At 52.4% G+C, this 115,343-nt stretch carries 99 protein-coding genes, 1 pseudogene and 1 riboswitch (2 of these 101 only partly in view); of the genes and pseudogenes, 55 read left to right on the top strand and 45 right to left on the bottom strand.

Going from position 1 to position 115,343, the window contains the following annotated elements:
• The 10 genes from INP77_RS03100 to INP77_RS03055 all read right to left on the bottom strand — a co-directional run.
• Positions 1–808, bottom strand: partial view of a CmpA/NrtA family ABC transporter substrate-binding protein gene (locus tag INP77_RS03100; RefSeq protein ID WP_194747225.1) — the 5' portion only. 494 nt of this gene lie to the left of the window's left edge; only the first 808 of its 1,302 coding nucleotides appear in the window; it begins with the start codon at positions 806–808; its stop codon lies beyond the left edge, outside the window.
• A 344-nt stretch (positions 809–1,152) separates the two neighbouring features.
• The gene (locus tag INP77_RS03095; RefSeq protein ID WP_194747224.1) at positions 1,153–2,943 is read right to left on the bottom strand and encodes a bifunctional protein-serine/threonine kinase/phosphatase; all 1,791 of its coding nucleotides are present in this window, start codon (positions 2,941–2,943) and stop codon (positions 1,153–1,155) included.
• A gap of 5 nt (positions 2,944–2,948) precedes the next feature.
• Complete coding sequence (cynS, locus tag INP77_RS03090; protein WP_194747223.1) at positions 2,949–3,392, bottom strand: cyanase; 444 nt, start codon at positions 3,390–3,392, stop codon at positions 2,949–2,951.
• Positions 3,393–3,454: 62 nt separating this feature from the next.
• Entirely contained in the window at positions 3,455–4,264 is an 810-nt protein-coding gene (locus INP77_RS03085) for a formate/nitrite transporter family protein (RefSeq protein ID WP_194747222.1), read from the bottom strand.
• A 348-nt stretch (positions 4,265–4,612) separates the two neighbouring features.
• Positions 4,613–5,890 carry a nitrate regulatory protein gene (locus INP77_RS03080; protein WP_194747221.1) on the bottom strand — a complete coding sequence of 426 codons (1,278 nt, stop codon included), beginning with the start codon at positions 5,888–5,890 and terminating at the stop codon, positions 4,613–4,615.
• 62 nt (positions 5,891–5,952) lie between these two features.
• Positions 5,953–6,624 carry an ANTAR domain-containing response regulator gene (locus tag INP77_RS03075; protein WP_194747220.1) on the bottom strand — a complete coding sequence of 224 codons (672 nt, stop codon included), beginning with the start codon at positions 6,622–6,624 and terminating at the stop codon, positions 5,953–5,955.
• Positions 6,617–7,783 (bottom strand): transporter substrate-binding domain-containing protein, encoded by a 1,167-nt coding sequence (locus tag INP77_RS03070; RefSeq protein WP_194747219.1) that lies wholly within the window; start codon positions 7,781–7,783, stop codon positions 6,617–6,619. The genes INP77_RS03075 and INP77_RS03070 overlap by 8 nt, the downstream gene beginning before the upstream one ends.
• 123 nt (positions 7,784–7,906) lie before the next feature.
• Positions 7,907–8,929, bottom strand: a complete 1,023-nt coding sequence (locus INP77_RS03065) for an aliphatic amidase (RefSeq protein WP_194747218.1) — start codon at positions 8,927–8,929, stop codon at positions 7,907–7,909.
• A gap of 239 nt (positions 8,930–9,168) precedes the next feature.
• Complete coding sequence (gene ybaL, locus INP77_RS03060; RefSeq protein WP_194747217.1) at positions 9,169–10,872, bottom strand: YbaL family putative K(+) efflux transporter; 1,704 nt, start codon at positions 10,870–10,872, stop codon at positions 9,169–9,171.
• Positions 10,873–11,084: 212 nt separating this feature from the next.
• Complete coding sequence (locus INP77_RS03055; RefSeq protein ID WP_194747216.1) at positions 11,085–11,696, bottom strand: TetR family transcriptional regulator; 612 nt, start codon at positions 11,694–11,696, stop codon at positions 11,085–11,087.
• A 146-nt stretch (positions 11,697–11,842) separates the two neighbouring features.
• Between INP77_RS03055 and INP77_RS03050 the strand changes: the two genes are divergently transcribed.
• From INP77_RS03050 to INP77_RS03020, 7 genes are all read left to right on the top strand, one after another.
• Positions 11,843–13,006 (top strand): efflux RND transporter periplasmic adaptor subunit, encoded by a 1,164-nt coding sequence (locus INP77_RS03050; RefSeq protein ID WP_194747215.1) that lies wholly within the window; start codon positions 11,843–11,845, stop codon positions 13,004–13,006.
• 33 nt (positions 13,007–13,039) lie between these two features.
• Entirely contained in the window at positions 13,040–16,150 is a 3,111-nt protein-coding gene (locus tag INP77_RS03045; RefSeq protein WP_194747214.1) for a multidrug efflux RND transporter permease subunit, read from the top strand.
• A complete protein-coding gene (locus INP77_RS03040; RefSeq protein ID WP_194747213.1) occupies positions 16,140–17,537 on the top strand; it encodes an efflux transporter outer membrane subunit in 1,398 nt (465 codons plus the stop codon). Before INP77_RS03045 ends, INP77_RS03040 begins: the two co-directional genes overlap by 11 nt.
• A 710-nt stretch (positions 17,538–18,247) precedes the next feature.
• A complete protein-coding gene (locus INP77_RS03035) occupies positions 18,248–19,069 on the top strand; it encodes a hypothetical protein (RefSeq protein WP_194747212.1) in 822 nt (273 codons plus the stop codon).
• A 669-nt stretch (positions 19,070–19,738) separates the two neighbouring features.
• Positions 19,739–20,380, top strand: a complete 642-nt coding sequence (locus tag INP77_RS03030; protein WP_194747211.1) for a PEP-CTERM sorting domain-containing protein — start codon at positions 19,739–19,741, stop codon at positions 20,378–20,380.
• Positions 20,381–20,727: 347 nt separating this feature from the next.
• The gene (hflX, locus tag INP77_RS03025) at positions 20,728–22,068 is read left to right on the top strand and encodes a GTPase HflX (RefSeq protein ID WP_194747210.1); all 1,341 of its coding nucleotides are present in this window, start codon (positions 20,728–20,730) and stop codon (positions 22,066–22,068) included.
• Between the two features lie 99 nt (positions 22,069–22,167).
• Positions 22,168–22,923, top strand: coding sequence for a class I SAM-dependent methyltransferase (locus INP77_RS03020; RefSeq protein WP_194747209.1), 756 nt, complete (start codon positions 22,168–22,170; stop codon positions 22,921–22,923).
• A 33-nt stretch (positions 22,924–22,956) separates the two neighbouring features.
• On the opposite strand, the gene INP77_RS03015 is transcribed toward INP77_RS03020, so the two are convergent.
• On the bottom strand, positions 22,957–23,835 hold the full coding sequence (locus INP77_RS03015; RefSeq protein ID WP_194747208.1) for a LysR family transcriptional regulator: 879 nt from the start codon (positions 23,833–23,835) through the stop codon (positions 22,957–22,959).
• A 103-nt stretch (positions 23,836–23,938) separates the two neighbouring features.
• Between INP77_RS03015 and metE the strand changes: the two genes are divergently transcribed.
• From metE to yfaE, 11 genes are all read left to right on the top strand, one after another.
• Positions 23,939–26,236: a 5-methyltetrahydropteroyltriglutamate--homocysteine S-methyltransferase gene (metE, locus tag INP77_RS03010; protein WP_194747207.1), complete on the top strand. Its 2,298-nt coding sequence runs from the start codon at positions 23,939–23,941 to the stop codon at positions 26,234–26,236.
• A 170-nt stretch (positions 26,237–26,406) separates the two neighbouring features.
• Entirely contained in the window at positions 26,407–26,916 is a 510-nt protein-coding gene (locus INP77_RS14835; protein ID WP_368667890.1) for an RNA polymerase sigma factor, read from the top strand.
• Positions 26,913–27,761: a FecR family protein gene (locus INP77_RS03000; RefSeq protein ID WP_194747205.1), complete on the top strand. Its 849-nt coding sequence runs from the start codon at positions 26,913–26,915 to the stop codon at positions 27,759–27,761. Before INP77_RS14835 ends, INP77_RS03000 begins: the two co-directional genes overlap by 4 nt.
• 141 nt (positions 27,762–27,902) lie before the next feature.
• Positions 27,903–30,296: a TonB-dependent siderophore receptor gene (locus INP77_RS02995; protein ID WP_194747204.1), complete on the top strand. Its 2,394-nt coding sequence runs from the start codon at positions 27,903–27,905 to the stop codon at positions 30,294–30,296.
• A complete protein-coding gene (locus tag INP77_RS02990; RefSeq protein WP_194747203.1) occupies positions 30,290–31,546 on the top strand; it encodes a PepSY domain-containing protein in 1,257 nt (418 codons plus the stop codon). Before INP77_RS02995 ends, INP77_RS02990 begins: the two co-directional genes overlap by 7 nt.
• A 110-nt stretch (positions 31,547–31,656) precedes the next feature.
• Positions 31,657–32,172, top strand: coding sequence for a sigma-70 family RNA polymerase sigma factor (locus INP77_RS02985; RefSeq protein WP_194747202.1), 516 nt, complete (start codon positions 31,657–31,659; stop codon positions 32,170–32,172).
• 2 nt (positions 32,173–32,174) lie between these two features.
• A complete protein-coding gene (locus INP77_RS02980; RefSeq protein ID WP_194747201.1) occupies positions 32,175–33,176 on the top strand; it encodes a FecR domain-containing protein in 1,002 nt (333 codons plus the stop codon).
• 88 nt (positions 33,177–33,264) lie between these two features.
• Positions 33,265–35,643: a TonB-dependent siderophore receptor gene (locus INP77_RS02975; protein WP_194747200.1), complete on the top strand. Its 2,379-nt coding sequence runs from the start codon at positions 33,265–33,267 to the stop codon at positions 35,641–35,643.
• Between the two features lie 258 nt (positions 35,644–35,901).
• Positions 35,902–36,123: riboswitch (cobalamin riboswitch) on the top strand.
• A 177-nt stretch (positions 36,124–36,300) separates the two neighbouring features.
• The gene (gene nrdA / locus INP77_RS02970) at positions 36,301–38,580 is read left to right on the top strand and encodes a class 1a ribonucleoside-diphosphate reductase subunit alpha (RefSeq protein ID WP_194747199.1); all 2,280 of its coding nucleotides are present in this window, start codon (positions 36,301–36,303) and stop codon (positions 38,578–38,580) included.
• Between the two features lie 209 nt (positions 38,581–38,789).
• Entirely contained in the window at positions 38,790–39,923 is a 1,134-nt protein-coding gene (gene nrdB / locus INP77_RS02965) for a class Ia ribonucleoside-diphosphate reductase subunit beta (protein WP_194747198.1), read from the top strand.
• 161 nt (positions 39,924–40,084) lie between these two features.
• Complete coding sequence (yfaE, locus tag INP77_RS15005; protein WP_194747197.1) at positions 40,085–40,495, top strand: class I ribonucleotide reductase maintenance protein YfaE; 411 nt, start codon at positions 40,085–40,087, stop codon at positions 40,493–40,495.
• Between the two features lie 113 nt (positions 40,496–40,608).
• Here the strand turns inward: yfaE and INP77_RS02955 are convergent, their stop codons facing one another.
• Positions 40,609–40,836 (bottom strand): hypothetical protein, encoded by a 228-nt coding sequence (locus INP77_RS02955; protein ID WP_228518658.1) that lies wholly within the window; start codon positions 40,834–40,836, stop codon positions 40,609–40,611.
• 468 nt (positions 40,837–41,304) lie between these two features.
• Between INP77_RS02955 and INP77_RS02950 the strand changes: the two genes are divergently transcribed.
• The 9 genes from INP77_RS02950 to INP77_RS02910 all read left to right on the top strand — a co-directional run bounded on the left by INP77_RS02950 (position 41,305) and on the right by INP77_RS02910 (position 48,575).
• Positions 41,305–41,592, top strand: a complete 288-nt coding sequence (locus INP77_RS02950; protein WP_194747196.1) for a DNA-binding transcriptional regulator — start codon at positions 41,305–41,307, stop codon at positions 41,590–41,592.
• 197 nt (positions 41,593–41,789) lie between these two features.
• Positions 41,790–42,032, top strand: coding sequence for a type II toxin-antitoxin system Phd/YefM family antitoxin (locus tag INP77_RS02945; RefSeq protein WP_194747195.1), 243 nt, complete (start codon positions 41,790–41,792; stop codon positions 42,030–42,032).
• A 1-nt stretch (position 42,033) separates the two neighbouring features.
• Entirely contained in the window at positions 42,034–42,420 is a 387-nt protein-coding gene (locus tag INP77_RS02940) for a type II toxin-antitoxin system VapC family toxin (protein ID WP_194747194.1), read from the top strand.
• 253 nt (positions 42,421–42,673) lie between these two features.
• Positions 42,674–44,578 (top strand): M48 family metallopeptidase, encoded by a 1,905-nt coding sequence (locus INP77_RS02935; protein WP_194747193.1) that lies wholly within the window; start codon positions 42,674–42,676, stop codon positions 44,576–44,578.
• A 236-nt stretch (positions 44,579–44,814) separates the two neighbouring features.
• Positions 44,815–45,099, top strand: coding sequence for a His-Xaa-Ser repeat protein HxsA2 (hxsA2, locus tag INP77_RS02930; protein WP_194747192.1), 285 nt, complete (start codon positions 44,815–44,817; stop codon positions 45,097–45,099).
• On the top strand, positions 45,100–45,408 hold the full coding sequence (gene hxsD / locus INP77_RS02925) for a His-Xaa-Ser system protein HxsD (protein WP_194747191.1): 309 nt from the start codon (positions 45,100–45,102) through the stop codon (positions 45,406–45,408).
• Positions 45,401–46,858: a His-Xaa-Ser system radical SAM maturase HxsB gene (gene hxsB / locus INP77_RS02920; RefSeq protein ID WP_194747190.1), complete on the top strand. Its 1,458-nt coding sequence runs from the start codon at positions 45,401–45,403 to the stop codon at positions 46,856–46,858. The genes hxsD and hxsB overlap by 8 nt, the downstream gene beginning before the upstream one ends.
• On the top strand, positions 46,855–48,012 hold the full coding sequence (hxsC, locus tag INP77_RS02915) for a His-Xaa-Ser system radical SAM maturase HxsC (RefSeq protein WP_194747189.1): 1,158 nt from the start codon (positions 46,855–46,857) through the stop codon (positions 48,010–48,012). Before hxsB ends, hxsC begins: the two co-directional genes overlap by 4 nt.
• Positions 48,009–48,575, top strand: a complete 567-nt coding sequence (locus INP77_RS02910) for a hypothetical protein (RefSeq protein ID WP_194747188.1) — start codon at positions 48,009–48,011, stop codon at positions 48,573–48,575. The genes hxsC and INP77_RS02910 overlap by 4 nt, the downstream gene beginning before the upstream one ends.
• 54 nt (positions 48,576–48,629) lie before the next feature.
• On the opposite strand, the gene INP77_RS02905 is transcribed toward INP77_RS02910, so the two are convergent.
• The 3 genes and pseudogenes from INP77_RS02905 to INP77_RS02890 all read right to left on the bottom strand — a co-directional run bounded on the left by INP77_RS02905 (position 48,630) and on the right by INP77_RS02890 (position 52,030).
• Positions 48,630–48,884, bottom strand: coding sequence for a toxin-antitoxin system HicB family antitoxin (locus tag INP77_RS02905; protein ID WP_194747187.1), 255 nt, complete (start codon positions 48,882–48,884; stop codon positions 48,630–48,632).
• Entirely contained in the window at positions 48,881–49,300 is a 420-nt protein-coding gene (locus INP77_RS02900) for a putative toxin-antitoxin system toxin component, PIN family (RefSeq protein WP_194747186.1), read from the bottom strand. The genes INP77_RS02905 and INP77_RS02900 overlap by 4 nt, the downstream gene beginning before the upstream one ends.
• A 170-nt stretch (positions 49,301–49,470) precedes the next feature.
• Positions 49,471–52,030 (bottom strand): annotated as a pseudogene (locus INP77_RS02890) (EAL domain-containing protein).
• A 235-nt stretch (positions 52,031–52,265) separates the two neighbouring features.
• Between INP77_RS02890 and INP77_RS02885 the strand changes: the two are divergent.
• Both INP77_RS02885 and rlmF read left to right on the top strand, forming a co-directional pair.
• A complete protein-coding gene (locus tag INP77_RS02885) occupies positions 52,266–54,464 on the top strand; it encodes an OsmC domain/YcaO domain-containing protein (protein WP_194747183.1) in 2,199 nt (732 codons plus the stop codon).
• A 36-nt stretch (positions 54,465–54,500) separates the two neighbouring features.
• A complete protein-coding gene (gene rlmF, locus INP77_RS02880) occupies positions 54,501–55,409 on the top strand; it encodes a 23S rRNA (adenine(1618)-N(6))-methyltransferase RlmF (protein WP_194747182.1) in 909 nt (302 codons plus the stop codon).
• Between the two features lie 30 nt (positions 55,410–55,439).
• Here the strand turns inward: rlmF and INP77_RS02875 are convergent, their stop codons facing one another.
• Positions 55,440–55,649: a toxin-antitoxin system HicB family antitoxin gene (locus INP77_RS02875; protein WP_194747181.1), complete on the bottom strand. Its 210-nt coding sequence runs from the start codon at positions 55,647–55,649 to the stop codon at positions 55,440–55,442.
• On the bottom strand, positions 55,646–56,092 hold the full coding sequence (locus INP77_RS02870; protein ID WP_194747180.1) for a putative toxin-antitoxin system toxin component, PIN family: 447 nt from the start codon (positions 56,090–56,092) through the stop codon (positions 55,646–55,648). Before INP77_RS02870 ends, INP77_RS02875 begins: the two co-directional genes overlap by 4 nt.
• Before the next feature lie 269 nt (positions 56,093–56,361).
• On the opposite strand from INP77_RS02870, the gene INP77_RS02865 reads away from it, so the two are divergent.
• Both INP77_RS02865 and INP77_RS02860 read left to right on the top strand, forming a co-directional pair.
• A complete protein-coding gene (locus INP77_RS02865; protein WP_194747179.1) occupies positions 56,362–57,846 on the top strand; it encodes a DEAD/DEAH box helicase in 1,485 nt (494 codons plus the stop codon).
• Positions 57,846–58,298, top strand: a complete 453-nt coding sequence (locus INP77_RS02860) for a YaiI/YqxD family protein (RefSeq protein ID WP_194747178.1) — start codon at positions 57,846–57,848, stop codon at positions 58,296–58,298. Before INP77_RS02865 ends, INP77_RS02860 begins: the two co-directional genes overlap by 1 nt.
• A 10-nt stretch (positions 58,299–58,308) precedes the next feature.
• Here the strand turns inward: INP77_RS02860 and INP77_RS02855 are convergent, their stop codons facing one another.
• The 6 genes from INP77_RS02855 to leuS all read right to left on the bottom strand — a co-directional run bounded on the left by INP77_RS02855 (position 58,309) and on the right by leuS (position 65,599).
• A complete protein-coding gene (locus INP77_RS02855) occupies positions 58,309–59,232 on the bottom strand; it encodes a matrixin family metalloprotease (RefSeq protein ID WP_194747177.1) in 924 nt (307 codons plus the stop codon).
• Positions 59,233–59,401: 169 nt separating this feature from the next.
• Positions 59,402–60,052, bottom strand: coding sequence for a nicotinate-nucleotide adenylyltransferase (gene nadD / locus INP77_RS02850; protein WP_228518657.1), 651 nt, complete (start codon positions 60,050–60,052; stop codon positions 59,402–59,404).
• Between the two features lie 66 nt (positions 60,053–60,118).
• Positions 60,119–61,375 carry a glutamate-5-semialdehyde dehydrogenase gene (locus tag INP77_RS02845; protein WP_194747176.1) on the bottom strand — a complete coding sequence of 419 codons (1,257 nt, stop codon included), beginning with the start codon at positions 61,373–61,375 and terminating at the stop codon, positions 60,119–60,121.
• 23 nt (positions 61,376–61,398) lie between these two features.
• Positions 61,399–62,442, bottom strand: a complete 1,044-nt coding sequence (gene holA / locus INP77_RS02840; RefSeq protein ID WP_194747175.1) for a DNA polymerase III subunit delta — start codon at positions 62,440–62,442, stop codon at positions 61,399–61,401.
• Between the two features lie 2 nt (positions 62,443–62,444).
• A complete protein-coding gene (gene lptE / locus INP77_RS02835) occupies positions 62,445–62,960 on the bottom strand; it encodes an LPS assembly lipoprotein LptE (RefSeq protein WP_368667888.1) in 516 nt (171 codons plus the stop codon).
• 23 nt (positions 62,961–62,983) lie between these two features.
• Positions 62,984–65,599: a leucine--tRNA ligase gene (leuS, locus tag INP77_RS02830; RefSeq protein WP_194747174.1), complete on the bottom strand. Its 2,616-nt coding sequence runs from the start codon at positions 65,597–65,599 to the stop codon at positions 62,984–62,986.
• A gap of 302 nt (positions 65,600–65,901) precedes the next feature.
• Between leuS and INP77_RS02825 the strand changes: the two genes are divergently transcribed.
• Positions 65,902–68,121 carry a TonB-dependent receptor gene (locus INP77_RS02825; protein WP_194747173.1) on the top strand — a complete coding sequence of 740 codons (2,220 nt, stop codon included), beginning with the start codon at positions 65,902–65,904 and terminating at the stop codon, positions 68,119–68,121.
• Between the two features lie 53 nt (positions 68,122–68,174).
• On the opposite strand, the gene adk is transcribed toward INP77_RS02825, so the two are convergent.
• From adk to INP77_RS02800, 5 genes are all read right to left on the bottom strand, one after another.
• The gene (gene adk / locus INP77_RS02820) at positions 68,175–68,828 is read right to left on the bottom strand and encodes an adenylate kinase (RefSeq protein ID WP_194747172.1); all 654 of its coding nucleotides are present in this window, start codon (positions 68,826–68,828) and stop codon (positions 68,175–68,177) included.
• A gap of 156 nt (positions 68,829–68,984) precedes the next feature.
• Complete coding sequence (rsmA, locus tag INP77_RS02815; RefSeq protein ID WP_194747171.1) at positions 68,985–69,764, bottom strand: 16S rRNA (adenine(1518)-N(6)/adenine(1519)-N(6))-dimethyltransferase RsmA; 780 nt, start codon at positions 69,762–69,764, stop codon at positions 68,985–68,987.
• The gene (pdxA, locus tag INP77_RS02810; protein WP_194747170.1) at positions 69,761–70,759 is read right to left on the bottom strand and encodes a 4-hydroxythreonine-4-phosphate dehydrogenase PdxA; all 999 of its coding nucleotides are present in this window, start codon (positions 70,757–70,759) and stop codon (positions 69,761–69,763) included. The genes rsmA and pdxA overlap by 4 nt, the downstream gene beginning before the upstream one ends.
• A gap of 36 nt (positions 70,760–70,795) precedes the next feature.
• On the bottom strand, positions 70,796–72,115 hold the full coding sequence (locus tag INP77_RS02805) for a peptidylprolyl isomerase (RefSeq protein WP_194747169.1): 1,320 nt from the start codon (positions 72,113–72,115) through the stop codon (positions 70,796–70,798).
• Entirely contained in the window at positions 72,112–74,502 is a 2,391-nt protein-coding gene (locus INP77_RS02800; protein WP_194747168.1) for an LPS-assembly protein LptD, read from the bottom strand. Before INP77_RS02800 ends, INP77_RS02805 begins: the two co-directional genes overlap by 4 nt.
• Positions 74,503–74,700: 198 nt before the next feature.
• On the opposite strand from INP77_RS02800, the gene INP77_RS02795 reads away from it, so the two are divergent.
• Genes INP77_RS02795 through INP77_RS02785 form a run of 3 tightly spaced genes read left to right on the top strand, consistent with a single transcriptional unit; the run spans position 74,701 to position 76,788 of the window.
• Positions 74,701–75,669, top strand: a complete 969-nt coding sequence (locus INP77_RS02795) for a phosphotransferase (protein ID WP_338657048.1) — start codon at positions 74,701–74,703, stop codon at positions 75,667–75,669.
• A 2-nt stretch (positions 75,670–75,671) separates the two neighbouring features.
• Positions 75,672–76,337: an N-acetylmuramate alpha-1-phosphate uridylyltransferase MurU gene (gene murU / locus INP77_RS02790; RefSeq protein ID WP_194747534.1), complete on the top strand. Its 666-nt coding sequence runs from the start codon at positions 75,672–75,674 to the stop codon at positions 76,335–76,337.
• Between the two features lie 22 nt (positions 76,338–76,359).
• Positions 76,360–76,788 (top strand): phosphate-starvation-inducible protein PsiE, encoded by a 429-nt coding sequence (locus INP77_RS02785; protein WP_194747166.1) that lies wholly within the window; start codon positions 76,360–76,362, stop codon positions 76,786–76,788.
• A 29-nt stretch (positions 76,789–76,817) separates the two neighbouring features.
• On the opposite strand, the gene INP77_RS02780 is transcribed toward INP77_RS02785, so the two are convergent.
• Positions 76,818–77,846 carry a diguanylate cyclase gene (locus INP77_RS02780; protein ID WP_194747165.1) on the bottom strand — a complete coding sequence of 343 codons (1,029 nt, stop codon included), beginning with the start codon at positions 77,844–77,846 and terminating at the stop codon, positions 76,818–76,820.
• Between the two features lie 180 nt (positions 77,847–78,026).
• On the opposite strand from INP77_RS02780, the gene INP77_RS02775 reads away from it, so the two are divergent.
• The 6 genes from INP77_RS02775 to INP77_RS02750 all read left to right on the top strand — a co-directional run bounded on the left by INP77_RS02775 (position 78,027) and on the right by INP77_RS02750 (position 83,646).
• Positions 78,027–78,257, top strand: coding sequence for a DUF3820 family protein (locus INP77_RS02775; protein ID WP_194747164.1), 231 nt, complete (start codon positions 78,027–78,029; stop codon positions 78,255–78,257).
• Positions 78,244–79,020, top strand: a complete 777-nt coding sequence (locus INP77_RS02770; protein ID WP_194747163.1) for a DUF2927 domain-containing protein — start codon at positions 78,244–78,246, stop codon at positions 79,018–79,020. The genes INP77_RS02775 and INP77_RS02770 overlap by 14 nt, the downstream gene beginning before the upstream one ends.
• A gap of 96 nt (positions 79,021–79,116) precedes the next feature.
• A complete protein-coding gene (gene pepP / locus INP77_RS02765) occupies positions 79,117–80,415 on the top strand; it encodes a Xaa-Pro aminopeptidase (RefSeq protein WP_194747162.1) in 1,299 nt (432 codons plus the stop codon).
• A gap of 89 nt (positions 80,416–80,504) precedes the next feature.
• Positions 80,505–81,674, top strand: a complete 1,170-nt coding sequence (locus INP77_RS02760; RefSeq protein WP_194747161.1) for an FAD-dependent monooxygenase — start codon at positions 80,505–80,507, stop codon at positions 81,672–81,674.
• Positions 81,664–82,872, top strand: a complete 1,209-nt coding sequence (locus INP77_RS02755; protein ID WP_194747160.1) for an FAD-dependent monooxygenase — start codon at positions 81,664–81,666, stop codon at positions 82,870–82,872. The genes INP77_RS02760 and INP77_RS02755 overlap by 11 nt, the downstream gene beginning before the upstream one ends.
• A 30-nt stretch (positions 82,873–82,902) precedes the next feature.
• Positions 82,903–83,646 (top strand): DsbC family protein, encoded by a 744-nt coding sequence (locus INP77_RS02750; RefSeq protein WP_194747159.1) that lies wholly within the window; start codon positions 82,903–82,905, stop codon positions 83,644–83,646.
• A gap of 96 nt (positions 83,647–83,742) precedes the next feature.
• Here the strand turns inward: INP77_RS02750 and INP77_RS02745 are convergent, their stop codons facing one another.
• Together INP77_RS02745 and pilB are read right to left on the bottom strand one after the other, a co-directional pair.
• On the bottom strand, positions 83,743–84,966 hold the full coding sequence (locus tag INP77_RS02745; RefSeq protein ID WP_194747158.1) for a type II secretion system F family protein: 1,224 nt from the start codon (positions 84,964–84,966) through the stop codon (positions 83,743–83,745).
• Between the two features lie 33 nt (positions 84,967–84,999).
• The gene (gene pilB, locus INP77_RS02740; protein WP_194747157.1) at positions 85,000–86,721 is read right to left on the bottom strand and encodes a type IV-A pilus assembly ATPase PilB; all 1,722 of its coding nucleotides are present in this window, start codon (positions 86,719–86,721) and stop codon (positions 85,000–85,002) included.
• Positions 86,722–87,068: 347 nt separating this feature from the next.
• Here pilB and INP77_RS02735 point away from each other — a divergent pair, with 347 nt between their 5' ends.
• Positions 87,069–87,272, top strand: coding sequence for a cold-shock protein (locus INP77_RS02735; RefSeq protein WP_013441419.1), 204 nt, complete (start codon positions 87,069–87,071; stop codon positions 87,270–87,272).
• Between the two features lie 78 nt (positions 87,273–87,350).
• On the opposite strand, the gene icd is transcribed toward INP77_RS02735, so the two are convergent.
• Positions 87,351–88,601 carry an NADP-dependent isocitrate dehydrogenase gene (icd, locus tag INP77_RS02730; RefSeq protein ID WP_194747156.1) on the bottom strand — a complete coding sequence of 417 codons (1,251 nt, stop codon included), beginning with the start codon at positions 88,599–88,601 and terminating at the stop codon, positions 87,351–87,353.
• On the opposite strand from icd, the gene INP77_RS02725 reads away from it, so the two are divergent.
• Entirely contained in the window at positions 88,600–89,151 is a 552-nt protein-coding gene (locus INP77_RS02725) for a pseudouridine synthase (RefSeq protein WP_194747155.1), read from the top strand. The genes icd and INP77_RS02725 overlap by 2 nt on opposite strands.
• Positions 89,148–89,852 (top strand): type 1 glutamine amidotransferase, encoded by a 705-nt coding sequence (locus INP77_RS02720; protein ID WP_194747154.1) that lies wholly within the window; start codon positions 89,148–89,150, stop codon positions 89,850–89,852. Before INP77_RS02725 ends, INP77_RS02720 begins: the two co-directional genes overlap by 4 nt.
• Positions 89,853–89,873: 21 nt before the next feature.
• Here the strand turns inward: INP77_RS02720 and INP77_RS02715 are convergent, their stop codons facing one another.
• Positions 89,874–90,749 carry a lysophospholipid acyltransferase family protein gene (locus tag INP77_RS02715; protein WP_194747153.1) on the bottom strand — a complete coding sequence of 292 codons (876 nt, stop codon included), beginning with the start codon at positions 90,747–90,749 and terminating at the stop codon, positions 89,874–89,876.
• 116 nt (positions 90,750–90,865) lie between these two features.
• On the opposite strand from INP77_RS02715, the gene INP77_RS02710 reads away from it, so the two are divergent.
• The 9 genes from INP77_RS02710 to rfaP all read left to right on the top strand — a co-directional run bounded on the left by INP77_RS02710 (position 90,866) and on the right by rfaP (position 102,179).
• Positions 90,866–91,651: a lipopolysaccharide kinase InaA family protein gene (locus INP77_RS02710; protein WP_194747152.1), complete on the top strand. Its 786-nt coding sequence runs from the start codon at positions 90,866–90,868 to the stop codon at positions 91,649–91,651.
• A 6-nt stretch (positions 91,652–91,657) separates the two neighbouring features.
• On the top strand, positions 91,658–92,623 hold the full coding sequence (locus INP77_RS02705) for a glycosyltransferase family 9 protein (protein ID WP_194747151.1): 966 nt from the start codon (positions 91,658–91,660) through the stop codon (positions 92,621–92,623).
• The gene (locus INP77_RS02700) at positions 92,620–94,068 is read left to right on the top strand and encodes a lipopolysaccharide kinase InaA family protein (protein ID WP_194747150.1); all 1,449 of its coding nucleotides are present in this window, start codon (positions 92,620–92,622) and stop codon (positions 94,066–94,068) included. The genes INP77_RS02705 and INP77_RS02700 overlap by 4 nt, the downstream gene beginning before the upstream one ends.
• Positions 94,069–94,105: 37 nt before the next feature.
• Positions 94,106–95,827, top strand: a complete 1,722-nt coding sequence (locus INP77_RS02695) for a carbamoyltransferase (RefSeq protein ID WP_194747149.1) — start codon at positions 94,106–94,108, stop codon at positions 95,825–95,827.
• A gap of 255 nt (positions 95,828–96,082) precedes the next feature.
• The gene (edd, locus tag INP77_RS02690; protein WP_194747148.1) at positions 96,083–97,897 is read left to right on the top strand and encodes a phosphogluconate dehydratase; all 1,815 of its coding nucleotides are present in this window, start codon (positions 96,083–96,085) and stop codon (positions 97,895–97,897) included.
• Between the two features lie 155 nt (positions 97,898–98,052).
• Positions 98,053–98,682, top strand: coding sequence for a bifunctional 4-hydroxy-2-oxoglutarate aldolase/2-dehydro-3-deoxy-phosphogluconate aldolase (eda, locus tag INP77_RS02685; protein ID WP_194747147.1), 630 nt, complete (start codon positions 98,053–98,055; stop codon positions 98,680–98,682).
• A gap of 78 nt (positions 98,683–98,760) precedes the next feature.
• The gene (locus INP77_RS02680) at positions 98,761–99,447 is read left to right on the top strand and encodes an HAD family hydrolase (protein WP_194747146.1); all 687 of its coding nucleotides are present in this window, start codon (positions 98,761–98,763) and stop codon (positions 99,445–99,447) included.
• Positions 99,448–99,480: 33 nt separating this feature from the next.
• A complete protein-coding gene (locus INP77_RS02675) occupies positions 99,481–101,358 on the top strand; it encodes a sulfatase-like hydrolase/transferase (RefSeq protein WP_194747145.1) in 1,878 nt (625 codons plus the stop codon).
• A complete protein-coding gene (rfaP, locus tag INP77_RS02670) occupies positions 101,355–102,179 on the top strand; it encodes a lipopolysaccharide core heptose(I) kinase RfaP (protein ID WP_194747144.1) in 825 nt (274 codons plus the stop codon). The genes INP77_RS02675 and rfaP overlap by 4 nt, the downstream gene beginning before the upstream one ends.
• A gap of 27 nt (positions 102,180–102,206) precedes the next feature.
• On the opposite strand, the gene INP77_RS02665 is transcribed toward rfaP, so the two are convergent.
• The 12 genes from INP77_RS02665 to hrcA all read right to left on the bottom strand — a co-directional run bounded on the left by INP77_RS02665 (position 102,207) and on the right by hrcA (position 114,331).
• A complete protein-coding gene (locus INP77_RS02665; RefSeq protein ID WP_194747143.1) occupies positions 102,207–102,869 on the bottom strand; it encodes a CMP-N-acetylneuraminic acid synthetase in 663 nt (220 codons plus the stop codon).
• 8 nt (positions 102,870–102,877) lie between these two features.
• Positions 102,878–103,828: a hypothetical protein gene (locus INP77_RS02660; RefSeq protein ID WP_194747142.1), complete on the bottom strand. Its 951-nt coding sequence runs from the start codon at positions 103,826–103,828 to the stop codon at positions 102,878–102,880.
• Positions 103,829–103,838: 10 nt separating this feature from the next.
• Complete coding sequence (locus tag INP77_RS02655; RefSeq protein WP_194747141.1) at positions 103,839–104,969, bottom strand: hypothetical protein; 1,131 nt, start codon at positions 104,967–104,969, stop codon at positions 103,839–103,841.
• A gap of 52 nt (positions 104,970–105,021) precedes the next feature.
• Positions 105,022–106,557, bottom strand: a complete 1,536-nt coding sequence (locus tag INP77_RS02650; protein ID WP_194747140.1) for a hypothetical protein — start codon at positions 106,555–106,557, stop codon at positions 105,022–105,024.
• Positions 106,554–107,585, bottom strand: coding sequence for a lipopolysaccharide heptosyltransferase II (waaF, locus tag INP77_RS02645; protein ID WP_194747139.1), 1,032 nt, complete (start codon positions 107,583–107,585; stop codon positions 106,554–106,556). Before waaF ends, INP77_RS02650 begins: the two co-directional genes overlap by 4 nt.
• Complete coding sequence (gene hldE, locus INP77_RS02640) at positions 107,582–109,039, bottom strand: bifunctional D-glycero-beta-D-manno-heptose-7-phosphate kinase/D-glycero-beta-D-manno-heptose 1-phosphate adenylyltransferase HldE (RefSeq protein ID WP_194747138.1); 1,458 nt, start codon at positions 109,037–109,039, stop codon at positions 107,582–107,584. Before hldE ends, waaF begins: the two co-directional genes overlap by 4 nt.
• Before the next feature lie 5 nt (positions 109,040–109,044).
• Positions 109,045–109,605 carry a D-sedoheptulose 7-phosphate isomerase gene (locus INP77_RS02635; RefSeq protein ID WP_194747137.1) on the bottom strand — a complete coding sequence of 187 codons (561 nt, stop codon included), beginning with the start codon at positions 109,603–109,605 and terminating at the stop codon, positions 109,045–109,047.
• 35 nt (positions 109,606–109,640) lie between these two features.
• Complete coding sequence (rfaD, locus tag INP77_RS02630; protein WP_194747136.1) at positions 109,641–110,630, bottom strand: ADP-glyceromanno-heptose 6-epimerase; 990 nt, start codon at positions 110,628–110,630, stop codon at positions 109,641–109,643.
• Between the two features lie 364 nt (positions 110,631–110,994).
• Positions 110,995–112,101 (bottom strand): ferrochelatase, encoded by a 1,107-nt coding sequence (gene hemH, locus INP77_RS02625; protein WP_194747135.1) that lies wholly within the window; start codon positions 112,099–112,101, stop codon positions 110,995–110,997.
• A gap of 135 nt (positions 112,102–112,236) precedes the next feature.
• Positions 112,237–112,470 (bottom strand): glycine zipper 2TM domain-containing protein, encoded by a 234-nt coding sequence (locus INP77_RS02620; RefSeq protein ID WP_194747134.1) that lies wholly within the window; start codon positions 112,468–112,470, stop codon positions 112,237–112,239.
• Positions 112,471–112,660: 190 nt separating this feature from the next.
• Entirely contained in the window at positions 112,661–113,143 is a 483-nt protein-coding gene (locus INP77_RS02615) for an FxDxF family PEP-CTERM protein (protein ID WP_194747133.1), read from the bottom strand.
• A gap of 159 nt (positions 113,144–113,302) precedes the next feature.
• Positions 113,303–114,331, bottom strand: a complete 1,029-nt coding sequence (gene hrcA, locus INP77_RS02610; RefSeq protein ID WP_194747132.1) for a heat-inducible transcriptional repressor HrcA — start codon at positions 114,329–114,331, stop codon at positions 113,303–113,305.
• Positions 114,332–114,418: 87 nt separating this feature from the next.
• On the opposite strand from hrcA, the gene INP77_RS02605 reads away from it, so the two are divergent.
• Positions 114,419–115,288: an NAD(+) kinase gene (locus INP77_RS02605; protein WP_194747131.1), complete on the top strand. Its 870-nt coding sequence runs from the start codon at positions 114,419–114,421 to the stop codon at positions 115,286–115,288.
• A gap of 19 nt (positions 115,289–115,307) precedes the next feature.
• A protein-coding gene (recN, locus tag INP77_RS02600; protein WP_194747130.1) for a DNA repair protein RecN crosses the window boundary here: on the top strand, positions 115,308–115,343 show its beginning. It continues 1,623 nt past the right edge of the window; 36 of the gene's 1,659 nt are visible here — the first part of the coding sequence; its start codon is at positions 115,308–115,310; the stop codon falls past the right edge of the window.

The following is a 115,343-nucleotide window of genomic DNA, read 5'->3' as shown; positions in this document are numbered from 1 at the left end:
CGGTGGTGCCCAACACTTTTTCCGGGTGGTCTACCCAGATATCTTGTGAGGTGGCGACGGTGTAGCCAATCTTGTCGTAAATGGCACGTGCGTTCCAGGGTTCGCCCACGCAGTAGCCATCCATATTGCCAATCCGCATGTTGGCGACCATTTGTGGCGGCGGTACGACGATGGTTTTTACGTCCTGCATTGGATTGATGCCATAGGTCGCCAGCCAGTAGTACAACCACATGGCGTGCGTGCCGGTGGGGAAGGTCTGGGCGAAGGTAAAGTCGCGGTTTTCGTTATCCAGCAAACGTTTCAGCGTGGCGCCACTGGTGACGCCTTTTTCCTTAAGCTGGTTAGCCAGCGTGATGCCCTGGCCGTTGTTGTTCAGCGTCATCAGCACGTTCATGTCTTTTTGCTGGCCGCCAATGCCTAGTTGTACGCCATAGATCAGACCATACAACACATGCGCAGCATGTAACTCGCCATTGGCCAATTTGTCGCGGACACCCGCCCAGGAGGCCTCTTTAGAAGGCACAATCTTGATACCGTATTTTTTATCAAACCCCATCTGGGCAGCCACGATAATCGGTGCACAGTCCGTCAATGGGATAAAACCTACTTTGACTTCCGTGATTTCCGGGGCATCAGAGCCTGCAGCCCATGCCTGGCTGCGGATCGCAGAAGGCACCATGTTCATCATGGCGGCGGCACCAAATGCGCCTGCTAGCGTATTCATAAAGAAATGGCGGCGTTGCTGGTTCACCTGGTCAACCGGCGTTGCCTCGGCGGGGGATACATTTTTTTTGTCAGAACTGCTCATGTCGGCTCCTTGAGATTTGATTCGAAAAAGGGGTTCGGAAAATACAAAACAAAAAAGGCGTCCTGAATGCAGACCGTGGTCTACACTCAGGACGCCTTTGTCCTTTTGCTTGCAAGCCCTTTTGCTAAAAGGCTGCGGTACTTACATTAATTTAATAACGGGTATAACTCAGTTGTTAGGCAAATTACCTGATATCAGGCATTTGCCACGGAGCATATTTGACAGGATCGCCGTTGATCCAGCTTGCTCTTAGATAAGCACTAGCAAACGGCATGCCAACTTTATTTTATTTTTAAGTGATTGAATTTTAATGAAAATATTAGTTTCTTTTGTAAAGGGGCATATTATTGCCGGGCATAGTTGCACTGCTTTCGTGCGAACTGCTCAACATTGGCGCATGACTTGGGCTGGTGTGCGAGGAGCCCGAGCAACAGGATGACCATACACGCCAGTAATAGACTTAAGCCACGCCAAAAGGCCAGCGGATGACGTTCCAGCAAAGGCGGATGGGCATGACGCAGAAAGGCTGCATTCGGTTTACGCAGGTCAAATAAGAATTCAGAGGCCTGCGCATAACGTTTTTCTGCCTGCGGGTGCACGGCACGGGCGATGGCGGCGTCGACCCAGGCCGGAAACGCCGGTTGTGTATAGCGAATCTCCCGGTAATACAAACGTGACAGGTGTTGCGGATGTTTTACCTTCGCGACCTCTGTCCCATAGGGCAGTTTGCCTGTGAGGCACTGGTAAGTGATCACCCCCAAGGCATAAATATCCGATTGTGGCGTTGCTGGCCATCCCAGAAACTGTTCTGGCGCCGAGTATTGCAGCGTGCCAGGCAAGGTTACCGTGCTTTCTAGCTCGCTCATTTCTTCGAGACCAGCCACGCTCACGGCCCCAAAATCAATCAAGGTGATCTGGCCATCGGTATCGACCAGGATATTTTGCGGCTGCAAGTCGCGGTAGACCATCTCCAGTCGATGAAAGGCTTCCAGGGCGCTGGTGATCTGTTCCACCAGTTGGCGGACGGTCTCTAGGGATGGTTGCGGGTGATCCAGCAGCCATTGTTGTAAGGTTTGCCCCGGCACATAGTGCATCACACTATATAAAAACTTGCGCGGAGAAGCTGACGTATACGGCCGTAATATATGGCGATGGCTGATGCGCCTGGCCACCCATTCTTCGAGGTAAAAACGTTCCAGTGCCTGTGCATCGGCGGACAGGTCCACCGATGGGACTTTGAGGGCAACCTGGGTGCCCGTTTGCAGGTCACGTGCCAGGTAAACATGGCTGCGGTGGCTATGATGCAGGCAACGCAAAATATGGTAACCATCAAACGGCTTACCTTCTTCTATGGCCGGGGCAAAGGGGAGTGCCTGCATGCTTTGTGTCAGCGAGGCCATGTCATGGTCGGGCAGTTGTAACAAGCGCACCGCCAGTGCTGTCAGGTTATCCTCGCTACCGCGTGCATGCGCGAGTTTAACCCAGTGCTGGCAGAGACGATTGAGGTCGCTGGCGGTTTGGATATCCTGCAAGATTTCTTCTGAGGTCAGGTGTTCAAATACGCCATCAGACATCAATAAATAAACATCGCCTGCTTCCGCGGCCTCGCTGTGATAATCAATTTCTGGTTGCGGGCTCATGCCCAGGGCGCGTGCCAGATAGCTATGTTGATCATCGACCCAGAAACGGTGGTCTTCGGTCAGGCATTGCAATTGCTGGTCACGGAGACGGTAAATGCGCGTATCGCCCAGATGAAATACATGGATAGCCCGTGATTTAATGATCAGGGCGCTAAAGGTACAGACGTAGCCTCTGTTTTTGTCAAAACGATAAGGGCTGCGAAACGTCTGCGCATTGAGTGTGGCATTAATACTGCGTAAGACTTGCAACCCACCAGACTTGACTGACCATTCTACAGGGGTGAGCGCGTAATCTTGTATAAACTGCTGAATGGCCAGCGTACTAGCCTGGTCGCTGACATCGCTGCTACTGATGCCATCGGCAATGGCAAATACCCAACCTTTGCCAGTAGCAGGCGGGCTGTCTTGTGTGGTGAGGCCGAACGCATCCTGATTGACTGGTTTGCGTCCGGCCTCGGAGCAGGCGCCGCTTTCTATCTGCAAAGAGGCAGGCATGCCGTTTAGTAAGACTTGTAAGGCAGGAACTTGCCGCTCATGGTGATTTTGACGCGATCGCCTTTAGGGTCGGCTTCGCGTTGCAAATCCATATTAAAGTCAATGGCGCTCATGATGCCATCGCCAAACTCTTCGTGAATCAAGGCCTTAAATGTGGTGCCGTAGACGCTGATCAGTTCGTAAAAGCGATAAATTAATGGATCGGAGGGCACCGCAGTGGGTAACGATCCTTTATAAGGTACCACTTGTAGTTGGCTTATGGCTTCTCCAGGCAGTTGTAGCAGTTTTCCCAAGGTATTGGCTTGTTCGGCAGAGAGGGTCATTTGGCCAAGTAGGGCGGCCGTTGTCCATTCCTTGCTCAAACCAATGGCCTCAGCAAGTGTTTTCCAGGACAGTTGCAAGGCATTTTTTTGTAACACTATCAGTTCTGTGACTTCATCTCTTGTCATGATTAACTCCATTGATATCGTGTGGGACGGGCTCACTGCCACGACGAGCAGGCGAGCATTGTTTACAGTTTACGTTTGGGTTGTGTGCGCACATGGGTGGTATACAGCGTCAGGCCGGTAAAGGCCAGGCCGCCCACCAGATTGCCAAGCGCAGTCGGGATTTCATTCCATACCAGATAGTCTGCAATCGAAAAATTGCCGCCCATGATCAAAGCAAATGGAAACAGAAACATATTGACGACCGAGTGCTCAAAGCCCATGAAAAAGAACAAAAAGATTGGCATCCACATGGCGATCACCTTGCCGCTGACGTTGGTTGAAATCATGGCCCCCACCACGCCCAGCGACACCATCCAGTTGCACAACATGCCACGGATAAAAATGGTGATCCAGCCATCCAGGCCATATTTGGCGTAGCCCAGTGTTCTGGCCTCGCCTATACCGGCGACTTTGGTGGCGATGGCGCCGCCATCGGTATTAAAGCCATAGGTGAAGATAAAAGCCATCATCCCGGCCACCGTGAGCGCGCCAGCAAAATTGCCAATAAATACCAGACCCCAGTTACGCAGGATTTGCGGCCAGGTCACGCCGGGGCGTTTGTCCAGCCAGGCCAGCGGAGTCAGCATGAAAACGCCGGTCAGCAAGTCAAATCCCATCAGGTAGAGCATGCTGAAGCCCACCGGAAACATGACAGCTCCTACCAGAGGAGATTCTGTCGCCAAGGCAATACTCACTGCAAACACAGCGGCCAGCGCCAGAATGGCACCCGCCATATAGGCGCGAATCACGGTGTCACGCGTGGCCATATAAATTTTTGATTCACCGGCGTCTACCATCTTAGAGACAAATTCGGCGGGGGCTAGATAAGACATTGCATACCTCTTACTTTCTTGGATGAGTCCAAAACAAAAAGGCGTCCTGACAGTCAACCCGCTTGAGTCTACTGTCAGGACGCCTTTGTCCAGATTGCTGAATTGGTTGGTACCCGCTGTATTCAAATCACCAGGATTCAAACACAAGCCAGGGGACCACCTATTTATACCCGCGCTTCCGCCATTGGAATCGCGTTAATTGATTGATAGCAATTGTTATGCCATGTATTAATATTGCGAATAACACTTTGTTTTAATGCTGTTTTTGTCCATATTTTACGGTTTTATAGGTGTAGATATACACCGCGTATATGCACAGGCATGGTGCGCATGCCCGATCCTGAGCGGTTAATCGCGGGAAAAATGTGTCTGTGCGAGAATGTTTTCCGCGATATCCACAATTTTGCGGTTTTGAGTCATGGCCGTACTGCGCAACTGTTTGTAGGCTTCCATTTCATCAATATCAAACTTGCGCATTAGCAGGCCTTTGGCGCGTTCGATCACTTTGCGCTCTGACAAGGCTTTTTTAGTATCGGCCAAGGTGACTTCCATCTCGGCAATCTGTTGCGATTGCTGTTGCAGCAACTGCATGATAGAAGTCACGGGTGCCGTATGCCTAGCTTCATTTGCCTGAAATTGCAGCGCACTCTCGACCGGAATCGACAGGTTGAAGAAACTACTATCCAGGGGATGATTGGGATCAGCGCTTTGCGTCATGGCATCCAAATATTGCTTTGTTTGTGCCAGGTCTTTTTTCGCATGGGCAGAAAGTTCTGCCAGCATGCGGTGCATGGATTGCACCAGCTGGCATTGAATTAGCCAGATTTCACTCAGGCGCTCACTGCACAACGCAAACCAGGTATCACTGGCGCTGGTATTGAGCGTTTGCTGATCTTTGGCCACCGTCAGCTGGTGACGCAAGTGCTCATGCTGCTGTTGTAGGCGTGAGCTTTGCAGGACCGCCCATGCCTGCTGTAGCTCCTGGGCGCCAAACTGGCTGAACAGTTCAAAATGGCGATTTTGCTGTGTGATCAATTCCAGCAGTTTTTGCTGATGCTCGCTTTGCATGCTGCCTGAGCCAAATAAATAAGAGCCGACTGCACGCTCCTGACCGGCAAACTCCTTGGCTTGCACCAGGTTGTAGAGCGTCAGCAAGCTGGTGGAGACCTTGCTGTTGACCGAGCTGTCCGTGATCTCGAAAATCAGCGAGATCAAGCTTTGTATAAAGCGGTTATAAGACTCTATGCAATCCGCAAATGAGATCTTGAGTAGCGTAATTTGATGACGTAAGTTTTTAAGCTGGTCCAAACCCAGCAAAATCCAAGAGATGAGCGTCAACTGTTTGGCATCGGTCAGCGCATGGCGGTCCAGATATTGTTGCAAGGCTTGCCTGAAATCGGTTTCAATTTGCTGATTTTGCACGACGATATCCGCACGTGCCTGCGAGAAGCGTTTGCCGGAAGACGCTAAATAAAGACAGCTGGCACCACGTTCAGCCTGAATTTGATGAATGAGCTGCCCAATTCTTTCGACAAAAGTAATTGAGCTATCCAGGCGCTCCAGCTCCTCGATATGTCTGATTTTAGCCAGGGTAATGGTTTGTGCGGGGGAAATGTCGGTCATCATCGGACTTGTTCAAGCAAAAACTGTGCGCAGGAGAATCGATGCGCTTGGCAAGGGCGAGCATTCTAACGGGGTTTGGCTGGATTGGACAATAGACCGTCGGTTTGCAACAGTGCACGTGCAATGTCTTCCACCGTCACGCGTTTGAGCATGGCCTGCTCGCGCAGGACTTTGTAAGCCTCGGTTGCACTGATTCCGCGCGCATGCGCCAACATGGCTTGTGCCGCACTGATTTCGCCTGCCGCCTGCAGTTTTTCTTCCAGGCGCTGGTTACGTTTGCGCAAGGTTTTTAATTGCTGGCAATGATGCATGGTCAGGATGAGGGTGGAGAGCAAGCCTTTGGCTTGCAGAGGCCTTACCAGCATGCCATGGCAACCCAGCGCAGTGGCGGTCTCCAGCGTGGTCGGGTTTTCATAATCCAGCACTCCAATCAGCGGGATCGCCGACTCTGGTGTCAGCCACGGCAGTTTCTTTTTCGCGCTGGCTTGGGCATCTAGCAGAAAAATCACCAGCTCGGTTTGCGCGGGTAGCTCAGCCACCGGCGGCCATAGCGCGACCGTCTGGCAGCCAATCCGGTGCAGTTGCTGTGTCAATACCTCGCGGTTTTCGTCCTCAGGATGAAAAATCGTGATGCAGGCATGGCGCAAATGGCGGAACAGCTCCAGCGTGGAGCGCGGCGCCTGCGCCTGCTTGGCCTGGCGCTGACCAGGGTGAGGGGCGGCGGGTGACTCAGCCAACGCGATACTCCGCCGCATCAGGCAGGTTGTTCCAGCTGGCGCCTGGGTGCGTCACCAGATAAGGGTCGGGGATCACCGCTGCGGCACCGCCACCAGCGATGATCTCGAACTGGCCAGCCGCATTGACGCGTGCAATGCGCGGGTGTAGCCGGGTATGGTGGTTGCCGGCATCAATGGCAATACGGCCTTGCGGCGCGTCAAAGGCTCGGCCCAGTAGCTGTGGCAACAGGGCATCATATTGGTCGCTCCCTGCCGCGCGCATCGCTTCGGCAAACAGGTGGGTTTGAAAATATGCTGCTTCCCAGGCCATATTAGGCGCAATCTCGTTGCCATACTGCTGCCTGAAGCGAGTGATGCAGGCCTGGTTCTCGGTACTGGCAATGCTTTGAAAATAGGGCGCAGACGTGATGTGGCCCTGGGCCGCACCGCCGCCGATTTCTGCCACCTCTGCTTCAGAGGTGGTCAGGCTGGCAATCGGGGTGTGCTGGGCATCCATGCCGATCTCGGCATAAGCCTGGTACAACAGGCGGGTGGCTTGCCCCACCACGGTAGAAAACACAAAGTCTGGCGACTTGGCCTTGATGTCACGCACCACCGCTAAAAAATCTTTTTCTGTCGCCGTCAGCGGCACGTAGCGCTCGGCCAGTTTTTTGCCGCCCGGGACTTCAAGGATAAAGTCACTCATGATGCGGTTGGACTCATACGGGTAAATGTAGTCGCAGCCTATCATGTAGACGCGCGCGCCAAAATGCCGCGTCATATAGTCAGCCAGTTGTGCACTGTTCTGGTTAGGCGCCGCACCTGTATAAATCACATGCGGCGAGAATTCAAAGCCCTCGTAAGGCGTGGGGTAAAACAGCAGCCTGCGCCATTTTTCCACCACCGGAATCACGGCTTTGCGCGTGCTGGACATATAGCAGCCAAAGATCACATTGACGCCATCTTCGCGAATCATGCGCTCGGCCAGTAACTGGTATTGTTGCGGCATGCCCTGCGGATCATAGTGGACGGGCACCAGTTCACGACCAGCGATGCCGCCCGCGGCATTGATTTCTGCGATGGCAAAGAAAGTGGCAAATGCCTGTGAGCGTTCTATGGTCGCCGTGGCGCCGCTGGTGGAAAACAGCACGCCGACCGGGATCGGGTCAGTGTTTGCCATGAGATGCTTTCATCAGGGGCTCCGGCCGGGCCGGAGCCATTGTGTTGCATTGAGGCGATCAACTCTAGTGTGATCTCGCCTAGTTTCATCTAGCCTAGTGTGATCGCCAGTCAGAACATCCGACTATTCGTTAGGTAAGCCTGCGATGGGCGCCTCTTTGGTGCCCAACGTCGAGCGCGTAAACGATTCTACCATGTCGCGCGCAGCCGCCGGGTCCTGTACCCATTTGCTGTAGAAGCTATATGGACACTGCGCCACGCCTTTATCGCCATCGCCTGAATTGAGCACGCCGGTGTAGCCACGGTGCAGCAACTTGAACAGGTGATTTTCGGACTGGCCATGTTTGCGGAAGTCGCGGATCAGGTGTTTGCTTAAGGCTGCATACTGCACGCCATTTTCTTCCTCGCCACATTCGCCCAGCGTACGGCCATCAAAACCGATAATCGCCGAGTGGCCGAAGTAGGAGTAAACGCCATCAAAGCCGGCCGCATTGGACACGGCCACATAGGTGTTGTTGGCAAACGCCATCGCCTTGCTGATCAGAATCTGCTGCTCTTTGGCCGGATACATATAGCCCTGGCAACGCACAATCAGTTCGGCGCCTTTCATGGCACAATCGCGCCAGATTTCAGGGTAGTTGCCATCGTCACAGATAATCAGGCTGACCTTGAGGCCTTTGGGGCCTTCGCTGATAAAGGTTTCCTTGCCTGGGTACCAGCCCTCGATGGGCACCCATGGCATGATCTTGCGGTACTTCTGCACGATTTCACCTTGGTCATTCATGAGGATCAGGGTGTTATACGGGGCTTTTTTCGGATGCTCTTCGTGCTGCTCGCCGGTGATCGAAAATACGCCCCAGACTTTGGCCTTGCGGCAAGCCTCGGCAAAAATATCGGTTTCCGGGCCGGGCACTGTGGTGGCATTGTCATACATTTCCTGACCGTCATACATGATGCCGTGCGTGCTGTATTCCGGGAAAATCACCAGATCCATGCCGGGCAGACCGGCTTTCATATTGACCACCATGTCGGCGATGTTGCGACAGTTGGCCAGAATCTCGGCTTTGGTATGCAAGCGGGGCATTTTGTAATTGACGACGGCCACACCGACGGTGTCCTGGCTGCTGGAAATATCACCATGTATCATGAAGCTTCTCCTGAAAAATTTAAAAAAGGCTAGTGACTCGATACATACCGATTACGCATAAAAAAAGCCCACCGGCCATCAAATGGCGGGTGAGCTTTTTTGCTCGAATCATCACCGGCGCTGTTGACGGTGTGATTAAAATGTGGGGCGTAGCAGGTATTAACCTTGGTATTAATTTAACGCCAGCCAGGCCCGCACGCCATACGTTAATTTGCGTACAAGGTCATTGATGATGCCGCTTAATGCGGGCGTTCAAAGCGCCGCAACACATGGGCAGACATGCCCTTGGCCAGTTCTTCCTCGCCAAAAAACACCGCTTCGGTCTCGCCCAGTTCTTTTTGCAGGCGCAGGTATTCGTCCTCATGATGGGTGCGGATCACGACTTCGATATCCGGTTTGAGCTGCTTGGCGATCTCCACCATCTTACGGATATTCATGGCATCCGGCGTGGCAATAATCAGTAGGGAGGCATTGGCAATGTGGGCCTGGATCAACACCATTGGGTCCGCCGCGTTCCCCGAGACGGCAGGTTGCCCCTGTTTGCGCAGTTTTTCCACCACTTCACGGTTTTGTTCGGCGACCACATAGGGGATGGCGGCGGCGGTCAGCGACTGCGCAATGCGTTTGCCCACCCGGCCATAACCGACCAGCACCACCTGGCCTTCGAGGAACTTGCGCTCGGTAGTCATGGGTAACTCACCATAGGGGTCCATGCGTAACGAGAACTGCCGGGCCAGATCAGACTTGCTGACCACCCAATTGGCCAGAGGCTTGATCGAGGCAAACACCAGCGGGTTCAAGGCAATGGAAATGAGCGCGCCTGCCAGCACCAGGCTCATGCCATCGGGGGACATCAGGTTGAGTGAGACCCCCAGCCCGGCCAGAATAAACGAGAACTCACCGATTTGCCCGAGGCTGGCGGCCACGGTTAACGCGGTATTTAAGGGATAACGCAAGGCCAGCACAATGGCCACCGCTGCCAGCGACTTACCCAGGATAATAATCGCCACTACAGACAACACCTGTACGGGTTGTTTGATCAGAATGCTGGGGTCAAACAACATGCCGACCGAGACGAAAAACAACACGGCAAAGGCATCGCGGAACGGTAGCGAATCTTCAGCGGCACGGTGGCTGTATTCTGATTCACGCATGATCATGCCGGCAAAAAACGCACCCAATGCGAACGAGACATTAAATAAGGTCGAGGCAAAAAACGCCACCCCGATCGCCACCGCGATCACGGTCAGCGTGAACAGCTCGCGCGAGCCGGTGCCCGCCACATACCAGAGCAACCACGGCAACACACGCTTGCCGACCACCAGCATGATGGCAATAAAGCCTGCCACTTCGAGCAAGGTCATGCCTATGGTTTGCCAAATGGCGGCAACACTGGTTGCTTCACTCTGGCTACCGCCCAACACGCCCGCCAGGGCAGGCATCAACACCAGTACCAGCACGGTCACCATGTCTTCCACCACCAGCCAGCCGACTGCAATCTTGCCGTTCATGCTTTCCAGAATACGGCGTGACTCCAGCGCCTTGAGTAATACCACCGTACTGGCGCAAGACAGGGACAAACCAAATACCAGGCCTTCGCCCCAGCTCCAGTGCCAACTCCAGGCGACCAGCATGCCTAGCAGCGTTGCCAGCGTCATCTGCGCCAGTGCGCCGGGCAGGGCGATGCGTTTGACCGACAGCAGGTCTTGTACCGAAAAATGCAGGCCGACGCCAAACATCAATAACATGACGCCGATTTCCGACAGTTGCGAGGCAATTTCAAGGTCGGCGACAAAGCCAGGGGTGGCGGGGCCGATCATGATGCCGGCCAGCAAATAACCAATCAGCGCAGGCAATTTGAGTTTTTCGGCAATTAGTCCAAACACCAGTGCCAGCGCAAACGCAACGGCAATGGTGGTAATCAGGCTCAGGTTATGGTCCATCGTCAGGGTTTCTTTTAAGTTATTTTATTTGCGCAGGCATACGCAATATGGGTTTCGCAAGCGTTGATGCTATTTCAAGCACAGGCATACCGCCTGTTCAGACTGACCGTGTGCTGGCCAAAAAGTTGAAATTAATTGCGATCAATGTATTATTTTTTATCTTGCCGCAAGAAGCCATGCCGCGTCAATCACCAATCGCAGGCAGCACAGGGTTAAGGCTGCGAAAAAGGCATGGACAAGCGTTGCAGGCTGTAGGTACACAATTGTTCTGCGCGCTGCCAGCGTTCACTTTCGCTCATGCTGCCAAAGTAAACAATACTGAATACGCCTTCGATCACCGATTGGCAGTAGAGACTGACCAAGTCAAAATCGACGTCAGCGGGCAGCTCTTTGTGGGCAATGGCCTGTGTCAGCAGGCTGTTGATTTGCGCAATGCGTTTTTTCTCCCAGTTGTAGCGCAGTTGCAGCAGCTCGGGCGAATCATCAATGCCCACATACAGAAAAAACAGCACGCGCTGGATAGAGCTGGGTTCGATATAACTGCGCACTTCCTGCAAGCAGTAGTGTTTCAGGTTTTCTAGTGCGCTATGCGCCGGTTGCCCCTGAAACGGTGAGGCTTGATGGATGACACGCTCGGCCATGGCCGTGGCGACTTCAAGCTTACCTTTATAATGCCCGTATACGGCGCCGCGTGACAGTTGCGCGGCATCGGCAATATCAGCCATGGTCGCCTGCGTAAAGCTTTTGCCGTAAAACACATGCTCAGCTGCATCCAGAATCTGGTCACGGGTTTTTTGCGCGTCTTCTTTGGTTTTTCTAGCCATGTCGGGTGGTTCTAGCCTGGCGGCTCGGTGACAGTCCAGTCGTTGATGATGGCCGCTATCATACCAAAAAATAATTAATCAGTCATGATTGATTAATTATAAAAGTGCCGCTAGAATATTGTCATCCATACAATTAAGGGTAGTGCATGTCCCGTATTTCTCACTCGACGCTGGCGCTTTCGGCGCTGTTGATCTTGCAATTGGCTGCGTGCAGCAAGCCGAAAGAAGCCGCTCAGCCCGCAGGCGCGGCGCCTGTGGTGGAGGTGGTCAAGGTGCAGGTGGCGGATATTCCCGATGAGGTCGAACTCCCTGGCCGGGTCGAGGCCTACCGCATTGCCGAGGTGCGCGCCCGTGTCTCCGGCATTGTCGCTAAGCGCCTGTACCAGGAAGGGCAGGTGGTGAAAGCCGGCACGCCGTTATTCCAGATCAATCCCGAGCAGTTGCAAGCCAGTAAGCTCGAAGCCGAGGCTGAGTTGGCACGGACCGAGGCCAACCTGGTCAATGCTAACGACAAGTTGCAGCGTTATCAGGCTTTGATTGGCGACCAGTCTGTGAGCCAGCGTGATTACCGCGCGGCACAAGCTGAGGCGCAACTGGCAAAAGCCGAGGTGGCCTCTGCCCAGGCCAAACTTAATCGTGCCCGGCTGGATTTGGGGTATGCCAATGTGACCGCGCCAATTGATGGCGTGGCCCGCCGCGCACTGGTCACCGAGGGGGCGCTGGTCGGCAAAGATGAAGCTACGCAACTGACCACCGTCGAGCAGGTCAATCCGGTCTATGTTAATTTTTCCCAGTCGTCCTCAGAAGTGTTTACCTTGCGCAAAGCGCTGCGCGATGGCCAGCTCAAAGGCAACGATGGTGACTTTAAAATTAAATTGGTCTTGCCGGATGGCTCCATGTACGCCCAAGCAGGAAAACTTTCATTCTCGGACGTCTCCGTCAACCAAACGACCGACTCTGTGGTCATGCGCGCCATTTTTGAAAACCCGCAGCAGGTGTTGATGCCAGGCGCATACGTCAGAATCAAAATCCGTCAGGCCACCAATCCGAATGCGATTCTGATTCCAAGAGATGCGTTGATGCGTGACCAGTTTTCGACGCGTGTGTGGGTGGTGAATGCCAAAAACGAGCTGGAGTCACGCGAGGTGCAAGCCGGCCGTGTCATAGACAAACAGTGGGTCATTGAGCAAGGGCTGCAAGCCGGTGAACAAGTGGTGGTCACCAATGTGGCGGCACAAACGGCGGGCAGCAAAGTGACGCCCAAACTGATCAGTGCCCAAGACAATATCACCAAAGCCGTGGCCCCTTAACCGGGCAGCGCGCAGAAAGACAGGAACCAGGCCATGAGCCGTTTTTTTATTGATCGCCCCATTTTTGCCTGGGTGATTGCCATTCTGATTGTGTTGGCTGGCCTGATCGCCATCAAACAATTACCGATTGCCCAGTATCCTGATATTGCCCCGCCTGTGGTCAATATCGCCGCAACTTACCCTGGCGCCTCGGCCAAGGTGGTGGAAGAAACCGTGACCTCGATTATCGAGCGCGAGATGAATGGCATGCCGGGCCTGATGTATGTTTCTGCCACCAGCAATGTCGGCATGGCCTCCATCAGTGTCACTTTCCGTCAGGGCACCAATCCTGATCTGGCTGCCGTGGATGTGCAAAACCGCCTCAAAAGTGTCGAAGTGCGTTTGCCGGAAATCGTGCGTCGCAGCGGCATCACGGTGGAAAAGTCTGCTGACAGTTTTCAGCTGATTGTGTCGCTGACCTCGGAAGATAACCGCTACAGCGAGATTGATCTGGGCGAGCTGTCATCGGCCACGGTGATGCCTACGCTCAAGCGTGTGCAAGGTGTGGGTAAAGTACAATCGTTCAGCCCGGAATACGCCATGCGCATCTGGCCAGACCCGCAAAAAATGGCTGGTCTCAATGTGGGCGTGACCGAGATCGTGAATGCCTTGCGCAGCTACAACACCCGCCTGACCTTGGGGCAGGTGGGGGCCAGTGGTGTGCCGGACGGTGCGCCGCTGAGTGTCTCACTGGAAGCCGAGGCTACGTTAAAAACGGTAGACGACTTTGCCAATGTGCCTATCCGCATGCAGGCAGATGGCTCAGCCCTGTTGATTAAAGATGTGGCGAAGGTTGAGCTGGGCAGCAGTGACTACACCTACAGTTCAAGGGTCAATGGCAAGAATGCCGCCGGGATGGCGATTAAACTGGCGCCGGGCTCCAATGCGGTTGAAACCATCAAGCGGGTCAAGGTCGCGATGGAGCAGATGCAGCCATATTTCCCGCCCAATGTCGCCTTTCAACTTTCGTATGACTCGTCAGCATTCGTTTCTATTTCGATCAAAAAAGTGATCCAGACCTTGGTGGAAGCCATTGTGCTGGTGTTTCTGGTCATGTATCTGTTTATGCAAAACCTGCGTGCGACGCTGATCCCGACCATTGTCGTGCCGATTGCCCTGATGGGGACATTTGCCGTCATGTACTGGCTGGGCTACTCGATTAATGTGCTGACCATGTTTGGCGTGGTGCTGGCGATTGGCATTCTGGTGGATGACGCCATTGTTGTGGTCGAAAACGTCGAGCGCCTGATTGTGGAAGAGGGCTTGTCCGCCTACGATGCCACGGTCAAAGCCATGTCGCAAATCAGTGGTGCCGTGGTCGGCATTACGGCGGTGTTGGTGTCGGTGTTTATCCCCATGGCCTTTTTCAGCGGCGCGGTGGGCAATATCTACCGCCAGTTTTCGCTGGCTTTGTCAGTGTCTATCAGCTTCTCGGCCTTTTTGGCGCTCTCACTCACGCCGGCCTTGTGCGTGACGTTGCTACGCCATGAGACAGGCAACAAAGCGCGCTTTTTTGTCTGGTTTAACCGCAGCTTTCAGCGTATGACCGAGCGCTACACCCACTTGACTGGCGGCCTGCTCAAAAAGCCTATGCGCTGGCTGGCCGTGTTTGCCTTGATTGTCGCGCTGGCAGGCTGGCTGCTGGTGCGTTTACCAAATGCGTTTTTGCCCGAAGAAGACCAGGGTAACTTTATGGTCATGGTGTCGTTGCCACAAGGCGCGACGCTGGCAGAAACCGCCAAAGTGCTGGGCGATATGAGTGAGTATATTCAGGCACATGAGCCCGTTGATATTATCTTTGAGGTGAGCGGCTTTAGCTTTTATGGCACCAGTACCAATAGCGGCATGCTGTTTATCACGCTCAAAGACTGGGCAGAACGGCCAAACCCAGATCAACAGGTGCAGGCGATTGTAAACCGCGTCAACCAGAAGTTTTTTGGGCGCCCCAATTTGACTATTTTTGCCATGAATGCGCCGCCCTTGCCCGAGTTGGGCAGTTTTGGCGGCTTTGACCTGCGGCTGGTAGACCGTGCCAGCGTGGGTGTTGAGGCGCTGATGAAAGCGCGTGACCAGTTGCTGGCTGAGTCTGCACAGCGGCCAGAGTTGGCCAATGTGCTGTTTGCCGGTTTGTATGACACGCCAGTGGTTAACATGCAGCTAGACCGCAGCAAAGCCAAGGCGCTGGGCGTGTCACTGGATGAAATCAACGACTCGCTGGCGACGCTGCTCGGCTCGAATTACCTGGGCGATTTTGTCTATGGTAACCAGGTGCGCCGCGTAATCGTGCAGGCCGATGGCAAGCAGCGGCAAACGCTGGAAGATATCAAAAAAATCCGCCTCAAAGCGGCGGATGGCAGCTTGGTGCCACTGGCTTCCATCATGACGCTTGACTGGGCCATGGGCACGCCGCAACGCACGCGCTTTAATGGTTTTCCGTCATTTAACATCAATGGCGGTCCCGCGCCTGGCTTTAGCAGTGGCGAAGCCATGCGCACCATGGAAACCCTGGTGAATGGCCTGGGCAAAGGCATCGGCTATGAGTGGGCCGGGCAATCGCTGGAAGAAAAACAGTCGGGTAGCCAGGCCAGCCTGCTGTTTGGCTTGTCCATCCTGGTGGTGTTTCTGGTATTGGCCGCCTTGTATGAAAGCTGGGCGATTCCGTTTGCCGTCATGCTGGTGGTGCCGTTGGGCGTGCTAGGCGCCTTGCTGGGGGTGACCTTGCGTGAATTACCTAATGATATTTATTTCAAGGTCGGCCTGATTGCAACCATCGGTCTGTCAGCCAAAAACGCCATTCTGATTGTGGAGTTTGCGCGTGAACACGTGTTGCATGGCATGCCGCTGGTGGAAGCGAGCTTGATGGCAGCCAAAGAGCGTCTGCGCCCAATTGTGATGACCTCGCTCGCCTTTGGTGTCGGCGTGATCCCGTTGGCATTCTCAACCGGTGCCGCCTCCGGTGCACAAGTAGCTATCGGCACCAGCGTGCTCGGCGGCATCATTACCGCCACCTTGCTCGCCATCTTTTTCGTGCCGTTGTTTTTTATTGTCGTGGGCCGCTGGATGAAACAGCCAGCCTCACAGCAAAGGGTGTCTCATGAAGTTTAGCCGTATTTCCATCATCCTTGCCGTGGCTTTTGCAATGGGCGGTTGCTCGCTCGTGCCTGAATATTTCAGGCCCGCCGCGCCAGTGCCTGAGGTTTATCCAGGCCAGCCAGCAAGTGACACCGTGACCAATACACCTGTCACTGAGGCGCCGCCACTTAGCTGGCAAAGCTACTTTGCAGATGCTGATTTGCAGCGCCTGATTCAGGTCGGGCTGGCGCATAACCGTGACCTCAAAACCGCCGTGTTACGCATGGATGAGGCCAAAGCCACCTATGGCGTACAAAAGGCCGACCGCCTGCCAACCATACAGGGCAACCTCAATTACGACCGTAGCCGCACCGTGTTCAGCTCCAGCCAGGCGTTTGACGCCAAATTGTTCCGGGTTGGTGTGGGTATTTCAGAGTATGAAATTGACGTGTTTGGCCGGGTAAAAAGCCTGTCGCAAGCGGCGCTTGAGCAATACCTCGCCGTGGCCGAAAATCGCCAAGCCGTGCAGACCACGCTGGTCACCGAGATTGCCACACAATACGTCAATTTTTTAGCGATCAACGACCAGCTCAAGCTCGCCCAGCAAACGCTGGATGACCGTAAGCAAACCCTGCAACGCACCCAGCGCCGCTTTGAAGCCGGGTTGGATCAAGTGCTGGATGTGAAAGCCGCGCAAATTCAGGTCGAGCAAGTACAAGCGCAACTCGCGCAATGGCAGCGCCAGCTCGCCACTACGCAAAATGCCTTGTATCTGCTGCTGGGCGAAACCTCACACCGCACGCCACTGCCAGTCAAGCCGCTCGCCGCCTTGAAACTGGCTGACGTCACGCCAGGTTTGCCTTCCACCTTGCTCACCAGACGGGCCGATATTCGTGCCGCCGAGCATCAGCTCAAATCCGCCAACGCCAATATAGGTGCTGCCAGAGCCGCGTTTTACCCGCGCCTGCAACTCACTACCAATGTTGGTTTGGTCAATTCAGACTTCTCCAAATTGTTCTCGGATACAGGCAGCAATTACTGGGCCTTCAGCCCGCAACTGGTGCTCCCGATCTTTAACTACGGCCGCAACAAAGCCAACCTCAACCTGGCCCAAGCCCGCCAGCATATCGAGGTCGTCAATTACGAAAAAACCATCCAGACTGCGTTTAAAGAAGTGATGGATGTGCTTAGTACACGCACAGTGATTGCCGAAGAGTTTGCCGCCAGAGAACGTTTGCGAGAGCTGGAGAGCAGTCGCTTGCAACTGGTGAAACGCAAGCTTGATCAGGGACTGGTGACTTATTTAGAGTTGCTTGATGCACAACGCAGCGTGTTGGACGCGCAGTCGCAAGCCGTGCAGATTCAACAGCAGGCGTTGCAGAATCAGGTAGGCTTGTATAAAGCGCTAGGCGGCAGTTAGGCTGTTAAAACGGCGTTGTTGACGTGTTTAGGTTTGTATTTTAGGATGGGCTAAAAATTTAATAACAATATGAAAACGTTAAATAAATCCCTTAAGTCTTCAATCAAAAAAGCATCAATGACGGAAAGTTTTGCGTCATTTAGGATGCCTACTTTAAGTTATGCCTCAAATGCGTAGATCTATCCCCATCCTTTCGGCATTGATTTGGAGCGCCGGTGCCGCGGCGGGCCCTACTGTTCAGCCGTTTGTTGAGTCTGAAGTTCAGTCAGGCTGTGGCTGCAATTTTCAATTTGTTGGCCCAGCCGCGACCGGCAAGACATTTCTTTGGTGGCTTGAGGGTGAGGACGCATTCATGCGCGTCGATGGAAGGCTTGAAAAACTCTCCGTTGAGCAAACCGGGGGTAGAAGCAAGAAGCGCGGTGTGATTTCTGTCGGAGACGCAACCTCCTACGTATTGCGCAACAAGTCCCTCCAGGTGAAGGTATCAACCACGGTTGTTCAAGCGTGCTCTCCAGAGAACGTTGAATGCGAGTCAGTCGGCGTTAAGGCGAGCGCCGTAGCTACATCTCCCAGCGGTACGACCACTGTAAAAGGACTGGGTACATGTGGGTGTTGAAGAGGCATAACCCTGCGCTCCACCGGACGCTGCGCGATAGAGCCGCGCAGCGCCAGTGACCTCCACGTTAGCCGCTATTGGCAAGAGGGTCGTAATGCTTGGCGAAAAGTTTCTTTTGATACAGCAGGAAGCATTTCTGGCCAGGTCGTCTCTCCTGTCTGGCCTAGATGCGCTCAGAAACGCGAATGTCAGCGATTCAGATAAGGGAAAGTTCTACGAGGCGTTCTTTCTTTTATCAATTGGTCTTGAGCGGCTAATGAAACTAATGGTTGTTTGCCACCACATGGCAAAAAACCAACTGAATCCACCTTCCAATGGCGTCTTAAAGGCCGCTGGCCATAACTTGCTCGGTCTTTATGAGACCTGCAGGAATGTTGCCATCTTGGAAATGCCACGGCCACCAGCGTTTGTGAGCGAAGGCGAATTGGAGTTTGAAGTTCTTAAGTTCTTATCTGAGTTTGCAAAATACTCGCGTTACTACAACCTCGACACCATAAGCGCGAAGTCGGACGAGCCAGACCCGCTTGCTAAGTGGTGGAAGATTCTTGGCAGAGAAATTATGGAGTCTGTCTCTGCGAAGAAACGGCAGAAGATTGAGAGTGAAAGCATCCAATATTGCGACAGCATTGGGGCGGCAGGGTTCACCTACATGCGAGGGATGGATGGACAGTTGATGACAACGTTGGAGGCTGTGGCCTACCCCCGCTTTGCCGCCGCCGCTGCCCCATACTCTGTTTGGCGCGTTATTCGCATTGCTGCGCCAATTTACTCTCTCTCATGGCGCATTACGGATATCGCTCACCAGTACGAGGTTTCAATTGGTCGTAACCACCCGGAAGTCCCGTATCTCTATGAGTTTTTCCCATTCTTGGGCCTGGATCGCAGCACAGTGCTGAGTAGAAAAACGTGGAAATAGCGGCTAACAAAATCGCTCAAGGTCGCTCCCGTTGGTCGCTGGACAGCCAAGGGTGTGCAACACGTTGCGCACAATTTGATACCCCACTCAATGTAGATTACGTTCAGCCAGGTAGGGTGGGCAACTCGTTGCCCACTCGGTAAAACTCACGCACAATTCCACCATGTCACGTTATAGACGCATGGGTTTTGTTGCCTGACCATATTCTTTCCATATGGACGCTACCATCCAATATGGATTATTTGCATTTCAACCCACATAAGCATGGCTTAGTGAGCAACGTGAAAGATTGGCCTTATTCAACATTTCACCGATATGTTAAAGCGGGCGTTTATGATGAGGATTGGGGTGTGGGGCTAGATTTTGTGGAAGGAGCGTTTGGTGACGGGTAACGAACTTACGCGTGGGCAACGAGTTGCCCACCCTACAGACTGAGCGACACCGCAACGCGATTTCTTCAACATAGCGAGCATGAAATACGGGGTCAGGTCTCAAGACCTGGCCGCGTATTTTGCCATTTGACTACGGTGAAAAAGATACTTGAAATACACTTTGCAGTAACTTTGCTATAATCCTGTAGAAGTAGCATTTCATTTTTTGCTTTTGACGGGCTTGTAGAGGTTCTGGTTGCTTGAGCGCCCGCTGCTCTGATACTAATGGGAGAACTTGATGTGGCCGATTAGATTTTTATTCGCCGTAGGACTGTTATCGCTAGCGGCGCCTTCTTCAGCCGATGTGATCCTGGCGCTCACACCTACCGCCAGGATCGACTTTGAGACGCAAGTAAAGATCACTTATACGTTGACCGGTAGGGCTAGCAGTCCTGGAGGGCAGAATGTAGGTGAATTTATCTTCCGAATCGCGCCTATGAGTCTGCCCACCGCAGGCAATATAGCCTCGGTCTTTAATCCAACCATCGCACTTACCGGCCCTTGGGCGAATCCAAATTTCGGCACACGTGGTGCCATTATAGCTGCTTCTAATAGCAGAGTAGGTTTCGATGCATTCAATTCAGAACCGGGTAAGTTTAGTCCGATTGATGCGACAGGTGGAGTTGTGGGCACATTTGACATAATCTGGAACCGTCTGCTTGCGGGCCAGTACGACGCGGCTATACCCGCTTCTGCGATGGGTGGTGTTTACTCGCTCACAACATCGGGTGACTTTGATTTCTCTCCAACCATTGCAACGTCCTCCGGTGTATCCACATTTATCACGGCGGTTCCTGAACCGGGATCGATGTTACTCATGGCGATTGGAAGTTGCGGATTGCTCTTGCGGCATCGTCACCAACAGAGAAACCGCCAATAAGGTTCGACAACTGAAATGGATTCCGCCAATACGTATCAACGACGCAAACGCAAGTGCGCGACGAACAAGGTCGTGCACCAAAGTTCGCGGTCTGGTACTTTCGAAATGGTGGGGCACTCGCGCGCACTTGGTTACGACCAGCCGAGTAGTAGGGTGGGCAATTGATTGCCCACGATTCATTTAAATGTGTGCAGTGATGCCAACTCATTAATCGCGACTATATCCATTTAGTCCCCGGACATACCCAAAACAATCCCCATTAACACTTTATCTCGCCACCCATAGTGGTGATTCCCGCATTTGCAGGTACTATCTGCCCTCTACCATTCAAGAAGCGTCGTTTCCACATGCAAAGTGAAGTCAAAGAGCCCGTCAGCCATGCCGTTGTGGCGGCCGTGCAACTGCCAAATGTCAGTGATATAGAGTTTGAAGCTTCGCTGAATGAGCTGCGTGAACTGGCAAAAACACTGGGCTACAAGATCGTCCACACCTTTGTGCAGAAGCGCGCAGGCTTTGATATCACGGGTTATCTGGGCGTGGGTAAGCGCGAAGAGATTCGTGATTATGTACGCAGTATGGCTGGAGACCCTGAGGCGTTGGTGTTTAATCCCGATGCGCTGAATATTGAGGCGGTGCTGGTGGACCATGAAATCTCGCCGTCGCAGGCGCGTAACCTCGAAATTGAAGTGGGCTGCGAGGTGATGGACCGTACCATGGTCATTCTGGAGATTTTTCACCGCAACGCTCGCTCACGCGCAGCGCGTGCGCAGGTGGAGATTGCGCGGCTGGGTTATATGGCGCCACGTTTGCGCGAGGCGGCCAAGCTGGCGGGCCCGCAGGGGCGGCAGCGTAGCGGGGCGGGTGGTCGCGGGGCAGGGGAATCGCATACCGAGCTGGATAGACGCAAGATTCGCGACCGCATTGCCGAACTGCAACAAGAAATTGTGATTATGGATGGCGAGCGCCGTACGCAGCGTGCGCGGCGTCAGGAGCGGCAGACGATGGCGAGTGTGGCGCTGGTGGGCTATACCAACGCCGGTAAATCTACCTTGATGCGCGCGCTGACCGGCAGCGAAGTGCTGGTGGCGAACAAGCTGTTTGCCACGCTGGATACCACGGTGCGCGCCTTGTACCCCGAGAGCGTGCCGCGCGTGCTGGTCAGCGATACGGTCGGCTTTATTAAAAACCTGCCGCATGGCCTGGTGGCTTCTTTTAAATCCACGCTGGATGAGGCACTGGATGCGGCGTTGTTGCTGCATGTAATTGATGCCAGTGACCCCGGGTTTGAGCGTCAGTTGGAAGTCACAGACACCGTGCTGGAGGAAATTGAAGCTGACACCGTGCCGCGGATTCGCGTGTTTAACAAGATAGATTATGTGGGTGATGCCGCCGCGCAAGCCGAGTGTGAAGCTGCACTGCGCCTGAAATATCCGGACTGCATCGTGATGAGTGCACGCCGCCCGGAAGAAGTGGCTAGTCTGCGGCAGAAGATCGTGGACTTTTTTCAGCAAGACCTGGAGGAAACCGAGCTTTTCCTGCCATGGTCGGCACAACAAGTGCGCGGCAAAATTTATAGCAGTTGCCAGGTGTTGAGCGAGCGCTCCGAGGAAGAGGGCACCTTCTTCACCTTGCGCGGTGAGCCCAATACCTTCGCGCAATTGCGCGAGCAAGTTTTGCAGCTAGAATAAATCGCCACCCTCGAATGCCCTCCTGTTGACCTCCATACACGGCACTGGCAACATGCAGGAATCATTGTTTTAAAAAGCCTTGTTAGCGCTTTGCCTATCATGAAAGAACGCCTGGTCTGCCCCGTTTGCAAAACTGCCGGATCACTGCTGGATGTGGTGGATTTAAACAAATCTTGCGAGGAACAGCGTGGAAAGTATCTGCCTCTCGCAGGCGTTGCCGTCTATTACAGCCTGTGCAATCACTGTGGTTTTTGCTGGGCGCCTGAGCTGCACCAATGGCCTTTAAGCAAGTTTGAGGAAGATATCTACAACGCGGACTATGGGGTGGTCGATCCTGACTATCTTCAGATCAGGCCAACCTCAAATGCAGAGGTTTTGCGTTCGATCTTCCCTGTTTTTCCGCCTACGTTACGGCATCTGGATTATGGCGGCGGCAACGGGTTGCTCTCACGGCAATTGTCAGCGGCAGGTTGGCTTTCTAGGTCGTATGATCCCTTTGTAGACAAGCACACAGACATTGCATCGCTCGGACAATTTGAGCTCATCACCGCCTTTGAGGTGTTCGAGCATGTGCCTGATGTATGGGCGCTGATGTCAGACTTGTCATCGTTGCTGGCTAAAGACGGATTGGTGTTGTTTTCTACCTTGCTCTCTGACGGTAATATCCATCCAAACCAGCGGCTGAGCTGGTGGTATGCATCCCCGCGCAATGGCCATATCAGCCTGTTTTCAAGAAACGCGCTCACCCTGCTAGCCCAGAGCAAGCAATTTAACTTTGGAAGCTTTAATAGCGGCTTCCATGCTTTGTACACCACCGTACCACCTTGGGCGAGCCATCTGATTCGTGTGGGTTAGCGGCCAATCAAAACGGCTAACCGCATGGGTGCATTAAGCCTGTGCCAAGCTAATAAACGCTTGTACATAATCAATCTGTATATCTGCTTCTCGAATCCCTAAGTAAATCTGCTTGGCAATCCCTTGCTTACCAAGCTTAACCGGCACCACATCAAACCGGGTTTGATATTCCTCGACCAACCAGCGTGGCAGGGCGGCGACACCGCGGCCACTGGCGACCATTTGCAGCATGATATCTGTGGTTTCTATGGGCTTATGCAGGTGCGGACTGATGCCGGCGGGTTGTAGAAACTGGTTGTAAATATCGAGGCGGTCTATGTCTACCGGGTAGGTGATCAGCGTTTCGCTGCTGAGTTGTGCCGGCGTCACATATTCCGCCTCAGCTAAAACATGCTGGCGATGCACCACCAGCACTTGTTCGTAATCAAACACCGGCTGAAACAGCAGGCCGGGTTTATACAAGGGGTCGGGCGTGACCAGCATGTCGATCTCGTAGCCAAACAGCGCGCCGATGCCGCCAAACTGGAACTTCTGTTTGACGTCTACATCCACATCCGGCCAGTCAGCCAGGTAGGGCGAGACCACTTTGAGCAGCCATTGGTAACACGGGTGGCATTCCATGCCGATGCGCAGGGTGCCGCGTTCGCCTTGCGCAAACTGGCGCAGCCGCTCTTCAGCCAGTGATAACTGCGGCAGCAGGCGGTTAGCGACGGCGAGCAGGTATTGTCCGGCCTGGGTCAGGCGCAGGCTGCGGCCTTCGCGTAGCCAGATATCCGTGCCCAGTTGCTGTTCGAGCTTTTTAATCGAATGGCTGAGCGCCGACTGCGTGAGAAACAGTTTTTCAGCGGCAGCGGTGAGTGAGCCTTGTTGCTCGACCTCGCGGATAATCGCCAGATGGATGCGTTCTATCATGTGTTATATATGAATTAAATTAATAGATGGTTGAAATAATACCATTTTACTTCATGGGTTGTGCTTTCTAGAATGCCGGTTCTGATTTGTTAAGGAACCCATCATGATCACGACTCACAATCTCGGTTTTCCACGCATAGGCGCACAGCGTGAGCTCAAGTTTACGCTGGAGGCTTACTGGAAAGGCCAGTCTTCGTTAGACACCCTCAAGCAGATAGGCAAAGACCTGCGGCAACAGCACTGGCAATTGCAATCGGTGCTGGATTTTGCACCTGTGGGCGACTTTGCGTTTTATGACCAGGTGCTGGACATGAGTTTTACGCTGGGCAATTTGCCTGCGCGGGTCCAGGATTTTCATGGTGACCCACTGGATAACTATTTTCGTGTGGCGCGTGGACGCTCGGCTGAGTCTGCGGAAGCGCATGCGCAATGTTGTGGTGGTGTGGCGGCAGGCGAGATGACCAAATGGTTTGATACCAATTATCACTATATCGTGCCCGAGTTTACGGCCAACACCCATTTCAAGCTGGATGCGTCGCGCCTGCTTGCGCAATTGGCCGAAGCCCAGGCTCAGGGCGTGCAAGCCAAACCGGTGATCATTGGACCAGTGACTTACCTGGCCATAGGCAAGGCCAAAGATGACTCTGACCGGCTGGCGCTGTTGCCGCAATTGCTCAATGTGTATGCCGAATTGCTGGAAACGCTGGCGCAGCAGGGCGTGGCGTGGGTGCAGGTGGACGAACCTGTGCTGGTGACCGAGCTGACATCGGAATGGCAGCATGCGTTTAACCTGGCCTATCACCAACTCAAGAGTAGCCGCGTCAAGCTGCTGCTGGCGACCTATTTTGGCCCGCTGGCGGATAACCAATACCTGGCGGCCAACCTGCCGGTCGCTGGCTTGCATATAGACGCCATCAATGCCCGCCATGAAATTGTGCCGTTGCTAGCAATATTGCCTGCACACAAGGTGCTGTCGCTGGGCGTGATCAATGGCCGCAATATCTGGAAAACCGACTTGAATGCGACGCTGGACTGGCTGGCGCCGATTGCCGAGCGTCTGGGGGACCGTTTGTGGCTGGCGCCTTCTTGTTCGCTGTTGCATGTGCCGGTGGACCTCGACAGCGAGCTTAAACTGGATAGCGAAATCAAGTCATGGCTGGCATTTGCCAAGCAAAAGCTCGAAGAGCTGCAGGTGCTGGCCACGGCCTTAAATCATGGCCGCGAGGCGGTGAAAGTGGCTTTGGCCGTCAATCAGGTGGCGATAGAGGCGCGTCGGCTATCCAAGCGTGTGCACAATCCGGCTGTGAAGGCCGTGCTGCAAACATTGACGCCGCAACTGGGGCAGCGCCAGAACGTTTATACGCAGCGCGCTGCCAAACAGGCCGCCTTGTTCAACCTGCCCAAATTCCCCACCACGACCATAGGCTCGTTCCCGCAGACGGCAGAAATCCGCCAGGCGCGTCGCCAGTTCAAGGCAGGTGAGTTGGATCAGGCAGATTATCAGGCCGTCATGAAAGCCGAAATTGCGCGTAGTGTGCGTGAGCAGGAAGCGCTGGGGCTGGATGTGCTGGTGCATGGCGAGGCCGAGCGCAACGACATGGTGGAGTATTTTGGCGAGCAACTGGAGGGCTATGCGTTCAGCCAGTTTGGCTGGGTGCAGTCCTACGGCTCCCGTTGCGTCAAGCCGCCTATCCTGTTCGGTGATATCAGCCGCCCGCAAGCCATGACAGTGCAATGGATTGAATACGCGCAATCACTGACCAGCAAGCCGATGAAAGGCATGCTGACCGGCCCGGTGACCATGTTGAACTGGTCGTTTGTGCGCGATGATCAGCCACGTGAAGTGTCTTGCTACCAGTTAGCACTCGCCATACGCCAGGAAGTGCTAGACCTGGAAAAAGCCGGTATCCGCATCATCCAGATTGACGAGGCGGCCTTGCGTGAGGGCTTGCCCCTGCGTAAATCAGACTGGAAAAAGTATCTGCAATGGGCGGTGGCGTCGTTCCGTATCACAGCGAATGGAGTGGCCGATGAAACGCAGATCCATACCCATATGTGTTACTCGGAATTCAATGACATTATTGCCGAGATTGCCGACATGGATGCCGACGTCATCACCATAGAAACCTCGCGCTCGGACATGGAGTTGCTGGATGCGTTTGACGACTTTAACTACCCGAATGAAATCGGGCCCGGCGTTTACGATATTCACTCGCCGAATATTCCAGAGCCTGAGCGGATGGTCGCCTTGATGCAAAAAGCGGCGGCGCGGATCCCGGCCGAACGTTTGTGGGTGAACCCGGATTGTGGCTTGAAAACCCGCCAATGGGCAGAAGTGATCCCGGCCTTGCGCAATATGGTGTCGGCGGCCCAGCAGTTGCGTGCACAGGCTGCACTTTAAGCCAGCGTACTAAAATCACTTACACATTCACGTACAGGGCTCGCATAGAGGGCCCTTTTTTATCACGCAAGGAGGCGGTAAACAATTATTTTTTTATTGATAATGATTTTCATTTGTGTTTTTTCTTGCCTGCCGCTAAGATATGGTTTTTATTGATTGTCTTTTGCGCAGTGCATCTTCATCCTGAACATTCCAAACTCGTGGTTGCCTTGGTCTATCACTACGACGAATTGGTGAGCTATGTCAGACGCCGTTTTGGCGACCAGCATTTCGCCAGGGATGTGGTGCATGATGTCTGCCTGGAGATCATGGAGCGGCCGCCGCAACTGGCGGTGCAAACGCCGGTGGCGTTTTTGCGCAAGCTGTCGCGTCATCGCGCGATTGACCGCTACCGGCAGTACCAGACGCAACAATCCCACCTCAATCACTTGCAGCAGACAGCAGAGCACGCGCACCAGATCGATGGCGAACGCGTCATGCATTTTGTACAACGTCTTGAGGCTTTGAAGCGCATCATAGAAGCGCTGCCAGCCCGGCAACGGCAAGTGTTTTTGCTGCATCGTCTGCACGACATGCCGCAGCAGGAGATTGCCGATGCGCTGGGTATTTCACGCAATATGGTGACGCAGCATTTTAACAAGGCCATGGGCAGCATCCAGCGGCAATGGGCGGGGCTATGAAAGCACCGGACCACACATTGCGTGCGCCCAACCAGCCTGCTGACCATCAAGATCCGCTGGCGCCATACGCTGACGCCTTGCGCGCACACTTTCCCTCCAGGGAGGCCTTGCTGCAGGAAGCCATGCAGCAAACACGGCAACGGCGTCGAATAAAACAGGCGTTGGCAACCACCGCTTGCGGCCTGTTGGCGGCCGTGGTCTGCTATGACCCGGTATTGTCCAGCCAGCACCTGCAGACGGCAATTGGACAGTCTGCCCACTTCCAGTTACCGGATGGCTCTGCTGTCAGTCTCAATACCAACACCGTTCTGTTGGCCGAGCAACATCTGCGTTCGCGGCAATTAACGCTGGTACAAGGCGAAGCACTGTTTAAGGTGAAACACGCCTGGCAACCGTTTACCGTGGATGCCAACCAGGTGAAGATTCGCGATATCGGTACCGTGTTTAACGTCCGCAATACCGCGGAGGGGGCCATGGTCACGGTGCTGGAGGGCAGTGTAGACGTGATCACTGCGCAGGCACAGCGTCGGCTGACTAAAAATCTCTCGGTGACCACCCGCGGCGCAGCCATTTCTGAAAACCGGTGCACCAGTGCCGAGGCGGCTACCGCCTGGCAGCACGGGCGATTGATTTTTGATGGGCTGCCACTGCGTGACGTGGTGGCCGAATTGCAGCGCTATCACACTGGCCAGATCACGCTGGCGGATGCCCGTGTGGGGCAATACCGCCTGTCCGGCGAATACGATATCAATGGCATCGCATCCTTGCTGGCCGTGTTGCCCGAGATTCTGCCCGTGCGTGTCGAAAAACAGGCAGAGGCTGACGTGGTGATCCGGCATCGTTAATCCGTGCGGTTAAGCCGGATTCGCCGGTTCGATCACGCTGAGTCAGGATCATCCGTAAAAAAAATCTCTAAAGGACATCAACATTGGCGAAGGCTGGCACGACATACCCATGTCATTCATTATTTATTCAATGGGAAGAAGATGTCATTTACTCGCAACTCTGCCTTGTTCGCCGCTTTGCTGTCCAGCCTGTCTGTGCATGCCGTCGAGCTTGATATGCCCGCACAACCGCTAGACAAGGCGTTGAAGGCCCTGGCCCACCAGACCGGGGAAAGCATTATTTTTTCAACGGAACTCACCGAGCACAAACAGGCGCCTGCGCTCAAGGGTGACTTGAGTGTGCGGCAGGCGCTGGAAAAGCTGCTGGCAGGCAGCGGGCTGGTGTTAAAAGCCACCGCCGCTGGCTATACGCTAACCAAAGCCGCTCCCCCGCCACATACACATAGTGAGCCACAAGACCTGCCAGAGGTCAGCGTGTCTGGGCAAACGGTGCAAGAACCCGCCAATGGGCCAGTCAAAGGCTATGTTGCCAAGCGTAGCGTGACGGCGACCAAAACCGATACCGCCCTGATCGAAACGCCGCAATCGTTGTCGGTGGTGACACGTGACCAGATGAACGCACAGGGCGTGCAGTCGGTAGGCGATGCCTTGCGCTATACCGCGGGTGTGCAGTCTGAAGCAAACGGGCCAGACCCGCGCGCTGACAATATCGGCATCCGTGGCTTTAGCCTGGGCCGGGACCAGTTCCGCGATGGCTTGCGTAATTACGCATTTAATAATCAGGGCGGTACGGTGGTTGAGGCTTATGGCCTTGAGCGCATTGATTTATTGCGCGGCCCTTCCTCAATTGTGTATGGCCAGGGCGCGCCGGGTGGGCTGGTTAACCTGGTCAGCAAACGGCCTACGGATAAACCGCTGCATGAGCTGGGGTTGACCTTGGGACAGTATGACCGGCAACAGGTGCGTGGCGATGTCAGCCAATGGCTAGATGATGAGGGCGTGTGGTCTTACCGCCTGGTGGGTTTGGTGCAAAAAAGCGATACGCAGATCGACCGTGTCACTGACGACCGCGTCTATCTGGCGCCTTCATTGACCTGGCGACCTTCGGACGCGACCCAGCTGACCTTGCTGACCGACTACCAGAAAAATGACCGTGGCCAGGGCTACCAGGCATTGCCGCGGGTCGGCACGCTGGTGAGCAGCCCCTTTGGCAAAATTTCCACCAGCCGATATGTGGGGGAGCCTGGCCTGGATAAATACGTGCAGGAACGATATTCGGTGGGCTACCAGTTTGAACATGCGTTTAATGAGCACTTGACCCTGCGCCAAAACCTGCGCTACCAGCAACTGCGCACCGATGCCATTTCAACCTATTTGGTGAGCTTGCGCGCAGACCAGCGCAGTATTAACCGGGCCGCGATGGGCACCGATGAAAATGTCGACAATGTGGTGGTGGATACGCATCTGCAAGGGCACTGGGCACATGGCATGTTTGAGCATACGGTGCTGGCGGGGATAGACAGCCAGCGCCTGGATAACCATGTGCTGCGTACATCAGGGGCGGCGAGTCCGCTGGATCTGTATACGCCGGTGTATGGAGCGACGCCGGTGAACCTGGTGTTGTCAGCCAATTTGAAGCAACAGCAACGCCAAACCGGGATTTACTTGCAGGACCAAGTAAAAATTGACCGCCAGTGGGTGGCAACACTGGGGGTTCGTCAGGACCACACCCGCATGCAAACAGACAATGTGCTGAGTCCTGCCGCCTCGTCGTCGCAACGCGATCAGGCCGAAACCTGGCGCAGCGGCCTGGTTTACCTGGCGGAGAATGGCCTGGCGCCGTATGCCAGTTACACGGAGTCGTTTTTACCGGTGATCGGCACCATGTTTGATGGCAAGGCCTTTGCCCCTGAAACCGGCAAGCAATATGAGCTTGGCATCCGATATCAACCCAAAGACAGCCAGACACTGCTAAGTGCCGCCGTCTTTGATTTGCGCCGCCAGAACGTGACCACGACTGACCTGCAGCATCCTTTGTTTAATCTGCAAAATGGGGAAGTGCGTACCCGCGGGCTGGAGTTGGAGGCCAAGACCCAGTGGGACGCCTGGTCGCTGATTGGCAGTTATACTTATATGCTGCCTGAAATCACGCGCAGTAATAATAGCTTGCAGGGGGTGCCGTTCCAGGGCAAAGACCCTAACCATGTGCCGCACCATACCGCCGCATTATGGGCCGACTACCGCTTGCCTGGCGGCTGGGTGCCGGGCATGGTGGTTGGTGGCGGGGTGCGCTATGTGGGCAGCCGTTTCGGTAATGATGCCAACACCTTCAAGCTGCCGTCTTATACGCTGGTAGACTTGGCGGTTCGTTATGATTTGTCCCAGCTGGGCACAAGCTGGAAAGGCTGGCAATTTGCACTCAATGCCAGTAATTTGTTTGATAAGGAGTATGTGGCCAATTGTGCATACAGTGGCGACGGTTGCAAATGGGGTTACCGCCGTAATGTGATGGCCAATTTAAATTTTCAATGGTAACTAGACACGCACTTGTGGTTTGGCATCGCTGGGTAGGCCTGGCGATGGCCGCCTTTTTGGTCATTGCCGGCTTTACCGGCGCCATCATCGCTTTTCAGGATGAGCTCGATGCATGGCTCAATCCACACCTGTATCAAGCGTTATCGCAACCAGGCCAGCCTATGCTGGACGTGTACCAGCTGCAAGCGCAGGCGCAACAGCAGGCGCCCGCCAATACCCGGGTCGATGAATTGCAATTCAAATTGCCACAAAGCGCGCTGGAAGATCACCACGCAGAAGCCGTGATCTTCCGCCTCACGCCTGTGGATCCGCAGGCCAGCATCCCGGCAGATCAACTGTTTATCAACCCGCAATCAGGTAAGGTGCTGGGGTCACGCTTATCCACGGCGGGTCCTTTCCAGCGCGAGACGCTATTACCGTTTTTGTATAAATTGCATTATTCGCTGGCCTTGCCCGGCGTCAGCGGCCGCCTCATCATGGGCATCGTTGCCGTACTGTGGACGCTGGATACTTTTGTGGCGTTTTTCCTCACCTTGCCGCGGCGGCAGCCACAATCCAAAAGCAGTTACTGGCAACGCTGGAAACCGGCCTGGCTGGTCAAATGGCAAGCTTCAGGCACCCGTATTAACTTTGACCTGCACCGTGCGGTTGGGCTCTGGCTATGCAGCGTATTGCTGATCTTTGCCTGGTCCAGTGTCATGTTCAACTTGCGCGAGCAAGTCTATGTGCCGGTCATGACCAAGCTGATGCCATTTGATCTGTCCTGGCGCAGCATCCCCAAATTGCCACAACCGCTGACCAGCCTGCCCATGTCCTGGCTGCAAGCCCACAGCATGGCGCAGCAAGCCATGCAAGGCTTTGCAAAAAATCATCACCTGCAGATTGATTACGAAGACCGTTTGCGTCTGGACCGCGAGCGCGGCGTGTACCAGTATTTTGTGCATAGCTCGGCCGATTTGCGGCAAGATCGTGGCAATACCGCCATTGCGATAGATGCCTATACCGGTGAAATCAAAGGCCACTGGCTGCCCACCGAGGATCAGGCAGGCAATACTTTCAGCAATTGGATAGGGGCATTGCACATGGCGCAAGTGTTCGGCTTGCCTTACCGTATATTTGTCTGTGTGACCGGGCTCTCGCTGGTGATGATTACCGTCACGGGCGTGCTGATCTGGAGTCGAAAGCGCGCAGGTAAATCGCGTGTCACCTTACGCGCGTCACACCCTGCCAATACACTGCAACGGCATTGATTCAGCGCCGTAGTTTCTGGCGTAACCCTACTGCGGCTCAAACATGCCGCCCGCGCGGATAGATGATATAATGAGAATTATTATCATTTATTACATCTTATCCATTTGTTATGCTGGCAAACGAATATACGCTGCAACAAACAGTAGGCGCCTTGTATATCGATCATCACCAATGGTTGCGCGCATGGTTGCGCGGCAAGCTCGGTTGTAGTGAGCAAGCTGCCGATCTGGCGCAAGATACGTTCTTGCGCATGATGCATGGCAAGCGCAATGTGCATGCGCTCGAACAACCCCGCGCCTACCTCACGCAGATTGCCAAGCATTTGCTGATTGATCACTGGCGCAGGCAAGCGGTGGAGCGTGCCTGGCAGGAGACGCTGGCTGTGGCGCCCGAGACTTTCGTTGCCTCACCCGAAGAGCGTGCCCTGATTCTTGAGGCGCTGGTCCGCATTGACCAGTTGCTGGACTGTCTAAAGCCCAAAGTACGCGAAGCTTTCCTGTTATCACAGCTGGATGGCCTCGGCTATTGCGACATTGCTGAGCGGCTGGGGGTAGGCGAGCGCATGGTGAAAAAGTATATGGCACAAGCCATGCTGGCTTGCCTGATGATGGATGAGGGGCCATAACCATGCATTACAACCAGGCGGATGAGCAGCGTATTTTAAATCAGGCGGCAGAGTGGTTTGCGCGTTTGCAGGATCAGTCCCTGCATGCACAAGAGCTTGCACAGTGGCAAGCCTGGTTGGCGGCCGATCCTGCGCATGCACGGGTTTGGCAGCGCGTTGAAGCCATCAGTCAACCCTTCAAACAGCTGGCGACCACTGTGCCTGCCGCCACGGCACGAGCGACCTTAAAGCAGGTGCAGTCGGTTGAGCGTCGCCGCACCTTGCGCCGTTTGGGTTTGGGTGTCACGGTGCTTGCCAGTGGCTTGCTTATGCGCCAGGCCTTGCCGTGGCGTGGCTGGCTCAATGCCTATGCAATTGCGCATGCCGGTTATCGCACGCAAATCGGCGAGCGCAAAACCTGGCGGCTGCCAGAAGGCACTTTGCTGGCATTGAATACGGCCACTGCTGTCGATGTGCACTATGACCCGCATGTGCGTCGCATCGTTTTGCATCAAGGCGAAATTCTTGTCACCACCGCGCGTGATCTGCAGCGCCCGTCCAGGCCATTGGTGGTCGATACCCTGCATGCCCGGTTGACCGCACTCGGCACGCGCTTTACGGTACGTGGTGATTTGCAGGGCGGGCATGTGGCCGTATTTGAAGGCGCCGTACGCATTCGCCCGCATGATGCTGCCAGTGTGGATATCCTGGCAGGGCAGCAGGCGAGGTTCACCGCAACCGGAGTAATCGCCGATGGGCGGGCAGACCTGGCCCGTGAAGCTTGGTCGCGCGGGCAAATGGTGGCGGACAATTTACCGCTCGCCCAGTTTGTTGCCGAGTTAAATCGCTATACCCGTGTGCCTATCCGCGTGCAGCCGGCGGTGGCAAATTTGCGGCTGGTTGGCGTCTATCCGCTCAATTACCCGGCTCAGGATATTCCCTTGATCCTGGCCGCCATCGAAACGGTCCTGCCCGTGCGCACGCGTGAGGACGCGGCTGGTGGCTTGGCGCTGGTCGCACGATAAACCATTTTCTAATCAGAGTTCCCTTTTTTGATGCTCATCCGGCATACCAGTTGAACCCATTCAATATTCAACTTTGGAGCCTGATATCATGTCATCCCCAGTTTTATTCCGTCCACAGATGCGCAAGCTGCTTGTGCGAGCAGCACTGCTATTTCCCGCCATGGGCTTGCATCCGCTTGCGCCAGCCGCTTGGGCACAGACCACAGAGGCCACTTATGTTTTTGATGTTGCCGCAGGGCCGCTTTCAACCGCATTGACGCAAGTCGCAGCACAAACGGGCATGAGTTTGAGTGCAAATGCCGCGCTGTTGGCTGACAAGAAAGCAGCCGCGCTTAAAGGCCGCTACACTGCGCAAGCCGCATTGCATCAATTACTGGAAAATACCGGCCTGGCATTACAACAGACGGATGAAACGCATTTCAGTGTGATTCCTGTCATCACCGAAAAAGACGCGCCACAAACCTTAAGCGAGGTACAGGTGCAGGCCAGTAAAGAGGGTAACGGTCTGTTAAGCCGTTATGAAGCGAGTACTGCCAGTCAGGGGGCGCTGGGCGACAAGTCCTTACTCGATACCCCGTTTTCAGTCAGTGTGGTCAAGGCTGAGGACATTTTAGATCGCCAAGCTAGCAATGTTGCCGAGGCCTTCAAGCTGGATGCAGCCGTCACCGCGTCCAGTAATGGCGTGGCCCGGGAGAGTACCATGATTACGGTGAGAGGCTTGGCACTGGATTTATTGAATGGCTACAAGATCGATGGCCTGAATATTTCACCATGGAACACCGATTTACCGATTGAGCATTTTGAGCAGGTTGAGCTGCTGAAAGGCTTGTCCGGTTTTATGTACGGCTTTGCGCAACCGGGCGGCATCCTCAATTACAGACTCAAACGCGCCGGGGATACGCCAGTCACCCGCGTGACGGCGGGCTTAATGACGGATAGCCAGTACAACCTGAATCTGGATGTTGGTCGCCGCTTTGCAGAGGGGCGTGCGGGCATGCGTATTAACTACATCCATGAGGCAGGGGATACCTATCTTGATGCCCCGATCAAGCGCGACTCTGCCTCTGTGGCGCTGGATTTCAAACCCTCTGATCAACTCACGGTTGAGCTGGATAGTCTCTACCAGAAGCGCAAGGTCAATGGATCCATGTTTGCCCTGGTGGTGGATCAAAATGCCGCCAGCCCTAAACCGATTGACGGCGCACGCCGCTTGACGCAGGACTTCACCTATCATGAAACCGAGATGATGACGGCAGGCACGGCGTTGCGCTGGCAGTTTAATGACCAGTGGTATTTAAGCACTGCGGCGCGGGTTTCCAAGCTCAGGCGTACCAATTACGATAGTTATATGACCATCAATGACGATGCGGGAAACTTTAGCGATGCGCAAGTGCAGTGGTATAGCCAACATCACAATCAGTCAGCTAATCTGATGCTGCATGGCCAGTTTGAAACCGGCCAGATCAAGCATGCTCTGGTCACTGGCGCAGACTTGCAGACGGTGCATCGCAGTGGCGCACCGGACAGTTTTGCCTTATTGGGGACGGGTAATCTTTACACTGGCCGCAGTGATGAGACTGATCCTGACGCAAGTATCAACCGGAATCTCAGTACCATTTTCAAAACCCGTAATGTCGGTGTGTTTATGAGTGATACCCTGCAGTGGACGCCGGAATGGAGCACGATTATTGGTCTGAGACATAGCAACTATGAAAAAAATCAGCCCAATGGCCCCACCTACAAAAAAAGCAAAATGACGCCGACTTACGCCTTGCTCTGGAAGCCACAAGCGTCCATCACGGCTTACGCCAGCTATGTTGAAGCGCTCGAAGAAGGCAATACGGCACCCATAGGCACCAATAACGAAAACCAGTCGTTTGGCCCGCTTGAAAGCAAGCAGTATGAAATTGGCCTCAAGCAACAGGGTAGTTTCTGGTCGGCCGAGGCCGCGCTGTTCCGCATGCAGCGTGGTTTGGCGTATACCAATGCAGACAATGTCTATGTGCAACAAAGCAAAGGGTTGGTGTTGAGCGGGCTAGACCTGGCTGGCCGTGTCGAGTTGGGCAGCCAGTGGGCATTGCGCAGCAGCCTGGTGTGGATGCAAAGCGAGAATAAAAGTGATGATGCCAGCGTGAATGGCAAGGATGCCGCCAATGCCCCCAGCTGGAGTGCAGCGCTGTATGCGGACTACCAGGTGATGGATTTGCCTGGCCTGACACTGTCGGCAGGCGCGCGTTACGTCGGTCGGCGTTATCTTGAGGCCTCCAATACCCATGCACTGGACAGATATACCTTGTTCGACCTCGGTGCGCGCTATCACACCAAGCTGAACGCGCATCAACTCACCTTGCGTGCCGGGGTGCAGAACCTGACCAACGAAAAATACTGGCAAGCACATGGCGACTGGAATTTCCTGACGCAAGGCGAGCCGCGTATCTTTAAAGCCAGTGCACAACTCGATTTTTAAGCGAGATAACTTTGCGGGTGGCTGCGATGGCGGCTGCCATCTCGCCAGCGTCAGTAGGCGGGTCTGACGCTGGCTTGTCGCCTCCGGTCGCCTGGCGGTGAGGCAAAAAAGCATTTTTTGAGGCTGGGCAAACATCAGGTCACAGCACAAAATGCTTGCTCTGGGCCTTGCAAAAAAATATATTCAGGCAAAACAATCACTTAGTGTCTCATAACAATATATTGTGTTTTTGTGTGTTGAAAATGCGTATATATTGATTTATAGTCACGTCCATACGGTATACGGGCACTGATCGGTGCCTGTCTTTAAAAGGGAATCTGGTGCGCGATGGCGATGGCCATTGTCAAGCCAGAGCTGCCCCCGCAACTGTAATCAGCGAGTTGTTTGCTGCTTTGCTCGCCACTGAAGCGATTCGGGAAGGCCAAGGCAAACAATCATGACCTGAGAGCCAGGAGACCTGCCGTGATTTTTTCTTGTTAACGTTTGAGGCGGGGTGTCCTCGGCAGATGCAGTGAGTCCTGTACTGATTGCAAGTCTGGTCTTTAAACGGGTGCAGGTTTTTTCTTTGATTGCTCGACAACGGGCAGGCTATTGCCAGAAAAAATGCGCCCCGCAGCCAGTGCCGTGTCCCTTCCGCCGCCAGCACTGGGAGCCACCATGACACAATACGAATCCATGCAAGCCACGAAACGTGATGGCCGCAAGGAACCGATTAACCTCGACAAGATTCATCGCGTCATTGATTGGGCCGCACAAGGCCTCAATAATGTGTCGGTGTCACAAGTTGAATTGCGCTCCCATATCCAGTTTTATGATGGTATCCGCACCGACGATATCCATGAAACCATCATCAAATCTGCTGCCGACCTGATTTCGGAAGAAACGCCGGATTACCAGTACCTGGCCGCGCGCCTGAATATTTTTCACCTGCGCAAAATTGCTTATGGCCAGTTTGAGCCACCGCATTTGTTTGACCATGTGACCAACCTGACCGCGCTGGGCAAATACGATCCGCACCTGCTCAAGGATTACAGCCGCGAAGAGTTTGATACGCTAAATGGCTATCTGGACCACTGGCGCGACATGAATTTCTCTTATGCTGCGGTCAAGCAGCTTGAGGGCAAATACCTGGTACAAAACCGCGTCACCAAAAAGATCTACGAGAGTCCGCAGTTTCTTTACATTCTGGTGGCGATGAGCCTGTTTGCTAACTACAAAGGCCAGGCGCGTCTCGATTACATCAAGCGTTTTTATGATGCGGTGTCTACCTTCAAGATCTCACTGCCGACACCAATTATGTCTGGCGTGCGGACGCCGACACGCCAATTCAGCTCTTGCGTGCTGATTGAGTGTGACGACAGCCTGGACAGCATCAACGCCACTTCCAGCGCGATTGTGAAATACGTGTCGCAGCGCGCCGGTATCGGCGTCAACGCCGGCCGTATCCGTGCGCTGGGCAGTGAAATTCGTGGCGGTGAAGCACAGCACACCGGCTGCCTGCCGTTCTATAAGCTGTTCCAGTCTGCGGTCAAATCCTGCTCACAGGGTGGGGTACGCGGTGGGGCGGCGACGTTGTTCTACCCCTTGTGGCACCTCGAAGTTGAGTCATTGCTGGTGCTTAAAAACAACCGTGGCGTCGAAGAAAACCGCGTGCGCCACCTCGACTATGGCGTGCAGATCAACCGCCTCATGTATCAGCGCCTGATCAAAGGTGAACAGATCACCTTGTTCTCGCCGCATGATGTGCCCGGCCTGTATGACGCCTTCTTTGCCGACCAGGATACCTTTGAGCGCCTGTACACCCAATACGAAGCCGATGACAGCATCCGCAAGCGCAGCTTGCCTGCCGTAGACTTGTTCTCGCTCATGATGCAAGAGCGCGCCGGTACCGGCCGTATCTACATCCAGAACGTAGACCATTGCAACACGCATAGCCCGTTTGATCCGGCTGTTGCGCCGGTGCGCCAGTCCAACCTGTGTATGGAAATCGCACTGCCGACCAAGCCACTCAATGACATCAACGACACCGAAGGCGAAATTGCGCTGTGTACCCTGTCAGCATTTAACCTGGGCGCGCTGGAATCGCTGGACGAGCTCGAAGGCCTGGCCGAGCTCGTGGTTCGTGCATTAGATGCCTTGCTCGAATACCAGGATTACCCAGTCAAAGCCGCGCTCAACGCCACCAATAAGCGCCGTTCACTGGGCGTGGGTGTGATCAACTATGCCTATTACCTGGCCAAAAACGGCACCAGCTATACCGACGAGGCTGCACTGGGCTTGACCCACCGTACCTTTGAGGCCATTCAGTACTATCTGCTAAAAGCGTCCGTACAACTGTCTCGCGAGTTTGGCGCGTGTGGTGCGTTTAACGAGACCACCTATGCCAAAGGCATTTTACCGATTGATACCTACAAAAAAGACCTCGACGCCGTGTGCAGCGAGCCATTGCATCTGGATTGGGAAAGCCTGCGCAAGGAAATCCAGAAAGATGGCTTGCGCAACTCCACGCTGACGGCGCTGATGCCTTCCGAGACTTCCAGCCAGATTGCCAATGCCACCAATGGTATTGAGCCACCGCGTGGCCTGGTCTCAGTCAAGCAATCCAAAGACGGCATCTTGCGCCAGGTGGTGCCTGAGATTGATCGCCTGCGTAACCAGTACCAGTTGTTGTGGCGCATCCCCAGCAATGACGGCTACCTCAAGCTGGTGGGCGTGATGCAGAAGTTTGTCGATCAATCGATTTCAGCCAACACCAACTACGACCCAACCCGTTTTGAAGGCGGCCGTGTGCCGATGAAGCAACTGCTGAAAGACCTGCTGCAAGCCTACAAACTCGGTGTTAAAACGCTGTACTACCACAACACCCGCGATGGTGCGAGCGAGGGCGGTACGGAAGCCGAGGATGATGGGTGTGCCAGCGGCGCCTGCAAAATTTAAATAAGCATTGACTCAGTGGCTGCGCGGGCAAATTGCTGCGTTGTGCGGTGCGCGAAATCTTCATGTACTCTTGTGTACATTCCGGTTTCTGTGCTCCGTACGCCTTGCACTTTATCCCGCTCGCTCACTGATTCAACGCTTATTGCAGTGGGGTAATAAGTACAATTTAAAAACAGTTTGAGCATTAAACTTAAACATTAGGAACACAGATGGCCTACAGCATCTTCACTAAAACCGATAACGATCAACTCAAAGAACCTATGTTCTTTGGGCAGCCCGTCAATGTGGCGCGCTACGACCAGCAGAAATATCCGGTATTCGAGAAGCTGATCGAGAAGCAACTCTCCTTCTTCTGGCGCCCGGAAGAGGTTGACGTGTCGCAAGACCGTTCCGATTACCAGAGTCTGCCCGAGCACGAAAAGCATATTTTTATCAGCAACCTCAAGTATCAGACCTTGCTGGATTCGATTCAGGGCCGTAGCCCCAACGTGGCCTTGCTGCCACTGGTGTCCCTGCCTGAGCTGGAAACCTGGATTGAAACCTGGGCGTTTTCCGAGACCATCCACTCGCGCTCGTACACCCACATTATCCGCAATATCGTCAATGATCCGTCGGTGATGTTTGATGACATCGTGCGCAATGAAAACATCACGGCACGCGCTTCGGATATTGCGCATTATTACGATGAGCTGATTCAGCAAACCATGCTGTACTCGCAGCTGGGCGAGGGCAATCATGTCATCAATGGCGAGACCAAGGTGGTCAACAAGCGTGCGCTCAAAAAGCTGCTTTACCGTTGCCTGATGAACGTGAATATCCTCGAAGCCATCCGCTTTTACGTCAGCTTTGCCTGCTCGTTTGCCTTTGCCGAGCGCAAGGTGATGGAAGGCAACGCCAAGATCATCCGCCTGATTGCGCGTGATGAGGCCTTGCACCTCACCGGTACACAGCACATGCTCAACATCATGCGTTCTGGCCAGGATGACGCCGAGTTCGCCGAGATTGCCGCAGAACTGCATACCGAGTGCTTCGAGATGTTTAAATCCGCCGCCGAGCAGGAAAAACTGTGGGCCGAGTACCTGTTTAAAGATGGCTCCATGATAGGCCTCAATAAAGACATTCTTTGCCAGTACGTGGAATACATCACCAACACTCGCATGGCTTCAGTCGGCTTGCCTCCGGCATTTCCCAATGCCAAAAACAACCCGATTCCATGGATCAACACCTGGCTGTCTTCCGACACCGTACAAGTGGCCCCTCAAGAGGTAGAATTAAGTTCTTACTTAATCGGGCAGATTGATTCAGAAGTCTCGGCTGACGATCTCAACGACTTTGAGTTGTAATTTAAATGGCTGCGCGGGCAAATTACGGCGTTGTGCGGTGCGCGAAACCCTCATGTGCTCTCGTGAACATTGCGGTTTCTGTGCTCCATAAGCCGTGCACTTTATCCCGCGCGCTCATTAATTGATTGTTTCGCTATTGATTTTAACAAGTCATTTTTAAAATGATCAGCATACGCAGCCAGCATACCCGCTTCAGCCTGATCCCGCATGAAACCTTGCTGGAAGGCCTGGAGCGCACCGGGCATGAGGTCGAGTACCAATGCCGTGGCGGCTATTGTGGCGCCTGCCGCGTGCGCCTGCTTGATGGTGAGGTCGAATACCTGGAACAGCCGCTCGCATTTATTGCCAGTGACGAAATCCTGCCCTGTTGCTGTGTCCCCAAATCGGATATCCGCCTCGATTGTGAGCTGCGGCCAGAGCTGCAAGTGTTCCAGGCACAAGAAGAGCTGTTCCCAGCCCAAGGCTCACTGTTTGATGATGACTTGCCCACGCTGGATAGCCGCGTCAAAAAGCTGGCCAGAAGACGCATCCCCAGGCCGGTTTCTACTGCCAGCAACTTGTCCTTGTTTTAAGTTTCAGGGCTTACCGTTTTAAATGGCATCAATAATAAAAAAGGCGCGAATCTTTATCGCGCCTTTTTTATGGTTTGCCTGAAATAGCTTCTGATGGGAAATCAGCTCATGCACTAGCCCGCGGCACGCGGTGCCGGTCGCACCCATTGCATTTTGAGGTTGGGCGCACGTGTATCTAGGTCCGCGACCAGCTTGCAACTCAAAATCTCGCAGCGCCAATACATCTGGCGAATTTTCTCATCCGCTTCGGCACGGGATTTGCCGTACACCTGCAGATTCTCTACCAACACCCCATTGGCGCTACGTATGGAGTACAAATATTTTCCAGATCTTTTAGCCATAATCGAATTTACCCACCCCGGGAACAATGCGTTGTAAAACATCGTAATTCTTTTAGTTATAAACACCATATCAGAGTTTTTTACTGATGTATACACCGCTAAGCGGTAGATAAGTGATTCAATTCAATACTTTAAGGGGCTATTTGCATAAAACACCTAAAATTTAGTGGCTAAGTTGAACTTTATCGCTCGAAGATTGCGCGCCTATCCCAATAGATAATGCTATATATTCACAATGGCTAACAAATTGGTATCGCCTGTTTTCGACGGCTTCTTTTTATACCATTTAAGGGTATAGTTGATGCTCGCTATTGTTGAGACCAGTGTCATTATCAAGTATGCAGAAATGTTATGTAGGGAAGAAGGGCGCGTTGAGTTTGCCAATTGGCTTGCTGATCGTGTATGCAAAAGCCAAGTTTGACAATCTCCCCAGTGACTTCTTGAGTCTTTTAAAACAGGAGTTCATCAATGACTAAAGTTGATCAAGAGATGGCGCAATTCAAGGCAGACTTGCTGGCATCCGTCAAAGAGCTTAAAGCTGGCAAGGTCGCGCGTAGCACGCAGGTAGATGTTTCATTTGTGGTTTCAGCACGCAACCAGCTAGGGTTGTCGCAAAGCGAGTTTGCCCAATTATTGGGGGTATCCGTGCGCACTTTGCAAGCCTGGGAGCAGGGGCGGATTAAACCTTCAGGTGCAGCGCAAACCTTGATGCGCATTGCGCATAAACATCCAGAAGTGCTGTTGGAGGTGCGTTGAATTCGCCTCAACTATTTGCGCAAACTCAAGTTGCTCACTATAAAGAAGTTCAGTGAGTATCTGTTCACGTATTGTATGCTTAGCCACATGACGCTCCATAACAGCTCATAAAAAGCTGTGCTTGAGTCCGAAAGTCTTTACTCCAATCTCCCTTCTGTTTAAACTAAACTAACTAAACTTAGTTTAATTTGGACATCATGCAAATTATCAATATTCACGAGGCAAAAACACAACTCTCTAAACTGGTGGATCAGGCTGTCAATGGGGAGTCTTTCATTATTGCCAAAGCGGGTAAGCCGCTGGTAAAAGTCACCCGGCTAGAGGCGACTGAGCCGCCCGCAATCAAGCGTATTGGCTTTATGCAAGGTCAAATTCAGGTGCCTGCAGACTTTGACGAGATGGGCAAAGCCGAAATTTCAACCCTGTTTGGCCTCGAGTAAGATGAAGCTGTTACTCGATACCCATATTTTGCTTTGGGCAGCGGCGGGGGCAGACCAGCTGCCAAGCAAAGCAAAAGCCCTCATTGAAGATACAGGCAATCAACTCTTCTTCAGCAGCGCCAGTCTGTGGGAAATTGCCATCAAAAACACCCTGGGCCGGGTGGACTTTAAAGTGGACTTGGCCGTATTGCGGCGTAGCTTGCTGGAGAACGGTTTTGAGGAGATCGCGATCAATAGCAGCCATGCCATGAGCGTCGCCACCTTGCCAGAGCGGCATAAAGACCCTTTTGATCGCATGTTGCTTGCGCAGACGCAGGTCGAAGGGGTGACGTTAATGACGGCAGATCGCCAGCTCGGCGGCTACCCGGTCGCTTTAATCATGGTGTAGCGGCCTATTGTTAGGCTGCACTCAGCAGCGTGATACCCATCTGCTGAGTGCAAGGCTGATGCTGCTATGGCCTGCATTAAAAAATCCTTTTAAAAAATAGCTCATCATTTACAATCATTAAAAAAGCGCGCCAGACTGTTTGATCCCGCGTGATTAAACGCATACAACAAAACTAGGCGTGCAACGATTTCCTCATCTTGATTCGACCATGACTGGAATGGTTTTGGCTTTGGTGTAAAGGGGTAGGTAGCGCATGCGTGAAACATCTTTAGAGAACCTGATTACGCGGTCTGAAAGGCTGGCCGAGCAAAATTACAGTACCTATTTTGTCCGCGTCATTCTCGTGAGCCTGCTAGGCTTTTTGATTCTGGGATTTGCCCTCTTGATGGCCTTGATCCCGTTGGCCTTACTCATAGGCTTGGTCGCGCTGACCTTTGTTGCTGGTGGTGCAGTGCTACTCATCTTGCTCAAGCTGGGCAAATTGCTGATTTTGATGATCTTGCCCGCCTTCTTGATGCTCAAAGCCTCCTTCAAGGTGTTGTTTAGCCGCTTTGACAAGCCGGTGGGCACCGAGCTCACCCCCGCCCAAGCCCCCGCGCTGTGGCAAAAAATCAAGTCACTCGAAACCGCGCTCGCAGGCCCCAAAATCAGCCATGTGTTGCTCACTCACGATATCAATGCGGCGATTATTCAATATCCGCGCTTTGGCCTGTTTGGCTGGGAAACCAATTACCTGATGCTGGGCCTGCCGCTGTTGCAAGGTCTCACCGAAGGCGAGGCAATGGCGGTAATCGCGCATGAGTATGGCCACCTGTCTGGCGACCATAGCCGCTGGTCCGGCTTTATTTACCGCTTACGTTCCACCTGGGCGCGCCTGCACGACATGGCCAGTGGCTGGCGTGACTGGGGCTCGCGCTATGTAGCCAAAATGTTTGGCTGGTACGCGCCTTATTTCAACGCCTACAGCTTTGTGTTGGCGCGCAAAAATGAGTATCAGGCCGACCATGTCTCGGTCAAAATCGCCGGGGTAGAAAACACCGCCAGCGCCTTGTTACGCGTGCACGTGCTCTACCAGCTCGAAAAAGAATGCCTGCATGCGCAAATCCAGCAACGCGTTGCCACTGAGCCCATGCCCATGCAAGATAAAAGCGCCGTTTGGCAATCTATCGTCAACCAAACGCTAGAACCAGACACCTTGCATCGTTACATAGACCTCGCCTACACCTACGAGACCAACCATCTCGACACGCATCCCGCCATCAAAGATCGCCTGAAAGCGATTGGTGTGGAGCTTGAGACCCTGAAAACCCTGCCACGCGCAGACCATAGCACTTCTGCTGCCAATGCCTGGCTAGGGACCGAGCTGCCACACTTCACCCACAAGCTCGATCAAGAATGGCAGTCCAGCATCGAGCAAAACTGGAGCGCACGCCATCAGGATATCCAGGCACAAACCGCCACCTTGAATGAACTGCTCGCCAAAGAAACACTGACTGCAGACGAGCAATGGCAAGTCATCGCCATTAAAGAAGACCTGACGCCAGACGAACCGCAACGCTCGGCCATTGAAGCCTTTGTGCAGCAGCACCCTGAGCATTTGCAAGGCCGCTATAGAGTAGGGGTTTACAAACTCCTCGAAGATGATGAAACCGGCATTGACGATTTAGAGTACGTGATGGCGCAAGACGAATCTGCCATCCTCGCCGCCTGCGAGCAAGCCTACCATTACTACGCCGCCAAAAACCCGGCCCGTGCCGATGAGTACCTGCAACGCTACCAAGCCCGCGCCAACAAGTTGCAAGCCATCCACCAGGAGCTCTCCACCTTAACCCCCGCCGCCACGCTGGCAAAACACGACCTCGACGACGCCACCGTGCAACAGATCAGGGCCGTCATCGCCAGCGACGCCAAAGATATTAAAAGGGTCTATTTACTCAAGCGCGTATTAGATGCTGACAACACCAAGGGCGACTATCTGCTCGCCTTTGAAATGCCTACTTTTTCACTCACCGACCCCTCGAAAAAAGTCATCGAGCGCCTGGTCAGCAAAGAGTTTCCCATCCATTTGTTTATTGTTTCGCTCAAGTCTGGCGCGTTTAAGCCATTTAAGAAAAGAATTAAAAAGCTGGGTGTGGAGCCGGTTTATGAAAAGCGGTAGTTTTGTTGAGTATTGATAGCCAGCGCTACCCAAACTTCCGATTTATTGATCAAAAGCGTCATTGATTAGTTTAAGTAATCTGTTGGTCAAGAATGTTGATAGTTGTTTTTCACATTAATTTTTAAATTCTTAAATTTACAATATTTTAATTATTGTTGAGTTCGTCTCTGTGGACGTTTGTGTGGTGTACATGCTAAATTTTTTAAAAATATTATTAATTAACGTGGGAGGCTAATATGAATAAAAGAAAATATCTTTTGCCTTTGGCTGTATTGGCGAACGCATTAACCGCAACTCAATCGCACGCGAACTCCATCGATAGCGTTTCAATTGATAATCAGGAAAAGTCTAAGTTACTTGAAATTGAGACCGCAGAAATCAATAAGTTCGACTTTAGTGATAAGAGCGCATTGAAATTTATTCTTAAACCTAATAGTGACGGTATTTTTTACGCTGATCACTACTCTCATTCGTCGCATAGCTCACATTCCTCGCATCGTTCACACTCATCTGGTTATTAAGTGAGTAAGACTACAACAACTCTCACATTTGATGAGCGTGTTTATTCTGTTGAAACAATACAGAAAGCGGCATATCGATTTATCAATAAACTTTCGGTTGATTTTGAGTTAAAGGATAAATCGATACTTTGCCGTATTACCTTTGATGGGGATCACACAGAACTACACCTCAAAAAAGTAGAGGCGGATTTTAAGAAGGAAGTTCTTGATCAGCACTTACGTCAATTGATTTCTAAAGAAACCGAGACGGTTAGAAATTTAATACTGAGTGCGACTTTCTTGAATACGGATTTGCAACAAATTGAGTAAATTTAAAGGGATTGAAAGCTATTCCGCAAAAGACTCGTCTTATGAGTTGCTACCCTTTAAATTTGATAGATTTAATGATGAGCGTTACATCATAACTAATCTTGTTGGCGAGTATCTGCTCATCGAACATGATGATTTAGAAGATTTGGTTCATCGGAAACTAGATGTTACTAGTAGCCTATATTCTCAATTAAGATCCAAGCATTTCATAAGATTGCCGAAAGAAAAGTCACCAATTGAATTATTGGCATTGAAACTGAGAACGAAGTTATCTAGGCTTTCTCAATTTACTAATTTACATATCTTTGTCGTCACACTTCGCTGCGATCATAGTTGCCCATATTGCCAAGTTTCTAGGCAATCAGAAGATAAATCTTCATTTGATATGACTAAGGAAATGGCTGACAGATCTCTTGATTTTGTATTCAAGTCCCCATCTCCAGCTATAAAGATTGAGTTTCAAGGCGGTGAACCATTACTGAATTTTGAACTTATCAAATATATTGTTGAATCTGCTGAGGTTAGAAATCAGATTGCAAATAGAGATCTTGCTTTTGTAATTGCCACAACTCTTTCGTTAATAACTGATGAAATGCTAGACTTTTGCAAGTTGCATAAGATTCAGCTTTCAACTTCACTAGATGGTCCTGAGGTTCTGCATAACTCAAATAGACCAAGACCAAACAAAGATAGCTACCAAAGATTCCTTTCCGGATTAGAGCAAGCAAGAAACAGGCTTGGCTATGATCAAGTCTCAGCTTTGATGACAACAACAGAGTCGAGTCTAGATAAAGTTAAAGACATTATCGACGAATATTTAAAGCTAGGATTTAAGGGTATTTTTTTAAGGCCACTGTCACCTTACGGTTTTGCGATAAAAACAAAAAAATTTATGGCATACAACACCGAGCGATGGTTACAGTTTTATAAAGCTGGCCTTGATTACATCATTGAGCTGAATCGAAATGGAGTTGAGTTCTCAGAGTATTACTCTAGTTTAATTTTGAAGAAAATTCTTACTGCCCAAGAGTCTGGGTATGTTGATTTAATGAACCCTGCTGGTATTGGAATTGCAGCAATTGTTTTTAATTATGACGGCAAAGTTTACGCTTCTGATGAAAGCAGAATGCTTGCTGAAATGGGGGATAAGACTTTTGAGTTAGGTAATATTTTGTCTGATTCCTACGAAGATATCATTCTCTCAGATAAGTTACTTGATGCAATTGAAGAGTCTTTTACGCTAAGTGCTCCAATGTGTTCTGAATGTGCATTTGAGCCATACTGTGGCTCCGAGCCAGTTTATCACCATGCAATACATAAGGATTTTTTGGGGCGGAAGCCTGAGTCAGAGTTTTGTAAAAAGAACATGAGTATTTTTAAACACTTAATTACCCTCATGGAAAATGATTCTGATACAAAAAAATTATTCCTCGGATGGGCTAACCGATGATCAAACTTGGGGGTAAAGTAATCCAAGTTCATGAACTTACTTCTGAAAAAGCAAAGTTATTTTCGTTAAGCTCTAATCCAAACCTACCTCAGGTTTTAAGAAGCGATAAAGCATTCATTACTAGGGCCAAGAATGCACCGAAGGGATTTTCTCATTACATTACGTTTGAGTCTCTAGCCGAAGATATTGAGTTCTCTCAGGGGGAGAATTTTACTGTTTTGCCAGATGAGTTTAGTTACTTGAACGATGAAGATATTGTTCGTATCACACCAAATAAAGAACACATACGGGTTCTATACCGTAAAAGGGCAACAAATAATACGATTATGATTACAGAGCAATGTAATCATTATTGTTTAATGTGTTCACAACCTCCTAAAAATCACGATGATTCCTATTTATTAAGTGAAGCTTTCAATCTCATCAAGTTAATACCCAAGAACACCAAGGAAATCGGTTTTTCTGGAGGGGAGCCCACGTTATTTGGAGAGAGGTTTTTAGAGTTATTAGAGTTTACTAAAAGCCATTTACCTCAAACTGGTATTCATATTCTTTCCAATGGTCGATCTTTTAAAAACATAGATTTTGCTAAAAGATATGCCGACATCAATCATTTTGACATGATGGTAGGTATCCCAATTTATTCAGCAAATCCCTCAACACACAACTATATAGTTCAAAGTTCAGGTGCGTTTGATGAGACCCTGGCAGGTGTTTTAAATCTTAAGAAGCTCAATCAAAAAGTCGAAATTAGAGTTGTTATTCATAAACAATCTATTGATGGCTTATTGGATCTCTGTGAATTCATTGGCCGGAATTTATTGTTTGTTGATCATGTAGCTTTGATGGGGCTTGAAATGATGGGGTTTACTCGTGCAAACTTGGATAGTCTATGGATTGACCCGTTTGCGTATAAAAATATCTTGAGTGATGCGGTGAATGTCTTGGCTAGTTATGGATTAACAACCTCTGTTTATAACCACCAGCTTTGTACTATAAACGAGGATGTTTTGCCTTATTATCGTAAATCAATTTCTGACTGGAAGAATGAATTTGCACCTGAGTGTGAAGGATGTAAAAGAGCACACGAGTGTGGAGGGTTTTTCTCATCTAGCTTGCTTCATCGATATAGTGATCACATCAAACCTTTATGAGGCGCTTTCGTAGCAAGTCTCATGAATCTACCTTTTCTAAAGCTAAAAGCTTTTTAGAGGTTATTAAATATCTCGTTGAGATACTTGCAATACTTATTGCTGGGGCTTGGGCTTATTCTAAATATGTAAAAATAGAAAAGCCTTTAGAAATCAGAACTGCTTCAACGGGTTTTCTTAATTGGAGCAAGTTACCAACAAAAGAGATCTGCTTAGCAAGCTTAGGAGTAACGATAAGGAACATTGGTACCCTTCCATTTGAGGTGAATAAAGTTGTCATCGAGTCTTGGTCGCTTGATGATGCATCACTCAAAAATGCGCATAATTATTTCTCACCTTTTGGCGATAAGAATAAAAAGTTACTCGTTAGGAAAGAGTTTAAAGGGGCGGACTCTACGAGTTTGATTGGAACGTATGGGGTAAACGAAGAAAATGCTACTGACTTTAGTTTCACTTTTAAATATCAACCAAAGAGTGCTGTGTATTTTCTTGCAACAGTTACTGGGCCATACGTGAATATAAAAGAAGGGCGCTGGGGCTTTGTGTGTGATGTCGGGGCAAACTAGGCGGCTTAGCAAATTCATGAGTAATCTGGTCTTTTGCCAAAACCTTAAGTAAATTCATTCTTCACCAATCACATCGCCTTTAATCGGCGCTTGACCACCTGATCTATTCATAATGGCATCAAATTTTTCATAGTCTGCCTGTTGTTGCCGCACGCTAAAAAACTCGGCGGTTTCTAATGCGCTGATTTTTTCTGCCACTGCCATGGCGACAAATTGGTTAATGCTGGTGCCATCACGTTTGCTGGCTGCGTCTACCGCATCTTTGAGTGATTGTGGTAAACGTAAGGGGTATGTGGATGCTTTGCTCATTTAAAACTCCTTAAAAACTCTGATGGCAATAGTAGCTGTATGCCAAATCTTTGTGGTGTTAAGCCAAAGTGCTTTTGATTAAAACTGATCAATGCTTTTGCGCAACCATTGACTGCTGCTTCTAGCACCATTTCGTCTGCAGGATCACGTAATTGTGGGCGCCATAAATAATGTGTTTTTACCGGGCTGATAATACTTGCCAAAGTGTTGATGAAAATCTCAGCTTCTTGTGCCGATAAACCAGCCGCTTGGTAATGTATGGGCAGCGTGCATTTGGCCTCGTATTCCATAAACAGTGAGACGCTAGCCATCAGTGTCAGTTCGCCACGCCTTGCGCGACGAATGATTTCGGCAGAGGCTCCAGATGGGCTGCGCATGCCTGCAATAATGACATCAGTGTCTAGCACAATTTTCATTTTTTTTATGATATCACCGGCGATGTTGCTTTGAAAGTGTGGCGTTTTAAGATGAGTGTTATAAAAGCTCAAGTAATCAGCAGCGTACCATTTATCCTAACGCGGAAAAGTCGTTGTTAGGAATTGCGCTCCGCTTGGTCAACGCAACGCTGCGCTATTAAGACTCTGGCTTAGGCCGTCATGCCTATTCGAGCAAGTATCTCTGGTATGTGTTCTGCGGCGACCGGGCGGCTAAACAGATATCCCTGTATTTCGTCGCAATGACTGTCGGTGAGAAAAGCCAGTTGCTGCTCAGTCTCTACCCCTTCTGCAATCACAGTGAGTTGCAGGATGTGCCCAAGTTGGATGATCGCACGGACAATTTCTGCACTGTCCTGGTCTTTGTGAAGGTCTCGGATGAAGGATTTATCAATCTTGAGTTTGTCGACGGACAGTCGTTTAAGATAAGACAGGCTGGAGTAGCCGGTGCCAAAGTCATCAATGGCTAGTTTTACGCCGATGTGTTTTAGCGTGTGCAGGGTGCTGATGACGGATTCTGTGTCCTGGATCAGGATAGATTCAGTCAGCTCGAGCTCCAGGCATTGCGGGGGGCAGGCTGAAATCATGTAGTGCAGCGCTGATGGTTTCTACAATATTGCCATGCCGGAACTGGTGCGAGGATAAGTTGACCGCTACCACCAGCTGGGTTTGCCCTTGCTGGTGCCAAGCAGCCAGTTGCCGGCAGGCTTCCCGCAGCACCCACTGGCCCATCTGGATAATCATCCCGCTTTGTTCTGCGATGGGAATGAACTCGCTTGGCGGGAGCATCTGCCCATCGGCGTTTTGCCAGCGGATTAAGGCTTCAATCCCACTGATGCGGCCATCAGATAGGCGTATTTGTGGCTGGTAGTGCAGTAAAAACTCATTGTTTTTAAGTGCAGTGTGCAGGTCTGTTTGAATACGCATGCGCTTTTGTGCGTCGGCATTCATCTGCGTGACAAAAAAGCGGTAGGTATTGCGGCCACAATCTTTTGCCAGGTACAAGGCGGCATCGGCGTTTTTGCGTAGGGTTTCAAAGTCTTTGCCATCGCTTGGGTAGAGGCTGATGCCAATGCTGAAAGACGCATGCAGTGTATTACCGCTGACCTCAAACGGCTCTTGCATGGCGTTAAGAATTTGCTGTGCGGTTTGGGTCACGATATCTGGCGCTTGGGCGTTATTGATCAGCAGCACAAATTCGTCACCGCCCTCGCGGCTGAGCATGCAAGCCTCTGACAGCATACGTTCAAGGCGCCTGACCACCTCTTTTAGCAGCGCATCGCCTATGGCATGACCAAAGCTGTCGTTGATCTCTTTGAAGTTGTCCATATCAAGAAACAGCATGGCGAGGCCGTATTCGCGCTTATTGGCTTGATGGATAAACTGTTCAAAACGTTTGCGCAGTAACAGGCGGTTAGGGAGGCCGGTCAGTGGGTCATGGTGTGCCAGATATTCCAGTTTTGTTTCTGCGTCCCGATGTTCGGCACGGATACGCAGGGACTGAATGCCAAACGCCAGGTCATTGGCGAGTTCATCGAGCAGGGTGACTTCTTCAGCAGAAAATGCATAGGTGCGGGAGGCGTAGATCGTGATCACGCCTATGGTCTGTTTTGCCACTTTGAGTGGCAAGGCGATGCATGAAAGCAGGCCTTCCTGGCTGGCGAGGTCGCCCAAATTAGTCAAGCGGGCTGCATTGGGATAGTCCTGGATAATCTCTACACGCTCGCTTTGAAAGGCTTTTACGGCCAGGCTGATTTCCGGGGTTTGCTGCTCAAGCGCCATCGTCTTCGTCAGCTTTTGACCGGCCATTGCGGCAATGCGCAGGGGTTGGTAGCTGCCATAGTTGGGATAACCCACCCAGGCCAGCGGATAGCCCCCAGAGTCAATCACCAACTGGCAAATGTCGTTGAGCAGGTGTTGTTCGTTTTCTGCATGAATGAGCATCTGGTTACAGCTACTCAACAAACGCAGTGAACGATTGAGCGTCAGCATTGCTTTTTCGGACTGCTTTTGCTGGGTGATATCACGCAAGATGCAAAGCACCCCCGAGACCTCGCCGATGGCATCTTTTTCCTGCACAAGACGGAGCTCAATGACGCGGTCATGCGGCCAGTGGCTCTCAATGGTGCAAGCGGTTTCTTGCTCTAGGGTTTGCAAAATCGCGTGGTGAATTTTTTTGCGTTCTGCTGGCGTGGCAATCAGATCAGATTCAAGCAGAGTCTTACCCAGCAGCGTGGATTCCGCTATGCCAAACAATGCTGTGAAAGAAGGGCTGACGTAGCTGTATCTGGCATGCTGGTCAAAGCGGGTAATATGGTCGGGATGGTTTTCAATCAGTGCGCGTAAACGTTTTTCACTTAACTTGAGTGCCGTGATGTCATGCGCAATCGCAAGGGCACCCACCACGTTGTTATCACCATCCAACTCGGGGACGGCATGAATTCTGAGCACCTTGGAGTGGACATTCGGGCCATCCGGTAGCCGGTCTAGAAAAAAATCAAACTCGGTATCTGTGCCGGTTTCTATGACGCCGCGGATTTTTTCTTGGTAGTGTTGTAAAGCGACGGAGGAGGGTCTGAGCGAGCTGGGTGTTTTGCCTTGAAGGTCTTTAGCCGGTTCGCCAATCAGTTTGATTGCGGCTGGATTGAGATAAGTGCGCTGGCAATCACGATCATAATGGATGACAGGCTCATGCAAATAATCAGTCAGCATGATGAATTTTCTGTCATCAGCAGCCATGGTGTTAACCCCTGAAGAATGTCGTTTTATCCGTCAAAGAATAGCACACAAACTTAATTGTTTTTGACTTCATTTTACGAGCTGCAATTGCTGACCGTTTTACGGGGATGCACACTTACTTCAATCATCGCTGCTAAATTAGGTCGCCTGAATGTTGTGAGGGATAATAGCGGTTTTCGCTTAAAACGTTATTCTCGGAAGCCTCCCCATGGAAGTTAAAGTCAATTTTCTCGATAAGCTCCGCCTTGAAGCCAAGTTTGATGACTTCACGGTGATTGCCGACCAGCCTATCCGCTACAAGGGTGATGGCTCGGCGCCTGGGCCGTTTGATTACTTTCTGGCTTCTTCTGCACTGTGTGCGGCTTATTTTGTGAAGCTGTATTGCAGCACCCGCAATATTCCGACCGAAAACATCCGCTTGTCGCATAACAATATTGTCGACCCGGAAGACCGTTACAAGCAGATTTTCAAGATACAGATTGAGTTGCCTGCGGATATCTCTGAAAAAGACCGCATAGGCATTTTGCGCTCGATAGACCGTTGCACGGTGAAAAAAGTAGTGCAGACCGGGCCTGAGTTTGTGATTGAAGAAGTGGCCAGCCTGGATGCCGATGCGCAGGCCTTGCTGACGGTGAACCCGGCGGCGGAGACGCAGACGTATATCACCGGCAAAGATTTGCCGCTGGAGCAAACCATTGCCAATATGACCGGTTTGCTGGCGAGCCTGGGTATCAAGATCGAGATCGCTTCGTGGCGCAATATTGTGCCTAATGTATGGTCGTTGCATATCCGCGATGCGCATTCGCCCATGTGCTTTACCAACGGCAAAGGTGCGACCAAGGAAAGTGCGCTGGCCTCGGCGCTGGGTGAGTATATTGAGCGGCTGAGTAACAACCATTTTTATGCCGGGTCTTACTGGGGCGAAGAGATTGCCAATGCCGACTTTGTGCATTACCCGAACGAGCGCTGGTTTAAGCCGGGGAGCAAAGATGCGCTGCCAAAAGAGATTCTGGATGACTACACGCGGGCCATTTACAACCCCGATGGCGAGTTACGTGGCTCGCATTTAATTGATACAAACTCTGGCAATCGTGAGCGTGGTATTTGCGCGCTGCCGTTTGTGCGGCAATCGGATGGCGAAGTGGTGTATTTCCCGTCTAACTTGGTTGAAAACCTGTATGCCAGCAATGGCATGAGTGCAGGCAATACGCTGGCCGAGGCGCAGGTGCAATGCTTGTCCGAGATTTTTGAGCGGGCGGTGAAGCGCGAGATTATTGAAAGTGAAATGGCATTGCCGGATGTGCCGCCAGCGGTGCTGGCCAAGTATCCCGGCATTGTGGCGGGCATTGCGGGGCTGGAGGCGCAGGGTTTTCCGGTACTGGTGAAAGATGCATCGTTAGGCGGGCAATATCCGGTGATGTGTGTCACCTTGATGAACCCGCGCACCGGCGGCGTATTCGCTTCGTTTGGCGCACACCCGAAGCTGGAAGTCGCACTCGAGCGCAGCCTTACTGAGTTGCTGCAGGGCCGCAGTTTTGAAGGTCTGAATGACTTGCCGCAGCCGACCTTTGTCAGCGAAGCGGTGACCGAGCCGAATAACTTTGTTGAGCATTTTATTGACTCTAGCGGTGTGGTGTCATGGCGCTTTTTCAGTGCTAAGTCGGACTACGAGTTTGTGGAGTGGGATTTTTCAGGCCATGGCGACAATGCCAACGCCGAAGAAGCCGCGACCTTGTTTGGCATTTTGGCTGAGATGGGCAAAGAGGCCTATGTGGCAGTGTATGACCAGCTGGGCGCAACGGCCTGCCGCATTCTGGTGCCAGATTATTCCGAGGTGTATCCGGTGGAAGACCTGGTGTGGGATAACACCAATAAGGCGTTGTTGTTCCGCGAAGATATCCTGAACTTGCACCAGCTGGACGATGACAGCCTGCAAGCCTTGCTGGAACGGCTGGAAAATAACGAGCTGGATGATTACGGCGATATTGCCACTTTAATTGGCATCCAGTTTGACGAGAACACGGTGTGGGGCCAACTCACCGTGCTGGAACTCAAACTATTGATCAATCTGGCATTACAGCAGTTTGAAGAGGCGCAGGATCTGGTAGGGGCATTTTTGCAGTACAACGACAACACCCTTGAGCGCGGTTTGTTTTACCAGGCACTGAATGCGGTGCTCGAAGTGACGCTTGATGACGAGCTGCAGCTGGCTGATTATGAAGTGAACTTCCGCCGCATGTTTGGCGATGCCCGTATTGACGCGGTGCTAGGCGCTGTCGATGGAAGTGTGCGTTTTTATGGCCTGACACCGACCAACTTGCAGCTGGAAGGGCTGGACAGGCACCATAGACTGCTGGATAGCTACCGGAAATTACATGCCGCACGCGCCAAGGCCGCGGCCGCTTAGGCGCGCTGACCAAGTGCCATTGGCGATGACTTAGGCATGAAGCCCGTCAGTTCTTCATCTGTATTGCATCCACGCAATCTGCACCGCGAGGGCTATGACTTTGCGTTACTGGTGCAGGCGCACCCGCCCTTGGCGGCGTATGTGCGCCCGAATGCCTATGGCGAGGACTCGATAGACTTTGCTAACCCGCAGGCGGTAAAGGCCTTAAATCAGGCCTTGCTCAAGCATTATTATGGCGTGGCGGTGTGGGATATTCCCAAGCAATACTTGTGTCCGCCTATTCCTGGCCGGGCTGATTATGTGCATTACCTGGCGGATTTATTGGCCGGGCAGGGGATTGATCAGGCTGTGCGTTTGCTGGATATTGGCACTGGTGCGAATCTGGTCTATCCACTGATTGCAGCGCAGACTTATGGCTGGCAGTGCTTGGGCGTGGATATTGATGCCAAGGCCTTGCGTAATGCGCAGCAATTGATTGAGGCCAATGGCTTGCAGCCAAAGATCAGTCTGCGTCAGCAGCCGAATGAGGCAGCGATTTTTAAAGGCGTGATCTTACCGGGCGAGCAATGGACGCTGACCATGTGCAACCCGCCTTTTCATGCGTCGGCGGCCGAGGCACAGGCAGGCACGCAGCGTAAATGGCGCGGGCTGGGAAAGCGGCCACCGCAAGCGCTGAATTTTGGCGGTCAGGCCAATGAGTTGGTGTATGAGGGTGGTGAGGCCGCGTTTTTAACCACCATGATTCGCGAGAGCAAGCTATTTGCCAAACAGTGCGTGTGGTTTACCACGGTGGTCTCTAAAGCCAGCAACTTGCCGCTGGTGATGCGTGAACTCAAGAAAGCTGGGGCGCTGACAGTCAATACGGTGGAGATGGCGCAAGGCCAGAAACAAAGCCGGTTTGTGGCGTGGACGTTTCGCTCGTCCACCAAAAGCCATGGCGATTAGCTAGGAGTTATGAGCGAGGTTAACGTAATATTAATCGCCAAATTTATCAAGTAATGTCAGTGCCGTGTTCGCATCCCCCTGCTTTGCTCTGGCTTCAAAGCGTGTTTTTGCATCAAAGTTTGCAAGGGCGACAGTCGCCAACTCATCCACCAGTTTGTTGACGCTGACCTTATGCGCTTTGGCGAGGGATTTAAGTCTTTCGTGTTTGTCATCCGGCAAACGAATCGTCAATATGCTCATGTTGACTCCTTAGGGGGTCTGATCATCTTTAAAAAATACTCTGGACCTACAATTTGCAGTTGATTAAAAATCAGCTCCCCTCTGGTGAGATCCTTCAGGTTGCGTGTCACAATAAAGTCCGCTTGACCAGCAATGGCCAGTTCAATCAAATGATTATCCGCTTCATCCGGTAGATTCGGCCGCCAAGCATAAAAAACCTCTGACCATTTGCACACGGACAAAAAACCATTTAAAACCATGTCTCGTTCTTGTTGATTGAGTTTGCTGCCTTGAAACAAAAGTTCACGATTTAAAACATCTTCGTATTCTGCAAACAATGCAGCACCTATCAGTGGTTGAATCTGACCCTGCAGGCATAGCCGCAAAATCTCTCTGGCAACACTGCCTTCATTTTGCAAGGCTGCAACCATGATATTGGTATCCAGAACAATGTTGAAGGTCATGCTTCAATGATAGCGCATACGCTATCATGAATAAAGGGCGCCGGAGGAGTGCTCCTCACAAAACAATTAAATGTATGGGCAATTAATAAACCACGTATAATGTAGCTACCCTGTGAACTACCAATCCTCACAGCGGCCTTGTCATAAATCATCGATATAATCCTCGTTTGTCCAGATTGGTGTTGCTGCGGCAACAGACCAACGCCCAATAATTTGTTGCATGCCTGCCGTTTGTGATAGGTCATGCACGCTATTAAAGTTGAATAACCTTGTCACAAGAAACTACCCCCGCAAACACGACGTTTGCTGATTTAAATTTGTGCGCGCCTGTGTTGCGCGCGATTGCCGATGCCGGCTATACCTCACCGACGCCGATTCAGGCGCAGGCGATTCCTTACGTATTGCGCGGTGGCGATTTACTGGCCGGGGCGCAAACCGGGACCGGCAAAACCGCAGGCTTTACCTTGCCGATTTTGCATCGTTTGTCTGAAAGCCCGTTAAAACAAACCGCCGCGGGCAAGCCGCGTTGCCTGATTCTGTCGCCCACACGTGAGCTGGCGGCGCAGATTGGCGAGTCAGTGACCACTTACGGTAAATATCTGCCACTCAAAAGCATGGTGGTATTTGGCGGGGTGGGCATTAATCCGCAAATCAGCTGCTTGAAAAAACCACTCGATATCATGGTGGCGACGCCGGGCCGCTTGCTCGACCTCACCAACCAGAAGGCGCTGGATTTGTCCGGCATTGAGATTCTGGTGCTGGATGAAGCTGACCGCATGCTGGATATGGGCTTTATTCACGACATTAAGAAAGTGCTGGCCCTGCTGCCTAAAAAACGGCAAAACCTGCTGTTTTCAGCGACGTTTTCTGATGAAATCAAACAACTGGCAGACAGCCTGCTGAATAACCCGGACCTGGTGGAGGTGGCGCGGCGCAACACCTCAAACGCCCTGATTGAGCAAAGCGTGCACATGGTGCCACAGGCGCACAAGCGTGAGATGGTGAGCTTTTTGATCAAGCAGCAGCAATGGCAGCAGGTGCTGGTGTTTACGCGCACCAAACATGGCGCGAACCGCCTGGCTGAAAAACTGGTGAAAGACGGTATTCCGGCGATGGCGATTCATGGTAACAAGAGCCAGAATGCGCGTACGGCGGCGTTGGCTGAGTTTAAAACCGGCGGCATCACCGCGCTGGTGGCGACCGATATTGCTGCACGTGGCCTGGATATTGACCAGCTGCCGCAGGTGGTGAATTTTGAGCTGCCTAACGTGCCAGAAGACTATGTGCACCGCATCGGCCGCACTGGCCGTGCAGGCGCTACCGGGGCGGCGGTGTCACTGGTGGATAGGGAGGAACTCAAATTGTTGAAAGACATTGAGAAGCTGATCAAGCGCGAGATCCCCAAGCTGCCGGTAGAGGGCTTTGTCGCCCCCGAGAAAAACAGCGAAGAGCCGGATCGACCATCACGCAATCAACCTCGCGGTCAACGGTCTGCGCCTAAATCAGCGCAGGCGCCCCGTGACGCATCGCGTAGTCAGAAACCAGGCCAACCCAGACAGCCTCAGCCTAAACAAGGCCAAGCCCATTCCGCGACAAGCAACCCGCGCAACGCTGGACAACACGCTGGCCAGAAAAAACCGGCGAATGCATCTGGTCATTCTGCAGTCCAGCAAAAATCTGCGCGGCAGCCTGGTGGCCACAAACCGCAAGGCGGCGCGTTATTTAGCGCCAGACCGGTGCCGAAAGCCGGTTAATGCGGATTTGGGTGGATGCCGATGCCTGCCCGGGCGTGATCAAGGACATCTTGTGTCGGGCGGCGGAGCGTAGTCAGGTCATGACTACCTTTGTCGCCAACAAAGTTCTCTATGTGCCGCCCTCAGCCTATTTGCGCGCCTTGCAAGTCGCCAAGGGCTTTGATGTGGCAGATAACGAGATCGTGGCGATGCTGGAAGCGGGCGATTTGGTGATTACGGCAGATATCCCGCTTGCCGCGCAGGTGATTGAAAAGCAAGCGCATGCGTTGAATCCACGCGGGGAGTTTTATTCTGAAGAGAATATCCGCGAGCGGCTGGCTATGCGCGACTTTATGGAATCACTGCGCGCCAGCGGGGTGGAAACGCAGGGCCCCAATGCCATGCAGGCGTCTGACCGCCATGCGTTCGCGCGGCAACTGGATCAGTTTTTGGCGCGCAAACGCATGGTCTAGGCTAGCCTTGCTAAGCGTATGCGTTGATTACCGTTTGACGTCTGCTGCCAAGGTTACGTCTGTATAGCAGGCCAAGCAACAGGCCGCCCGCCAACAGATTCAGGCTGATGCTGGATTCAGGCACCGGTGTTACGACCGACCAACCGATGGCCGCCATGCCTGCATAATCCAGATCGGTAAAATATTTGCGTGTGCCCGGGGTAATGTCTGGGTCCATTACCGTCTCTTGTAGTGTTCCGCCAACCGTGCTCATGGTGCCGGGCGCCCAGTGCGCCAGGTCATTGCTGAGGGCGACGGTCCCGGTTTCGCTACTGTTAAAATTGCTGCCGTTGACCTGTGCTTCAAACGAGGGGGCCAGGCCAAAGCCAAGCACGTGGGCAATTTCGTGTACGGCCACCGTGTAAAAATCAAATTGGGTATTGGTCAAACCTGCCTGATCCTGGCCAAAATACCATGAGGTTGAACTGTTGAAGCTGATCATGCCACCCCAGGTGGCAAAGTCGGTGGCACTGTTACCCGTGGTGTTAGTCTGGCCACGGTCGACGGCGTTGGCGCAAAAACTGCCTAGCCCACTACATGAATAGCCGCCGGACCCGCCTGCGCCAATGGTGAAGCCACCAAGATTATCGCTACCCACATATATTTTGATCACATTTGCTGCCACACTCAGATTGGAGAGCGTTTGCGTCTGGTTAATATCCGAGGGGTCAAGAATCAGACCCTGGAAGTTGTTGATGCCGCCTGAATTAATGGCGCTTAGTGAGTCGGTAATGCGGGTTTCAAACACCGAGGCAGCCGCATTGAGGGTTTGAATGTTGGTGCTGTTAAAGAAGCCGCTGGTATCGTAACTAAAGTCAAATTGGATATCAATATTGGCAAATGCGGACGGGGATGCCACGAGTAGGGCAGTAAGAGACCAGGTTAACAATTTCATCGCAGACGTATCCTCTTGATAGGTAATTTAGAGTTGTTTTAACCGCAGTATAGCGATCTTATGTCTGCTGTTGAGCATACTGCCGTGTCTCGGCTAAAAATAGCCATGATGCATCCTGCGTTTAGGGCAAAATGCGACAGCATGCCACCCGATGGGGTCCGTAAGGGGCTTAAGCCGACTGATATAGATGGTGCTGGTGGATATACTGGAGCACAGACGCAGGCAACTGGTCTGTCAAACTCTGGCCTGGATGCGCCAGTACTGCACGGATGCCGGTCGAGGAAATCGCTGGTGGGCTCTCGGGCAAATAACCGATGAAGCCATGCGTAGCGGCTGCACACTGGCTGACAAAGGCCTCGATAGCCACGAACTTTTCCGTGTGTTCTGCATGCAACACAAGCCTGGATGCCAAGTCTGCACGGTGCACAACCAACAGATGGCAATACTCCAGCAGTTCCTGCCAGCGGTGCCAGGTCGGCAATTGCTGGTAGCTATCTTGGCCGATGAGCAGGCAGAGGGATTGCTCGGGGAAACGCTGGCGGAGCAGGTGTAACGTTTCTATGGTGTAAGAGGGGCCCTGGCGATCCAGTTCACAGCTGTCGAGCACGTATTGCGGATGCGCCTGAATGGCAAGCTTGACCATGGCAGCACGGTGTTGTGCGGTGACCGCCGGGGCAGTCTTGTGCGGAGGCAAGGCAGCTGGCACAAAGCGGATTTGCGTACAGTGCAGCGTGTCCAGCACGGTCTGTGCGAGCGCCAGATGCCCGTTGTGAATGGGGTTAAAGGTGCCGCCGAAAATGCCTATGCATTCCATCTTCATGACTCTTTGGGTAGATTATGGCGTTGCGCATCTGGCATTGCACAAGCCAAACGCCTGCCAGCGTGATTACGCGCGGACGTGGCCGTCACCCAAAACGACATATTTGAGGGAGGTTAAGCCTTCCAGACCGACCGGACCACGCGCATGCAGTTTGTCGGTAGAAATACCGATTTCAGCACCAAAGCCATATTCAAAGCCATCGGCGAAGCGGGTAGAGGCATTGACCATCACACTGCTGGAGTCCACTTCACGCAAAAACTGGCGTGCCTTGGTGTAGTTTTCGGTCACAATCGCCTCGGTGTGCTGGCTGGAATACTGGTTGATATGCGCAATCGCTTCATCCACGCCACTGACCACCTTGCAAGAGATAATCGCGGCCAGATATTCGGTGTAATAGTCTTCTTCAGTCGCCGCCTTTGCCTGTGGCACGATGGCACGCGTTTCGTCGCAACCACGGATTTCCACACCTTTGGCTAGCAGCATCTCGGCCAGTTGAGGCAGGGCAGTGTTGGCGATGCTGCGTGCGACCAGCAGTGACTCTGCCGTGTTGCAGGTGCCCAGACGCTGGGTTTTGGCGTTTTCGAGGATACGCACGGCTTTGACCAGGTCGGCTTCGTCATCGACATACACATGGCAGTTGCCATCCAGGTGTTTGATCACCGGGATGCGGGCATCGTTGCTGATGCGCTCGATCAGGCCTTTGCCGCCGCGTGGCACGATCACATCCACATATTGCTTCATGGTGATGAGTTCACCGACGGCAGCGCGGTCAGTGGTCTCGACCACGAGCACGGCCGCTTGTGGCAAGCCCGCTTGTTGCAGACCCTGATGCACGAGCTTGGCCAGCGCCTGGTTGCAATGGATGGCCTCGGAGCCGCCGCGCAGAATGCAGGCGTTGCCGGATTTGATACACAAACCCGCCGCATCGACCGTCACGTTAGGACGGGCCTCGTAAATAATGCCGATCACGCCCAGCGGTACGCGCATCTGGCCGATCTGGATGCCGGAAGGACGGTATTTGAAATTGCTCATTTCGCCAATTGGGTCTGGCAGGCTGGCAATTTGTTCGAGGCCTTCTGCCATGGTTGACACTGATTTCTCGCTTAATGTCAGGCGGTCCAGCATGGCGGCTTCCATGCCATTGGCTTGGGCGGCTTGCAGGTCTTGCTGGTTGGCGGCGAGCAGGGCTTTTTCGTGCTGACGGATCAGGGCGGCAATATTGCGCAGCGCCTGGTTCTTGGTGTTGGTGTCAGCTTTTGCCATCAAGCGGGAGGCGGCGCGTGCCTGCTCCCCCAGTTGTTTCATATAGTGTTGAATGTCCATAATCGCTATTCTAACTGAAAACCTTAACGAGACCTGCCTGCGGCGGTTCTGGCCGTCTTGTTGGCTGCCATGCGCGCAATACCTGTACATAGCCTTGACAGCTCCAGCCAGGCATCGCCATCGCCCACGCCTTTTGCCATGCGGTCTATGTCAGACAGTTTTTGCAAAGCAGCTTCGATATGTTTTTGCGGTAAAAATTCCAGCGCGCGCCTGACTAATTGCTGGCGGTCACCAAATAGCCTGGCTTGACTCAGCGCGGCTTGCATGGCGATGCCTTGTTGCATGGCCAGCCTGACTTGCAACAATGGGCGGAACAGCCAAATCAGCGGATTCATGACCGCCACCGCGGTTTCGCCTTCTTCGCGCAGGCCTTCGAGCATGCGCATGACGCGTTGCGGGTCGCCTTGCAACATGGCTTCCCCCAGTTGCGAGACGTCAAAGCGGGCCACATTAAGCACGCATTGGCGGATGGCGTCTTCACTGAGCGGGCCGGGTGGGTAGAGCAAGCCCAGTTTTTGGATTTCCTGATGGGCGGCCAGCAGATTGCCTTCGACCTGCTCGGCAATAAAGCGGCGCGAGGCTTCATCTGCAGTTTGCTGTTGCATGGCCAGTCGCTGCGCAATCCACTCCGGTAGTTGTGCCAGTGGCACCTGATTCAGTACCAGCAGCACCCCATGTTGCGACAGGGCTTCATACCAGGCGCTGCTGGTCATGTCACGGTCTGGGGCGGGCAGGGTGAGGATGATGGTGGTATCAGCCGCAGGCTGTTCTGCCAGTTGCTGCAAGGCTTTGGCGCCTTCCACGCCGGGCTTGCCGGTGGGGAGGTTGATTTCAAGAATGCGTTGCTCGGCAAACAGCGAAAAGCTCTGCAGAAACTGGCTGACTTGTCCCCAGTTGAAGTAGCGTTCTACAGTAAAACTGGCACGCTCTTGCGCGCCATGTTGGCGTGCGGCGGCGCGGATCTGGTCTATGGCCTCGGTGATGGAGAGGGGCTCATCACCCGCCAGCACGAACAAATGCTGTTTGGGAGGCAAGTATTGCGCGAGTTGCGCTGCCTGAATGCGCATGGCTATTCGGCTTTTTTAAGGGCAGACAGTCGTCGCATGATGCCGTTGAGCACGTCTAACTGCATGCTGTCACTGAGCATTTTTTGCTCGGCCTGCTTGGCCAGCAAGTTGGCGTCGTTATAGGTATAGTCACGACGGCCTTCCATGATCAACGGCAGTGCCCAAGTTGGCTCACCGGTGACTTTGGTACGGTATTGCACGCGGTAGTACAGCTCGTATTCTCGCACCACCCCGGTCCCGCTCAGAGACAGAATACGTTGTTCGTTTTCTTCTTTGAGCAGTTCCAGCTGTAGTTCAGCTTCTTCGGCGTCGGTCACCACCTTGACACCCTGTTCTACCAAGGCCTTTTTGAGCGCAATGTTGATTTGCGTAGAGCCCTTGATGAAAATGGTTTTAAAGGCAATCGGTGACGGTTGGCGCAGGTGAAACCCACACGCAGACGGGAGCGCGGTCAGCACGGCGATGCTGCACCACAGGGTGATCGCGTGAATCCAGCGGGTAGGGGTTGTCTGCTGCACAATGCGCTCCTCGAAAGAAAGGACTAAGCCACCACAATATTAATCAGTTTGTTGGGCACAACGATGATTTTTTTCACGCTGCCTTCATTCAGGAATTTTTGGACGAAATCCTGATTAACGGCAGTCGCTTCAATCTGCTCTTTGGCCATGCTCTTGGGGATGCTGATGCTGCCACGCAGCTTGCCATTGACCTGCACCACGTATTCCACCTCGTCCTGTACCAGGGCTGAGTTGGCTGGTTCTGGCCATTTGGCAGACAGAATGTCTTCGCCCAGCTTGAGCGATTGCCACATGACTTGCGTGATGTGCGGTGCAATCGGCGATAGCAGACGCAACAGGATGCTGTAGCCTTCAAGCGCCACGGCGATCCAGTCTTTTTCTGCTTCTTTTTGCACTTTCTCCAGCGTGTTGAGGATTTTCATGCAGGCAGAGGCCACCGTGTTGAACTGTAGCTTGCCCAGATCGACATTGGCCTGTTTGAGCACGCTGTGCACTTCACGTCTGTGGTTGGCCAGCTCGCCGGTCAGTTTGTTTGGCAGGTCAGCCGGTGTTTGTTGGGACAAGACATGGCCAAAATTCCATACCCGTTTCAAGAAACGGTGTGAGCCTTCCACGCCACTGTCTGACCACTCCAGCGTTTGTTCTGGCGGCGCCGCAAACATCATAAAGAAGCGGGCAGTATCCGCACCATATTGTTCAATCAGCGATTGCGGGTCGACGCCATTACGCTTGGACTTGGACATGGTGCCTATGCCTTGGTAGTCAATCGCCGAGCCATCTTTGAGCAGCTTGGCACCAGTCACCTTGCCGTTGTTGTCGTGTACCAGCTCGACTTCTTCCGGCGCAAAATATTCAATACCGCCTTTAGCCGTACGGCGCGAGAAAATATGATTCAGCACCATGCCTTGTGTCAGCAGGTTGGCAAATGGCTCATCATAATTGACCAGGCCGAGGTCGCGCATGACCTTGCTCCAGAAGCGGGAGTAGAGCAGATGCAAAATCGCGTGTTCAATGCCGCCAATATACTGGTCTACCGGCATCCAGTGGTTGGTCTGTGCATCCACCATGGCTTCATTGCTAAAGCCTGAGGCATAGCGTGCGTAGTACCAGCTGGAATCGACAAAGGTGTCCATGGTGTCAGTTTCGCGCTTGGCGGGCTGGCCACATTTGGGGCAGGTGCAGTTTAAAAAGTCTTCGCGCTTGTTGAGCGGATTGCCTGAACCATCCGGGACACAATCTTCCGGTAATTTCACCGGCAGCTGGTCGTCGGGCACAGGCACATCGCCACAGCTGTCGCAATGAATGATCGGAATCGGGCAACCCCAGTAGCGCTGACGGGAAACGCCCCAGTCGCGCAGGCGCCAGTTGGTCTGCTTGCCGCCCAGATTTTTTTCTGCCAGATCTGCTGCCACAGCCTCAACTGCTTCTGCATAGCCCAGATCGTTATATTTGCCAGAGTGGATGCAGACGCTTTTGGTTTTATCGCCGTACCACTCTTGCCAGGCTGCCAGGTCAAATTCCTGACCGAGCACGCTGATCACTTGTTTGATCGGCAGATTGTATTTTTTGGCAAAGCCGAAATCACGTTCATCGTGCGCAGGCACGGCCATCACGGCGCCTTCGCCATAGGTCATGAGGACATAGTTGCCTATCCACACCGGCACCTGTTCGCCGGTCATCGGGTGGGTGACGGTCAGGCCGGTGTCCATGCCTTCTTTTTCCATGGTTGCCATGTCAGCTTCCATGACGGAGCCTTGCTTGCATTTGTCGATAAATGCTTGCAACGCCGGGTTTTGTTGCGCAGCTTGTGTCGCCAGCGGATGCTCGGCTGCCACGGCACAGAAGGTCACGCCCATGATGGTGTCGGCACGGGTGGTGAATACCCACAGTTTGCCGTCATCAATCAATTGGCCGTCATTGTTTTTGATGTCGTGCGTAAACGCAAAACGCACGCCCACGCTCTTGCCTATCCAGTTGGCCTGCATGGTTTTGACACGCTCAGGCCAGCCTGGCAGTTTGTCCAGATCATCCAGCAATTGCTGTGCGTAGCCGGTGATGTTGAGGTAGTAGCCAGGGATTTCGCGTTTTTCTACGATCGCCCCCGTGCGCCAGCCGCGGCCATCAATCACCTGCTCATTGGCGAGCACGGTCTGGTCGACCGGGTCCCAGTTCACCACCTGGGTTTTTTTGTAGGCGATGCCTTTTTCCAGCATGCGCAAAAACAGCCACTGGTTCCATTTGTAATAGTCAGGCTGGCAGGTGGCCAGCTCGCGGCTCCAGTCGATGGCAAAGCCCAGTGACTTCAACTGCTTGCGCATGTAGGCAATGTTGTCATATGTCCATTGGGCTGGTGGCACGCTATTCTGAATCGCCGCGTTCTCGGCAGGCAAGCCAAACGCATCCCAACCCATGGGTTGCAACACGTTAAAGCCTTTCATATGGTGATAGCGGCTTAATACGTCGCCGATGGTGTAGTTACGCACATGCCCCATATGCAACTTGCCACTTGGGTAGGGGAACATCGACAAGCAATAGTATTTGGGCTTGTGACTGTCTGCCTTGGCCTGGAAACTCAGCTTGCTGTCCCAGTGCTGTTGGGCCTGTTGCTCGACTTCTTTAAATGGATACTGCTGTTGCATGCTGAAATGGGTTTGAAATAAAAAACAAGATTATACCTGACTAAGGTTCTGCTGGATGGTGGGGATGATTTTCCTGAAGCGGAATTTTTAACGCCTGCATATCCACGTAAGTGGTGGTTGATATTAACCAATTCTAAATCGGATTGGTTTTTTTGGACCAGTGATTAAATTGATTTATCATTAATATATAGTCATAAAATAGATTATTTTTATAACAATCATATAGTTAATAATTATCGCGATATGTTGGCATGTTGTTTGCAGCCTTGACACACTCTGTTGTCATTTTTGGGGTTACACACATGCAAAAACCAAGAAAAAAACTGATTGTCGTTGCGACGGCATTTTCATTACATGCCTATGCGCTACAGGGGCTGGCAGAAGACCAGTCTCAAGCGAGCAAGTCGGTGGCGCTGGATAAACTCGAAGTCCGTGGCATTTTGCCCGACCGCCTGGACTCCGTGCCGGGGTCATACGATTTAATTGATGAAAAAGCACTGATGGAGCGCCGCCCATTCTCAATTCAGGAAGCGTTGAACAATGTGCCTGGTGTGAATGTCGTTGGGGAGAATACATTTGGTTTGGGCGTGAATATCGGGATTCGGGGATTAAACCCTCGCCGGACTTCACGTACCTTGTTAATGGAAGATGGGATGCCTATCTTTCTGGCGCCTTATGGAGATCCGGCAGCGCATTACACCACACCGCTTGAGCGTGTACAGCGTATTGAAGTTGTAAAGGGGTCCGGCCAGATTCTTTATGGACCACAGACCGTGGGCGGCATGATCAACTTCGTGACTCGGCCTGTGCCAACGGATGGTCAAGTGCATGGAAATGTACAGGCGACGTTGGGTAACCATGACTTTAGCAGTCTTTACGGCACGATAGGCGCTGGTGATGAGCGTGGTGGACTGATGATAGATGCCCTACATAAAAAAGGCGATGGCATCCGCAAGCATCATGACTTTGAGATTCAGGAGTATACGGCGAAAGGACAGTTAAACTTGTCGGACAGACATACGTTGATTGCTAAAGCCAGTTATTTCCGCGAGGACTCGCATGTATCAGAAACCGGTTTGGGCCTTGTGGAGTATCACGAAGATAAGTATCAGGCACCTACTGGCAATAATGATGTGTTTCAGCATGAGCGGACTACCTTTCAATTGCAGCACCTGTTTCAGGTCAATGAGCAGGTGAAATTGAGTACGCAAGCGTATTATGCAAAATCTGAACGGGCATCATTCAGGCAAATCAACAACCCAGGTGAAAATGCGGGTCGATCCCAACTGGAAAGATGTCCAGCAGGCATTGGCGGTAATGGTAACCCTAATCTGGCGTTAGCTGATCAATGCGGCGGGCGTTGGCGGCCACGTGAGTTTGAATATTGGGGGATTGAGCCACGTCTGGATATTCAACACAGCCTATTCGGGATCGAAAGTAATGCAGTATTGGGCTTCAGATATCACAAGGAAGACATCGATCGTAAACAATATCGTGGTGATGACGCCCGTTTCCAACATCTGGGTTTTGCCCAAACGACCTTGCCACGAGAAGATATTAAAATTGAAGTAGAAGCAAAGTCCTATTACGCACAGAATACCTTCTATGTTGGAGACTGGACATTTACGCCCGGTCTGAGACTAGAGGATATCCGGATTAAAACGGATGTGATGCGTGCAGATGGTAACCCCCAAAATAACCCTGAGTCCAAGTTAACGAATAATCAAACTAAGTTATTGCCAGGATTGGGTTTGACCTGGAATGGCTTTGAGAAAACAACTTTATTTGCGGGTGTGCACAAAGGTTTTGCACCACCACGTCCTGACCGTGACCTTTTTGCTGAAAATGGTGCGAATACAGCCGTTGTGAGTAAAACCAAGCCAGAGGAGAGTATTAATTGGGAGTTAGGTTTAAGATCGAGTTTCTTTAAAGGCGTTACATTTGAGAGTACCTTATTCCACACGGTCTTTGATGATATTGTCGTCGCTGGGCCTGTACAAGGCACATTCATTAATGGTGGTCAGTCTGAACAAAATGGTATCGAGTTTGGTGGTCGAATTAATTTTGGGCAGATTTACAACACTTCGCACAACTTCTACATCGCAGGCTCTTACACTAACTTGTTCACTGCTAAATTTAAAAAAACCAATGCAGCAGCTAATATTGTAGACGGTGATCGCTTGCCATATGCCCCTCGGAATCTTGCTTCTTTAAGCTTTGGTTACGAGCATCCGGTTGGTCTTGATGCACGTATCGGGGTGGATTATGTGAGCCGTCAGGAAGAGGATGTGTCCTTCAGAGACGGCCGTAATAGCGCGAATGTATTGCGAGGGGTGACAGGTGATATTCCATCTTACGCGCTCATTAACGCGACTGTGAATTACAGACCGGTTGGGAGTCGCATGACTTATTTTGCCAGCGCTTATAATCTGGGTGATCGCGAATATCTTGCTAGCCGTGTCGATGGTATGGTGGCAGGACGCCAGCGCCAGGTGTTTGGTGGCATACGTTACGATTTCTAATCGTAACGTCCATAAAAAAGCCCGCAACTTGCGGGCTTTTTGATTTGAAGAAATTATTTCAATGCTACAAAGATTTCTTCTTTAATGGTATTCAATTCACCCAGGCCATTGACCTTGACGTATTGCGGCGCACCACTGACGCCGGATTTGGCCCAATCAGAATAGTAGCCGATCAGTTGCTCGGTCTGGTTGTGGTAAACCTCCAGACGCTTCAATACCACTTCTTCCTTGTCATCATCGCGTTGTACCAGGTCTTCGCCGGTGACATCATCTTTGCCTTCCACTTTTGGTGGGTTGAATTTGACATGGTAGGTACGACCTGAAGCCGGGTGGCTGCGGCGGCCACTCATGCGCTCAACGATGGCGGCGTCCGGCACATCAATCTCAACCACGTAGTCAATGCCTACGCCGGCCTGTTTCATGGCTTCGGCTTGCGGAATGGTGCGCGGAAAGCCGTCAAACAGGAAACCATTGGCGCAGTCGGCATCTTTAATGCGTTCCTTAACCAGGCCGATAATGACTTCGTCTGGTACCAGGCCGCCTGCATCCATGAATTTTTTGGCTTCAAGACCTAATTGGGTGCCTGCCTTGACTGCTGCGCGCAACATATCGCCGGTGGAAATTTGCGGAATATTGAATTTTTCTTTGATAAAGGTGGCTTGTGTCCCTTTACCGGCACCAGGGGCGCCCAGCAGAATCAAACGCATAACATGCTCCAAAAATGGGTAAGAATAAAAAAACAGAATTATATCAGGCTCTGTTTTAAAGCAGATTTAAAATCAGCTTAAGGCTGCACACAATCGCAAATTGGCTAGCCTCTGCTAAGTGACTATTTTGTTATTAACTTGTTGATATGAATGGTTTTATGATTGATTTTGGCTTGCCAGATAATTGCTGATCGCCACAAACTCGGCCACGCTAAGATTTTCGGCGCGTAACTGCGAATCGATATTCAACGCGCTGAAGCCTGCATCATCAAGCAGTCCTTTAAGTGTGTTGCGCAAGGTTTTGCGGCGCTGGCCAAACGCGGCGGTGACCACTTTGGCAAACAGGGCTTCGTCCGTCGCCGGGAAAGGCAGGCTGGCGTAAGGCACGCAGCGGACAAAGGCAGACTCGACTTTCGGTGCCGGATCAAAGGCTTCGGGCGGCACGGTGACCAGATATTCCATCTGCAAACGGTATTGCAGCATGACCGACAGACGGCCATATTCAGCGTTGGAGGGGGCGGCGACCATACGCTCGACCACCTCTTTTTGCAGCATAAAGTGCATGTCTATGATTTGTGCCGTGTTTTCGAGCAGCTTGAACAGGATGGGGCTAGAGATGTTATAGGGCAGGTTGCCGACGACGCGGATGCGTTCACCCAGGGTGCCGAAGTCAAACTTGAGCACATCCGAATTGTGGATGGTCATTTTTTGCGCCGGATAAAAGCCTTGCATCCATTGAATGATGTCACGGTCGATTTCGACGACGTGCAAGTGGTTCAGCTGTTTGAGCAAAGGCTGTGTCATGGCGCCCAGCCCCGGGCCGATTTCCACCATCAGATCCTCTGCTTGCGGATGAATGGCGTTGATCAGGCTCTGGATAATGCTCTGGTCGATCAGGAAGTTCTGACCAAACTTTTTCTTGGCGATATGTTTCATTTGTGATGAGTCTTGCGGGTATGCGAAAGTGCAATGGCGAGCTGGATGGCACTTAGCATGCTGCCGATATCGGCTTGACCGCTGCCCGCAATATCCAGCGCCGTGCCGTGATCGACCGAGGTGCGGATAATGGGTAAGCCCAGCGTCACATTGACGCCTTGGCCAAAGCTGGCATGTTTGAGCACGGTCAGGCCCTGATCATGGTACATGGCCAGAAACGCATCGGCATGGACCAGGTTTTTCTGCGAAAACATGGTATCTGCGGGCAGGGCGCCCACCAGTAGCATGCCCTCTGTGCGCAACTGTGTCAGCACCGGGTTAATCGTGTCGATTTCTTCCATGCCCAGATAGCCATCTTCCCCTGCATGCGGATTCAGTCCGGCGACATAGATGCGTGGTTGCGGGATGCCGAAGGTGTGTACCAGATCATGGTGCAAAATACGCAGCGTGGTGGTGAGCGAGGCTTGCGTAATGGCGGCGCTCACTTGGGTCAGTGGCAAATGGGTGGTCGCCAGAGCCACGCGCATGCCACCCCCCACCAGCATCATCACTACTTGTGCAGTGCCTGTTTTTTCTGCCAGATATTCGGTGTGGCCAGTAAACGCAATCCCGGCTTCGTTAATGATGCCTTTATGCACGGGAGCGGTCACCATGGCATCCAATTCCCCGGCCTGGCAACCTGCCAGCGCGCGGTCCAGCATCTCTAGTACGGTGCGGCCATTCCGGGGATCCAGTTTGCCTGCCACGACGGGGGCGGCCGTTGGGATGGGCAGCACGGTCAGCGTGCCATCGCCTGCGTGGGAGTGAAGTGGCCGGACGTCCGTGTGTATGGTGAGTGGCATGCCCAGTTGCGCAGCGCGTGCCTGTAAAGCTTGCGGATCAGCCAGTACCACAATCTCTGCTGGCAGGGCGGTATGCGCCAGCTTGACGCAAACATCCAGGCCGATGCCTGCAGGCTCGCCAGACGTAATGGCAATTTTGGGCAAAGCGTTCATGGATGGTGCAGATGCGCCGGTTTCAGTGCGCTGCACTTAAAACTTGTCTTCCAGCCGCATTTCGACAAACGCCTTGTCGCGCAACTCATGAACCCAGTCGTTGTAAGCTTCTTCAGCCTTGCGTGCACGGATTTCCTGACGCGCTTTCAAGCGTTTGGATTCTTTGGACATGTCCTGTTTACGGCGCTCCAGCACCTGGATCAAATGCCAGCCAAACTGGCTACGGACAGGGGCGCTGACTTCGTTGATGGCCAATTCTGCCATGGTTTTTTCAAATACCGGCACAGTGTCACCCGGGCTGATCCAACCTAAATCGCCACCGTTGGAGGCGCTGCCATCGTCCGAATACTGGCGCGCCATGTCCTGGAATGGCGTGCCGTGGTCTATACGCTCTTTAATGCCTTCTATTTTCTGTCTGGCTTCCTTGTCCGACAACACCTCATTCGGTTTGAGCAGAATATGGCGGACATGGGTTTGGTCAACAATCAGCGTGCTGGCGCCCGCACGTCTTTCATTGAGCTTTAGAATGTGCACCCCGCTTGCACTGCGGATTGGGCGAGAGATACCGCCGGGCTGCATGGTTTTAACCAGTTCAAGAAACTGGGCAGGCATCTGCTGACCACTGCGCCAGCCCAGGCCGCCGCCGTCCAGCGCATTCGGTGCATCCGAAAAGTTGGCCGAGGCTTTTTCAAAACTCATGCCGTCCGCCAGCGCTTTCATGATTTGTTCGGTACGTGCTTTGGCTTTTTGAATGTCGTCTGGGCCGCTGTCTTCGGGCAGGCGAATCAAAATCTGCGAGATGTTAAATTCATCCAGTTCGCCTTCTTTTTCCTGTGTCGTCAGGTAGTTATCAATTTCCGCTTCAGAAATATTTACTTTGTTATCAACATCGCGCTCGCGCAGACGGGCGATGATGATGTCATTGCGGATATCTTCACGGAATTTGTAAAAGTTGGTGCCATCTTCTTCGAGCGCTTTTTTAAAAGCGGGCAAGGTGAGGTTGTTTTGTTCGGCTATCCGGTCTATGGTTTTGTCCAACTGCGCATCATCCACCTTGATGCCGGTTTGCGCTGCGAGTTGCAATTGCAGGCTATCGACAATCAACCGCTCCAAAATCTGTTTCTGCAACGCTTCATCGGGTGGCAGGTCAGCGCCTTTTTTGAGCATTTGTGCTTTCACGTATTCCATACGGTTCAGCATTTCACGCTCGGTAATCACGGATTGATCGACCACGGCAATAATGCGGTCCATTTTTTCAATCGGTTTTTTTTCTGCCGCGAATAAGGTTGCAGACTGTCCTGTGATGAGCAAAGCGGTACTCAACGTGAGGATTAAATTCAGTATATGTTTCATCATTGCGCGTTCTGGTCTCTGTAAATTGCCGGGATATCATAAGTGCGCATATAAGTTGGGATATTGCGCTTGATCACATTCAGCGGGTTGGCACCAATAGAGGTCAGCCCACCAAGTTCGAGTTGAAAAAACATGCCGTAGTTCGCATTGGCCGTCGCTGTTTGCACACGTTGCATGACAGCACGTGCCTGCCAGCAGCCCGCATCATACTCAAGTCCGCCCAAAAACTGTACTGCATTGGCGTCACGGATAGAGTAGTTCAAGCGGCTGATGCCGTACCAACCGGAGCCTAGTGGCCATTGCGCTGAAGTATCGATTTGCTCCAGCGTGTTAGCCGTGTAACGGTAGCCGAAGGTAAACGATTTGCCTGGTTCAGGGTTATAGCGCAGCAAGTAATTGTTGCGCTGCATATTGCTTCTTTCTGTATCGTATTGCCAGAAAGTATCCAGATTCAAGCGACTGGAGAGCCTTGCCGTGAAGCCAGCCAGAATGTCCGAGGATTTACTGATACTGGTGGTGGTATTGGGTAGTGTGACTTTCTGGTCTTCAAAATAATAGCGCTGCGCCAGCGTACCACTCAGGCGCTCAATGCCGGTTTCACTGTCAATCAGACGGCTGGTGAGGGCCAGTGTCATCTGGTTGGCATTATTGACACGGTCATCGCCACTGAACTGATTTTCATAAAAAATCGAGTTTTGGTTCAATGTGTTGAGCGAGGTGTCAAAAATCGGAAGCTTGCTCTGGTCTTTATAAGGGATATACACATAGTATGCCCGTGGTTCCAGCGTATGCGTATACGTGGTATCAAACAAGCTGGTCTGACGGTCAAAATACAGACCGGAATCCACGCTCGCGATAGGCAGCGTACGATTCAACTGATTGTATTCCTGAGAATATCCTACGGGTATATTGTTGCTCAAACTGTATTGCGTACTTTGCACACCAATTTTTGGCGTCACATAAGCGTAAGAGTTTTTCATCGGGTATGAAATCGAAGGGTAGACACTCATGCGACTGCCGCTAGGCTTGTCTACCATGCCATCCATGGTTTGAAAATTAACGTATTGCGCCCCAATTTTCGGCTTGAACCCTTTCCACTCGTCGTTGTAGGTAAAGGTCAGTTGGGGTAATCGCTGATAGACAAAGGACACGTTATCCAGGTTTTGGTAGCGCTGAAGGATGCCGTTAAAGGTGACGTGCTCGCTGTTGTAATTGGCAAACACGGCTTGTTGCAAGTTCACACGTGAAGTGACCTGAATCCGGGTCGCTAGGTCTGAAAAGTAAGTATCATCAGAGACCTTTTCAAAGCTGTAGCCGCCAGACCAGTTACTGCCAAAGCTTTGTAAATGCGTGAGCTTGGCGTAGTAACGGGTTTGCCCCGTCATGTTGTCTTTATCCAGATACTCCAGATTGTTGATGCCGGAATAGGTTTCGCCCAGATAGCGGAACTCTCCTTGCAGTTGTAGGCCGCGCTTGCTGAAGTAGTTGGTGGATACCGTGGCATCCATATCCGGGCTGATATTGATATAGTAAGGCGTTAAAAGCTGAAAACCGCTCCGCGAGGTCGTGCCCCACAAGGGCGCAAGAAAGCCGCTTTTACGTTGGTTGTTATACGAAAAGCTCATCCAGGGCGTGTAGAGGATAGGCACCCCTTTGAATTCGACATAGGCATTGGTTGCCACGCCGGTTCTAGAGTAATCGTTCAGTTCCAGGCTATTCGTTTTGATATACCAGTCATCCACATCCGCAGCACAAGAGGTATAGCTGGCGCCTTTCAGGCGTTTGATGTTCTGGCCTTCAAAGAGCACCTGTTTGGCGGTGGCGCGAATGTTGTCAAATGCATTGCTTTTGGTACTGGCCTGGGTGCTGTAAGACTGATTGTCTTCCAGATATCTTTTCGGGTCACTGAGTAAAATTGCCTGATCATTCAGCAAGGGACTACCGTCCTCATCGTTGGGCGGTGGCGGGCTACTCTTGAATTCAATGGATACATCACGCATTTCACCGATGTTTTCGCTCAGGCGCATGCGCAACATCGGGCCGGTGATTTTGGTTTGACCGGCGGTAATCACCGCATTGCCTTCGACTTGCAATTCATCGTTCTGGATATCGTAGCGAATATCATCGCCCGTGACCTGTTGCCCGTCTTTGCGCATCACAGCGTTGCCCGTCGCACGCATTTGACGGTCCATGCGCAGTTGCAGGGTGTCGCCTTCAATCTCAATCGCACCTGGCAAGGTGACCGCCTCTGCCAGCTGAATTTTTTCAGGGGCAGTCTCTTCCTCGGCGCGCAAGTGCTCAGGCGAGAGTGTGCCTATGGCCAGCAATGCCAGAATCAGGCGGATCCCGCGCTCCTGAAAAGTAGATGAGTGAACGTGCAAGTTATTCAAAGAGTGATCGTTTCGGTCAGGCCTGCCGTTGGCAGCGTAATTATTACGGCGAATTTTGGGATGTTAGCCCGATGCCTTGTTTCAATTGCGCTATATTATTCATGAAAACGCTTAAAAAGTCATTTTTCCCTTAAAATGGCTGCCGCATTTTCATCGCAGCGGCCACCAGACAGGCCTATTCAAGATTCGGGATATTTTGTGGATAGAACACAGCACCTTCAGCAATGGCTGACAGACGTACTTCAGCAACCCTTTACGCTCAGCACGGCTTCCGCCGATGCCAGTTTCCGTCGCTATTTCCGCGTACATCTGGCCGCAGAAACCCTGATTGCCATGGATGCGCCACCGCCCCAGGAGGATTGCCGTCCTTTTGTCCGCGTGGCCGAGCAGTTGCTGGCCGCGGGGCTGAATGTGCCAAAGATTCTCGCGCAAGATCTGGAACAAGGGTTTTTGCTGCTCAGTGATCTGGGCAATGACACCTATTTGTCGCAGCTCAATGCCGGCAATGCCAAAGCCTTGTATGGTGATGCATGCCAGGCCTTGATCAAGATGCAACTGGCGACCCAGCCCGCCGCCTTGCCGCCTTATGACAGTGCGTTGCTCATGCGTGAGTTACAGTTGTTCCCCGAATGGTATGTGGGCAAGCATTTGGGCAAAACGCTGACCCCGGAGCAGCAAGCGGTGATGGACAAGACATTTGCCTTGCTGGTCGACAATATTTTGCAGCAGCCACAAGTGACCGTGCATAGAGACTATCACGCGCGCAACTTGATGGTTACCGCCGAGCATAATCCCGGCGTACTTGATTTTCAGGATGCCGTGATCGGGGCGATTACTTATGACCTGGTTTCGCTGTTCAAGGATGCCTATATCCACTGGGATGAAGAAATCATGATGGATTGGGTAGTCCGTTATTGGCAGTCTGCCAAACAGGCCGGGTTGCCCGTGAATACTGATTTTGGCGAGTTTTATCGTGATTTTGAATGGATGGGCGTTCAGCGGCATATCAAGGTGCTGGGGATTTTTGCGCGGCTGTATCACCGGGATGGCAAGTCGGGCTATCTTAAGGATATGCCGCTGGTGATGCAATATCTGCAAGCCGCTTGCGAGCGCTATGTAGAGTTGCGCCCTTTCCTTAAGTTGCTGAAGACGCTAGAGGCGGCATGAAGATGCGCGCCATGATTCTGGCCGCTGGTCGCGGTGAGCGCATGCGGCCGCTGACCGACCACACGCCCAAACCCTTGCTGGCAGTGGGCGGCAAGTCCTTGATCGTCTGGCATATTGAGCGCCTGGCGCAAGCAGGAATCACTGAGATTGTCATTAATCATGCGCATCTGGGGGCGCAGATTGAAGCCGCGCTGGGCGATGGTGACCGCTGGCAGGTGAATATCAGTTACAGTGCAGAAAGTACGGCGCTGGAAACTGCGGGGGGGATTGCCTATGCCTTGCCGCTATTAGGGACGCAACCATTTCTGGTGGTGAATGGCGATGTCTATACCGATATTGACTATGCACGCCTGGCGCTCCCCGCCGGTAAACTGGCGCATCTGGTCATGGTGGATAATCCGCCACAACATCCGTCCGGAGATTTTGGCCTGGTCAATGGCCTGCTGCAAGAAGACGCCAGCCATAAGCTGACGTTCTCAGGTGTGGGGGTTTATCATCCAGACTTGTTTGTAACGGTGACGCGCGGGCAGCCAGCCAAACTGGCGCCGTTATTAAAAGCCGCAATGCGGCAGCAACAAGTCAGCGGGCAGCACCATGCCGGGGTCTGGCATGACATTGGGACGCCGGAACGATTAAAACAACTGGATGAATGGTTAAGCAGATCATAACAAGCAGTAAAAAGGGAGCATCATGAAACCACCGTACGAGCATAAAACAGACAAGCTGGCGCATCAGGCCTTGATGTGGATAGAACGTTTAGGATTGGGGCTAGTGACACTGGCCACCTTCTTTTCACTGGCGCATGAACTGTCGCGTATGTGGAACGCCGGCATGGTCGGCCTGGGCGATTTGTTGCAGCTGTTCCTGTATCTGGAAGTCTTTTCCATGATCAACAGTTATTTTGGCTCTGGCAAACTGCCGATGCGCTACCCAATTTATATCGCCATGGTGGCCCTGGCGCGATATTTGTTGCTGGATATGAAAGAAATGACAGAGACGCATATGCTGGCGGTGTCTGCCGCGATTCTGATTCTGGCCGTTTCGGTCTTGGTGATGCGTTTTGGCCATGCCCGCTATCCCTATGAGGATATTCCCCAGCAAAAACGGGATTTGTTGTAATTGGCCGCTGAGGTCCTCAGCGGCACGGCTTAGGCAGCAACAAGGGCTTCGCTGGACTGGGTGACGCGGTTGCGGCCATTGGCTTTTGCCGTATACAGGGCCTGATCGGCACGGCTGAACAGGTCCTCTGGCTGTTCGCCAGGCTGGTAGGCGGCCACGCCCAATGAGATGGTAATGTTGGAAATCATATGCTGCGTGATGGTGTTTTTGATATTGATCGCAGCAACTTTATGCCGGATTTGCTCGGCGATTTCACGCGCGGTTTCCAGCTGCGTATTCGGTAGCAGCAACACAAACTCTTCACCGCCATAGCGCGCCGCCGTGTAGCTGTTGCCGGCAACGGTTTTAAAAATGCTGGCAACTGCCTGGATCACTTTGTCGCCAAACAAGTGGCCATAGCTGTCATTCACCTTTTTGAAGTAATCAATATCCGCAATAATCAGGCTGGTATCGACGATGTGCTGTTGCAGGCAATCGTGCAACGCCACGTCAAAGCCCTTGCGGTTCATGAGGCCAGTCAACCCGTCTTGCAATGCTTCTTGTCTGGCCTTGATCATTTCGTTTTTGAGCGCGTCTACCTCTTCCAGACTTGAGCTCAATTTGCCTTGCAAATGGTTGAGGCTATTGGTCATCATCAGCGTTTCTGACAGCAATGAGTCCAGTTGCAAAGCCAGTTGCGGCTCCTGTTGCTGGATCTCGTTAGACCAGGCATCCAGGGTTTTACTGTATTCGCTTGTTTGCAGCCCGGTTTTTTCGGTCGAGCTGCGCATTTCGGTGACGACTTGGCTGAAACGTTCTACCAGTTTTTTTGCATGATCGGTATCAATGCCGGCAATATGCTTGTTAAAGACATGGGCCGTGCTTTTTTCATTGAGTTTTTTTTCTTTTTCAATCAGTGCGTTGACCTCATCAATCAGGCGCGCATGTTCGCCGGACGAGTATTCATACCAGACCGTATAGCTGACTGGATGAAAGGCGGCATCCTGCATCGACATATGGTGGATGGCTTGCCGCAGGTGCTCTGCACTTTTTTCTTTGGTGACTTCGTATTGCATCATGGTTTTCCGCGATGTTCAGTTCAACACTAGGTAATCTTTATTTGTGATTAGGGCATACTGGATAACATATCGGCAGCTGCACGGAATTCTTGAGGCCAGGCCCTTTGCCTGCGAGGGCCGACAGTTTTTTTAGTAGAATAGCCACGATGATTCCAAGTTGATCCCGCATCAAGTAGCCCCATGAAAAACGAAGATTTATTACAACTGGTCAGCGTCAAAATGCCTTATGGCAAGTATCAGGGACGCTTGATTGCCGATTTGCCCGGTCACTATTTAAACTGGTTTGCCCGAGAAGGCTTTCCACGCGGTGAGTTGGGGCGGTTGCTGCAATTGATGCAGGAGATCGACCACAATGGTTTGTCGCCATTACTCAACCCCTTACGCGAAACGCACAGGCATGACGATATTTAAAGGGATTGTTTTGCTGATCGTGCTGTTGTCTGGGCAGGCCAGCAAAGCCGAAGAAGCCTGGCAGTCGCCGGAGTACCTGCAACTTGCCTTTGCTGAGGTCGCGTTACACAACGAATACCGGCCGGGGGAGTTTGGGGTGCGCAAGTGGTTAAAGCCGGTCAAGGTATGGCTGGTACACCATGCCGACGAACAGGAAAAGCATACAACACTGACGCGCTACCACCTTCAGCATCTGGCGCAAATTACCGGGCATGCTGTGGGTTTTGCCAGCAGTGCGGCTGACGCCAATATGATCGTGATTTTTAGCGAGGCGGCACAATGGCAGCAGGATTTGAGAACGGTGAGTGGCAATCCAAACATGCAGCCGCCAGACGACGCGGTCTGCATGTTTGGGTCTACCGCTGATGCCGGGCAGGCGCTCAAGCGGGCCTGGGTGGTGATTCCGGTGGATCATGCGCAAGCGCACCGGTCGCTGGTCTCGTGCATCGTAGAAGAGATCACCCAGGCCATGGGCTTGCCCAATGATTCCGAGCGGGTGTTTCCTTCGGTTTTTAACGATAAAACGCCCGAAGCTTTGCTGACGGGTCTAGATGCCTTGTTGCTCAAAATGCTGTATTTACCCGCTATCAAGCCTGGCATGCATGCCGCCCAGGTGCGACCCATCCTGGCACGTCAACTGCAACGATGGCAACAAGATGGCACCATAGAACAAGCTGAGCAATCGGTCAGGCGATCACCACTGTATGAGATGATGGGATTTTGATTGCGGGTGCCTGGCAGGCAGGGGGAACCAATCCAGCAATCGCCGACCAAATACGCTACAATGCCCAACCATCCAGGATTAGCTTTGAGTGTTTCCATGCAAGAGTTTTCTCGCCGCCGCCAGCAGTTGATCAACCACATGCAGGCCGGTATTGCGATCATTCCTACCGCGCCCGAAGTGACACGCAACCGCGATAGTCACTATCCCTACCGCTTTGACAGCTATTTTTATTACCTGACCGGCTTTAAAGAGCCGGAAGCGGTGTTGGTGCTGATGGCCGGACCCCAGCCCAAAAGTATTTTGTTTTGCCGTGACAAAGACCTGGACCGCGAAATCTGGGATGGTTTCCGTTATGGCCCTGAAGCTGCCAAAACAGTGTTTGGCTTTGATGAGGCTTACTCGATCGCGCAGCTGGACACCGAACTGCCCAAGCTGATGGCAAATCAGCCGGTCTTGCATTTTAGTCTGGGTGCAGACAGTGCTTGGGACAGCAAAGTCACTGCTTGGTTGAATGCGGTCAAAGCACAAACCCGCTCTGGCATGCAAGCGCCCGCCCAACTGCTTGATGTGCGTCAAGCGCTGGATGCCATGCGTCTGCTTAAATCGTCCGAGGAGATGGACGTCATGCGCCGGTCAGCACAGATTGCTGCCACCGCGCATAACCGTGCCATGCAGCACACCCGTCCCGGGCAATGGGAGTATGAGGTCGAAGCGGAGTTTTTACACACGTTTTATCGCCATGGTGCGCAAGCGCCTGCTTATACCAGCATTGTGGCCGGGGGTGCCAATGCCTGCACCCTGCATTACAACTTTAACAATGCCCAGCTCAAAGATGGGGATTTGCTGTTGATTGATGCTGGCTGTGAACTGGATGGTTACGCCTCGGACATCACGCGTACCTTCCCGGTGAATGGTCGCTTCAGTGGCCCACAAAAGGACTTGTATGAATTAGTGCTGGCAGCCCAGGCAGCCGCTTTGGGTAAAGTGAATACGCAGCAGCACTGGAATGCGCCGCATGAAGCTGCGCTCGAAGTGTTGGTGGATGGCTTCATTCACTTTGGTCTGTGCCACGGCAGCCGCGACGCGGTGCTCGAAACTGGTAGCTACCGCCAGTTTTACATGCACCGCACCGGGCATTGGCTGGGCCTGGACGTGCATGATGCCGGCGAGTACAAAACAGCCGACGGTGCATGGGTCATGTTACAGCCTGGTCATGTGTTGACCGTAGAGCCAGGGTGCTATGTGCGTCCTGCAGACAATGTGCCGCCGCATTTCTGGAATATCGGTATCCGTATCGAGGATGATGTGCTGGTCACCGAGCACGGCCATGAAGTGTTGACCGCCGCTGCGGTCAAAACCGTCGCTGATATCGAAGCGCTGATGGCGCAACGCTGATCTTTTGCAACGGATTTCGGCTAGGTCTAAAAGACTCTTTTAAAAAATGTATTTTTTGAGTGTATTTTTGTCATACAAATGGATGCAGCATGCAATTGATTGAACATCCTGTCGTGATTGGCGGTGGCCCGGTCGGGTTGGTGCTGGCCTTGTCTTTGCAGCAGGCTGGTGTGCCGGTCACCGTGCTTGAAGCGCAGGCGCCAGGCGCCATGTATGGCGATGGCCGTGCCCTGGCCTTGTCTTTTGGCACGCGCCAGGTGTTGGAGCAATTGCAAGTATGGTCCATGTTGGCCGATGCGGTCACTGCCATTGAAACCATTCATGTGTCACAGCAAAAAGGTTTGGGCCGCACCGTGCTCAAAGCACAAGAGCATCAGCTACCGGCGCTGGGCTATGTGGTGTCTTATGGCGTGTTGATGCGGGCGCTGGATGCGCGCCTGGCGCAATTGACCACTGGCATTAAGCTGTATTACGAAGCTCCGGTGACGGACTTACAGGTGCATGCCAGTGCCGCCGATATTGTATATACGGCAGCCGATGGGCAACGGTACTCACTGTCTACGCCGTTAGCGGTGGTGGCCGATGGCGGCCGGAGTCTGGAGGCTATTCCGGGCTTGCAGCGCGACACCAAGCATTATGGGCATGATGCACTGGTAGGCCTGGTGCAAACTGAACTGCCACACCGGCAGATTGCCTACGAGCGCTTTACGCCACGTGGCCCGATGGCGCTGCTACCGAATGGCGACCAGTTTTCACTGGTGTGGACGGGCGAGCAGGCGTATATCGACGAGATTGCTGCGCTTGATGATGCCGCCTTTTTGCACGCCCTGCATGCCGCCTTTGGTGACCGCGTCGGCCGCTTTCTGCATGCCGGAAAACGCTTCAGGTTCCCGCTTAAATTAAGCAAACTGGAACAGACGTTTGCGGCGCATTGCGTGGTCATCGGCAATGCGGCGCAAACCATGCATCCGGTCGCCGGTCAGGGCTTTAATGTCGGCATCCGTGATGCGGTGGCGCTGGCCGAGAATGTGGCGTCTACGACATCGCATGAGTGGGGCGCTGACCACCGCTTGCTCGCCTACCAGGCGTCCAGACAGCGTGATACCGGGCGTGGCTTGCAGTTTACCGATTTTCTGGTCAATGTATTTTCAAATGATTTGATCGGGGTGGGCGTGTTGCGTGGTGCGGGGCTGGGGATGCTCAGCATGTTACCGATGGCCCGGCGTTTTCTGGTGGAAAAAATGAGTTATGGACGCTGAAAAGCACTTGATGCAGACAGACGTAGTGATTGTCGGTGCTGGGTTGGTGGGGCTGACCGCTGCCATCGCCTTGTCCCGTCTGGGCAAGCAGGTGGTCCTGACGGATGCAAAGCCACCGTTTGAGCTGCCAGCAGGCTGGGCCGACGATCAGTTAGACTGGGACAGCCGGATCTATGCGCTGACCAATCAAACCATGGACTGGTTAGCTGAGATTGGCGTCTGGCAGCATGTGCCTGCGCAGCGCGTGAACCCGGTCAACGCCATGCATTTATGGTCACCGACGCAGCATCATGTCCTGCCCAGCCTGAGCCTGACAGCCAAGGAAGCGCATCTGGCCCAAATGGGCTGCATTGTCGAGAGTCAGGCCTTGATGCAGGCGTGCTGGACTGTGTTGGCAGACGCCGACGTAACGGTCATCACCGACGCACCGGCGCAATCCTTGCAACAATTTGGTCATCAAATCCGTGTAGCATTGCCGCAGCAAACGATAGAAGCACAATTATTGATAGGCGCAGACGGCGCGAGTTCATGGGTGCGCTCGCAGTGTGGCGTCGGCGTGGAGCAAGTGGACTTTGCGCAGACGGCGCTGGTCACCAATTATGTTGCCACACAAGCGCATCAACACGTGGCAAGGCAGTGGTTTGGTGCCCATGAAACGCTGGCCTTGCTGCCGATGCCTGAGCAGCAGGTGTCATTGGTCTGGGCCTTACCCCACGCCGAGGCCGCCCGCATGCAGGCGCTGTCTGCCGGTGAGCTGGCAGTCGCAGTTGAACACCGCTGTGGTCAGGTCTTGGGCCCACTGACGCCTAATGGTGCTGTGGTGGCGTTTCCCCTCAGGCAGAATACAGCTGAAACCATGGCGTTGCCCAATATCCTGTTGCTCGGTGATGCCGCACACCAGGTGCATCCTATGGCCGGGCAGGGGGTCAATTTGGGCTTCGAAGATGTGCAAGCCTTATGTGCGGAAGTCGCACGCTTGCCGGGCATTAAGCCCTTGGGGGATGTTAACGTGCTGCGGCATGTCATGCGTGGCCGTCAACGCGATATCCGAAGCATGCATGCCCTGACGCGAGGACTGGATTTTCTGTTTGCGCGTCCACAGGCACTGTGGACGCATGCCGCCTTGCTTGGCTTACGCGGCGTTGAAAACAGTGCTATGCTGAAACGTTTTTTAATTCGCACCGCGACGCAAGCGTAGCGCCCGGTGCACGTTCGAGAAAGAGTTGGTATGAAAAAATACAACGCAACGGCTGTCATCAAGGCCTTGGGGGCCCTCTGTCTGCTGTGGTCTATGGGCAGCGTGGCAGATGAAGCCAGTCTTAAGAAACAGATAGAGAGTGCCTATCCAAAATTCAAGGTGGATAGCGTGACCAAAACCCCTTACGCCGGATTGTACGAAGTGTACATGGGTGGCCAGATCATCTATACCGATGATAAATTCAGTTTTTTGATAGCTGAAGGCCGCCTGGTAGATCCGAAAACCAAAAAAGACCTGACCGGTGAGCGTATGGATGAGCTCACTAAAATTGATTTTAATACGCTGCCTCTGGATCAGGCCATCAAGGTGGTCAAAGGCAATGGCAGTCGCAAGCTGGTGGTGTTCTCGGATGTGGATTGCCCATTCTGCAAGCGTCTTGAGCAAAAAGAGCTCACCAACATTAACGATGTCACCATTTACACCTTTTTGTATCCGATTGAACAGCTGCACCCGGATGCGGCCAACAAATCGCGTAGCATCTGGTGTGCCAGCAACCGTGTAAAAGCCTGGCAAGACTGGATCATGAACAACAAGCTGCCGACCACTACTGCCAAGTGCGATGTGCCGCTGGAAAAAGTCGGCGAACTGGCGCATAAAGTCGGGGTCAACAGCACGCCGACCATGTTCTTTGAAAACGGTAAACGCATGCTGGGTGCGCAGCCTTATGATGAGATTGAAAAGTCCTTGCAGGCTGCTAGCAAAAAAGCCATGTAAGCACGGTGTATATTCATTTGCGTTAAAAACAAACAAGGGGCGTAAAGCCCCTTGTTTTTTACCCGGTTGTTTTATCACGCAGGCGCGTGTATTTGCCTAGCCGCCACCACTGACCACTTTACCCATTTTGAAGATGGGCATGTACATGGCCACCACCAGCCCGCCAATCAGCACGCCGAGCACCACCATGATCACCGGTTCCATCAGGCTGGAAATCGCTGCGACTGCATCATCGACTTCGCCCTCATAAAAATCGGCCACTTTGGTCAGCATGCTGTCCAATGAGCCAGACTCTTCACCAATCGCGGTCATCTGGATCACCATATTCGGGAAGACATTGGTGTTTTGCATGGCCACGGTGAGACTGGTCCCGGTACTGACCTCGCTTTGAATCTTTTTGGTAGCATCAAAATACACTTGATTGCCCGAAGCCCCTGCCACAGAGTCCAGCGCTTCTACCAGCGGCACGCCCGCGGCGAACATGGTGGAGAGCGTACGCGCAAAGCGGGCAATGGTGGCTTTGCGGATGAGTTCACCAAAAATCGGCAGGCGTAGCATTAGCCGATCCATGGTCGCCTGTAGTTTTGCCGAGCGTTTCCAGGTATAGAAAAAGAACCACAGGCCGCCACCCAGACTACCAAAAATAGCCCACCACCATTTTACAAAAAAGTCTGACAGGTTAATCACTACCACTGTCGGGCCAGGCAAGTCTGCGCCAAAGCTGCTGAACAGCTCTTTGAACGAGGGCACCACAAAAATCATGATGACGGCGGTAATGACAAACGCCACCACGATAATCGAGGTCGGGTATACCAGCGCTGATTTGATCTTGCTCTTGATGGCGAGGATTTTTTCCTTGTAGGTTGCCAGGCGTTCCAGTAAGGCATCCAGAATCCCGGCCTGCTCGCCAGCGCCCACCAGATTGCAAAATAACTGGTCAAAATGTAGCGGGTATTTTCGGAAGGCCGCGCTCAGGCTGCTGCCTGTTTCAACATCGGCCTTGATGTCGCCCAACAGTTTGGAGACCGCAGGGTTGTGGTGGCCCTTACCGACAATGTCAAATGCCTGCAGCAAAGGCACGCCAGCTTTCATCATGGTCGCCAGCTGGCGGGTGAACAGCGTGACATCTTTTTCTGACACCTTGCCTTTGGTCGCCAGCGAACTTTGCTTTTTCACTTTGCTGACACTGATGCCCTGGCGGCGTAAGGTCGCATTGACGACGGCCTCGCCGTTGGCGCGCATCTCGCCCTTGACCAGCTTGCCTTTGCGGTCTTTACCTTCCCACAAATATACAGATTGTTTGATATTGCCAGTCGCCATAATGTCTTCTTAAAAAGTGAATGCCTACCCGTGTTACTCGTTGGTGACTGCTTCGACTTCCTCAATCGAGGTGAGTCCCTGTTTAACCTTGAGCAAGCCAGACTCGCGCAGATCTTTCACGCCTTCGCGTTTGGCCTGCGCGGCAATGTCCATGGCGTTGCCGTGAGACATGATGATGCGCGCGATTTCCTCGGTGATCGGCATCACCTGATAAATCCCCACCCGTCCTTTGTAGCCATTGTTGCAATGTTCGCAGCCCCCTGGTTTGGCACCGTATAACTGCCAGCTGCCATCCAGATCAGCTTCGGTAAAGCCCACTTTCAATAGTGCTTCCTTGGGGACATTCAGCGGCACTTTGCAATGCTTGCACAACCGTCTTGCAAGGCGCTGTGCAGTAATTAACGTCACGGCAGAGGCAATATTGAAGGGGGCGACTCCCATATTTAACAAACGGGAGAGGGTAGTAGGCGCATCGTTGGTATGCAGGGTGGACAGCACCATATGCCCGGTCGATGCGGCCTTGATGGCCATATCTGCAGTTTCCAGGTCGCGGATCTCACCAATCATGATGATGTCCGGGTCCTGACGCAAAAAGGATTTAAGGGCTGCAGCGAAGGTCAGCCCCTGTTTGTCATTGACGTTGACCTGATTAATGCCCGCCAGCGGAATTTCGGCAGGATCTTCTGCGGTTGAGATATTGACGCCGGGATCATTGAGTAAATTCAGACAGGTATACAGCGAGACGGTTTTACCCGAACCGGTGGGCCCGGTGACCAGTACCAGACCGTATGGGCGGTGAATGGCCTTGAGTAGCGCCTCCTGTTGTGGTGCCTCGTAGCCGAGCGCTTCAATGCCCAGCGTGGCACTGGAGGGATCCAGAATCCGCATGACAATTTTTTCGCCATGGATCAGTGGCAAAGTGCTGACACGGAAATCAATTGCGCGTGTTTTTGACAGGATCAGCTTCATGCGGCCATCCTGCGGAATTCTTTTTTCCGAGATGTCCAGGTTAGAAATCACCTTGATGCGTGAAGCCAGCTTTTCCTTGATGGCCAGCGGAGGCTGCGACATATCCCTCAACACGCCATCGACGCGAAAGCGGATACGGTAAAATTTTTCATAAGGCTCAAAGTGCAAGTCAGACGCGCCCATATTAATGGCATCCATCAAGATTTTTTGCAGGAACTTGACCACTGGGGCATCATCGACTTCCTGCATGATATCCGCTTCGGGCTCTTCGCTGCTTTCCTCCAGGCCAAGATCAAAATCATCCCCCCCTGCATTGAGTGCAGACATGCTGGTGTCTTTGGATTCGACAATTTTGTCTATCCATTTGCCCAGTTTGTCATCTTCCACCACAATCGGGAACAAGGTTGCACCCATTTGAAACTGGATGGTGTCCAGCGCATGCAGATTGGTCGGGTCAGACAGGGCAATATAGGCCACATTGCCCTTTTGTTGCAGCAGCAGCACGCGATGCGACTGCATCAGTTTGATATCAATGCCTTTGTCAGGCAGCAGATTCTGTTCAAGTGCATCCAGGTCAAAAAAAGGAAAACCAAACGCTTGTGAGGCAGAGAGCGCGATTTCTTTGGGTGAGATTTTCTTTTGTGCCAGCGTCGCGGCGAGGAAGCTGGCTTTTTGGCTCTGACATTTTTCTTGCAGGGTGGCCGCTTCTTCTTCACTCATCAGCGAAGATTGCACCAGCATGCGGGCCATGCCGCCCAGTTTTTTTGTGCTTTCCAGTGTGGCCATAGCGTTCTGAGTCTGTTTCCAAAATCCTTAAATACGCCGTTTAATCGACTGATATAACAATACTTTCTACCTCAGTATATGGGGTCCAGGCGGGATTCAAATCGCAGAAAAGACGCGTTCTGATGCAGCTTTTGTGCAAATTTTAGGGAGTTTTCTTGACTTAACTCAAAAGATACAAAAATAGTCTTGACTTTTAAATTATGCTCACTTATAAATCCTTAAGGCGTTTGGGTTCAGGTTTTTTGTGGCCGTCTTTAAGTAAAGCAAAGCTTGTTTATTGCGACTGGAGTACTTGAGACAAACTTTTGGGGGCGCCTCCCTGTTAAGTAAAAAAGTAAGGAAGTAAAATGGCAACAGGTACCGTAAAGTGGTTTAACGACTCTAAGGGCTTTGGATTCATTACTCCGGATGATGGTGGTGACGATTTGTTCGCGCACTTCTCCGCAATCGTTGAATCTGGTTACAAAAGCTTGAAAGAAGGTCAGCGCGTATCCTTTGATGTGACTGAAGGTCCAAAAGGGAAGCAGGCCTCCAATATACAAAAAGCATAATTTTTGTTTTAGGGGTAAAAAATACAAAACGGCTCGCCATAGCGAGCCGTTTTTTTATGCTGGGCCTTGCGTGTCTGCTTACGCCATCTGTTTGATAATCTCGTCACCAAACTCAGCGGTGCCCACTTGCGTCGCGCCTTCCATCTGGCTGCTGAAGTCGCCGGTCACGCGTTTGCTGGCGATGGCCTTGGCCACACCGTGCAACACCAGGTCCGCAGCTTCCACCCAGCCCATGTGGCGTAGCATCATTTCGGCTGACAAGATCAGGGAACTCGGGTTGGCCAGGTTTTTACCGGCGATTTTAGGCGCGGTACCATGTGTAGCTTCAAACATGGCAACGGTGTCGCTCAAGTTCGCGCCTGGGGCAATGCCAATGCCGCCGACTTGTGCTGCCAGCGCATCACTCATGTAGTCACCGTTCAGGTTCAGTGCAGCGACAACATCGTAATCTTCAGGATGCAACAGAATCTCTTGCAGGAAGGCGTCGGCGATACAGTCCTTGATGACGATGCCGTTCGGCAGTTTGCACCATGGGCCACCATCAATCAGTTCTGCGCCAAACTCTTCTTTGGCCAGCTGGTAGCCCCAGTCACGGAAGCCACCTTCGGTGAACTTCATGATGTTGCCCTTGTGGGTGATAGTGACTGATTTGCGGTTGTTATCAATCGCGTATTGAATGGCTTTGCGGATCAGGCGCTTGCTGCCATCGATGGAGACTGGCTTGATGCCGATGGAAGAGGCTTCAGGGAAGCGGATTTTCTTGCGTACACCCATGTCGCTCAGGAAGTTGATGACTTTTTTCACTTCCTCCGTGCCAGCTGCCCATTCGATGCCAGCATAAATGTCTTCAGTGTTTTCACGGAAAATCACCATGTCGGTTTTTTCAGGGTGTTTGACCGGACTAGGCACGCCTGTGAAATACTGGATAGGGCGCAGACACACGTACAAGTCTAGCTCTTGGCGCAAGGTCACATTGAGTGAACGGATGCCGCCGCCAACCGGAGTCGTCAGCGGCCCTTTGATTGAAATCACATAGTCTTTGAGGGCTGCCATGGTTTCGTCAGACAACCAGGTGTCTTTGTCATACAGCGTGGTGGATTTTTCACCGGCATAGACTTCCATCCATGAAATCTTGCGTTTGCCGCCATAGGCTTTTTCAACCGCAGTATCCACAACTTTGATCATGGGGGGCGTGATGTCAACGCCGATGCCATCGCCCTCGATAAACGGGATAATAGGTTGGTCAGGAACATTTAGGGTATTATCAGCATTGACGGTGATTTTGCTGCCAGTGGCGGGCACCTTGATTTTAGACATAGCACTTTCCATGTTATTACTGTTTAACAAACCCTTTAACGTCGTATGCCAGTTTACTGCGCATGAAAAACACCCGACGCTCAAGGACTATATTCCGATTCCCAACGTTTATGCCGCCGGGCGGTTAGATACCGATTCTGAGGGATTGCTTATTCTAACCGATGACGGCGCATTACAACATCGTTTGAGCCATCCCAAGCACAAACAGGTCAAAACCTATTGGGCGCAAGTGGAAGGCGCTCCTACACAAGCAGATTTGATGCCATTGCTGCGCGGCGTCGATTTGGGCGATTTTGTCACGCAGCCGGCGCAGGTCAGAATCATCGATGAACCTGACCATTTATGGCAGCGTGACCCGCCTATTCGGGCGCGCAAACAGATCCCGACCACCTGGCTGGAGATTAAAATCAGTGAGGGCAAAAACCGCCAGGTACGGCGGATGACCGCGCACGTCGGCTTTCCGACCCTGCGCCTGATCCGTTATGCGATTGGGCCTTACACATTGGACGGAATCTTGCTTGGGCAATATCAGGAAGTCAGTTATAAGAAGGTAATGTCATGAAACAGGTGGTGGTATTCAGGCACGCTTGCTGCGAGGGTGCTGGTTATTTGGGCACTTTTTTAGCGCAGCATGCCATTCCTTGGTGCGAGGTGCGCATTGATAAAGGCGAGCCCGTGCCTGACTCAGTCGAGGCATATAGTGGCATTGTGTTGATGGGCGGCCCCATGAGTGTCAACGATGACCTGCCCTGGATTCCGCCTTTACTCCAATTGATTCGCCAGGCAGTAGAAAAAGATGTCCCTTTGCTTGGGCACTGCCTGGGAGGGCAGTTAATCAGCAAGGCGTTGGGCGGTGTGGTGAGTAAAAACCCGGTCAAAGAAATAGGCTGGGGACAAGTGCAGGTGGCAGACGATCCTGCCGCACGAGACTGGTTTGGTGACTTGCAAGTGTTTAACAGCTTTCACTGGCATGGCGAAACGTTTTCGGTGCCGCAAGGGGCAACGCATGTGTTATCCAGCCCGTATTGCGTCAACCAGGCTTATGTCATGGGCAAACATATCGGTTTGCAATGCCATATTGAAATGACACCCGACATGGTCAAAATGTGGACGGAGCAATGGAAAAACGATATTGCCACCTCGGCCGCCAGCCCAGCGGTCCAGTCTGCAGAGACCATGCTGGCAAAAGTGAGCGAGGATTGCGACGTCTTGCACGCTGTCGCCGACAAGGTGTATAGCCGCTGGATTCAGGGCTTGGTCTAGCGCCATCTTCGCATGGGCGAGTTAGTGCTCGTCCTCCATTCCGCTCTGTTTAGGCTGCAGTTTTTGCATGGCATAACGCCTTTGTTTGTAACGGTTGTATTGCCACAGGTATTGCACCGGGCATTGGGATACCTGCCGCTCAATCGCCTGGTTCAGCAGTGCGGGCGTCTGTATGTCTTCGACCTTGGACAGATGGATATGAAAGCCTTCGCCAGCGGGCAGGCGTTCACCAAACGCCATAATGACCGTTGCGCCTGATTTCACGGCTAGTTTGCTGGCTAGCCCCATGGTATAAGCCGGTTTGCCAAAAAAATCGGCCCATTCGCCTTCACCATTTCGCGGAATCTGGTCAGGTAAAATGCCAATGGCTTCCCCACGTTTGAGCGCTTGCAGCAGTTTTTTGACCCCGGCGGCGTTGGCGGGCGCCAGCGCAACCTGGCCTTTTTGCCTGCCTTCTTGTAGCAGGCCTTCCAGCCAGGTCAGTTTGGGGGGGCGATAGAGCACGGTGATCGGGTGTTGGCTGCCATAATAAATAGAGGTGATTTCAAAGCAACCCAGATGTGGTGTGAGAAAAATCAAGCCTTTGCCCGCACGTTGTGCTGCTTCAACCAAGTGCCAGCCAGTCGTTGCTTTTACCAACGGCAGCAAGCCGGATTGTGGGGCGCCCCAGATAAACAGGGATTCCATCAGGGATTTACCTGCTTCTATCCGGCTATCTTTGGCCAGTTGCTGAACTGCTGCCTTGTCTTTGCACAGGCCACTTTGGTGAATATTCTCAATAGCGATACCGGTACTTTTTTGATCAAGATGCCAGCTTAATCGACCAATCACTGCGCCCAGACGGTGGACGCAGCCTAAGGGTAACTTTGAAAGCCATTTGCAAAAAAACACCAACATCAAAAAATCTGCCTCGTGGAAAATCGCACTCAGGGTGCATTCTGTTAAAATCCACCCCCTAATCCTGCCATATTAACAAATCGTCGTTTGCTAACCCGTCTATTCGCTGATTAATTTTGAAAATAAGTGAGATTCAAACCGAAGAGGGCCGTGTCCGCGATGCCCTGATTGCGCAGCGCATGGACCACTTTGATGCCTGGTGGCAACTGGCGATTGCCTGGCTGGAGCCACCCAATCTGGAAAGAGGCGGTTGGAGTGGGGTCGGGCGCTGGCAATTGCCATGTGCTGATCATCAACTGGTTGAACTCTATGTGAAACGCCAGCAGAACCATACCCGCTTTAGCTGGCGCTATCCCTGGCGTGGCTTGCCGACCTTTATGGTTGAATATGACATGCTCAAGTATTTACGGGCGCAGGGGGTGAGGGTGCCAGAGGTGGTTTACGCGGGCGTACGCGATGTGCCAGCGGGCCGTCAGGCCATCCTGGCTACGCAGGCACTGCAAGGCTATGAGGAGCTTACTCCGTATTGCACGGCGGCCAATATGACTGCCAATCCGCCGTTGCTGATTGCTGTCGCACAGGCGTTAAAAACATTGCACGCTGCGGGCATACAGCATCGGGCGCTATACCCCAAGCACCTGTTTGTCCGCGCGCTGCCTGAGCACAAAACGTCTGGCGCTTATGAGATTGCATTTATTGATCTCGAAAAAGCCAAGCATATGAGGCTGCCAGCCTGGCAACGCTTGCGGGATTTGCGGCAATTCATGAGCCGTTTGCAGGATTGGCCGGACAGCCTGTTGTATCAGCTGTATCAAGCCTATGCAAGCGAGCATGGCCAGTGTTACCAACGCTGCGGCTGGTGGTGGCTGCGCTGGGGATTGAAGCGTTTAAACAAGAGATAATGAAACATGGTTAATTCACTGTTAATACTGACATCGAGTAGCACGGGCAACAATATCTTCTGTACGCCGGCTATCCGGTTTTTGCGCAAGCATCTGCCACAGGCACGCATTGATGTAGTCGCGCTGAATGCCCTGAGCGCACAGGTGTTTGAACACAACCCGGCCATCAACAAGCTGTGGGTGACCAGTAGTCTCCGCCGCGTCAATAAGCTCGCGCAGGACTATGACGCGGTACTGGCGTTTAATAAAAATGCGCTCAAAAAGCTGCCTTTTAATGATCCGCGCCTGCAACTGGCGACCATCGATAAAACCGATGTGCATTATGCGGAACAACTGCTAGCCTTTTGTCAGCAATGGTTGAGCCAGCAGCTACAGCGCCAGATTGAAATCACCGATGAAGACCGTTGCTATGCAATCTACAGCGCGCCCGGTCAGGTGAGCTTGTTGTCACGCTTTGAGGTGCAGCCTGCAGACACCGTGATCAATATTCACCTGGGCTGTGGCACCACGCTATTGCATGGCTGGAAGTTTTTTTACGCCAGGCGTGCCGATGATAAAAAACTGTGGTCGATTGATGCCTATATTGAATTGGGACAATTGCTGGTACAAGCCATCCCGGGCGTACGACTGGTGATTACCGGCACCAGCAATGAAGCCTTTCTGGCAAAGAAATTCGCCAAGGCGGTGCCTAACAGTATTAACCTCGCAGGTAAAACCACGGTGGCAGACTTGCGCCAGCTGATGGAGCGCTCCAATTTGTTTATCTCACATGATTGTGGTGTATTTCACGTCGCAGCTGCCGCCCAAGTGCCGATGCTGGGGCTGTTTGGCCCGACCAATCACTTGTTGACTGGGCCTTATCCGCACCGCGCCAACCGGCAATTGATTAAAAAAGACAGCATGGCGGACATACGCCCGCAAGAAGTATTGCAGCAGGCGCTCTTGCTGTTAGGACGACCTGCGCAAGCATGACCCTGCACCAGTTCACTTCGCCGGGCCCCATCCGCATTGAATTTGCCATGGACGCCCAGCCGCCCTTGCAATTGGACACGCTGGTCCGCGTGCTCAAGGAGCGGCGCTGGGTGTTGCGTGGAATTTGGGATGGCCAGGCGATCTATGCCAAGCTATTTGCGGGCAAGGAAGCGTCACGTTACGCCACGCGGGATGCGGACGGCGCGCGCCGCATGCTGGCTGCGGGCATCCGTACGCCAGCCTTGTTATGGCAAGGCACACTGCATGACGGCACCCAGCCGCTAGCCGCATTGATTTATGCCGCTGTTCCCAATGCGGTCAATGCCGCAGAAGCTTATTCCGCATGCCCTGCAGAGGGCAGATATGCTTTGCTGGCGCTGCTGGTTGAGGCCTTGGCAGCACAGCATGTCGCAGGATTATGCCAAACCGATTTGCATTTAAAGAATTTTTTATTGGCAGAAGGCGTGGTGTGGGCCATTGATGGCGATGGGATCCGTCAGCAAACACTGAGCCGCAAACAGGCGCACCTGCAACTCGCCGAGTTGATTTCGAAGTTGCAGGTACTGGATCAGATGCAGTGGACGCAACGGCTACTGGATGTCTATTTGCATGCACGCGGCTGGCCGCGCAGCCTCACAGCTGCACAAGTATTGGCTTGGGCGCAACAGATGAAGACGCGTGAGGTGGAACACTACGTCACGCGTAAAATTTTCCGAACCTGTAGCGATGTGACCTGGCAACAGACGGCTCAAAGTGTGCAGGCGGTCAGTACCGCTGGCGGATTGCATCCCACCGACTTGCCTGCGCTGGAAGTGGCCATGCATGTGGGGCAGACCCTGAAGGCGGGCAACACCTGCACCGTGGGTCATACCCAGTTGCAAGATCAGCCTGTCGTGATCAAGCGCTATAACATCAAGCACTGGCTGCATGCCTTGAGCCGGGCCTGGCGGCCCAGTCGGGCGGCCGCCTCGTGGCAAAATGCACACCGCCTGCAATATTACGGCATGCTGACCCCGCAACCCATGTTGATGTACGAACGCCGTTACTGCGGGCTGCGTGGCCGCGCGTATTTTGTCTCCGCATTTAGCCCCTGGCCCGATGTGCTGTCCTTTTTTCAGCAGCCTCGCGATCCTGCGCTTGAGGCACAGGTGGTGGAGCAATTGGTCATGCTTTGTTATCAATGGTATCTGCTCAAAATGTCACATGGCGACCTCAAAGGCAGCAATTTGCAGGTCACCGATCAAGGCCAGATCGTGGTGATTGATCTGGACAGCATGCGCCAGCATCACTGTGCGCAAATGGCCTTGCGCGCACATGCACGCGACCTGCGGCGGCTGCTGCAAAATTGGAAACCGGATAGTTCACTGTATAATGCGCTGGTGGATAGATTTAAAACGGTTTATCCAGACCATACGCCACTCACCCTGGCGGGCATTTCCATTTAATCCATTCGATTGATTTGATCGTTACGCGAGTTTCTGCATGATTGTGTTAGGTTTATCCGGTGCCTTGGGGCATGATGCTTCGGCTGCCATTCTGGTAGATGGCAAAATTGTCGCTGCGGCAGAAGAAGAGCGCTTTATCCGCGACAAGCACGCCAAAAATCACTGGCCTTACGAAGCGGCCAAGTTTTGCCTGAAACAGGCGGGCATTTCCCCTGAACAAGTCGATATCGTGGCTTTCCCTTATGGTGAAATTCCGCTGACGTCGGCTGCGCGCTGGCATTACGCTAGGCGCTACTGGTACGCACCAGACCGTGCACTGGACGCCATTTTTAATGGCAACCGCCGTTTCCGTCGCAACCGCGACAAATCACTCAAATTGATGGAAGAGCTTGGGTTGAGCAAAGCCAAATATGTGCCGGTTGAACACCATCTGGCGCATGCTTCCAGTGCTTATCATCTGAGTGGCTTCAAGGAAAAAACCGCCATTGTCGGCATTGACGGCAAAGGGGAATATGCCACCACGTTTTTTGGCTATGGGGAACATGGCAAGATTCACAAAATCAAGGAATTCTATGACCCGGATTCACTGGGTGGCCTGTATGGCGCGATCACCGAGTTTCTTGGATTTGAGATGCTTGATGGTGAATTTAAAGTCATGGGTATGGCGCCGTATGGCGACCCGAACAAATATGATTTGAGCCGCCTGGCCAAGTTTGAAAACGGTGAGCTCATCATCAACACCGAATACGTCAACGTGGTCGGTTTGCGCCGTTACAAAGAAAATGGCAAAGGCTACTACTTCACGCCCAAACTGATTGAATGGCTAGGCCCCAAGCGTGAGGGCGACGAGATTGACGACCCGTATATTCATTACGCTGCCAGTGTACAGAAGCTGCTGGAAGACCTGGCTTTGCAGATGATTGAATATTATCTGGGCGATATTCTGCGCGAGACCGGCAAGATTGTGATGGCAGGCGGCGTTGCGCTCAACGTGAAGCTGAATCAGCGCATTATCGCCTTGCCACACGTGAAAGAATTATTTGTACAGCCTGCTTCTGGCGATAACGGTACCAGCCTGGGCGCGGCGACTTACGCTGCACATCTGGCGGGCGAAAACATCCATAAAATGGAACACGCTTACCTCGGGCCTTCTTACACCAATGAAGAGTGTATTGCCGCCTGTGAAGCGCATCCGTCCAAGCCTGTTTTTACCCGTGTAGAAGATGGCCCACGTAAAGCGGCAGAATTGCTGGCCGCTGGGAATCCACTCGCCTGGTTCCAGGGGCGCATGGAGTTTGGCCCGCGTGCCCTGGGTTGCCGCAGCATTCTGGGTGATCCCAGTTTTCCTGGCGTGGCGGACCGCATCAATGCCCAGATCAAATACCGTGAGCGCTGGCGGCCATTCTGCCCCAGCATGCTGGACCGCGTGGCGGAGGATATTCTGCAAACCGACCATCCGGCGCCCTACATGACCTTCACCTTTGATGTGAACCCGGCCTGGAAAAACCGCATTCCGGAAGTGGTCCATGAGGACGGCACGGCACGTGCACAGGTTGTGACCAAAGCCACCAATCCACGCTACTACGCGCTGATTGAGCATCTGGAGCAACTGCGTGGTAATGGCGTGGTGCTCAATACCTCGCTTAACAGACGCGGCGAACCGATGATTTGTAGCCCGACTGATGCCCTGAATATGTTTTATGGCTGTGATCTGGAATATCTGATGCTGGAAGATATTCTGGTGACCAAATCTGCTTGATGTCTGGCTACATTCCATGAGTGTCAATGCACTACGCGAAAAAGAGGCATATTGTTTTAAGTCATTGAATCATCTGAAAAAATGTTGGATTCGGGTAATTCAATTTGACGTAGTGCAGCAGTTTGGAGATAATCGGGGGTAGGGAGCCTGTTTGGATTCATATATCTTCACCCTATACTGTGACGCAATAGCAAGTTCAAAGCAGTTCACCAGGATAGTTCATCAGGTAGTTAAAACACAGTTGAGCGATAGTCAATGAAACAATCTCACATTGAAGTAACAGAACGCATCATCGAGCGTAGCCGTCCGACCCGCAAGGCGTATTTGCAGCGCATTGATGATTACCTGAACCGTGAAAAAGGCCCGGACCGCTTGGGCTGTGCCAACGTGGCACACGCGTTTGCGGCCATGCCACAAAACGACAAATTCAAGATTTACGCCGAGAAGCCGACACACGTCGGTATCGTCACTGCTTACAACGAAATGTTGTCCGCCCATCAGCCGTATGTGAACTATCCGGATATTATTCGTGATGAAGCACGCAAGCATGGCGCAACCGTGCAGGTGGCCGGTGGCGTGCCTGCCATGTGTGATGGGATTACCCAGGGCGAGCCTGGCATGGAGCTGAGCCTGTTCAGCCGCGATACCATTGCCATGAGTACGGCCATTGCCTTGTCTCATGACGTGTTTGATGCAGCATTACTGCTGGGCGTCTGTGACAAGATCGTGCCCGGCCTGTTGATCGGCGCCTTGCATTTTGGGCATTTGCCATGTGTATTTGTGCCAGCGGGCCCGATGAGCACTGGCATTGATAACACCTCGAAATCCAAAGTGCGTGAAAAATATGCACAAGGCTTGTGTGACCGTGATGAGTTGCTGGCCAGCGAATCTGCGGCTTACCACGGTGCCGGCACCTGTACCTTCTACGGTACGGCCAACAGTAACCAGATGTTGCTGGAAGCCATGGGCTTGCACGTGCCAGGGGCGGCTTTTATCCACCCGCATGATGGCATGCGTGAAGACTTGACGCGTGAAGCGGTGCGTCTGGTAGTGCAAAACGCTAAAAAAGATAAATTCGTGCCGATTGGCCGTCTGGTAGATGAGCATGTGATCGTGAACGCGATGGTGGCTTTGCTGGCTACTGGCGGTTCCACCAACCATTTGATTCACTGGGTAGCGGTTGCGCGTGCTGCGGGCATTATCATTGACTGGACAGATTTCCATTATCTGGCTAAAGGGACGCCACTGCTGGCCAGTGTTTATCCAAACGGTAAGGCAGATGTCAACGAATTCCAAGCAGCTGGTGGGCCAGGTTTTGTGATCCGCGAACTGATCGAAGGCGGTTATATGTATCCGGATGTCTACACCGTGAGTGGCGGCGGCATGCGCGATTACGGTAAAAAGCCGGAAAAAGAAGCGGACAAGCTGGTGTGGAAAGACTACCCGGCCGAAAGTGGTGATGAAACCATCGTGCGCACAGCCTCGCATCCGTTTAACGAGTCCGGCGGCCTGCGTCTGCTCAAGGGTAACCTTGGCCGCAGCGTGATCAAGATTTCTGCCGTCCCTGAAGACCGCCACATCATCGAAGCGCCAGCCATTGTGTTTGATGCGCAAGAAGAGTTGCTGGCCGCGTTTGACCGCGGTGAGTTGGAGCGTGACTTCATTGCTGTCGTGCGCTTCCAGGGCCCTAAAGCCAACGGCATGCCAGAGTTGCATAAATTGACACCACCACTTGCTGTGTTGCAAAACAAGGGCTTCCGTGTAGCGATTGTGACGGACGGCCGCATGAGTGGTGCTTCAGGCAAGATTCCTGCTGCGATTCACTTGAGTCCGGAAGCCAGCGCGGGTGGCCCGATTGCCAAAATCCGCAACGGTGACATCATCCGCCTCAATGGGACCGTCGGTCAGTTGAATGTGCTGGTGGATGAAGACACTTGGGCTGAGCGCGAGGCTGAAGAGCTGAGCGATGCCAAACGGCATTACAACGCCCATGGCTTGGGCCGTGAGTTGTTTGGTGGCATGCGCAGGAATGTGCTGTCGGCCGAAGAAGGCGCCGTTACCTGGTTGTAAATGCACATTGCGTCGCAATACGTCGTTGCAGTTTGCTTGCCGTACTATTCGTACTGTCTACGCGCCTGCGCCTAGTTTTGCTTAGCAATCTTCATTTACATAAAGCAAACGATTAAAAAAACAATTTTTTTATTTATTAGGTCAATATTCAAAACATGAGCACATTAGAGTTAGCAAATCATGGCCCGGTGATTCCGGTGATTGTCATTAACAAAGTGGAAGATGCGGTGCCGATGGCCGAAGCGTTGCTGGAAGGCGGTATTAAGGTGCTGGAAGTCACATTGCGTTCCCCGGTTGCCCTGCAAGCCATGGAAGAAATTGCCAAGCATGTGCCTGACGCGATCTTGGGTTCCGGGACCGTGCGTAACCTGAAAGATGCGAAAAACTCCAAGGATGTAGGTTGCCAGTTTGCGGTCAGCCCAGGCTACACTAGCGAGTTAGGTAAATATGCCCGTGAAATCGGCTTGCCACTGTTGCCAGGCGTGTCTACCGGCTCAGAAATCATGATGGCGAATGCCGATGATTATTACTTCCTGAAATTGTTCCCGGCAGTCGCTGTGGGTGGCATTAACCTGCTCAAAGGCTTTGCCGGCCCATTTGCTGATGTGAAATTCTGCCCAACGGGCGGTGTCAGCGTTGAAAGTGCCCCGCAATTCCTGGCGTTGCCTAACGTGGTTGTGTGCGGCGGCACCTGGTTGACGCCTGCCGATGCCGTGGCCAATAAGGACTGGGCACAGATCACCAAGCTGGCGAAAGAGGCTTCTGCGATCGTGGCGGCCAAATAAGTATAGCGTTAGACAAATCGTCTATAATGAAGGCTTGTAGTGATACAAGCCTTTTTTATTTGCCAAGCCCACGCCGTTATGTCCCAAAGACCAGACCTCTCCCTGTATAAAACCATTGTGCTCGATTGCGATGGCGTTGTCCTCAATAGCAACCAGACGAAAGTGGATGCCTATTACAACACCGCCAAGCGGATGGGGGGGACGGAGGCGCAGGCGCAGGCCTTTGTGGACTATCATATCCAGTTGGGCAGCATCCCGCGCAATGACAAAATCCGTTATTACATCACCGAGATTATCAAACAGCCTTTAACGCCTGAGCGGTTTCAGGCCTTTATGGATGCGTTTACCGAGATTCTGGATGAAACCCTGATGCAGTGTGAGGTTGCGCCTGCACTGATGGATTTGAAAAAAGAAACCGCAAACGCCAAGTGGATGCTGCTGTCTGGCGGAGATCAAACAGAGTTGCGGCAAATTTTCCCGCGCCGTGGCCTGGATACGCTGTTTGAACTGGGCATTTATGGTGGACCGACTAAAAAGAATGAGCACCTGGCCAGCATGATTGCCGATGGGACCATCCAGTTCCCGGCCTTGTTTATTGGCGATAGCCGCTTTGATCATCAGGCTTCGACTGGCGCCGGGCTGGATTTCATTTTTGTCGCAGACTGGACCGATATGCCGGACTGGCAAGCCTACTGCCAGACGCATGGGGTGACCGTTTGTCATCAGCTTGAATTGTCGCCTGTAACGGCTTTCTGTGCGCCCTAATCGTCGCCAGACTGCTTAAAGATGAATGCCGCCATGAAGAAAATTTCACCACTCAAACTGTTTTTAGGCCTGACTACACTGCACATGCTAGCCACCTGCTGGGGGTTCTTCAGCATTGGTGCGCAAACAACCTCTGGCGCGGCCTTCTGGTTTCATGTCTGTGCCTGGCTGTTTTACAGTTTTGCCTATGCCGTCGTGACCCTAATCCCGGCCTGGCTGCAATCGTTGCTGGCACGCACCATCAACCGCTACACCGCGCTATTGGCGCTCACATTTTCCGTGATAGGGATTTTACTGGTCAGATCGGATTTAATGATTTATGACCTGTATAACTTTCATTTCAACGGCTTTATCTGGAATCTTGTCACCACCAAAGGCGGCCTGGCTTCGCTGGGGACCAGCGACGAGACCTATGTGGCCATCGGCGTATCGGTCGCAATTGTCATCCTGATTCAGCTGTTTGCCTGGTGGTTGAGTACGCGCATGCAGTCATTCAAGCCCGCGTTATTGCTGACACGGCCTTTGTACCTGATTGTGCTGCTGGCCTTTGTCGCGCAAGCTGTCTTATATGGCATCAGTGATGTCAAAAATAACGGGGCGATTCTTGATTCGGCGACGGTGTATCCCTTCTATAAACGGATTACCTTCCGCAGTTGGGCAGAAAAAATGGGCGTGCAAACGGTGCGCCATAGCAGTAACCATCTCAATGTGGATACTTCCAGAATTCAGTATCCTTTATCGCCGGTGACGTTTAGCGCCGTCCAGCAGCCGCCCAATATTGTCATTCTGGTGGCAGAGTCTCTGCGCTGGGATCGTTTAACGCCTGAGATCATGCCTCATGTCTGGCAATTTGCGCAGCAAGGCTTGTATTTTAAAAACCACTATTCCAGTGGCAACGGTACGCGTGAAGGCCTGTTCGGCATGTTTTATGGACTATATGGCTCTTACTGGTCCAGCTTTTTACATGCACAACAACCGCCTTTGCTCATGCAGCGCGTGCAGGCCTTGAACTACCAACTCGACCTGCGTACCAGCGCACTGTTTTCTTATCCCGAGTTTAATAAAACCTTATTCGCCAGCGTACCGCTTGCACAGCTGCACGAGGCGGAGGAGAAGTTAACCCCCTGGCAGCGTGACCAACAAAATGCCTCTGAGCAAATCGCCTTTTTGCGTGCGCGGGATAAGCAGCGGCCATTTATGAGCTTTTTCTTCTTTGAGTCTACGCATGCGCGTTATGACTTCCCCGAGCAAGCCGTGATTGCCTCCCCGTATTTGAAGGATGTGAATTACTGGGGCATGAGCCGCGAGTCGCTTAAGCCCAAGATCGGCGAGTTCAAAAACCGCTATACCAATGCTGCCCATTGGGTAGATCAACAGATGGGGCGGGTGCTTGATGAACTGCGTGCGCAGGGCGCATTAGACAATACCATTGTCATCATCACTGGCGATCATGGAGAAGAGTTTCTGGAAAAGGGCTTCTGGGGGCATAACTCAAGTTTTGTTGAGGAGCAGACACATACGCCCATGGTGGTGTGGATGCCGCAGCACGCGCATGCCGAAATTGAGCGTATGACCAGCCATTTGGATATTTCACCAACGTTATTACAGGCCTTGGGTGCGCCTGAGGATAGCAGCAGCTATTCGCTTGGCCTGTCGTTGCTGACTAAGCAGTCACGCCCATTTGTTGTGGTCAGTGACTGGCACTCTATTGGCGTGCAAACAACGGATATGAAATACCGTATTCCATATTTGCATCATGGCGTGGATCATTTTGTGCCGACCGGGCCGCACGATGAATCGTTATCTGCCAGCGCGCAAGACAGCCTCATGGCCAAATATCAACCATTGTTATTGCAGGCGATCCAGAATTGCAGCCGCTTTTTGGCCTTGCACAAAGACAAGGCGTCATGAGTACCACGGTACAATTTAAAGCAGAAAATCCGCTGCCTGCCGAGATTCGGCAACGGCCGGATGTGTTTGATTTTTTTATGCAGTTGCCAGGCACAAGCTTCCGCAAGGTTGCCGAACGCGAGACCTTGCGGATTGCGCTGGCGGGCCAGCATTTTTTTATTAAACGGCATTTTGGTGTGGGATGGGGCGAGTTGTTCAAAAACTGGCTCAGCTTTAAACGCCCGGTGGTGAATGCGCAGAATGAGGTGGCGGCCATCGCCGCCTTGCACCGCTTGCATATTCCCACCACGCCTTATGTGGGGCATGGCATCCAGGGCTGGCTGCCCGCCACTCAGCGCTCATTTGTGATTACCGAGGATTTGGGCGAGATTGTCACGCTGGAGGATTTGGCGCTACAGTGGAAAATCACACCGCCCACACTGCGGTTCAAGCGTGCGTTGATCCGTCGGGTGGCGGAGATTGCACGTCAGATGCATGCGTATCCGCTCTACCATCGTGACTTTTATATCTGCCATTTCTGCTTTAAAGCGGCTGAATTGACGCTGCTGCCGCCACGATTGCATGTGCTGGATTTGCATAGAGCAGAAATCCGCGCACAGCCTTCGCAACGTATGCAAATGAAAGATCTGGCTGCGCTGTATTTTTCAGCCATGGATGTTCAATTGACTCGCGGAGATCTGCTCACATTTCTACGGCATTATGTTGGTGACGACCGTCAGTTACTGCGTGGGGAGTCGGCAATTTACCGTGCCATTGCGCAGCGTGCGGACAAGCTTTACGCCAAGTACCAGCGCAAACGCCGCGCTGGCGTAGCCATGTAAGCGCGGCGTGAATGATTTGGCGGTGAATTAAATCGTACCGTGTAGCTTGGTGTAAATCATGCCTGCCAGCTCGAAGTCCTCATGGTAGTCAATATCGACCACCATATGGTTGGTTTCAAACAAGTAGGGATTGACGCCGATATGGTAGTGAAAGCGGTTGACCGTCTCGCGTTTGAGAATAAACAGGCTCCACAACACCGAATATAACTTGGGCAGGTCTTGCGAGACCTTGTGCCAGTAGCCAAACCCATAGTTGACCGGATTGCCTTTGCCATCCAGCAAATGCCCTTTGAACGGTTTGACGGCAACTAGCGAATCATAATCGTTGCGGACATCTTTCCAGACCGCCAAAGCTTCCTTGAACTGATTAAATAAGGGCGAGGTGACCTGAATCCACATAATGTCATCGTCACCAGGCAGCGGGTCGGTTAGCGCTTTGACCAGGTCAGGCTGATAAATTTTGTTGCCGGTCAGGGAGGCATCGCGCTGCATAAAGTGAAAGCCATACTTGTCACATAACGGTTTGACCAGTTCCACGCTTTCCGATGACACATAGACATTTTCTGGCGCTTCAAAGGTCAAGATTTGCTTGGCCTTGATGTCGAACAGCGAATCGTCCTGATAAAAAGGGCGAATATTTTTATGCGGAATACGCGTGGAGCAGGTTTGCAGCGGGATAATAATTTTCATAACTTAAATCATTTCTTGACGGATGCCGTCTCGGTAATTTGTTGCAAAGCCTCGGCAAACGACATTTTTGGAATAATCTCGGCAGGCAAGGCGCTCTGTAGCGACAGATTATATAGCTTAACCCCTGTTTTTTCACTGGCCAGACGCGCCAGCTCAAAGCAGCCGCGAATATGCGGTTCGTAATAGCGCAGAAAATCTGGTGAAGGATTGTGCTGGTCGGCATAAAAATGGGCTTTACCGGTGCCGCCCAAATCCATACCCAGAATATAAATCGCTTCATAGCCCAGGGCAAACGCCAGTTGTACTGCCCAGGTGGCTACCGTTTTCCCGGCAAACACGCCTTGTTTTAAATTGTGGCTAAAGCCAATTGAGCGGCAGAAGGGCAATAAATCCGGGGCCAGTAGAATCTCAGGCGATTGCGCAAATGCCTGCAAGTATTGCTCGGCACTGCCTCTGGCCACCCCATATTTGCGACTCACCGACTCAATCAGGTAGAGATTGCCTTGCTTCAGCAGTTCCGGCGCCCGCTCAGCAATAATACTCAGCCCTTCAAAGTTGAAGAAACAGCGCGCGCCCGAACGCACAGATTCGACGACACAATCCCACTGGCGCTCAAATACGCGGTGATCCACAATCACGCAGTCGGTCGGATGGAGCTTGGCCGCGCTAAATTTTTTAATTGCGCAATTGAGGCTGATGGTCGGATACGCGGCGATTTTCTGCAGATCAATCTCGGCCAGCGAAGGGCCGGAAGCGACGATCCAGCATGGTCCCCGTTGTTGTTGGCTCAGCGTATGCGCAAAAGGGATGGTGGCTATTGGCTGCTTTTTCCAGAGGATGGTGCAGCTGTGCTCCCCGCGCTGCAGGTCAAAGTCTGGGTGGCAGTTGTATTGATGCTTGAAGGCGTCACCCAATTGCCAGCGCCGGTAACCCATGCGCAATTTATCTACGAATCTCATGTCTGCTCTGTTACTTCTGGTCCAGCCACTGCCTGAAGTTTGAAAACCCATGAATCAGTATGATGTACAAGGCGATCATGCTCAGCGAGAAGTTTCTGAACTCATCCTTGGTGGTGAAGTTCAGGAACAGCAGCAGGTTAGGAATAAAAATCCCCAGCGTATACCGTTTGAGCATGTCATCCATTTGTTGCCAGCCAGCGCGTATCCAGTAGGCCAGCCATGGAAACAGCAAGACGTGCTGCAACGTGGGCGAGAACAATCCCAGTGTATAAAAATCACTCAATTTGAAGTAATTGACCGGATTGAGCCAGAATTTTGCGTTATCAAGCAAGTGAAAATGTAGGGCTGAATCCGTGTTCCCGGTATAGGGTGCGATGATCCATTGCCGGATCAGGAAGCAGGCAATGAATTGTAGTGCAAAATAAGCCACGCGCTTTTGCATGGGATAGTCTTTGGCATGTAAGAAGAAAAAACCGAATGCGGCAACGAAGGCGGTTTCTTTGTTAAATGCCGTGAGCATGAGCAAGATGGACGCCAGAAACTTGCGGTCAGTCAGAAAGTAATAGGTGCTGACTGTGATACCAAGCAGTTCAAAGAAATCATAAAAATAGCCGCCACGCTTGAAAGTCAGCGGGTAGATCAGGCTAAACAGCACCACGGCAAGGATAGAGGCCGAGTAGTTGTCAGAAAAGTGCAGAAAAATCTTGCGCAGGTAAATCAGCGTCAGCAGAAAACTGAGCAAAGTCAGGCCATACATCAGGTGGTAGTCCAGCGCCACGCGAGGCGTCCATTCCTCGGCAGGTACATCGTGAAAGAAATGGTTTTTCAGTTTGTCGGACGAGATGATGCGTTCAAACAGCTTTTCCTGTTTCTTTTCCGGAATCTGCTGCACCGCCAGGTCAGCCAGACGCGGGACCGTTGAGCGGTAAACATAGGGCTGGTAAGCCGTGCCATCAATCACCCCTATTAGCGACGCATAGCGGGAGTCGTCGCGGAAACCCCATTTAATGAAAAAGCTGTTGCAGACGTTTGCGGTACATGCCACCAGAATCACCCAAAGAATGCTTAAGCGCAGCAAATGTTTGAACGGTGGTTGCCAGAGGTTAAGAATGGGAAATTTTTGGGTCAGCGAATGAATCATGAGGAGGCCTGAACGAATAGTGAATTATTTTTATGAATTTTAACGTATTGCATCAGGGTGTCACGGCCTGTTTGCTAAAAATCATGACTTTAGATTTACCGCGCCAACCGTAAAAGGTTTTCACCAGCTTGAAATTGGCTTCTTGCAAGGTTTGCACAGCGAGCTGTTCATAAGCCACGTCCACCGCATCCTTGCTGATAGTGATCATATAGTAGTCATACTTCGAGATCGCCTGCTGCTTGACCAGCTCGGGAAACAGTGTATGACCCAGTACTCTATCCTGATATGGTCGGTGGGCATAAAACCGCGCATTTTCGGTGTCATAAAACACCGGTTGCTGTTGTGGATTGATGGTCTGGATGTAGTCCACCGCCTGCCGATCAAGATCAGTCGGATTTCTATCCCATAAGGAGTAGGCGAGCATGGCAACCAGCAAGCAGGCAACCCCTCTGCTACTGAGCTTGGGCCAGCGGCTTTGCCATTCAGTCATGGCAAACGCGGCGAGGAAAATAAACACGATGCCACTGGCAATGACATAGCGGCTGGAGAGGACAAACACATTCAACAAGATCACCAGGCTGACGACAAAGCTGACGCTGAGTGTTGCCAGCGCCAGATGCCGGGCGGGTGCCGGTAAGCGCGACCACCAGCTCTGTTTGGGCCAGCAGATGGCAATCAATGCTGGCAGGCCGGCCGTTTTTAATGTTTTGCTGATGGCAATCAGGATCAAGGTCACCCAGAGGCTGAACAAGCCGTATTCATCCAGATCTTCACCTAAAACCTGCTGGTTGATAATGGCGGCTTTTTGTTGAATAAAATCGATGCGTTCCCCAAACAGGCGCGTGACCTGAGTGACGATTTCTTGCAATCTGCCTAATTGATCCAGTCGCAATACGCCAGCGAATAAGGCGATTCCTAACATCAATGCTGTGAGCAGGCTGAGGCTATTGGCGCGCAGCCAAAGCTTGATTCGCCCTGAGGCGCTTAAGCCGGTATAGGCAAGCGCGCAGAAGGGCAGGGCGAGCAAATAAACCGCCGCTTCAATCCGGAATAAGGTGGCGATGACCATGGCGGCCTGAAACGCCAGCAGGTCCTGCCAGCGTTGCGTTTTAAGGCTGCGTAGCCAATATACCAGGCCCCAGGTATAGGCCGCCCAAAAGCCCTCGTCGCGCAGCAACATGCCTAATACACTGCCGACCATATATTGCGTGGAGAACAGCAGGCCATGCCCCCAGTGCAGCGTGCGCAACTTGGCGCCCGCTTCTAGCAGCAATTGTTGAAAGCCTGCGACAAACAGCACAAAGCACACTATATTCAAGCCGATGGCCGCGCTGTGTATCTCCAGACCCGTACTGCGCTGTATCAGTGCGAGCAGGCTTGGGTAGAACGGCCACGAGAACAGGCGATACGCCTGCTGCCATTGCCCGGCAGCCAGAAGTCTGGCCTGCTCAAAATACAACAGTGAGTCGTTGTTTACCCAGCCGTGCTGGTTATACATAATTTTGCTGACGATTAGAAAGGCGGCCAGCAAATACAGGATTAACCACTGGGCTTGCGTGATTTTTTGCAGGTAAGAAAAGCGTTTCATGACGCAAACTCCACGCGCGTGAGTGCGAGTGTGGGTAAGACTTGTTCAGGGGACAATTGTCGCAAACAATTCAAATGACCGAGCGGGCATACACGCTTGAAACACGGGCTACATGACAGCCCCAGATATTGTATCACTGCATCCGGGTGCATCGGTGGCGTATGTTTCGGGTCAGAGGAGCCATAAATCGCTACCAATGGCTTATCCAGTGCGGCAGCCACATGCATCAGCCCCGAGTCGTTACTGACCACCCGTTGGCACAACGACATCAGGTCAATTGCATCCCCCAGGCTGGTTTTGCCCGCCAGGTCCAGGCATCGCTGCTGCGTGAGGTGTTGGATGGAGGCTGTCACCGGGGCATCTTTATCGGAACCAAACAGCATCACTTGCCAGCCTGCATCTAGCACATGATTGGCGACTTGCGCGTAATACTCGGCTGGCCAGCGTTTCGCTTCGCCATATTCGGCCCCTGGGCAGAGACCCAGCATCGGTTTGGAGGCATCGAGCTTGAAAGCGTGCAGTAATCGGTCGGCATTGGCTGCATCAGCGACCAATGCAGGTTGTGGCAAGGCGCTAGGGAGCACAGTTTGCGGGCTTAAACCCAGCGTCACAAAGCGCTCGACGGTTTTTTTGAGACGGGTTTTATCCAGCGGGCGCATGTCATTGACCAAGCCGTAACGCATCTCTCCTTTAAAGCCGGTCCGTAATGGAATGCCGGCAGCCCAGGGCAAAATGGCTGATTTCAGACTGTTGGTGAGTAAGATGGCTTGCGTGTAGCCCTGAACCCTCAGGCCACGGCCAAAGCGCCAGCGCGCGCCTAAAGATAATTGCCCGTGTTTGAAGGGCAGGGCGATGGCTTGGGTGATTTCGGGCATGCGCGCCAGCAATGGCAGTGTCCACGACGGTGCGGCGACATCAATCTGGCAAGCGGGACGGTCCGACTTGAGTTGCTTGAACAAGCTTTGCGCGAGAACCATGTCGCCTACCCACGACGGGCCGATGACCAGAATCTTGTCAGCACTACTCATGCATGCATTTTTTTAATCAGATTGGTGGTGCTTCGGCCTTCCACCAAGTCAATCAATGCAATTTCACCGCCCCAAGAGAGCACCTCTTTGCCGCCGACCACTTGGGCTGCGGTGTAGTCGCTGCCCTTGGCAATGACATCAGGTTGAACTGCCATGATCAGGTTCAAAGGCGTGTCTTCATCAAACAAAATGACCGCGTCCACAGACTCCAGGGCGGCCAGCACGCGCGCACGGTCATTTTCATTCACCACGGGTCGGGTCGGACCTTTGAGCGCAGATACTGAACGATCGGTGTTGAGTCCCAGCACCAGTTTGTCGCCCCGCTTTTTGGCCGCTTCAAGGTAAGTGACATGGCCTGCATGCAATAAATCAAAGCAGCCATTGGTAAAAACGATTTTTTGGCCTTGCTGTTTCCAGCGGCTGACCTTTTGCTTGAGCTCTTCCAGTGCGCAGATTTTGTGCGCCTGTTCATTGCCTTGTGCCGTCATCAGCGCATCAAGTAATTCGGCCTTGGTAATTGGCACGGTGCCGACTTTGCCGACCACCACGCCAGCGGCAATATTGGCCAATGACAAGCTATCCAGTGCCGACAGCCCGTGCATCAGCCCGGCAGCCAGGGTGGCAATCACGGTATCCCCTGCGCCTGAGACATCAAATACTTGCTTGGCGGTGGCGTTCAGATGGTGGGTGCTGTCATCAATCAGCGTAATGCCTTCTTCGCCTCGGGTGACGGCTAGAAAATCCAGTTGCAAGCGTTGCTTGAGCGCCGTTGCTTTGGCGATTAGCGCCGGATCTTGCTGGCTGCTGTCGCAGGCTTCGGCGGTTTCTTTTTTATTCGGCGTGAGTGCAGTTGCCCCCCGATATTTGCTGTAATCGCGGCCTTTAGGATCTACCAATACCGGTATCTGCCGTGCGCGGCAACGCTGGATCACCTGCTGACAGACGGTTTCGGTGAGCAAGCCTTTGGCGTAGTCTGACAAAATCACCAGGGCAGGTTGCGCTGCCAGTGCAGTGTCAATATTGGCGAGGATTTCAGCTTGCTCGCTTTCGTTCAAACTCTGGGTGTCTTCCTGATCCAGACGGAGCATTTGCTGATGTCCGCCCAGAATACGGGTTTTGGCAATGGTTGGACGATGCTGGCTGGTGAGCATCGCTTCGGTCGTAATCCCATGTGACTGCATGGCTTTGAGTAAGGTCTGGCCTTCACTATCATTGCCCATCAAGCCAATCATCTTGGTTGAGATACCCAATAATGCCAGGTTGGCTGCCACATTGGCGGCACCGCCCACGCGCTGTTGTTCGGATTTGATCAGCACAACCGGGACCGGTGCTTCAGGTGAAATGCGGTTGACCTCGCCGAGCAGGTAGCGGTCCAGCATCACGTCCCCAATCACCAGAGCATGGGCACCCTGATCACCAAACTGCTGCACAACTTTACTGAATGCAGGATTCATCAGACTTAAGACTCCAGAATCTCGCACAAGCTGTGGCCGATAAAGATGTGCGCTTCCTGGATGCGTGCAGTCACGCTGGATGGCACCACAATATTGTGCTTGCACAGGGCATTTAACTTGCCACCTGTGCCGCCAGTCATGCCTATGGTGGTGGCCCCAATTTCATTAGCGGTTTCAATGGCACGGACCACATTGGCGCTATTGCCACTGGTGGTGAGGCCGATCAGCACATCCTCGGGGCGACAGAGGGCTTCTACCTGACGGGCAAAAATATAGTCATAGCCATAATCGTTGCCTACTGAGGTCAGGATGGAGGTGTCTGTTGTCAGTGCAATTGAGGGCAGACCTTTGCGCTCTTTTTTAAAGCGGCCGACAATCTCTGCTGCAATATGCTGGCTATCTGCCGCACTGCCGCCATTACCGCACAGCAGAATTTTGCCCCCGCGCGCAATACAGTCACGCAACAAGTTGCCGACATCGCTGATGAGTGGAAACAAGGGCTCCAGCGCCTGAAACATCGCCATATGGGCGGCGTGTTCGCCTTTGAGGTATTCAATATGGTTCATATCGCTCACAATCTATCGCTCAATTGTTTGATGACTTATGCGTAAGGGTCGTCTTGCATCAAATAGTTTTGCACATAGTCTTTGACGCCTTCCTCCAGCGAGGTAAACGGCTTTTTATATCCCGCATCGCGCAGCTTCTTCATCTCTGCTTGGGTAAAGTACTGATATTTGCCCTGCAGGTCTTGCGGCATATCAATATAAGTGATGTTGGGCTCACGGCGCATACTGGTCATCACGTTGGTCGCCAGGTCTTTAAAGCTGCGTGCCTGACCGGTGCCTATGTTGTAAATCGCGCTAGCAACCGGTTTGTTTTTGAGGGCTGATTCCAGGAAAAAGCCCATCACATCCGCCACGTCTTTGACATAGACAAAGTCACGCAACTGCATGCCGTCCTCTATGCCTTCTTTGGTGCCTTTAAACAGGCGCATGGTCCCGGTCTCGCTAAACTGGTTAAACGTGTGATACGCCACGCTGGCCATGCGCTCTTTGTGATATTCATTCGGCCCGTAGACGTTAAAAAACTTGAATCCAGCCCACGCGGGCGGGGTAGGTTGCTTTTGTGCGACTTGCTGCAACACCCACTGGTCAAAAAAGTGCTTGGAGTAGCCATAGCCATTTAATGGCCGCAAGTTCTCAATGCTGGCATCGTCATAGCCTTGTTCACCACCGCCATACGTGGCCGCAGAGCTGGCGTAGAAAAACGGCACCTCATACTCGGCACACCAGGACCACAAGTCTTGCGAATAATGCATGTTATCCGCCACCAGCTTGTTAAAGTCACGCTCGGTGGTTGCGCTGATCGCCCCCATATGAATCACTGCCGTGATCTCATCATTTTCTTCGAGAAACTCAAACAGCTGGTCTTTATCCAGGTATTCGGCATAGTGTCTGTGTACCAGGTTTTGCCACTGGTTTTCATGCGTGATACGGTCAACAATCACCAGGTCTTGCCGACCCAGTTTGTTGTTTAAATGCCAAGCCATGATAGAACCAATCATGCCTGCACCACCGGTGATAATGATCATAGGGGAACGATAAAAACGTTAAAACGCGATTATAACGCGTAATTGGGGAGGGCTGGCAGTGGAATAGGCGAGCGCTGCAAGCAAGACCAATGCGAATGGACGCTGAAATGAGTTTTTATGCTTGGTGCAAATGCAGGAGATAGATTTGCTATCTTTGTGCACGGTTCTCAAGCAGATAAGTGCTGATACTAATTTTTTGACTCAACATCACGGCGCTCTCTCCACCAACACTGGCTATCTAGATAGCGAAGCTTTGGCCAGTGTTTTCATCCTTTTGACGTGCAGCCAAGTTGGATGCTGGAAAATGACATGTCAGTCATGAGGGCTTTTAAATATTTAAAAATGTGATGTTTGAGCCGCAGCGTTATTTTTCAGCGCCCATTGCCAAAGCGTGTTGTTTACTCGCTTGTGCTTCAGCTGCTGCTTTTGCTGAGTCAAACTCATTACTCACCCAACCCTGCAAATGCTCCAGCGCAATATCCCGCATCGCTTCAATCCAGACCGCCTCGCTATTGAGCGCCGGGATGTAGTGATAATCCCCTCCGCCGACAGACTGGAACAAGTGTTTACCTTCCATGGCGATTTCTTCCAGGGTTTCCAGGCAGTCGCTGCTAAAGCCGGGACAAACGACATCTATGCGTTTGAGTTGTTGTTTACCCAAGGCGTCTAGCGTGTTGGCGAGGTAAGGTTGCAACCATTCCTGACGACCGAAACGGGACTGGAAGGCGATTTGGTATTGGTCTTTGTTTAAGCCTAAGGCCTCAGCCAGCAAGCGTCCGGTTTTGTGACATTCGCAGTGGTAGGGGTCGCCTTTCATCAGGTGGAATTTAGGCACGCCGTGAAAGCTCATCACGAGTTTTTCTGGCTGGCCATGTTGTTGCCAGTAGGTTTTGATGTGGCTGGCGAGTGCTTGAATATACAGCGGATGATCGTGGTAGTGCTTGATGGTGCGGATGGCGGGCACATTGCGCATTTTAAGTAGTACGCGCCACACGGCATCCAGCGCCGCCGCAGTGCTGCTGGCGGCGTATTGGGGGTAGAGCGGGAATACTAAAATGCGGTCGCAGCCTTGGGCTTTTAGGGAGTCAATGGCGCTTTTCATGCTGGGGTTGCCATAGGTCATGCCGAGTTCGACGGCAAACGGGCTGTTGATGTGTTTTGCCAGACTCTGTTGCAATAAGGTTTTCTGTTGCTGGGCATAAACCATGAGCGGTGAACCTTGGTCTGTCCACACGCTGGCATATTTTTCTGCCGATTTTTTTGGGCGAATCACCAGGATGATGCAATGCAGAATCCAGCACCAGATAAAGCGCGGGATTTCGACCACACGCCTGTCCATCAAAAACTGCTGCAGGTAAGGCCGCAAGGCTTTCGCCGTGGGGGCGTCGGGCGTGCCCAGGTTTGCTAACAGGATACCCACTTTTGGTTGACTGCCGTGGGTGTAAGCAGGTTCTGGCTGGTAGTAAGTCATGAACGCATTTTAAGTGAAAAGTGCCCTTATGACTCACCTACTTTTGAAAAGTGCCGACGTTTGTTGTTGCGATAGTTAATCTGGTCGCAAATCATGCGGCTGATTTGCGACCAGAATCTTTGTTTAGATCATAGGTTATTTCTTGTGAATCTGGTTACCAATCACGCCACCAACCGCCGCACCACCGACCGTTCCGATGGAGCTGCCACCAGTTAAGACTGCGCCTGCGACTGCGCCTACACCCGCGCCAATGGCAGTGTTTTTACCACGTGTGCTCATCGAGCCACAGGCGGTAGTGCTCAAGGTCAGGACCAGCAGGGCAGTCCAAACCAGGGATTTTTGAACTGAGACATGGGATGATTTTTTCATGATTTCCTCTCCAAAGGGATTAAACATGTGGGTATTTTAAGTAAGTGAGCAGAGCGCAGGCAGTCAATCTAAGCTGATTAGTGTGTCAGAGGAATCTGACGGGAGAATATTTCCTATCTAAAGTGAAAGGAAACAAAATAGCCCTTGCCAGAGCATAACGTTGCTCTAACAAGGGAGGGCTGAATCATGTTTAAGCTTGTCTTCTGCGTTTCAATCCTAAGAGGCCTAATCCCGCCAATATCAGCGCTGCGGACTCAGGTTCTGGGACTGCGTTCGCTAAGGTAATGGTCCCTGCGTAGCTGGCATTTGTACCTGTACTTTCTCCAACGACTTGCAGATAGTAGCTACCTTGTTGAATGCTATTTGTAAATCCAAAAGAAAGATTGGGGCCGGAATTAAATACCGTACCATTCATGACCAGATTTTTGTTTTCATCAAGTAAGTTAAATTCCTTGAACTGAAAGGTGGTTCCTGTACCAGAAATACTGGTGAGGACTTGTTGTAAGCCATCAGTGCTAAACGAAATGTAGTCATTGAAACTTGTATTGCCGCTAAAAATATTGCTGAAAACATAACCGCCACCAGCTCGGGTCGCATCGTAGGTTGCAGCATACGTGGGATTAATGATTAAAGTACATAGGCACAGTGCAACGGATAAAGCGGATTTTTTCATAACAAACTCCTGAGTGATAAAAACGAGCTTGTGTCGAGCGCTTTGCGCAACATAGACAAGCATGTAGATCAGGATTGTGAAAAAACAGCAGTAAAAGATTTATCCGACCGTGGCTGATCTCGGTGTCGGAATTATTAGCCTGATATGGTCAGGTAGTATTTAGTTTGAGAGCGCGCTAGATAACAGCTTGGCCGTGATATCGACAATCGGGATAATCCGCTCATAGGCCATTCGGGTCGGGCCGATCACGCCCAGCGTCCCTACGACCTGACCATCGACTTCATAGGGCGCAGTGACCAGGCTACATTCATCCAGTGCCAGATAGCCACTTTCGCCACCGATAAAGATTTGTACACCATCGGCGCGTTGACTTTGATCAAGCAATTGCATGAGCGCCGTGCGGCGTTCAAAAATCTCAAACAGTTTGCGTAAGCTGCCGACGTTGGTTGAGAGCTCATTCACTTCTAGCAGTTTGCGTTCGCCCGCAATCACCACCGCCTCTTTTTCTGAAGGCTCGGGTTGGCTGGCAGCATCCAGCGCAGCAGACATGAGGTGATTGATGTCTGCCTGCATTTGTTGCAGCTCCTGCTTGAGCTTGATCTGTACTTCTTCCAGGGTGAGCCCCTGACAGTGGCTGTTGACATAATTGCTGGCCGTGGTGAGCTCACTGGCACTAAAGGCGCGGTCGGTCAGTACAATCCGGTTTTGTACCTGGCCGTCATCAGTCACCAGAATCACGAGTATTTTTTTGTCATTGATATGTAAAAACTCAAGGTGTTTAAGCACGTTGCGGCTTCGCTTGGGCGTCATGACCAAGCCTGCAAACTGGGTCAATTGCGAGAGCATATCGGCCGCATTGTTAATGAGTGCTTGCGGGTCGGGCGAGGATAGTCCGGTTTTAAGTTGGGCGAGGGCGCGTTGATCAAGCGGCTGTACCGTCATCAGCGAGTCCACAAACAGGCGGTAGCCTTTTTTGGTGGGCACCCTGCCCGCAGAGGTATGTGGACTGGCAATAAACCCCAATTGTTCGAGGTCACTCATGACGTTACGTATTGTCGCAGGGCTGACATCCAGGCCGGAATGCTGGAGCAGGGTGCGGGAGCCTATGGGTTGCCCTTCACTGATGTAATGCTCTACCAAGGTTTTAAGCAAAATTTGCGCGCGTTTATCCACTTTAGACGATCTCATTAGAATGAGTTAGATTTTGCATCATTTGCGCCTGGGATAACAGCCCCTTTAGCTTTTCAGTTCAGGGCTTCTATGCTTTAATGCGGCATGCAATCTACATTCCGCTCAGTTGCCATTGTCGGCAAGTATATGGACACTGCTGCCTTGCAGCAAATGCAAAGTGATTTGACCCGCTTGGCACATCACTTGTTAGCCAAGGGGCTGCATGTCTGTGTGGAAGCCAATACCGCAGCCTATGTGGAACAAGAAGGTTTTGAGCAGGCCTCGCTGGAGCAGATAGGCAGCAAAGCCGATTTGGTAATTGTCATGGGCGGCGATGGAACCATGCTGAGCGTCGGCCGTGCTTTGCGTGAAACCGGCGTGCCCTTGATTGGCATTAATCGCGGGCGACTCGGCTTTTTGACTGACTTGCAAACGGACCAGATGCTGGACGAGATTGACGAGATTTTACAGGGTCATTTTCAGCTTGAGTCACGCATGTTACTGCATTCAGTGGTGACCAGATCGGGCAGCCAGATTTTGCCTGTGGTTGCCTTAAACGATGTGGTAATTAAAAGCGCCTTTCGCCTGATTGAGCTTGAGGTGCATGTGGATGGTCAGTTTGTGTCAAGACAGCGTTCGGATGGCCTGATTTTGACCACGCCGACCGGGACAACCGCATATGGTTTATCTGCCGGCGGGCCGATTATGCATCCCGATCTGGAGGCGATTTCGATCGTGCCTATCAGTCCGCACACGCTCAGTTATCGGCCGATCACCGTGCCTGCGGACAGTGTGATTGAAGTGATTGTGGTCAGCGCGGCAGACGCTCAGATGAGTTATGATGGCCAAGGCCAATTCCCTTTGGCCGCCGGAGACCATGTGCGTATTGCGCGCGCTGAGCAGTCTATTCGGCTCGTGCACCCTCAAGACTACTGCTATTTTGATATGTTACGCAACAAACTCAACTGGGGCTAATGCGCCCGTTTAACCATCTATGTTACAAGCCCTATCTATTCGAGATTTTGTCATT

This window comes from Methylophilus sp. 13 (assembly GCF_015354335.1).
In the GTDB taxonomy this organism is placed as follows: domain Bacteria; phylum Pseudomonadota; class Gammaproteobacteria; order Burkholderiales; family Methylophilaceae; genus Methylophilus; species Methylophilus glucosoxydans.
Note: the sequence above shows the minus strand (reverse complement) of the source record. Positions and strands in the feature narration are given on the sequence as shown.

Coding starts and splice junctions, on each gene's coding strand:
- INP77_RS03095 (WP_194747224.1), bottom strand. CDS start 2,943: ATGCCTGCCTCTTTGCAGATAGAAAGCGGCGCCTGCTCCGAGGCCGGA.
- cynS (WP_194747223.1), bottom strand. CDS start 3,392: ATGACAAGAGATGAAGTCACAGAACTGATAGTGTTACAAAAAAATGCC.
- INP77_RS03085 (WP_194747222.1), bottom strand. CDS start 4,264: ATGTCTTATCTAGCCCCCGCCGAATTTGTCTCTAAGATGGTAGACGCC.
- INP77_RS03080 (WP_194747221.1), bottom strand. CDS start 5,890: ATGATGACCGACATTTCCCCCGCACAAACCATTACCCTGGCTAAAATC.
- INP77_RS03070 (WP_194747219.1), bottom strand. CDS start 7,783: ATGGCAAACACTGACCCGATCCCGGTCGGCGTGCTGTTTTCCACCAGC.
- INP77_RS03065 (WP_194747218.1), bottom strand. CDS start 8,929: ATGATACATGGTGATATTTCCAGCAGCCAGGACACCGTCGGTGTGGCC.
- ybaL (WP_194747217.1), bottom strand. CDS start 10,872: ATGGACCATAACCTGAGCCTGATTACCACCATTGCCGTTGCGTTTGCG.
- INP77_RS03055 (WP_194747216.1), bottom strand. CDS start 11,696: ATGGCTAGAAAAACCAAAGAAGACGCGCAAAAAACCCGTGACCAGATT.
- INP77_RS03050 (WP_194747215.1), top strand. CDS start 11,843: ATGTCCCGTATTTCTCACTCGACGCTGGCGCTTTCGGCGCTGTTGATC.
- INP77_RS03045 (WP_194747214.1), top strand. CDS start 13,040: ATGAGCCGTTTTTTTATTGATCGCCCCATTTTTGCCTGGGTGATTGCC.
- INP77_RS03040 (WP_194747213.1), top strand. CDS start 16,140: ATGAAGTTTAGCCGTATTTCCATCATCCTTGCCGTGGCTTTTGCAATG.
- INP77_RS03035 (WP_194747212.1), top strand. CDS start 18,248: ATGCTTGGCGAAAAGTTTCTTTTGATACAGCAGGAAGCATTTCTGGCC.
- INP77_RS03030 (WP_194747211.1), top strand. CDS start 19,739: ATGTGGCCGATTAGATTTTTATTCGCCGTAGGACTGTTATCGCTAGCG.
- hflX (WP_194747210.1), top strand. CDS start 20,728: ATGCAAAGTGAAGTCAAAGAGCCCGTCAGCCATGCCGTTGTGGCGGCC.
- INP77_RS03020 (WP_194747209.1), top strand. CDS start 22,168: ATGAAAGAACGCCTGGTCTGCCCCGTTTGCAAAACTGCCGGATCACTG.
- INP77_RS03015 (WP_194747208.1), bottom strand. CDS start 23,835: ATGATAGAACGCATCCATCTGGCGATTATCCGCGAGGTCGAGCAACAA.
- metE (WP_194747207.1), top strand. CDS start 23,939: ATGATCACGACTCACAATCTCGGTTTTCCACGCATAGGCGCACAGCGT.
- INP77_RS03000 (WP_194747205.1), top strand. CDS start 26,913: ATGAAAGCACCGGACCACACATTGCGTGCGCCCAACCAGCCTGCTGAC.
- INP77_RS02995 (WP_194747204.1), top strand. CDS start 27,903: ATGTCATTTACTCGCAACTCTGCCTTGTTCGCCGCTTTGCTGTCCAGC.
- INP77_RS02990 (WP_194747203.1), top strand. CDS start 30,290: ATGGTAACTAGACACGCACTTGTGGTTTGGCATCGCTGGGTAGGCCTG.
- INP77_RS02985 (WP_194747202.1), top strand. CDS start 31,657: ATGCTGGCAAACGAATATACGCTGCAACAAACAGTAGGCGCCTTGTAT.
- INP77_RS02980 (WP_194747201.1), top strand. CDS start 32,175: ATGCATTACAACCAGGCGGATGAGCAGCGTATTTTAAATCAGGCGGCA.
- INP77_RS02975 (WP_194747200.1), top strand. CDS start 33,265: ATGTCATCCCCAGTTTTATTCCGTCCACAGATGCGCAAGCTGCTTGTG.
- nrdA (WP_194747199.1), top strand. CDS start 36,301: ATGACACAATACGAATCCATGCAAGCCACGAAACGTGATGGCCGCAAG.
- nrdB (WP_194747198.1), top strand. CDS start 38,790: ATGGCCTACAGCATCTTCACTAAAACCGATAACGATCAACTCAAAGAA.
- yfaE (WP_194747197.1), top strand. CDS start 40,085: ATGATCAGCATACGCAGCCAGCATACCCGCTTCAGCCTGATCCCGCAT.
- INP77_RS02955 (WP_228518658.1), bottom strand. CDS start 40,836: ATGGCTAAAAGATCTGGAAAATATTTGTACTCCATACGTAGCGCCAAT.
- INP77_RS02950 (WP_194747196.1), top strand. CDS start 41,305: ATGACTAAAGTTGATCAAGAGATGGCGCAATTCAAGGCAGACTTGCTG.
- INP77_RS02945 (WP_194747195.1), top strand. CDS start 41,790: ATGCAAATTATCAATATTCACGAGGCAAAAACACAACTCTCTAAACTG.
- INP77_RS02940 (WP_194747194.1), top strand. CDS start 42,034: ATGAAGCTGTTACTCGATACCCATATTTTGCTTTGGGCAGCGGCGGGG.
- INP77_RS02935 (WP_194747193.1), top strand. CDS start 42,674: ATGCGTGAAACATCTTTAGAGAACCTGATTACGCGGTCTGAAAGGCTG.
- hxsA2 (WP_194747192.1), top strand. CDS start 44,815: ATGAATAAAAGAAAATATCTTTTGCCTTTGGCTGTATTGGCGAACGCA.
- hxsC (WP_194747189.1), top strand. CDS start 46,855: ATGATCAAACTTGGGGGTAAAGTAATCCAAGTTCATGAACTTACTTCT.
- INP77_RS02910 (WP_194747188.1), top strand. CDS start 48,009: ATGAGGCGCTTTCGTAGCAAGTCTCATGAATCTACCTTTTCTAAAGCT.
- INP77_RS02905 (WP_194747187.1), bottom strand. CDS start 48,884: ATGAGCAAAGCATCCACATACCCCTTACGTTTACCACAATCACTCAAA.
- INP77_RS02900 (WP_194747186.1), bottom strand. CDS start 49,300: ATGAAAATTGTGCTAGACACTGATGTCATTATTGCAGGCATGCGCAGC.
- INP77_RS02885 (WP_194747183.1), top strand. CDS start 52,266: ATGGAAGTTAAAGTCAATTTTCTCGATAAGCTCCGCCTTGAAGCCAAG.
- rlmF (WP_194747182.1), top strand. CDS start 54,501: ATGAAGCCCGTCAGTTCTTCATCTGTATTGCATCCACGCAATCTGCAC.
- INP77_RS02875 (WP_194747181.1), bottom strand. CDS start 55,649: ATGAGCATATTGACGATTCGTTTGCCGGATGACAAACACGAAAGACTT.
- INP77_RS02870 (WP_194747180.1), bottom strand. CDS start 56,092: ATGACCTTCAACATTGTTCTGGATACCAATATCATGGTTGCAGCCTTG.
- INP77_RS02860 (WP_194747178.1), top strand. CDS start 57,846: ATGCGGATTTGGGTGGATGCCGATGCCTGCCCGGGCGTGATCAAGGAC.
- INP77_RS02855 (WP_194747177.1), bottom strand. CDS start 59,232: ATGAAATTGTTAACCTGGTCTCTTACTGCCCTACTCGTGGCATCCCCG.
- nadD (WP_228518657.1), bottom strand. CDS start 60,052: ATGAAGATGGAATGCATAGGCATTTTCGGCGGCACCTTTAACCCCATT.
- INP77_RS02845 (WP_194747176.1), bottom strand. CDS start 61,375: ATGGACATTCAACACTATATGAAACAACTGGGGGAGCAGGCACGCGCC.
- holA (WP_194747175.1), bottom strand. CDS start 62,442: ATGCGCATTCAGGCAGCGCAACTCGCGCAATACTTGCCTCCCAAACAG.
- leuS (WP_194747174.1), bottom strand. CDS start 65,599: ATGCAACAGCAGTATCCATTTAAAGAAGTCGAGCAACAGGCCCAACAG.
- INP77_RS02825 (WP_194747173.1), top strand. CDS start 65,902: ATGCAAAAACCAAGAAAAAAACTGATTGTCGTTGCGACGGCATTTTCA.
- adk (WP_194747172.1), bottom strand. CDS start 68,828: ATGCGTTTGATTCTGCTGGGCGCCCCTGGTGCCGGTAAAGGGACACAA.
- rsmA (WP_194747171.1), bottom strand. CDS start 69,764: ATGAAACATATCGCCAAGAAAAAGTTTGGTCAGAACTTCCTGATCGAC.
- pdxA (WP_194747170.1), bottom strand. CDS start 70,759: ATGAACGCTTTGCCCAAAATTGCCATTACGTCTGGCGAGCCTGCAGGC.
- INP77_RS02805 (WP_194747169.1), bottom strand. CDS start 72,115: ATGATGAAACATATACTGAATTTAATCCTCACGTTGAGTACCGCTTTG.
- murU (WP_194747534.1), top strand. CDS start 75,672: ATGCGCGCCATGATTCTGGCCGCTGGTCGCGGTGAGCGCATGCGGCCG.
- INP77_RS02785 (WP_194747166.1), top strand. CDS start 76,360: ATGAAACCACCGTACGAGCATAAAACAGACAAGCTGGCGCATCAGGCC.
- INP77_RS02780 (WP_194747165.1), bottom strand. CDS start 77,846: ATGATGCAATACGAAGTCACCAAAGAAAAAAGTGCAGAGCACCTGCGG.
- INP77_RS02775 (WP_194747164.1), top strand. CDS start 78,027: ATGAAAAACGAAGATTTATTACAACTGGTCAGCGTCAAAATGCCTTAT.
- INP77_RS02770 (WP_194747163.1), top strand. CDS start 78,244: ATGACGATATTTAAAGGGATTGTTTTGCTGATCGTGCTGTTGTCTGGG.
- pepP (WP_194747162.1), top strand. CDS start 79,117: ATGCAAGAGTTTTCTCGCCGCCGCCAGCAGTTGATCAACCACATGCAG.
- INP77_RS02760 (WP_194747161.1), top strand. CDS start 80,505: ATGCAATTGATTGAACATCCTGTCGTGATTGGCGGTGGCCCGGTCGGG.
- INP77_RS02755 (WP_194747160.1), top strand. CDS start 81,664: ATGGACGCTGAAAAGCACTTGATGCAGACAGACGTAGTGATTGTCGGT.
- INP77_RS02750 (WP_194747159.1), top strand. CDS start 82,903: ATGAAAAAATACAACGCAACGGCTGTCATCAAGGCCTTGGGGGCCCTC.
- INP77_RS02745 (WP_194747158.1), bottom strand. CDS start 84,966: ATGGCGACTGGCAATATCAAACAATCTGTATATTTGTGGGAAGGTAAA.
- pilB (WP_194747157.1), bottom strand. CDS start 86,721: ATGGCCACACTGGAAAGCACAAAAAAACTGGGCGGCATGGCCCGCATG.
- INP77_RS02735 (WP_013441419.1), top strand. CDS start 87,069: ATGGCAACAGGTACCGTAAAGTGGTTTAACGACTCTAAGGGCTTTGGA.
- INP77_RS02725 (WP_194747155.1), top strand. CDS start 88,600: ATGTTATTACTGTTTAACAAACCCTTTAACGTCGTATGCCAGTTTACT.
- icd (WP_194747156.1), bottom strand. CDS start 88,601: ATGGAAAGTGCTATGTCTAAAATCAAGGTGCCCGCCACTGGCAGCAAA.
- INP77_RS02720 (WP_194747154.1), top strand. CDS start 89,148: ATGAAACAGGTGGTGGTATTCAGGCACGCTTGCTGCGAGGGTGCTGGT.
- INP77_RS02715 (WP_194747153.1), bottom strand. CDS start 90,749: ATGTTGGTGTTTTTTTGCAAATGGCTTTCAAAGTTACCCTTAGGCTGC.
- INP77_RS02705 (WP_194747151.1), top strand. CDS start 91,658: ATGGTTAATTCACTGTTAATACTGACATCGAGTAGCACGGGCAACAAT.
- INP77_RS02700 (WP_194747150.1), top strand. CDS start 92,620: ATGACCCTGCACCAGTTCACTTCGCCGGGCCCCATCCGCATTGAATTT.
- INP77_RS02695 (WP_194747149.1), top strand. CDS start 94,106: ATGATTGTGTTAGGTTTATCCGGTGCCTTGGGGCATGATGCTTCGGCT.
- edd (WP_194747148.1), top strand. CDS start 96,083: ATGAAACAATCTCACATTGAAGTAACAGAACGCATCATCGAGCGTAGC.
- eda (WP_194747147.1), top strand. CDS start 98,053: ATGAGCACATTAGAGTTAGCAAATCATGGCCCGGTGATTCCGGTGATT.
- INP77_RS02680 (WP_194747146.1), top strand. CDS start 98,761: ATGTCCCAAAGACCAGACCTCTCCCTGTATAAAACCATTGTGCTCGAT.
- INP77_RS02675 (WP_194747145.1), top strand. CDS start 99,481: ATGAAGAAAATTTCACCACTCAAACTGTTTTTAGGCCTGACTACACTG.
- rfaP (WP_194747144.1), top strand. CDS start 101,355: ATGAGTACCACGGTACAATTTAAAGCAGAAAATCCGCTGCCTGCCGAG.
- INP77_RS02665 (WP_194747143.1), bottom strand. CDS start 102,869: ATGAAAATTATTATCCCGCTGCAAACCTGCTCCACGCGTATTCCGCAT.
- INP77_RS02660 (WP_194747142.1), bottom strand. CDS start 103,828: ATGAGATTCGTAGATAAATTGCGCATGGGTTACCGGCGCTGGCAATTG.
- INP77_RS02655 (WP_194747141.1), bottom strand. CDS start 104,969: ATGATTCATTCGCTGACCCAAAAATTTCCCATTCTTAACCTCTGGCAA.
- INP77_RS02650 (WP_194747140.1), bottom strand. CDS start 106,557: ATGAAACGCTTTTCTTACCTGCAAAAAATCACGCAAGCCCAGTGGTTA.
- waaF (WP_194747139.1), bottom strand. CDS start 107,585: ATGAGTAGTGCTGACAAGATTCTGGTCATCGGCCCGTCGTGGGTAGGC.
- hldE (WP_194747138.1), bottom strand. CDS start 109,039: ATGAATCCTGCATTCAGTAAAGTTGTGCAGCAGTTTGGTGATCAGGGT.
- INP77_RS02635 (WP_194747137.1), bottom strand. CDS start 109,605: ATGAACCATATTGAATACCTCAAAGGCGAACACGCCGCCCATATGGCG.
- rfaD (WP_194747136.1), bottom strand. CDS start 110,630: ATGATCATTATCACCGGTGGTGCAGGCATGATTGGTTCTATCATGGCT.
- hemH (WP_194747135.1), bottom strand. CDS start 112,101: ATGACTTACTACCAGCCAGAACCTGCTTACACCCACGGCAGTCAACCA.
- INP77_RS02620 (WP_194747134.1), bottom strand. CDS start 112,470: ATGAAAAAATCATCCCATGTCTCAGTTCAAAAATCCCTGGTTTGGACT.
- INP77_RS02615 (WP_194747133.1), bottom strand. CDS start 113,143: ATGAAAAAATCCGCTTTATCCGTTGCACTGTGCCTATGTACTTTAATC.
- hrcA (WP_194747132.1), bottom strand. CDS start 114,331: ATGAGATCGTCTAAAGTGGATAAACGCGCGCAAATTTTGCTTAAAACC.
- INP77_RS02605 (WP_194747131.1), top strand. CDS start 114,419: ATGCAATCTACATTCCGCTCAGTTGCCATTGTCGGCAAGTATATGGAC.